Origin of the sequence: Butyrivibrio sp. AD3002, from assembly GCF_000420905.1 — a bacterium.
GTDB lineage: Bacteria > Bacillota > Clostridia > Lachnospirales > Lachnospiraceae > Butyrivibrio.
The window spans coordinates 57672-173014 of sequence record NZ_ATVV01000005.1 but is presented as its reverse complement, the minus strand read 5'-3'; the positions used below and the strand labels follow the sequence as shown (position 1 = coordinate 173014).

At 42.4% G+C, this 115343-nt stretch carries 95 protein-coding genes, 1 tRNA gene and 1 pseudogene (2 of these 97 cut by a window edge); 8 read left to right on the top strand and 89 right to left on the bottom strand.

The window, feature by feature from the left end:
- The 4 genes from G596_RS0105880 to G596_RS23590 all read right to left on the bottom strand — a co-directional run.
- Positions 1-400: the 5' end (the start) of a hypothetical protein gene (locus G596_RS0105880; RefSeq protein ID WP_022760915.1), read on the bottom strand. Its footprint begins 695 nt before the window's first position; 400 of the gene's 1095 nt are visible here — the first part of the coding sequence; its start codon is at positions 398-400; its stop codon lies beyond the left edge, outside the window.
- 292 nt (positions 401-692) lie between these two features.
- Positions 693-875: a hypothetical protein gene (locus G596_RS0105875; protein ID WP_022760914.1), complete on the bottom strand. Its 183-nt coding sequence runs from the start codon at positions 873-875 to the stop codon at positions 693-695.
- A gap of 582 nt (positions 876-1457) precedes the next feature.
- The gene (locus tag G596_RS23595; protein WP_022760913.1) at positions 1458-2429 is read right to left on the bottom strand and encodes an Ig-like domain-containing protein; all 972 of its coding nucleotides are present in this window, start codon (positions 2427-2429) and stop codon (positions 1458-1460) included.
- A gap of 31 nt (positions 2430-2460) precedes the next feature.
- The gene (locus G596_RS23590) at positions 2461-3444 is read right to left on the bottom strand and encodes an Ig-like domain-containing protein (RefSeq protein ID WP_022760912.1); all 984 of its coding nucleotides are present in this window, start codon (positions 3442-3444) and stop codon (positions 2461-2463) included.
- Between the two features lie 163 nt (positions 3445-3607).
- On the opposite strand from G596_RS23590, the gene G596_RS0105860 reads away from it, so the two are divergent.
- Both G596_RS0105860 and G596_RS25405 read left to right on the top strand, forming a co-directional pair.
- Positions 3608-3949 (top strand): helix-turn-helix domain-containing protein, encoded by a 342-nt coding sequence (locus G596_RS0105860; protein ID WP_022760911.1) that lies wholly within the window; start codon positions 3608-3610, stop codon positions 3947-3949.
- 20 nt (positions 3950-3969) lie between these two features.
- Positions 3970-4164 (top strand): hypothetical protein, encoded by a 195-nt coding sequence (locus G596_RS25405; RefSeq protein WP_207637797.1) that lies wholly within the window; start codon positions 3970-3972, stop codon positions 4162-4164.
- Positions 4165-4248: 84 nt separating this feature from the next.
- On the opposite strand, the gene G596_RS0105855 is transcribed toward G596_RS25405, so the two are convergent.
- From G596_RS0105855 to G596_RS21150, 4 genes are all read right to left on the bottom strand, one after another.
- Positions 4249-4321, bottom strand: a tRNA-Thr gene (locus tag G596_RS0105855).
- An 82-nt stretch (positions 4322-4403) separates the two neighbouring features.
- A complete protein-coding gene (locus G596_RS0105850) occupies positions 4404-4919 on the bottom strand; it encodes a DUF4364 family protein (protein ID WP_026499475.1) in 516 nt (171 codons plus the stop codon).
- A 177-nt stretch (positions 4920-5096) separates the two neighbouring features.
- Positions 5097-6908, bottom strand: a complete 1812-nt coding sequence (locus tag G596_RS21155; RefSeq protein WP_022760910.1) for a DUF5722 domain-containing protein — start codon at positions 6906-6908, stop codon at positions 5097-5099.
- A 32-nt stretch (positions 6909-6940) separates the two neighbouring features.
- On the bottom strand, positions 6941-8326 hold the full coding sequence (locus G596_RS21150; RefSeq protein WP_022760909.1) for a replication-associated recombination protein A: 1386 nt from the start codon (positions 8324-8326) through the stop codon (positions 6941-6943).
- A 95-nt stretch (positions 8327-8421) separates the two neighbouring features.
- On the opposite strand from G596_RS21150, the gene G596_RS0105835 reads away from it, so the two are divergent.
- Positions 8422-9285 carry an ROK family protein gene (locus G596_RS0105835; protein ID WP_022760908.1) on the top strand — a complete coding sequence of 288 codons (864 nt, stop codon included), beginning with the start codon at positions 8422-8424 and terminating at the stop codon, positions 9283-9285.
- Between the two features lie 118 nt (positions 9286-9403).
- On the opposite strand, the gene G596_RS23585 is transcribed toward G596_RS0105835, so the two are convergent.
- Positions 9404-12655, bottom strand: coding sequence for a hypothetical protein (locus tag G596_RS23585; protein ID WP_022760907.1), 3252 nt, complete (start codon positions 12653-12655; stop codon positions 9404-9406).
- Between the two features lie 98 nt (positions 12656-12753).
- A complete protein-coding gene (locus G596_RS0105825; RefSeq protein WP_022760906.1) occupies positions 12754-14886 on the bottom strand; it encodes an efflux RND transporter permease subunit in 2133 nt (710 codons plus the stop codon).
- Between the two features lie 131 nt (positions 14887-15017).
- On the opposite strand from G596_RS0105825, the gene G596_RS0105820 reads away from it, so the two are divergent.
- Complete coding sequence (locus G596_RS0105820) at positions 15018-15620, top strand: TetR/AcrR family transcriptional regulator (RefSeq protein WP_022760905.1); 603 nt, start codon at positions 15018-15020, stop codon at positions 15618-15620.
- Positions 15621-15833: 213 nt separating this feature from the next.
- Here G596_RS0105820 and G596_RS26070 read toward each other — a convergent pair.
- The 52 genes and pseudogenes from G596_RS26070 to G596_RS23560 form a co-directional block, all read right to left on the bottom strand.
- Positions 15834-15971 (bottom strand): annotated as a pseudogene (locus G596_RS26070) (hypothetical protein); the annotation flags it as partial.
- 124 nt (positions 15972-16095) lie between these two features.
- Positions 16096-16710 carry a hypothetical protein gene (locus G596_RS25170; RefSeq protein WP_022760904.1) on the bottom strand — a complete coding sequence of 205 codons (615 nt, stop codon included), beginning with the start codon at positions 16708-16710 and terminating at the stop codon, positions 16096-16098.
- A 60-nt stretch (positions 16711-16770) separates the two neighbouring features.
- A complete protein-coding gene (locus G596_RS0105810; RefSeq protein WP_022760903.1) occupies positions 16771-17952 on the bottom strand; it encodes an acetyl-CoA C-acetyltransferase in 1182 nt (393 codons plus the stop codon).
- Positions 17953-18113: 161 nt separating this feature from the next.
- Positions 18114-19247, bottom strand: a complete 1134-nt coding sequence (locus G596_RS0105805; RefSeq protein ID WP_022760902.1) for a pre-peptidase C-terminal domain-containing protein — start codon at positions 19245-19247, stop codon at positions 18114-18116.
- A gap of 110 nt (positions 19248-19357) precedes the next feature.
- Positions 19358-20506 (bottom strand): hypothetical protein, encoded by a 1149-nt coding sequence (locus tag G596_RS0105800; protein WP_022760901.1) that lies wholly within the window; start codon positions 20504-20506, stop codon positions 19358-19360.
- Positions 20507-20667: 161 nt separating this feature from the next.
- Positions 20668-22791 carry an RNA polymerase sigma factor gene (locus tag G596_RS23575; protein WP_196805195.1) on the bottom strand — a complete coding sequence of 708 codons (2124 nt, stop codon included), beginning with the start codon at positions 22789-22791 and terminating at the stop codon, positions 20668-20670.
- Positions 22792-22951: 160 nt separating this feature from the next.
- Positions 22952-24076, bottom strand: coding sequence for a hypothetical protein (locus G596_RS0105790; RefSeq protein ID WP_022760899.1), 1125 nt, complete (start codon positions 24074-24076; stop codon positions 22952-22954).
- 101 nt (positions 24077-24177) lie between these two features.
- Positions 24178-26484, bottom strand: a complete 2307-nt coding sequence (locus G596_RS0105785) for a glycogen/starch/alpha-glucan phosphorylase (RefSeq protein WP_022760898.1) — start codon at positions 26482-26484, stop codon at positions 24178-24180.
- A 256-nt stretch (positions 26485-26740) separates the two neighbouring features.
- A complete protein-coding gene (locus G596_RS0105780) occupies positions 26741-27730 on the bottom strand; it encodes a LacI family DNA-binding transcriptional regulator (protein WP_022760897.1) in 990 nt (329 codons plus the stop codon).
- Positions 27731-27733: 3 nt separating this feature from the next.
- Entirely contained in the window at positions 27734-28816 is a 1083-nt protein-coding gene (locus G596_RS0105775; RefSeq protein ID WP_022760896.1) for an SGNH/GDSL hydrolase family protein, read from the bottom strand.
- 155 nt (positions 28817-28971) lie between these two features.
- A complete protein-coding gene (locus G596_RS21130; protein WP_207637796.1) occupies positions 28972-29505 on the bottom strand; it encodes a VanZ family protein in 534 nt (177 codons plus the stop codon).
- A gap of 74 nt (positions 29506-29579) precedes the next feature.
- Entirely contained in the window at positions 29580-30905 is a 1326-nt protein-coding gene (locus G596_RS0105765) for an FxLYD domain-containing protein (protein WP_022760894.1), read from the bottom strand.
- Positions 30906-31029: 124 nt separating this feature from the next.
- Positions 31030-32181, bottom strand: a complete 1152-nt coding sequence (locus G596_RS0105760) for a FecR domain-containing protein (RefSeq protein WP_022760893.1) — start codon at positions 32179-32181, stop codon at positions 31030-31032.
- An 86-nt stretch (positions 32182-32267) separates the two neighbouring features.
- Positions 32268-32789 (bottom strand): cysteine hydrolase family protein, encoded by a 522-nt coding sequence (locus G596_RS0105755; protein ID WP_022760892.1) that lies wholly within the window; start codon positions 32787-32789, stop codon positions 32268-32270.
- A gap of 90 nt (positions 32790-32879) precedes the next feature.
- Positions 32880-33782 carry an AAA family ATPase gene (locus tag G596_RS0105750; RefSeq protein WP_022760891.1) on the bottom strand — a complete coding sequence of 301 codons (903 nt, stop codon included), beginning with the start codon at positions 33780-33782 and terminating at the stop codon, positions 32880-32882.
- A gap of 513 nt (positions 33783-34295) precedes the next feature.
- Entirely contained in the window at positions 34296-35768 is a 1473-nt protein-coding gene (locus tag G596_RS0105745; RefSeq protein WP_022760890.1) for a hypothetical protein, read from the bottom strand.
- Positions 35769-35772: 4 nt separating this feature from the next.
- Positions 35773-37299 (bottom strand): lipopolysaccharide biosynthesis protein, encoded by a 1527-nt coding sequence (locus G596_RS0105740; protein WP_022760889.1) that lies wholly within the window; start codon positions 37297-37299, stop codon positions 35773-35775.
- Positions 37296-38417: a glycosyltransferase gene (locus G596_RS0105735; RefSeq protein ID WP_022760888.1), complete on the bottom strand. Its 1122-nt coding sequence runs from the start codon at positions 38415-38417 to the stop codon at positions 37296-37298. Before G596_RS0105735 ends, G596_RS0105740 begins: the two co-directional genes overlap by 4 nt.
- Positions 38414-39601 carry a hypothetical protein gene (locus G596_RS0105730; RefSeq protein ID WP_022760887.1) on the bottom strand — a complete coding sequence of 396 codons (1188 nt, stop codon included), beginning with the start codon at positions 39599-39601 and terminating at the stop codon, positions 38414-38416. Before G596_RS0105730 ends, G596_RS0105735 begins: the two co-directional genes overlap by 4 nt.
- Positions 39602-39630: 29 nt before the next feature.
- On the bottom strand, positions 39631-40653 hold the full coding sequence (locus G596_RS0105725) for a glycosyltransferase family 2 protein (protein ID WP_022760886.1): 1023 nt from the start codon (positions 40651-40653) through the stop codon (positions 39631-39633).
- Entirely contained in the window at positions 40653-41654 is a 1002-nt protein-coding gene (locus G596_RS0105720) for a glycosyltransferase family 2 protein (protein ID WP_022760885.1), read from the bottom strand. The genes G596_RS0105725 and G596_RS0105720 overlap by 1 nt, the downstream gene beginning before the upstream one ends.
- An 18-nt stretch (positions 41655-41672) precedes the next feature.
- Positions 41673-42494 (bottom strand): LicD family protein, encoded by an 822-nt coding sequence (locus G596_RS0105715; RefSeq protein ID WP_081646651.1) that lies wholly within the window; start codon positions 42492-42494, stop codon positions 41673-41675.
- Positions 42495-42546: 52 nt separating this feature from the next.
- Positions 42547-43428, bottom strand: coding sequence for an FkbM family methyltransferase (locus G596_RS0105710; protein ID WP_022760883.1), 882 nt, complete (start codon positions 43426-43428; stop codon positions 42547-42549).
- A 320-nt stretch (positions 43429-43748) separates the two neighbouring features.
- Positions 43749-43997, bottom strand: a complete 249-nt coding sequence (locus tag G596_RS21125) for a hypothetical protein (protein WP_022760882.1) — start codon at positions 43995-43997, stop codon at positions 43749-43751.
- Between the two features lie 42 nt (positions 43998-44039).
- Positions 44040-44717 (bottom strand): hypothetical protein, encoded by a 678-nt coding sequence (locus G596_RS0105700; protein ID WP_026671215.1) that lies wholly within the window; start codon positions 44715-44717, stop codon positions 44040-44042.
- Positions 44718-44746: 29 nt separating this feature from the next.
- Positions 44747-45784 (bottom strand): aldo/keto reductase, encoded by a 1038-nt coding sequence (locus G596_RS0105695; RefSeq protein ID WP_022760880.1) that lies wholly within the window; start codon positions 45782-45784, stop codon positions 44747-44749.
- A gap of 94 nt (positions 45785-45878) precedes the next feature.
- Positions 45879-47087 (bottom strand): UDP-N-acetylglucosamine 4,6-dehydratase, encoded by a 1209-nt coding sequence (locus G596_RS0105690; RefSeq protein WP_022760879.1) that lies wholly within the window; start codon positions 47085-47087, stop codon positions 45879-45881.
- Between the two features lie 76 nt (positions 47088-47163).
- Positions 47164-47868, bottom strand: a complete 705-nt coding sequence (locus tag G596_RS0105685; RefSeq protein ID WP_022760878.1) for a sugar transferase — start codon at positions 47866-47868, stop codon at positions 47164-47166.
- A gap of 121 nt (positions 47869-47989) precedes the next feature.
- Complete coding sequence (locus tag G596_RS0105680; RefSeq protein ID WP_022760877.1) at positions 47990-48724, bottom strand: hypothetical protein; 735 nt, start codon at positions 48722-48724, stop codon at positions 47990-47992.
- Positions 48725-48865: 141 nt separating this feature from the next.
- Positions 48866-49648, bottom strand: coding sequence for a class B sortase (locus G596_RS23570; RefSeq protein ID WP_022760876.1), 783 nt, complete (start codon positions 49646-49648; stop codon positions 48866-48868).
- Positions 49649-49661: 13 nt separating this feature from the next.
- Positions 49662-50738 carry an LCP family protein gene (locus G596_RS0105670; RefSeq protein ID WP_022760875.1) on the bottom strand — a complete coding sequence of 359 codons (1077 nt, stop codon included), beginning with the start codon at positions 50736-50738 and terminating at the stop codon, positions 49662-49664.
- Positions 50739-50740: 2 nt separating this feature from the next.
- Complete coding sequence (locus tag G596_RS21115) at positions 50741-51202, bottom strand: DUF5011 domain-containing protein (protein WP_139176184.1); 462 nt, start codon at positions 51200-51202, stop codon at positions 50741-50743.
- Positions 51203-51212: 10 nt separating this feature from the next.
- Complete coding sequence (locus G596_RS0105660) at positions 51213-52076, bottom strand: polysaccharide biosynthesis tyrosine autokinase (protein ID WP_022760873.1); 864 nt, start codon at positions 52074-52076, stop codon at positions 51213-51215.
- Between the two features lie 91 nt (positions 52077-52167).
- The gene (locus G596_RS0105655; protein ID WP_022760872.1) at positions 52168-52893 is read right to left on the bottom strand and encodes a YveK family protein; all 726 of its coding nucleotides are present in this window, start codon (positions 52891-52893) and stop codon (positions 52168-52170) included.
- Positions 52894-52971: 78 nt separating this feature from the next.
- Positions 52972-53697, bottom strand: coding sequence for a CpsB/CapC family capsule biosynthesis tyrosine phosphatase (locus G596_RS0105650; protein ID WP_022760871.1), 726 nt, complete (start codon positions 53695-53697; stop codon positions 52972-52974).
- A gap of 184 nt (positions 53698-53881) precedes the next feature.
- The gene (locus G596_RS0105645; RefSeq protein WP_081646650.1) at positions 53882-58141 is read right to left on the bottom strand and encodes an endo-1,4-beta-xylanase; all 4260 of its coding nucleotides are present in this window, start codon (positions 58139-58141) and stop codon (positions 53882-53884) included.
- 237 nt (positions 58142-58378) lie between these two features.
- Positions 58379-58561: a DUF4250 domain-containing protein gene (locus G596_RS0105640; protein WP_022760869.1), complete on the bottom strand. Its 183-nt coding sequence runs from the start codon at positions 58559-58561 to the stop codon at positions 58379-58381.
- Positions 58562-58725: 164 nt separating this feature from the next.
- The gene (gene clpB / locus G596_RS0105635; protein WP_022760868.1) at positions 58726-61314 is read right to left on the bottom strand and encodes an ATP-dependent chaperone ClpB; all 2589 of its coding nucleotides are present in this window, start codon (positions 61312-61314) and stop codon (positions 58726-58728) included.
- A gap of 147 nt (positions 61315-61461) precedes the next feature.
- Positions 61462-63108, bottom strand: a complete 1647-nt coding sequence (locus G596_RS0105630; protein WP_044928035.1) for an ABC transporter substrate-binding protein — start codon at positions 63106-63108, stop codon at positions 61462-61464.
- Between the two features lie 44 nt (positions 63109-63152).
- The gene (locus G596_RS23565; protein WP_049944847.1) at positions 63153-65870 is read right to left on the bottom strand and encodes a hybrid sensor histidine kinase/response regulator; all 2718 of its coding nucleotides are present in this window, start codon (positions 65868-65870) and stop codon (positions 63153-63155) included.
- Between the two features lie 184 nt (positions 65871-66054).
- The gene (locus G596_RS0105615) at positions 66055-66351 is read right to left on the bottom strand and encodes a hypothetical protein (protein ID WP_022760866.1); all 297 of its coding nucleotides are present in this window, start codon (positions 66349-66351) and stop codon (positions 66055-66057) included.
- A gap of 22 nt (positions 66352-66373) precedes the next feature.
- The gene (locus G596_RS0105610; protein WP_022760865.1) at positions 66374-67015 is read right to left on the bottom strand and encodes an HdeD family acid-resistance protein; all 642 of its coding nucleotides are present in this window, start codon (positions 67013-67015) and stop codon (positions 66374-66376) included.
- 22 nt (positions 67016-67037) lie between these two features.
- Positions 67038-67652: a ribosome biogenesis GTP-binding protein YihA/YsxC gene (yihA, locus tag G596_RS0105605; RefSeq protein WP_022760864.1), complete on the bottom strand. Its 615-nt coding sequence runs from the start codon at positions 67650-67652 to the stop codon at positions 67038-67040.
- A 51-nt stretch (positions 67653-67703) separates the two neighbouring features.
- A complete protein-coding gene (gene clpX / locus G596_RS0105600; RefSeq protein ID WP_022760863.1) occupies positions 67704-68978 on the bottom strand; it encodes an ATP-dependent Clp protease ATP-binding subunit ClpX in 1275 nt (424 codons plus the stop codon).
- 2 nt (positions 68979-68980) lie between these two features.
- Complete coding sequence (gene clpP / locus G596_RS0105595; RefSeq protein ID WP_022760862.1) at positions 68981-69583, bottom strand: ATP-dependent Clp endopeptidase proteolytic subunit ClpP; 603 nt, start codon at positions 69581-69583, stop codon at positions 68981-68983.
- Positions 69584-69740: 157 nt separating this feature from the next.
- Positions 69741-71189, bottom strand: coding sequence for a trigger factor (tig, locus tag G596_RS21100; protein ID WP_022760861.1), 1449 nt, complete (start codon positions 71187-71189; stop codon positions 69741-69743).
- A gap of 249 nt (positions 71190-71438) precedes the next feature.
- On the bottom strand, positions 71439-72023 hold the full coding sequence (locus G596_RS0105585) for an adenylate cyclase (RefSeq protein WP_022760860.1): 585 nt from the start codon (positions 72021-72023) through the stop codon (positions 71439-71441).
- A gap of 9 nt (positions 72024-72032) precedes the next feature.
- Entirely contained in the window at positions 72033-72584 is a 552-nt protein-coding gene (locus G596_RS0105580) for a DJ-1 family glyoxalase III (RefSeq protein ID WP_022760859.1), read from the bottom strand.
- 44 nt (positions 72585-72628) lie between these two features.
- Entirely contained in the window at positions 72629-74209 is a 1581-nt protein-coding gene (locus tag G596_RS0105575) for an extracellular solute-binding protein (protein WP_022760858.1), read from the bottom strand.
- A gap of 79 nt (positions 74210-74288) precedes the next feature.
- Positions 74289-75821, bottom strand: coding sequence for a 4-alpha-glucanotransferase (gene malQ, locus G596_RS0105570; RefSeq protein WP_026671211.1), 1533 nt, complete (start codon positions 75819-75821; stop codon positions 74289-74291).
- 78 nt (positions 75822-75899) lie between these two features.
- The gene (locus G596_RS0105565) at positions 75900-76826 is read right to left on the bottom strand and encodes a carbohydrate kinase family protein (RefSeq protein ID WP_022760856.1); all 927 of its coding nucleotides are present in this window, start codon (positions 76824-76826) and stop codon (positions 75900-75902) included.
- A gap of 80 nt (positions 76827-76906) precedes the next feature.
- Entirely contained in the window at positions 76907-77509 is a 603-nt protein-coding gene (locus tag G596_RS23560; RefSeq protein WP_022760855.1) for a TetR/AcrR family transcriptional regulator, read from the bottom strand.
- 156 nt (positions 77510-77665) lie between these two features.
- Between G596_RS23560 and G596_RS21090 the strand changes: the two genes are divergently transcribed.
- Positions 77666-77995 (top strand): hypothetical protein, encoded by a 330-nt coding sequence (locus tag G596_RS21090; RefSeq protein ID WP_022760854.1) that lies wholly within the window; start codon positions 77666-77668, stop codon positions 77993-77995.
- Between the two features lie 81 nt (positions 77996-78076).
- Here G596_RS21090 and G596_RS21085 read toward each other — a convergent pair whose 3' ends face one another.
- From G596_RS21085 to G596_RS0105530, 5 genes are all read right to left on the bottom strand, one after another.
- Entirely contained in the window at positions 78077-78946 is an 870-nt protein-coding gene (locus G596_RS21085) for a DUF2225 domain-containing protein (RefSeq protein ID WP_022760853.1), read from the bottom strand.
- 35 nt (positions 78947-78981) lie between these two features.
- A complete protein-coding gene (locus G596_RS0105545) occupies positions 78982-80643 on the bottom strand; it encodes a glutamine--tRNA ligase/YqeY domain fusion protein (protein WP_022760852.1) in 1662 nt (553 codons plus the stop codon).
- 61 nt (positions 80644-80704) lie between these two features.
- Positions 80705-83371 carry a sensor domain-containing phosphodiesterase gene (locus G596_RS21080; protein ID WP_022760851.1) on the bottom strand — a complete coding sequence of 889 codons (2667 nt, stop codon included), beginning with the start codon at positions 83369-83371 and terminating at the stop codon, positions 80705-80707.
- Positions 83372-83546: 175 nt separating this feature from the next.
- Positions 83547-85001 carry an IMP dehydrogenase gene (gene guaB / locus G596_RS0105535; protein WP_022760850.1) on the bottom strand — a complete coding sequence of 485 codons (1455 nt, stop codon included), beginning with the start codon at positions 84999-85001 and terminating at the stop codon, positions 83547-83549.
- 12 nt (positions 85002-85013) lie between these two features.
- Positions 85014-85514: a DUF6106 family protein gene (locus G596_RS0105530; protein WP_026499442.1), complete on the bottom strand. Its 501-nt coding sequence runs from the start codon at positions 85512-85514 to the stop codon at positions 85014-85016.
- A 139-nt stretch (positions 85515-85653) separates the two neighbouring features.
- On the opposite strand from G596_RS0105530, the gene G596_RS0105525 reads away from it, so the two are divergent.
- The gene (locus G596_RS0105525) at positions 85654-86379 is read left to right on the top strand and encodes a hypothetical protein (protein WP_022760848.1); all 726 of its coding nucleotides are present in this window, start codon (positions 85654-85656) and stop codon (positions 86377-86379) included.
- Positions 86380-86488: 109 nt separating this feature from the next.
- Here G596_RS0105525 and G596_RS0105520 read toward each other — a convergent pair whose 3' ends face one another.
- The 3 genes from G596_RS0105520 to G596_RS0105510 all read right to left on the bottom strand — a co-directional run bounded on the left by G596_RS0105520 (position 86489) and on the right by G596_RS0105510 (position 89648).
- A complete protein-coding gene (locus tag G596_RS0105520; protein WP_022760847.1) occupies positions 86489-87808 on the bottom strand; it encodes an aspartate kinase in 1320 nt (439 codons plus the stop codon).
- A gap of 138 nt (positions 87809-87946) precedes the next feature.
- Positions 87947-89152, bottom strand: a complete 1206-nt coding sequence (locus G596_RS0105515) for a homoserine dehydrogenase (protein WP_022760846.1) — start codon at positions 89150-89152, stop codon at positions 87947-87949.
- Between the two features lie 43 nt (positions 89153-89195).
- Positions 89196-89648, bottom strand: a complete 453-nt coding sequence (locus G596_RS0105510) for an ACT domain-containing protein (protein WP_022760845.1) — start codon at positions 89646-89648, stop codon at positions 89196-89198.
- Between the two features lie 192 nt (positions 89649-89840).
- Here G596_RS0105510 and dapF point away from each other — a divergent pair, with 192 nt between their 5' ends.
- Entirely contained in the window at positions 89841-90704 is an 864-nt protein-coding gene (gene dapF, locus G596_RS0105505) for a diaminopimelate epimerase (protein ID WP_022760844.1), read from the top strand.
- Between the two features lie 2 nt (positions 90705-90706).
- Here dapF and G596_RS0105500 read toward each other — a convergent pair whose 3' ends face one another.
- The 16 genes from G596_RS0105500 to rpmG form a co-directional block, all read right to left on the bottom strand.
- Positions 90707-92227 carry a hypothetical protein gene (locus tag G596_RS0105500; protein WP_022760843.1) on the bottom strand — a complete coding sequence of 507 codons (1521 nt, stop codon included), beginning with the start codon at positions 92225-92227 and terminating at the stop codon, positions 90707-90709.
- Positions 92228-92297: 70 nt separating this feature from the next.
- The gene (locus tag G596_RS0105495; protein WP_022760842.1) at positions 92298-93527 is read right to left on the bottom strand and encodes a hypothetical protein; all 1230 of its coding nucleotides are present in this window, start codon (positions 93525-93527) and stop codon (positions 92298-92300) included.
- Between the two features lie 13 nt (positions 93528-93540).
- On the bottom strand, positions 93541-94809 hold the full coding sequence (locus G596_RS0105490; protein WP_022760841.1) for a leucine-rich repeat domain-containing protein: 1269 nt from the start codon (positions 94807-94809) through the stop codon (positions 93541-93543).
- A 207-nt stretch (positions 94810-95016) separates the two neighbouring features.
- Entirely contained in the window at positions 95017-97146 is a 2130-nt protein-coding gene (locus G596_RS0105485) for an NAD(+) synthase (RefSeq protein ID WP_022760840.1), read from the bottom strand.
- A gap of 20 nt (positions 97147-97166) precedes the next feature.
- On the bottom strand, positions 97167-98075 hold the full coding sequence (locus tag G596_RS0105480; RefSeq protein ID WP_022760839.1) for a class I SAM-dependent DNA methyltransferase: 909 nt from the start codon (positions 98073-98075) through the stop codon (positions 97167-97169).
- Between the two features lie 133 nt (positions 98076-98208).
- A complete protein-coding gene (locus G596_RS21075) occupies positions 98209-98727 on the bottom strand; it encodes a COG2426 family protein (RefSeq protein WP_242829167.1) in 519 nt (172 codons plus the stop codon).
- A gap of 90 nt (positions 98728-98817) precedes the next feature.
- A complete protein-coding gene (locus tag G596_RS0105470) occupies positions 98818-102240 on the bottom strand; it encodes an Ig-like domain-containing protein (protein ID WP_081646649.1) in 3423 nt (1140 codons plus the stop codon).
- A gap of 193 nt (positions 102241-102433) precedes the next feature.
- Positions 102434-103501 carry a histidinol-phosphate transaminase gene (gene hisC, locus G596_RS0105465; RefSeq protein WP_022760836.1) on the bottom strand — a complete coding sequence of 356 codons (1068 nt, stop codon included), beginning with the start codon at positions 103499-103501 and terminating at the stop codon, positions 102434-102436.
- A 95-nt stretch (positions 103502-103596) separates the two neighbouring features.
- Entirely contained in the window at positions 103597-104736 is a 1140-nt protein-coding gene (locus G596_RS21070; protein ID WP_022760835.1) for a YncE family protein, read from the bottom strand.
- A 150-nt stretch (positions 104737-104886) separates the two neighbouring features.
- Positions 104887-105915 carry a glycosyltransferase gene (locus tag G596_RS0105455; protein WP_022760834.1) on the bottom strand — a complete coding sequence of 343 codons (1029 nt, stop codon included), beginning with the start codon at positions 105913-105915 and terminating at the stop codon, positions 104887-104889.
- 113 nt (positions 105916-106028) lie between these two features.
- Positions 106029-107459, bottom strand: a complete 1431-nt coding sequence (locus G596_RS21065) for a CapA family protein (RefSeq protein ID WP_022760833.1) — start codon at positions 107457-107459, stop codon at positions 106029-106031.
- 125 nt (positions 107460-107584) lie between these two features.
- Positions 107585-108274, bottom strand: coding sequence for a 50S ribosomal protein L1 (gene rplA, locus G596_RS0105445; RefSeq protein ID WP_022760832.1), 690 nt, complete (start codon positions 108272-108274; stop codon positions 107585-107587).
- A gap of 14 nt (positions 108275-108288) precedes the next feature.
- Positions 108289-108714, bottom strand: coding sequence for a 50S ribosomal protein L11 (rplK, locus tag G596_RS0105440; protein WP_022760831.1), 426 nt, complete (start codon positions 108712-108714; stop codon positions 108289-108291).
- Between the two features lie 173 nt (positions 108715-108887).
- Positions 108888-109541 carry a transcription termination/antitermination protein NusG gene (gene nusG / locus G596_RS21060; protein ID WP_022760830.1) on the bottom strand — a complete coding sequence of 218 codons (654 nt, stop codon included), beginning with the start codon at positions 109539-109541 and terminating at the stop codon, positions 108888-108890.
- Between the two features lie 9 nt (positions 109542-109550).
- Entirely contained in the window at positions 109551-109772 is a 222-nt protein-coding gene (gene secE / locus G596_RS0105430; protein WP_022760829.1) for a preprotein translocase subunit SecE, read from the bottom strand.
- A gap of 54 nt (positions 109773-109826) precedes the next feature.
- On the bottom strand, positions 109827-109976 hold the full coding sequence (gene rpmG / locus G596_RS0105425; protein ID WP_022760828.1) for a 50S ribosomal protein L33: 150 nt from the start codon (positions 109974-109976) through the stop codon (positions 109827-109829).
- Between the two features lie 365 nt (positions 109977-110341).
- On the opposite strand from rpmG, the gene fliD reads away from it, so the two are divergent.
- A complete protein-coding gene (gene fliD, locus G596_RS0105420; RefSeq protein WP_022760827.1) occupies positions 110342-111637 on the top strand; it encodes a flagellar filament capping protein FliD in 1296 nt (431 codons plus the stop codon).
- A gap of 82 nt (positions 111638-111719) precedes the next feature.
- Here fliD and G596_RS0105415 read toward each other — a convergent pair whose 3' ends face one another.
- The 3 genes from G596_RS0105415 to G596_RS0105405 all read right to left on the bottom strand — a co-directional run.
- Complete coding sequence (locus tag G596_RS0105415) at positions 111720-112988, bottom strand: UDP-galactopyranose/dTDP-fucopyranose mutase family protein (protein ID WP_022760826.1); 1269 nt, start codon at positions 112986-112988, stop codon at positions 111720-111722.
- 167 nt (positions 112989-113155) lie between these two features.
- The gene (locus G596_RS0105410; protein ID WP_022760825.1) at positions 113156-113488 is read right to left on the bottom strand and encodes a hypothetical protein; all 333 of its coding nucleotides are present in this window, start codon (positions 113486-113488) and stop codon (positions 113156-113158) included.
- A 400-nt stretch (positions 113489-113888) separates the two neighbouring features.
- Positions 113889-115343 carry the 3' portion of a glycosyltransferase gene (locus tag G596_RS0105405; RefSeq protein WP_022760824.1) on the bottom strand. The gene runs 147 nt beyond the window's last position, so only the last 1455 of its 1602 coding nucleotides appear in the window; the start codon falls outside the window, past its right edge — the gene reads right to left on this strand; its stop codon occupies positions 113889-113891.

The window sequence follows — 115343 nt, the reverse complement described above, 5'->3', positions numbered from 1 at the left end:
GCACAGCTTCATATTCGTCTTTTGTAATAATATGTGTTTTATTATACACGTATCGTTCAGATGTAATCTTCTGAAGATTATCACTGATAAACTCTTTATCAACATCTGTCAGCTCTTCACCGCTTTCGATTTTGTTTGACAGCCTGTCGGCCTCTCCGATTTGCTTCCAGGTCTCTTCAATATTGATCTTTATTTCCTTACGCTTATCTTCACGAAGTTTTTTAGCAAGTTCTCTACCATCTTTTGAAATATCCACAGTAGCAGACTTTTCTACATCCATGATTGGCAAATCATTTTTCTTATGAGAACGTGACTTGGGTTTAGAATCAGAAATTCCTACGATATGCTGCTTAATATTAGAATCCATTTTTATGGAAAGATTAGTTGCTTTAATGTTCATATCCCAATACCTCCGTGTAAATGAGATCACTTTACATAGCTTTGCCAGAATACAATTATAGATTTCTATTTATATCGGCAAATTCTTTAAAGACTTTATAGATGCTTTAAAAAAATATACCAAACAAAAACCTCGCAAAGCCTTATTTATCAGCTTTACGAGGTTTTCTATTTCGAGCTGGCAACGGGAATCGGAGCAATGACCACCACTTAAAAACCGCATAGAAAGGAGGTTTTTCAGCACTCTTATTTCATTACGACCACTACTACGACCACTTCCTTTTATGCCAAATTTATTTCACAGCAAGTTGCTCATCAACCAATTTTGTAACTTCTGCCTTCTCAGATTCTAAAACATTTGCAAGATCAAATGCCTCATTGATATCATAATGTTTCTTTTGCATTAATCTGATGACAAAATCCGCTTTATTCTTTATAGATGTCTGTTCAATTAATCCTTCACCTAAATTGCACATAGTGTTTACCTCCTTACTATGGTAGCTGACATAGGTATATCAAAATCCTTTTCAAGGAGTTCTTTCTTTTCGTCAGGTACTAATTGCATTTGAAATACTTGTTTCCAATTTTTAAACCTCGTTGCTTTTCTTTTACTAAGTATAACATATTTGATTTATTCTATAATTCCTTCTTAGATAATACCTTTTAAAAATCTATATCCATTTATTTGATATGTTCCCTAATTTAGCTTGGATTGATCATTTTATGATTACTTCAATTATTCTGCAAGTAAAATAATTAAGAGGGCTGGTAATCAGCCCTCTCAGAGTTTAAGCTTTCCCACTTATATGGCAGGGACTCTCCCGAGTTGAAACTTCTCCACTTATATGGCAGGAGCTCTCCCGAACGATCTTATTGTAACATTAGTAATCCATATGTCAAAACGCATGTCTGCATGAGGTTATAAACCTCCTTTCAGACTTATTATTCTGAATTGAAAATATAATATAACACGTGGGCGGGTTTGAAGCACCCACGTGAAATAATTTAATAATTAGGATAATATGAGTGAATTTCTATTGAGATGATAGAAGTTTTAGTTAATAATAAGAATAAATCTTATATGCAATAACTGTGATATTCTCATTTGTTGAACCCAAAAACTTGCCTTGAGGGATATCTATTATTTTATAACTGGGATGACCTTCCTCATCCCAATATCCTTTTCGTTGATGACCTACATCTACCTCTTGAGGATAACATACATGTGGAGCAGGAGCACCAGATGTCATAATATAGATATTATCATTATTATCTATGTTTGTGACCCCAAAACCACTCAGATGGATTTCATCAGGATTATCCGTAGATATCCAATAATAATTGATTTGATCCCCAGCTTTTAATCTTGATAAATCTGTGTGTTCCTCCTTATACATTGGTTTATCACCATATAATTGTTCTACAATAAAATAACTATATACTCCCCAATAATTCTCTGGCACTTCTGCATACTGAGCCTTAAGTTCAGCTAATCTGTTTTTTACTTCTAACTCAGTTAATCCTTCTTGTCTAGGAACATATGAAGAATCATCTTGTGTATCAGATTCTTCTTCATCTTTATCATCAGATTCAATTCTAGGAATTTCTTCATGTTCAGTTTCAAAGCCACAAACTACACAAACCTTGCATTTTTCTCCGCTCTTCTTTTTTGTAGCTTCTCTAATTATCTTCTCTTCAAACTGATGCTTATTGCAAATGACATTAACTTCACACTTTAATGTCTTTTTACCAACTTTTGCTTTAACTATTGTCTTGCCAACTTTCTTAGCTGTCACGACACCTTTCTTAGAAACCTTAGCAATCTTTTTATCAACAGAAGACCATTTAACTTTATTACTAGTTCCTTTAACTTTGAGTTTATAAGTTTTACCTACTTTGATTTCAATCTGTTTCTTATTCAGTTTTGGTGCTGCTGATACTTTCATTGGAGTCACAAAACTTATAAGCATCACAAATAATAATGCAAAGAATGCACTTATAAAACTTATTCTTTTAAGCTTATTCTGCATAAACTTTTCCTCCACTCATACATTGTATATTTCAATCATGATACCTGAGAATAAATTCTTGTGTTGATAGTGTTGATGCATATTTACTCTTATCTACAAATACCAAACAATTTTTCTTATCAACAGCAGACCATTCAATTTTAAATGTTGGATATCCTTCTTTATCCCAACATGCTACTTTGTTATCATCCTCTTTGTCAGCAACAACGTATATATTATCACCATCAACATTTGTAATCACATACGCCCTATTATAAACAGACTTATCCGAACGTACAAAAGATATACCAATTACATCACCAGCTTGCGCTGCTGAAGGGTCCTTAATTTCTGTCTTAAGAGACACATTACTATTACCAAATAACATACTCCTAACAAAGTTAGTATAAGAAGATCCATCAGCAGTAACAATCCCTTCCAAGTAAAAACCTTTTGCTTCCGGATAGTACATCTTAAGTTCTGCTAGTCTAGTCTTAATCTCTTGTTCAGTTAATCCTTCTGTTCTAGGTACATAACCTGAAGGGTTGTAATTATTATACTCTTCACGATTCTTTTCTGCTTCTATTTCACTCTGCCTTTTCAATCTTGGGATTTCTTCATGTTCAGTCTCAAAGCCGCAGACTTTGCATACTTTACATTTCTCGCCAGCTCTCTTATATGTAGCTTTTTTAATTATCTTCTCTTCAAACTGATGATGTTTACAAAGAACAGTAACTTTACATTTTAAGGTCTTTTTACCAACCTTAGCTTTAATTGTAACCTTACCTGCTTTCTTTGCTGTGATAACACCATTCTTAGAAACTTTTGCAATTTTCTTATTAGAAGTTGACCACTTAACTTTACCACTTGCCCCTTTAACTTTTAGCTTACAGGTTTTTCCTATTTTTAGTTCAACCTGTTTTTTGTTGAGTTTTGGTGCTGCTGATGCTTTAAGTGGTGTGAAACCAACCAGAATCATCATTGCGAGTGTAATCATAACACCCATAAAACTTGCTCTTTTGAAATTAATTCTCATAATCTTTTCTCCATTTTTGAACTTTTGCTTCAAATATTAAGTTATGAATTATTTTTCTAACACAGCTACTATATCGCGTTTTGTTGATTCTTTCAACAGTAAACGATTAAATTTTTATACGGAATTTCTTACGATATTGTAAACATCAAGGAGGTCGCATTCTTTGCAAGACACAGATCTTTGTTTACAACAAATCGGAGAACGTATAATTGAACGTAGAAGGAAAATGGGATTGACGCAGGAAAAGCTTGCTGAAATATGCGGTGTCACCACTCAATTTGTATCTTACGCTGAATCTGGTAAACGTGCCATGAGACCGGAAAACCTATCTAAACTTGCTGAAGGTCTTGAAGTTAGTACAGATTACCTCCTCACTGGGAGTATTATTGACAAGGATCAATTATATTTGTCAAAGAAGCTCACCAGTTTAACACCTAATCAATTCCGACTTATAGAAAATATCATAGATGACTTCATTAAATTCAATAATAATGAATCAGAATAACAAAATGGTTTTGAGCTTTAGTGGCTCAAAACCATTTTAATTATCTACAGAAAATCAGATTTTGGAGTGTAACAGAACTTGCAAGAGCAACCGGAGGTGATCTTCAAACTGTCATGTACGCAGCTGGTCATGCAGACAAAAACACTACTCTACACTACATCAGAACCGTTCAGCAGGATGCAAGACTTGACGAAATAAGGTCATGTTTTGGTTGATAAATAGGTTACGACCACTTTACGACCACTATTTTTAGACAAAAAAATACCCTTAAACCCAGATAAATACTGGATTTAAGGGCGAGCTGGCAACGGGAATCGGACCCGTGACCTCCGCACTACCAATGCGACGCACTACCGACTGTGCTATGCCAGCAATCCGTGACTTTCGCAAGTCACAAAGGTTATTTTAACAAGCAGATAGTAGCTTGTCAACATGCATTTTTCAACAAGATTTCTCACATAAGTTCAGTCATGATAGTCCTGTAGATGTTCTGGTTTTTCTTCTTCCAGTTCTCGCAGATTGTCTCTGCCATATCCTCCGTGATCGCGGGGACATGAAGCTCTACCAGTGTTTCTCCGAACTCCGCTGCAGAGAGGTATGTCATGTACTCATTTTCTCCGGTCTTCTTGTAATAGGCACCGATGGAAGTCTCGTCGCGCATCTTGAGGCCGTTTTCCCGGAAGAATGTGTCAATCTGCTCCCTGATTGAGGGATTGATGCGGTTTCCGAAGAAGTCCAGTGTCTCGCTTCCTGCATCGGTAAGTTTCAGGAACGTCCTGCTGCCCTCGATGTTCTCGGTGATGAGCTCAGACTCTGCAAGCTCGCCGAATACTTCCTGCAGGGTGAGAAAATTCGTGTATTCTTTTTCCAATATAAAGTCATAAATCTGTGCCTTGCTGAGGCGTCCGTCGGATTTTCTCAGCATGTAGAGCACGATCATTTTGTATAAGGTTAGGTATTGTGAACTCATGAAGCCCTCATCCGTCAGCTACGCTGACACCTTCTCCCAGAGGGAGAAGGCAAATTTTTTCCGTCATCTTCTCTCAGAGACAATTTCAATCTCCCCCTCTGGGAGAAGGCAAATTTTTCCGTCATCTTCTCTCAGAGACAATTTCAATCTCCCCCTCTGGGAGAAGGCAAATTATTGTTAGAAATTCACCCCGACAATGTCTCTGGCGAAAGCGATGTGTTCCTCCCGCTGCGGGGTATCCATGTATTTAAATACGTCGTACGATAATTTGTGTCCGCCGCCTGTGGTGCAAAGTCCCATGGCAAGGCCGTCGTGAGCAATCTCCTCAGGAGCATCGGTCTGTCTGGAAAACATGATCGCGTGAAGGTTACCGTTCGCTGCAACCTTGCTGTAGGCGTAGGCGATAGCTGCTGCCTGGAGTGCGTCACCCTTCGTGGAAGTGTATCCCACCTCACTAAGGATTATGGACCGGACACCACCATTATACAACATCGCTTCGCTGCTCATATAGTTTGTGAGGACACCTATGTTTTTCATTGTGATAAAAGATGTGTCCGCGGAGTCGGTCACAAGCTTGTGCCCGTTCCAGAATGCCACGTCGGTAAGCGGCACGGTGTAAGGGTGCTGAGCAAGTCCCCAGCCGATGTCGCCATAGCTTCTAAGTGAAGCTGCAAAGCTGTCCAGAAGATCTCTGCCGTCGTAGTCGGGATTGCCCTTCATATTTCTGTCCCACTGCTGGTCGAGTGAGATGTATACATGTGCGCCGGCATTGTTACTCTTAATCGCGTTGTAGAATACTCTGAATGCCCTTGCATAAGCAGCGGCATATGTTCCAAGGTCGGTGGATGCCATGTAATTCCACTCTTTTCGCGCATTGACTTCGTTTCCGATAATCCACATCGCAACATTGCCGTGACCCGTGCCGGAATATCTCTCTGCCAGGAATGATCCGATGGCTGCAAGCGCATTGACGCCGGCCTCGTCGGAGGCATTGAACATATAGTAAGGAGCCGTGGATCCGCTTCTCGCATTGGGATGAGTCACCTCAGGAAAAGTGGAGGGCGATACGTTATTAAGTATGATAGCAGCAACATCCACCCCCTTCGAATTGAGGGTTGTGAACAGATAATCGTATTCATGGAGAATAGCTCCGTTAAAATAGTAGGTAACACCGTTATAGGTGTAAGCAACGGAACCTCCCGCACTTGTCGCAAGGAGTCTGTTCAGCGGAATATTGTAAGTTGCATAATTAACTCCGAGGTCGCCAACGGCATCCAGATGAGAAGGATCAACCAAAAGACCCTTCTTAGAGCTGTGCTGTAATCCGCCGTAATTATGCGATGCAACCGCCTCCGGATTTGTGATATAGCTTGCATGAGAAACCGGCTTAAACTCGTCGTCCTTTTTCACAGCAATGAAAAATTTCCTGTATAATCTGGAATTCGCAGCAGCCTTGTTCAGAGCTGCCTTAAGTGTAACTTCGCTGTCCTTATATATCTTCGAGATTGGCTCCGCATCTGTGCTAAGGCCATCTTCATACATCGCAGCATCGAACAGATAATAGTACTTGTCATCGGAGGTGGGAATCCCCTCAGCTGAGCCCTTAACCTCAACTCCGCCGCTCTCTCCTATGATACAGCTGTCGAGCTTAACATATTCCGCAAGCTGATCATCAGGCACATCAACCGTTGCCGGCCTCTCACCGAGTGCGCGCTTAACCTTATCACCTGAATTTGTTATGGCTTTCAGAATATCCTCGTCAAGGTAGCTCTTTTCCTTGGGTGTCTCCTTAACTTCCGTTACCGGTTTTTCCTCGGTGGTCACTACCACCTCTTCCTTCTTATCAAAAGCGCCTTCCGTATATAACAGTATCCCTACCACAAAAAGAACCGCCAGTACTGAGCCTATCAGCACAGCCAGCGTTCCTTTTCTTGAATAGAATATTTTATTATCTATAAACTCTTTTAGTTTCTTAAAGGGTTTCTTCAACTCTAACCTCGCGTTACTACATATCTATTGATTTACTGCTTATTCTCGTCCGTCTGCCCGGCATCCTTTGCCTTCGTAGCGTCTGCTCCAGAATCGGCGGCGTGTTCTTTGAGGAACTTCATGTGTTCCTTGATCTTCACTTCATAGCCATTTCCGGACGGACTGTAAAATTCCTTACCGTTTAATTCATAAGGAAGATATTGCTGCTCCACATAATTGTTCGGATAGTCATGGGCATATTTGTAGCCTATCCCATGTCCGAGCTTACCTGCGGATTTGTAATGTGCATCCTGAAGATGCGACGGTATCGGGAGATTTCCCGTATTCTTCACTGTGTCCATTGCGCTGAAAATCGCCTCCACTGCGGCATTGCTCTTAGGCGCTGTCGCTATGTAACTGGCCGCCTGTGACAGGTTAATCTGACACTCCGGCATACCTATTCTCTCTGTTGCAAGAAAAGCCGCTACCGCAACCTGAAGCGCCTGCGGATCGGCATTCCCGACATCCTCGGAGGCACAGATCACCATTCTTCTTGCTATAAATTTGGGGTCCTCTCCTGCATTGAGCATCCTTGCAAGATAGTAAACCGCTGCGTCGGGATCAGATCCTCTCATACTTTTTATAAAAGCTGAAATTGTATCGTAGTGGTTGTCGCCGTCCTTATCATATCTCGCAACACGCTTCTGGATGCACTCCTCGGCAACCTCTCTCGTGATATGTATCTTACCGTCTTCACTTCGCTCTGTAGTCAGTATTCCTAGCTCAATAGCATTGAGCGCATGTCTCGCATCCCCGCCCGCTATGTCAGCCAGAAATTCCTCTGCCTCAGGCTCCAAAACTGCATCAAAAGAGCCCATTCCATTCACAGTGTCTGTCACCGCTCTTTTCATAAGGGTCTTGATATCGTCCTCTGAAAGCGGCTGAAGTTCGAAGATAACGGATCTTGAAATAAGAGCCCCGTTCACCTCGAAGTAAGGATTCTCCGTCGTGGCTCCGATCAGAATAACCGTGCCGTCCTCAACAAACGGAAGAAGGTAGTCCTGCTGTCCCTTGTTGAAGCGGTGTATCTCGTCTATGAAAAGGATGGTTTTTCTTCCAAAACCGCCTAAATTCTCTTTGGCCTTAGCCACAACCTCTTCCATGTCCTTTTTTCCTGACACGGTGGCATTAAGCTGAACAAAATCTGCCTTGGTGGTGTTCGCGATGACCTTTGCAAGAGTCGTCTTGCCTGTTCCGGGCGGTCCGTATAATATTATCGAGCTTATCTTATCCGCCTTGATTGCGCGGTAAAGAAGCTTATCCTTACCGATGATGTGCTGTTGTCCAACTACCTCGTCAAGGGTCTTCGGACGCATCCTGGCTGCAAGCGGAGATTCGCTCTTCATGTTCTTTTCACGTGCATACTCAAATAAATCCATAGTATTAGTATTCTACTATAAATGATATAATTATTCCAACGTGCGTATAGCATTTTTATAAAGCTTTTATTTTTTATGTATTAAGGGAGGTCGCTATGTTATTTGGAGCACTTGAAGCCGGCGGAACCAAGATGGTCTGCGCTGTCGGCAATGAAAACGGGGAGATTCTCGAACAGGTAAAATTCCCCACAGAAACACCTGAGACTACAATGCCTCAGATTTTTGAGTATTTTAAAGGAAAAGATATCAAAGCACTTGGAATTGCGTGCTTTGGTCCAATTGATCTTAAGACGGATTCGCCCACCTATGGAAGCATTACTTCCACACCTAAGAAGGGGTGGTCCGGCTACAATATCGTTAACGCCGCTAAGGAGGCCCTTGGAATCCCGATCGGTTTTGATACTGACGTAAACGGCTCTCTTCTCGGAGAAGTTACCTGGGGCTGCGCCAAAGGACTCTCTGATGCCATCTATCTCACCATCGGAACCGGCGTCGGCGGTGGAGTAATGTCCAACGGAAAACTGCTTCATGGCATGCTTCATCCTGAGGTTGGACACATCCGACTTCCCATTGTGAAGGGTGATCCAGGCAAAAGTGTCTGCCCTTTCCATGACAACTGCTTTGAAGGTCTCGCTGCAGGTCCTTCAATCATGGCTCGCTGGGGCAAGCCTGCTGTAGAACTGTCCGATAAGAGCGAAGTGTGGGAGATTGAAAGTGAATATATCGCCACCGCTCTTATGAGCTATGCACTTATCCTTAGCCCCAAGAAGATAATCCTCGGCGGCGGAGTAATGCATCAGGAGCAGCTCTTCCCGCTTGTTCGAAAGAAGTTCGCCGAGCTCATGAACGGCTACATCTTAACTGATGAAATGAATCATCTTGATGATTACATCGTTCCTGCCAGCCTGAACGACGACCAAGGCATCATGGGCGCGATTAAGCTCGCCATTGATGCGTAAGTTATTCCAAAAAAACAGCCCCTGAGATATGTGTGTTCAACCCCAACCGATTCTTGCGTTCTTTGCAATGAGGTTGGGGCTGAATATACATACCTCAGGGGCGTATTATTTAGAATAATTAGTCAGCCTTTACGGGTGCTGTACGAATGATGAACTGTACTGTGCTGGGTTCATCCTCGTTTGCGCCTGAGAAGGAAGTGTAACTCTGAGAAGCTTCATCAACTGCTCTGAGTCTGTCTTTTACTGAAAGAAGATCCTCATCAACTGTGCCTGTGAGCTTCTGGATACCATCTTCGTCAAACTCAACCATACCGTCTGCAAGCTTTCTTGCGCCGTCGTTAAGTTCTACAGCACCATCCTTGAGTTCGCCTGCTCCGTCTCTGAGCTTGCCTGCTCCATTGTTGAGCTCGCCTACACCGTCATCAAGTTTTACAGTTCCGTCGTAGAGCTTACCTGCTCCGTCATCAAGCTTCTTTGCTCCATCGTCGAGCTTGCCTACTCCGTCATCAAGCTTTACAGCACCATCATTAAGCTTGCCTACACCATCATCAAGCTTGCCTACTCCATCGCTGAGCTTGCCTGCTCCGTCCTTAAGGCTTGAAGCACCGTTTGCAAGCTTTGTTCCGCCATCCTTAAGTGACTTACTGTTATCATTAAGCTTCTTAGCACCATCTGCAAGCTGCTTTGAACCATCCTTAAGTGAAACAAGTCCCTGACCAAGAGTTGTTCCGCCTGCATCAAGCTTCTTCATTCCATCGTAGAGGCTGTTAGCACCAACTGCCAGCTGTGAAGCACCTGCCTGAATGTCCTTAAGACCCTGAGTTGTATCTGTACCATAGAGCTTCTGCATAGCTTCCTTTGATGCAACAATTGTTTTATATGTTGCTGCAATGGTTGTAATTGCCTGTGTTCCTGTCTGTGTGGGAGTTTTTACTCCTGTTGCAATCTGAGAAAGAGCGTTTACATATATCTGCTGCTTTTTATCAGGATCTGATTCTGCCGCTGCAGCTGTAAGTGCCTGCTGTAATGCAGCATAAAGTTGGGCACTGGCCTGCTTCTGTCCCTCGGCAGAAGCAGCTGCTATAGCAACATCTGCACCTGCACGAAGGTTCTGGATATCCTGAGCTGTCATACCTGTTGCGGCACAAATTGCTGCAATTCCGGTTTCATCAGCATATTGTTCAATCTCTCCCTCATAAGCTTCCTGACTCTCTTCGACAGTCTCTGTCCCAAGACTTACAGATTCTTCTCTCTGAGCTTCAGTGTTCTCGGTATTCTGTTCAGCTTCGCTACTCTCAGTGTTTTCAGTAGCCTGCTCTGTCTGTTCAGTACTCTCCTGATTTGAGCTCTCCTCAGGTGTCACCTGAGTATTCTCTGCATTTTCATTCGAGCTGTTTTCTTCAGTAGCTTCCTGATTCTCCTCGGGTGTTTCCTGACTCTTATCCTCTGTATCGGATGCTTTCTCTTTCTTATCACTATCGGAATCATCCTGTGACTGACTCTGATCTGAAGAACTGTTCTGCTGATCATTCAGGGCTTCCTGAAGAGCTTTCTCTGCCGCTTCCGCCCTCTTAGTAGCTTCCTCAGCCTTCTGCTCTGCTTCTTCTGCTCTCTTTTCGGACTCCTCTGCCTTCTGCTCTGCTTCCGCTGTCTTCTTCTCAGCATCCTTTGCCTTCTGTGTTTCAGCCTTTACCTCATCCGCATATGTATCAGCAAGTTTCTCAGTAATCTCCTTTACAAGTTTTGCCACATCTTTATCATCTGCAGGAGAAGCAGCATTTCTTACATTAACGCCTGCCTGCTGGTTTGCAGCAAAAGCTAAAGCATCTCCAAACTCTGCTTCAAAAGCAGACTGCGCTACAGTGAGCACCTCAAGCTGCTGTTTTACTCCATCCGCAGCAGTATTTATACCTGTACTAAGCTGTGCTGCGCCATCTGCAACGCTCTTAGCACCATCCTTGGCAGAAGTGATTCCGCCTGTGAGTGTTGTAGCACCGTCCTTAAGCTGACCGATACCGGTATCAAGGCTTGTAGCACCTGAAGATATCTGACCCACAGCATCTGTATATGTTCCGATTCCTGTGCTAAGTGTCGTTGCACCATCTGCAAGTGATTTACTTCCCTTTGCAAGCTCTCCTGCGCCATCCTTAAGCTGGCCTGTTCCGTCCTTAAGTTCGCCGGTTCCGTTTCTGAGTTCACCGGTTCCGTTCTTAAGCTCACCTGTTCCGCTTGCAAGCTGGCTTGTGCCATCCTTAAGCTCACCTGCGCCGTTCTTAAGTTCGCCGGTTCCGTCCTTTAACTCTTTTGTTCCATCTGCAAGCTCCACAGTTCCGTCGTAAAGCTCTGATGTTCCGTCCTCAAACTTCTGTGTTCCGTCTGCAAGCTCACCTGTTCCGTCTCTAAGCTCTGTGGAAGCATCGGAAAGCTTGTCCATATCGCCGTTTAAGTCATCGAGTTTATCTGAATTGTAAATCTTATCAAGTCCGAGGTCTGATACTACGTTTGCGCTTGCCATTGATACTGTCATGGGAAGCTCAAAATCCTGAACGTCTGCAGTGATCTCTACGAAATCGGGGATATCAACCTCATCCTCGTCAATATCGTTCTCTTTTAATTTTTCATCATCAATCTTGAGTGACTCCTTGAGTCCGGGCATTGCAACACCGACTACAACGTAGTTGTTGGCATCGGAGATTACCTTACCATTTGAAACCTTGACGTTGGCAAACTTCGCGTTATCAAGCATTGTTCCGGAGATCATTGTGAAAGGAACATCGATGTCCTCTTTCTGTCCATCAATCTCAACTTCCTTCTTAAGTGAGTTTGTATAGTCAAAGCGGATTCTTACTCTTCCGCTCTTTCCTGCGATGTCCTCGGCCTTCATCTGCTTTCCGTCAAGTTCGTAGGTAACCTTTACGCCGACCGGAACTTCCTGTGTGGGTGTTCCCTGATAGTAGATGTCCTGTCCTTCGGCATCCCAGGTAACAGTTCCGTCGCCGTTGTCCTTGAAGGACTCATCGCCCTTAACATTTACGATGTCCTTCAGGTTTGTTGTATCTGTAAGTGACTTGTCGCCGTTTGCGTTCTTTAACCAGTTGCTTACCACAACTTCATCAACTGTACCATTGGCATCAGTCATAACATATACAGTCTCTTCTTTTCCGCTCTCAGAATTCTCTTTATTTCCGGTAAAAGCTGCTTGTGTCATTGTCTCCACAAGCTCTTCGGCTTCGGGGCTCTCCTCGGTAATATCCTGAACCTGTACTGTATCTTCTGCTTTTTTACCAAGTCCGCAGCCTGTCATTGTACCGAATGCAAGTGCAAACGCTGTTAAAACTGATGTAGCTTTAAGTAAATTTCTCTTATACATACCAATTCCTCTTTTCCTTTTCTCGTCAGATATATAACCTTTTTCTCTGACTAAGTGTTTGCGAAAACTCTATTTCAAATTGATGTTTTATTACTGTTTCAACCAAGTCCTACCTGATCAAGGACTGCAACGTCTTTATTTTTCTTTCTGTCTGCATCTCTTTTAATGCAATCATGCATACCCCATGTAGTTCTAATGATAAGTCCATCGAATATCATGTACATGGAAGGCAGAACAAAAATAACTACTGTCATACTGATCAGCGCGCCTCTTGCCATGAGGAAGCAAAGAGATCCGATCATGTCGACGCTGGATACGAGTCCTACGCCGAAGGTTGCTGCAAAGAAGCTTAGCGCACTTACGATAACTGACTTCATACTTGTTGAAAGCGCGATTCGCGTAGCCTGCTTCTTGCTCTGGCCATCTTTTCTCTCCTTACAATAACGAGTTGTCATAAGGATTGCATAGTCAACAGTTGCACCGAGCTGAATTGTTCCGATAACAACCGATGATATGAAAGGTATTACGGTTCCCGTAAATCCGGGGATACCCATGTTGATGAAAATAGCAAATTCTATAACTGCAACCAGTATAAAAGGAAGAGATATAGATTTCATTACAAATGCAATGATAAGGAATACACAGCCAATAGAAACAATGCTGACTGTCTTAAAATCTTTATCGGTAATCGTGATCAAATCCTTAGTACAAGGTGCCTCACCGACGACCATTGCTGTAGGACTGTACTTTTTCACAATTTCGTTTACCTTACCAATCTGAGCGTTAACTTCATCGGATGCTGTTTTATACTGACTTGTAACCATTAGCATCTGATACTCATCACTTGAAAGCTCATCCTTAAGCTCAGTGGGAATCATGTCCCTGGGAAGAAGCGGTCCCATCAGTGATTCAAGTCCGAGTACTCCATCAACTCCATCAACACTCTTAAGTTCATTCACCATGCCCTGCATTGTAGCTGTATCAAGGTTTGCATCCACAAGGATCATGTAGGTTGTATTTGTTTCAAAATTCTTTTCAAGCTCTATCATCGCCTGTCTGCTCGAAAGCTTAACGGGCAGTGTCTCTGACAGATCGTAGTAAACAGCTGCGTGTCTGTATCCCCAGATTGCCGGAGGAAGGAGACACAGGAAAAGCACTCCGAATATGATGGCATGCTTGGATATCCATCTGGGTGTTTTTACAAATTCCTGAACAACCGGTTTATGTTTTGTCTTCTCTATTATTTTATCAAATATCAGAATCATTGAGGGAAGAACTGTTACGCAGGCAACAACGCCGAAGATAACGCCCTTCGCCATGACGATTCCAAGGTCAAGGCCGATTGTGAAGCTCATGAAGCAAAGTGCCACGAAACCTGCGATGGTTGTAATTGATGAACCAAGCACCGACTGGAACGTTGCTGTGATAGCGTTTGCCATTGCTTCCTTTTTATCATCTATACCCTTTTCAAGTTCCTCCTGGTAACTGTGCCACAGGAAAATTGAATAATCCAGTGTAACACCGAGCTGAAGAACCGCACTAAGCGATTTTGTAAGGAATGAAATCTGTCCCAGGAATATGTTTGTTCCCATGTTGAACATGATTGCAATTCCGATACTTATAAGGAAGAAGAAAGGTATAAGGTAGGAATCCATTGTCAGTGAAAGAACAATTACAGCAAGAAGTACTGCCATTCCTACATATATAGGTGTTTCTTTTTCCGTAAGATTCTTGGTATCAAGAACGATTGCCGCCATTCCCGAAAGGAAGCATTTTTCATTGGCTATCTTCCTGATCTCTGTTATGGCCTCCATCGTGCCGTCGCTCGAGGTCGTATCATCAAAGATGATAAACATCAGCTGTGTGTCTCCGGTTCCGAGTGCCTCGGTTACCTTATCCGGAAGCATCTCCTTCGGAATGGAATAGTCCATGAAGGTGTCATACCAGATAACCTTCTTTACATGATTAACTGTCTCAATATTCGCCTTCAACTCGGCTATGTCTTTATCAGCCATACCCTCAACTACGAAAAGCGAATACGCTCCGGTTCCGAACTGATCCATGAGGATGTCCTGACCTTTCATGGTCTCAATCTCCCCGGGCAGATATGAGAGGATATCGTAATTAACTCTCGTGGCTGCCATTCCCGCAAGGCACGGAATCATCAGTGCGATGCTGGCAATCAGTATTATGAATCTGGATTTTACAATTGCCTTAGAAAAAAATTTCATAACCATTTCCTCACAAAAATATTTTATGACCGCTGGTCATTTTTTACACTTTATGTTATACTCCAAAAATGACTGATGGTCAATATTTATTTTTTCGAGTCTTTTCTAAGTTTATGTGGTAGGATTTATTTATGGGAAAATGGGATGAAAACAAAAAACTGAAACTTGATTCTCTCTTAAACACCTCCTTTGAGTTGTTCACTTCGCAGGGAATCAATCAGACGTCAATTTCCGACATTGTTAAGAAAGCCGGAGTTGCGAAGGGAACCTTTTATCTGTATTTCAAAGACAAATATGATATAAGGAACCGTTTGATTGCGCGTAAATCAAATCAGCTCTTTGGTGTCGCTTACGAAGAACTTCTAAAGGAAGACCTTCATTCGGTTGAGGATAAGATTATTTTCATGATGAAGCATATTCTCATTGAGCTTTCAAATAATCATATGCTCCTATCCCTTATTTATAAGGATCTCAGCTGGGCTCTGTTTAAGGAGGCCATGACCACGAACATTGATGACTCCGAGACTGACTTCCTGAGGATAATCACCAAGATGTTTGAGGAATCCGAGGTGAAATATCGAAATCCCGAGCTCATGATGTTTCTGATAGTCGAGATGGTCAGCTCTGCCGGTTACAGTTCTATTATCTACAAGCAGCCACAGCCACTTGATGAACTGATGCCCGAACTTGAATACGCTGTTCGCGGCATTATGAAAACCTATGAAATAAAGTAAATTGCAAATATCCTTTAATCGAAATAACCCGCGTTGGCAAGACGCGGGTTTTTCAGGTAGGAGATTTCTTATGACTATGTATGTCATTTAGTTAGCTTTTGCTAACACGGTTATATTAGCACAGACTAACATTCATTGCAAGTACTTATTTTTTAAAATGAAGCTCATAGTAATATGCCGCAATAAGAATAAGATTCGCAAAAATCCAGGCAGTTATCTCACCATAATAGATGCCGCGGCAGCCAACGGGATTCTGCTGTTACCGCGGCTTCTTAATGTTGCGGCAAAAAACTGATAAAATACAAGAAACGGAACACCTGCAAAAATCACGCTTACATAAGTCTTTGCATAATCGAACGCCTCTGTCTTTGCTCATACCGTTCCCTCTAATTACTTTTTTATTTCATAGGAATTACCTATACAATAAATAGCTTTGGTATCCATAAATTGCATGGATACCAAAGTCTATGATCACTTATCTTCCCAGGTTGCCAAAAAAGGCATCTCCCGAGTCACCATGTTTATTGCCGCCCCGGCCGTCTCCTCCAAAGTCGTCGTCTGAGCCGTATTCTTCATCCGGATAATCATCGTCTTCGTCGTCCTCATCCGGATAGTTATCTTCGGAATCATCCTCGAAGTCTTCCTCATCCTCATCATAGTCTTCGTCGGATTCATCTTCCTCATCGTACTCGTCTTCGTCGTCCTCGTCATCATCGTCTTCTTCGAAGTCGTACTCATCATCTTCGGCTTCCTCAAAGTCGCCGTCGTACTCCATGTCGTAGTACCCCTCTTCTTCAAGACGTTCTCTGACATCGCGGTCGAAATCAAGCTCGTAATCATTCGGATTAAGTCCAACATCCTCAAGCATCTCTCGGCGCTCATCTTCTTCCGCGCGAAGGAATTCCTCAAAATCAAGTCCCGCATTGCAGACAGCTTCTACGAGTTCAGCGTCTACGTATACTGTGAAGTCCGCATCATTGCCGTCGAAGTCGTCATCCACATAGGGGAGATTTTCAGGAAAAAGAGAAAACATTTTTCCGTTTTCATCAAAGTCTAAAGGGCCGAAGCCTTTACCAAGGTTTACGTTCATATAACCCTCATCCGTCAGCTAAAGCTGACACCTTCCCCCTTAGGGGGAAGGCATAATATCTTAGTCTCGTTCAACGATTGCCGCAGCTCCCATTCCGCCGCCTACGCAAAGAGTAGCGAGTCCCTTCTTGGCGTCGCGTCTCTGCATCTCATAGAGAAGTGTTACAAGAATACGGCAGCCTGAGCATCCTACCGGGTGTCCAAGGGCGATAGCGCCGCCGTTTACATTGAGCTTGTTAAGGTCAAAGCCGAGATCCTTACCAACTGCAACTGACTGAGCAGCGAATGCCTCGTTAGCCTCAATAAGATCAAAGTCAGAAATCTGATAGCCAGCCTTAGCCATTGTCTTCTTGGTTGCAGCAACAGGACCGATACCCATGATGCGGGGCTCAACGCCTGCAAGCTCACCGGCAATCCATGTAGCCATGGGCTTGATGCCAAGCTCCTTAGCCTTCTCTTCACTCATAACTACGATAGCTGCTGCGCCGTCGTTGATACCTGAAGAGTTAGCTGCTGTTACCATTCCATCAGGTTTGAAAGCGGGACGGAGCTTAGAGATGCTCTCCTTTGTTACACCTGCTCTGGGGCCTTCATCCTTAGCAAACATAACAGTTTCCTTCTTAACCTTTACAGGAACGGGAACGATCTCCTCATCAAATACGCCATTAGCCTGTGCCTTCTCGCACTTCTGCTGAGAATTTGCAGCAAACTCGTCGAGCTCTTCTCTTGTAAGTCCCCACTGCTCACAGATATTCTCAGCTGTGATACCCATGTGGAAGCCTCCGAACGCATCTGTAAGTGCATCCTTGATCATTGTATCGATGAGCTCACCGTTGTTCATACGGTAACCAAATCTTGCATTCTGAAGTGCATAAGGTGCACGAGACATACTCTCTGTACCACCTGCTACGATAATATCTGCATCTCCCATAGAGATAAGCTTTGCTGCAAGGTTTACACAGTGAAGACCTGATCCGCAAAGTACGTTAATTGTAGTTGCAGGAACCTCAACCGGTATTCCTGCATTAACTGCTGCCTGACGTGCTACGTTCTGGCCTGTACCTGCCTGAATTACGCAGCCCATATATACTTCATCTACCTGCTCAGGCTTTACACCTGAACGCTTCAGTGCTTCCTTAATTACGATTGTTCCAAGATCCGGAGCCGGAATGTCCTTAAGGGCACCTCCCATAACGCCAATCGCTGTTCTACAAGCTCCTGCCAAAACTACTTTTCGTGCCATGCCTTTCTTTTCCTCCTTATAATGAAAATTGTTTTATTTTTTCCGGAATTTGTGATGATAATTCCGGATGAATTCCAAAACGAAATACAATAATATTATATCAAAAGCTCTATGATTAGTAAAAATCCGGGAAACCCAAAAGCTTCCCGGATTCTGAATGATTATTTTATTTTTACACTCTTTGCATCTGACCAGTCTGAATAATATTTGACATTATTATGCTCGATATAAGTTCTGACTCTGAAGTAATATTTCTTATGTCTCTTAAGCTTGTTTATTTTTATCTTCCTTTTATTATTTCCCGCAATTTGTGTCTTTGCAATTTCGAAAGATTTTGTTTTTACATTCTTCGAAAAATTCTTGTTAGTCGAGAACTGGATTTCGTAACCATTAACGCCCGTAACGTCCTTAATGGTTATCTCTGCCTTTTTCTTACCGGGAGATTTTACCTTGGTTACTTTTCCGTTTTCAATTTTGGCATTGTTTAATGAGAAGGTATATTTTACCTGATTACCCTCAATTTTTAAGTAATATGTACCCGGTGCTAAATAAATATCGCTGGATGCCGGTGATCCTGAACACGCTTTTCCCAGATGTTGTTTCTCAAACAGGTCTTGATTATATAAAGTTGCGTCCGCATAATTGTATCCGGAAACGACCTCGCTTTCAGCCACAGCCGTATAATGATACTTACCTTCCTGGGTGATGTTCACCTTATACCAATCCTCTGCATCAGTGGCTGTAAAAGAATCCGTCACAGAAGTGTTCAGAGTATATTCCTTTGGATTGTCATAGGTATCCTTTCCATTTTCTGATACACCATAGCTCTCAAATACTGTCTTTAATCTATAGCTCTGTTTTTGGCTTCTATTACGGGGACTTTCACTTGATACTCTGATGTAATATGTGCCTGCTGAAAGAGCCTTGGAATCCGTTCCTGTCCATGCTGAATCATCTACATTCATCTGACCTGTAGTCATTACTCTATATGACGTATCATTGCTATTGAAAACATCTAAACCTATATGACTGGTGTTTTTTAACATAAGACCAATCTTGAATATACCATCTGACGGTAATGTAACTTTATAGAAATCCTGGCTGGCAACACCTATTTCATTCCATCCGGTCCACTCCATATTTGCCGGCAATTCTACAGTTGTATCAAAAGTGCTTCCGCCCGCAGCTTCGGCAACAATTTTAGTTTCCGGATTAAAGGCACCGATTGGACTAACTGCCATAGTTAATGCCAAAAGCACTCCCCCAAATTTCTTTAGCAATTTTTCTTTTTTCATCCTCTTTTCCCTCTTTTCTTCGAAATGTCATACAACTTCACAAGTATACCACAAAATATAAAAAAATCCGAGAACCTTAAAGCTTCCCGGATTTTGAATGTTTATTACATTTATTTAATTTTTGTATTCTTTACGTTTGACCAGTCGGAGTAAAATCTTGACTTGTTTGATTCTACATAGCCTCTGATTCTAAAATAGTATTTCTTATGTCTCTTAAGCTTGCCAATGGTGATTTTTCTGTAACCGTTTCCAATGTTCTCAGCCTTATCATTCTCAAAAGATTTTGATTTTACATTTTTTTTGAAATTCTTGTCAGTTGAGTACTGAATCTGATAGCCATTAGCATCTTTTGCTTCCTTGAAGGTAACCTCTACCTTTTTCTTCTTGGGTGACTTTACTTTTGTTATTTTACTCTTTTTGATTGTAGAGCCCTTTACAGAAAAAGAATATTTTGTGTTTTTGCCTTCAAGCTTTATGTAATACACTCCGGGAGTAAGATAAGCATCTCCTGTTTTAATCTCCTGAGTATATCCTCCATTTCTTTCAAGCGAAAGCTTTTCTTCTGTCAAATCAGAATTCATTATTTTAGCATTACAGGTTATTGATCCACCTTCAAAACCATAACTGGTAATGCTAAAAATATACTTTCCTTCTTTATCTACATTAAATCTGTACCAATCCATGTTCTCTGTCCAAGTAAATGCATCTGTAGCTACAGTATTGATTGTATATTCCTTAGGATTATCATAGCTATCTTCGACACTTTCAGATGTTCCGTAACTATTAAAACTGGTCTTTATCTTATAGTTCTGATAACCATTACCCTTATCTTTATTTCTGACACCCTTTCCAGTAACTTCAATGTAGTAAGTTCCCGCTGACAAAACACGTTTATCGGATTCTGTAACAGGAGCATCTTCTTCTGTCCCGAAAATAGTTTGTACATGACACAAGATATCAGTGTTCTTCTCTTTCCGAAGAAATGCGTTCACGCCATAACAATTCTTAAATGCAGCACTTAATGTAAGCTCCCCATCTTCAGCCAAAACCACTTTGTAGAAGTGTGTTCCTCCATCAACAAGTGGTGTCCATGCTGTCCATTCTGAATTAGGCGTTAGCACAGTTGCCGTATCCTGTGTCTCACCTGCTGCCTTAGTCGTAAGTTTTGTCTCAGGAGCAAATGCACTAAAAGCTGCAACTGACATAAACATTGCAAGAAGCAAAGCTCCTGTCCTTTTTAATAATCCATTTTTCTTCATCTTCTTTTCCCTCTTTTCCTTATCTTATTTTTGTTGTTCTATCTATAAGTACCGGCGGGTTTTGATTTGGTTTTATATTTTTGAAAAATTTTTAAAAAAATTTTTTTGCACGAAAAAAGTGGCTGTAGACTAAACAACTGCCTCTTTTAACTATGCTTAATTTATTTTGCGCTTTCAATTACAGACTTAATCGCACCGGCTGAGGTGTCTGAATAAAACATGAGTAGTGTAGCATCCGTTGGTTGATACAGGGTTTTAATATCGGAATCACCATTTGGATAATCTATCCATTCAACTTCGCCTTCATATATCTGATTTGTGGTATTACTTTTACCATCATAATCATATACGAATTCATATCCCATGTGCACCGAAGATCCGTAGAAGCCATCATGTGAATTCTTTCCCCAGTAATCACCAACATGAGCTCCCAGAGTTTCTCCCATTTTAATCCAATCGGATTTAGCATCCACCCAGGTGTAAATGTTCATCATGTAATCAGCCTCACAGGTTCCCTGCTGGACTATAAACTCCGGAATACCATCAGCCGTAACATCATACACAAAGTAAAGTGGATAATAGCTATCAACTATTCCTTCCGCCTGTTTTTGCTTTATAAGCTCAGCTGCCTTTTTCGCCATAAGCTCCGAATTCATTGATACTTTCGAACTGCTTACTTTCCATTTCGAATAGTCAAAAGTGCTGCAATCCTTAATGATAAGGCCACCGAAAATATCCGGATTTCCACCCTTTACAGCTGTTGCGGTGAAGGGAAACAAACTGGGTGCTGACCCGGGTTCATCATCCAGTGATTTCCAACTGTATTGTCCGGTCAACGTATATGTTCCGTCTCCATTATTTTTTATATCAAGTCCTTCATAGGCATAATAGTCCATTGCCAATTCGCCTTCTCCGAGCAGATTGTCAGAGTCGACAGTGACGCCATTATCATCAAAATCGTAATCAGCGGATATTTCTATACCAAGGGCATTATAGAAATCCTTTACAAAAGGAACGTCCAGTTTATCATCCTTTTTCCAAGGGAAGGCCTTTTTTCCTTCAGGGTTATTCCATAATGTATATACAGCATACAATCTTGCACAAAATACAAAGTTCCCTGCGTCCAGCCAATCTTGAGAATAAAAGCCGATGGCATCAACAATCTGAATTTTCTCATCTTCTGTAAGGGTTACATCATCAGATGTATTATCCGGGCTTTCATCATTGTTTCCATCATTGTTTTCTCCACTTCCTGATGGTATTGTGCCATCTTGATTCTGAGAATCATTGGATTGTCCTTCAGAATCCCCCTGATTAACCGCTTCCGCTAACCCTTCCAGATCCTCATCACTCGCATCCGCTAATTTCTCTGTTTTTGCAGCATTCTGATTCACCACATAATAAGTCGCTCCGGCACCTGCGCCCGCTCCGGCCAGAATCGCGCCGGCAATTATCAGAGCTTTCACGCCTATCGATATTCCGGCACCTGTGGCAGCAGTCCCTGCTGCGCCTGCAACTGCAACACCTGTAGCAGCCATATTTGCTGACATTCCTGCTCCCGCATTGCCAAGTGCTATAGCTCCGGGTGTAAGTCCGACATGCGCACAGCTTCCCGCATAGATGCCCTCTGCAGCCTTTGCGGAGAGCTTCGTATTCTCTGACATAAGCCTGATAGCATAGTACAAAGTAGGAAGTGCAACAACGTGAAGTCTGATACCGTCTCGCTTTTCTGTTACCTCAACCTTATCCTTGAGGAATTTGCGCGCATAGTTCAGGCGGCTCTTAACCGTTCCCTCCGAGCAATCCTGCATCTGCGCAATTTCTCCGACTGAAAAACCATCAAAATAATAAGCGATAACCGCAGCTTTCTGAACCTCCGGAAGCTCATCGATGAACTCCTGAATTATCCTGCTTGTTTCCTTCTGATCTGCCGACAGCTCAGGCAGTGACGCAAGGTCGTTACTCTCAAGTGTCTCGAAGATATCATTTCCTTCCTCATCGCCATTTAGAAGCACATCTTTTTTCTTGCGAAAGATTTTCATTCCCTGATTATGGCAGATTCCGTCCAACCATCCGAAAAGAGACTCCGCATTCTGCAGTCTCTTTATGTTTTTGTAGGCCTCAATATATACAATCTGTGTCAAATCCTGCGCATCAGCCTCATCCTTCATGTATGCCTTTGCACGGAAATAAACGTGATTGTAGGTTGCTGAATATACCGCATTGAAGCCCTCTTCTTTTCCCGCCGCCATATCCTCAATGGCTCTTATAAGCTTTTCATCCATTCTACACATCTCCATATTTATTATCTTATAGTTGTCGAAACCGCTCTCCTCCTTTTCCTGGTTCTACTTATTAGTACCCTTGAAAAGCCGTTTGGTTTTACATCTTTAAAAAAAATTTCTAATAATGTTTATGATAAGCAGAGGGTGCCCTATTTTGTTGTCATTTCTTCAAATTTACCCCTACTTTTTTGCTCCACTTGGAATAAACTTTCTGCCTTCCAACATTTTTATAAGTACGCATGCGCAGGTAGAATTTCTTACCATATTTTAAGTGCTTGAATTTCTTGGTTGCGGCACCCGGCTTATCTATAAAAATCGAACCCACCTTGTTTCTGAATTTCTTGTTAGTGCTGAACTGAATTTCATAGCCATCGATTACGGATTTCACTTTTTTCCATTTGAGCTTTAGTGTCGATTTTCCGATGATGACATCGTTTAGCTTTGTCTTTTTCATATAGGGATCGACAGGTACCGTCCCCTTGGGCTCTGTTCCCGTATAAAGTCCGGGTTCAAGCTGTCCGTTTTCGAAAAGAGCATTAAGCGTTGAGGTTTTGTATTTCGAATAAACGTCGTTAGGAACAGTGTGTCCCCACTGGATTCTCTTATAAGTCTGCGTCGTAAGTCCGCGTGATGAGTAGAGCTGGGTTACAGTCTGCGAGCCCGAGGCATTCTTGGTATCAATTCCGCTGGTTGCCGTGAATTTGCCTGCAGCAGCTTCATCAGTCCAGAATTCAAAGCCGCATGCATAGAAGAGGTAATCCGACTTATCAATCGATGCCGTTTTTCCCCAAAAGTGCAGCACGCAGTTCTTCATCTCATCCGCAGTAAGGTCTACCTTCGCATAGCTGTCAGTATAGGTTATGCTGTTACATTTTTTAGACTTGGAATTTTTCCACGGAAGAGTATAAACTCGAATTCCACTGGGATATGGCTGTGAGTCGATGACAATCCATTTTCTTTTGGAAAGCGAATATGCAAAGAGTTTTATTTTACCCAGATAAACCGTGAACTTCTCAGGAAGTGTCTCCCCGCTCGTCAGATAAACCGCCCCCATTGAGAGCACTCTCTTTGATTCAGGGGATGAAGTATCACTAAGAATGTGTCCGTAATATCTATTCGCCTTGATCATGAAATCACTCATCGATTCGGAGCGAAGCGTCATGGAATCATAAACAGGATCGGAGCCCTCTGCGTAAGACGTGATGGGCGCCATCAATAAAATCATGGCCGCCATCAATATTGAAAGTGAACGAGTAATAATACTTTTAGCAAAACTTTTTTTCAAACCCAAATTCCTCCTCATCTTATGCTCCCCTGCACATTGCTCTATTTTATCACATTTTCCCTAAAAAAATCCCGCCTCAAGCTTTTGAGGCGGGGTGATTATTAAAGTTTCCAGATGTCTCTGTTATACTCTTCAATTGTTCTGTCTGATGAGAAGAAGCCGGCCTTTGCAATGTTGGTAAGCATCATTCTCTTCCACTTATCACGGTTCTCGTAGTCTGCGAAAATCAAATCCTTTTCACGGATATAATCCTCGAGATCGATAAGAGTCATGAACCAGTCCTTCTTAAGGAGCTCATCCTGGAGACGCTTCAAGTTCTCCTTGTGGCCCACTGCAAGGCACTGCTTGGATGTGATGAAGTCAACTGCTTCCTTGATGACCTTGCTCTTCTTGTAGTAATCCTTGGAAACGTAGTCTGCCTTCTTGTAATGAGTGATAACTTCATCTGCACTGATACCGAAGATGTAAATGTTATCATCACCTACGAGATTGTGGATTTCTACGTTTGCACCGTCATCAGTTCCAAGAGTAACTGCACCGTTAAGCATGAACTTCATGTTACCTGTTCCTGAAGCTTCCTTACTTGCAAGTGAGATCTGCTCTGATACATCACAAGCGGGGATAAGCTTCTCAGCATAGCTTACGTTATAGTTCTCTACCATAACAACCTTCATGTAATCCTTTACATCGGGATCATTGTTAATGATCTCCTGAAGGCAGAGAAGCAGGTGAATAATATCCTGCGCAATTACATAAGCGGGAGCAGCCTTCGCACCAAAAATAAATGTGATGGGACGCGCGGGCTTCTTGCCGCCCTTGATTTCCAGATACTTGTGGATGATGTAAAGGGCATTCATTTGCTGACGCTTGTACTCATGAAGTCTCTTAACCTGAATGTCGAAGATGGAGTTAGGATCAACCTCAACGTTCTCCTTCTGCTTAAGGTAAGCAGCGAGCTCTTCCTTCTTCTGATGCTTGATGGCATCAAGCTTATCCAGAGTCTCCTGATCGTCGATGAACTTAAGGAGATCCTCAAGCTTATCAGCATCCTTCTTGAATCCGTCACCGATCTTATCAGAGATGAACTCAGTAAGAGGATGGTTACAGGACATAAGCCATCTTCTGAAGGTTACGCCGTTTGTCTTGTTATTGAACTTCTCAGGATATAGCTTGTAAAAATCATTAAGCTCTGAGTTTTTCAGAATCTCAGTGTGGATGGCAGCAACACCATTTACGGAGAAACCGTAGTGGATGTCAATAAATGCCATGTGTACCTTCTTATCCTTGTCAATGATCTGAACTGCAGGATCCTTAACCTTAGCACGGATTCTCTTATCAAGCTCCTTAATGTAAGGAACGAGCTGCGGAACAGCCTTCTCGATATACTTAAGAGGCCACGTCTCAAGTGCCTCTGCGAGAATTGTGTGGTTTGTATAAGCGCAAGTCTTAGATACAACATCGATGGCATCATCCATTGAAAATGCCTTATCCTCAACAAGAATTCTGATGAGTTCGGGAATAATCATTGTGGGGTGCGTATCGTTGATCTGGATAACTGCATGCTTATTGAGCTCGCGAAGGTCATACTGATGCTCCTTCTGCTCCTTCAGGATGAGCTGAGCTGCATTACTTACAAGGAAGTACTCCTGATAAATTCTAAGGAGGTTACCCGCCTCATCGGAATCATCGGGATAGAGGAAAAGTGTGAGATTCTTCTCAATCTCTTCCTTATCAAAAGTGATGCCCTTCTTTACAAGGCTCTCATCAACTGTCTCAACATCAAAAAGTCTGAGTTTGTTAACACCTGTGTCATAGCCGACAACATTCATATTGTAGAGTCTTGAAACTACTTTCTTTTTGCCAAAAGCAACCTCGAATGTAGTGTCTGTCTTCTCAAGCCAGGATTCATTCTCAATCCACGCATCCTTCTCTGCAGTCTGAAGGTTGTCCTTGAACACCTGCTTAAAGAGACCATAGTGGTAGTTAAGGCCGATACCCTCTCCTGAAAGTCCCAGGGTTGCAATTGAATCAAGGAAACATGCTGCAAGTCTTCCGAGACCGCCGTTACCAAGTGAAGGCTCGGGCTCGCACTCCTCGATGGCTGCAAGGCTCTTGCCGTTCTTTTCAAGAATCTCGCTTACCTTATCATAAATTCTGAGGTTGATAAGGTTATTTGAAAGGAGCTTTCCGATAAGGAACTCCATTGAAATATAATATATCTTCTTCTCGCCGCCTGTAATCTGCGCTACATCCATAAGACGATTTGAGTACTCAAGAAGAACAACATAGGTCTCCTTATCGCTCAAATCTTTAAGGCTCTTGCCGAACTTCTCGTTCGCAATGCCGCTAAGTGACTCCTCCATATTGGTTACTAAAACGTCCTGCTGTAAATTACTGTGCTGACTCATAATTCCTCCTTTCGCCTTTTTGGAGAAAACGTTTTCTCCAAAACTGAATATATCATATCATGCGAAAACGTTTTCCGCAATATTAATTTTTTCGAAATTTTTTGACTGTTGTATTCTTTGAATAACAGAACCTATTGCAGACTCGGAATCAATGATTCCTCGTTGTAGGGCTACCGCCCTATGAAGAAAATAAAAATGATCAAGCTTTGTGCAAGCACAGCCTGATCATTTTTATTTTCTTCGCACTGCAATAGGTTTAACAGATGATGTCTTCATATTTAAGTCTAACTAATGTATGAGGTAGGCGGACCTTCCTGCCGGCGGAGCCGTTGAGGAGGCGGTTCAATTCGCAGACTGCCTCGGCTGAAACATTGTTGAAATTCTGCTTAACCGTATTCATCTGCTTACCAACGTACCCCATCAGAATGATACCGTCGAAACCGCAGACCGGTCTGAAAATATCCATATCGATAAGGGCTTTCATCGCACCAATTGCCATCAAGTCGGAACCGCAGACAACCACATCCCTGTTCTTTGCATACTTAAGAGTAAGATTTCGCGCCTTTAATTCGGAGAAGTCGCCATTGCGGATGAAAAGCTTAAGCTTCTTCTTTTTCGCAAGATCCTCCATTGCTCTTATCTTCTCGTCAGTAACGAAACTGTTTCTCATACCGGCGATGTAGAGAATCTTCTTACACTTATTCTCGCGTATAGTCTTCTCTGCTACATCATACTGAGCCTGATAATGATCAACGCCCACAACTGATGTGTTTTCATTTATATTGGCGCCGTCCACCACAACTATCTTGAATTTCTGTGAATCAACCAGCTGATGAAGAACCTTATCATCGTTGTTCATTCCGAAAATGACTATTCCGCTGATACTCTGAGACGCAAAGTATCTGATCATCTCCTCTAAATTCATCTCAGCAATAACAGAATAGAACACAGTTATGACATCGAGCTTTTTCTCCTGAGCCATGGCGAGAGCACCTGAGATATACTGCATATCTATCTCATCTATCGCCTGCGTCTTCATATTTAACTTCAAAAGAAGCGCTATCCTTCCCGATCTCTTCGAGGACAGCGCAGCCGCAACCTGGTTAGGGACGAAGTTTAAATGGTCAACTGCCTCCATAACCTTCTTCTGAGTTGATTCACTTATGTTCGGATAATGATTTAAAACCTTAGAAACTGTTGAAATGGCAACTCCCGCTTCTCTTGCCACATCCTTAATGGATACCATGTATCATGCTTCCTTCTGCGCTGCAACCTGATTCATATAGTATGTATACAGCGTCTTATAAGTATCTGAATTATAATGAAGGCCATCACCTGATGAAAATCCCTTATTCTGGAGATATGAATACCCATCGAGCCATCCGATTCTGCTATCAAGCCCGCTTTTCATCTCACTGTTGAATTCTTCGATATCCGAATTGGTGATGGTGGGATAATCACTTACAGGAGTAACCGCCGCATAGTAAACGGTGGCACCTGCAGCTATCCATGAATCTACCTTCTTATTTATAAGTTTAATATATTTTTCGGCGTTGTAAAGGTCATTTACGCCATAGTTGATGATAATTGTGCTTCCGCTTCCTGCCTCAGCATCGATCTTCGGAACCGCTTCATTAGAGAAAAATGAGAAGCCCTCACCCACCTTGGCAATCCATTCGTAGTCATCCTTATCAACGGCCTGACTCATCTGAACTGTTCTGGAATCGCCGGCAAAAATGTACTCGGTACCCGGCTCCTCTTCCTGAAGATAGTCCATCTTGATATATCCGACTTCATCATCATGCTTTACCTGATACCATCCGTTATCGGTCTCTCCGAGAACTTCTACCTTTGAATCTCTGGAAATTGTATCCAGTCTGTCAAACATAATGCCCGCACCTGATCTGATATTGACACGATCATTTGAATAGTAATTCTTTACATTTTCATAAATGGTTATCGCATAGTCGGTTACCATATAATCGATATCCGATGCGTCTGTCTCCTCAGATTCTGCCTTTGGAGTTTCTGTCTCCTCAATCTCTTTTCCTGTAATACCTTCCTTCACAATAGTCTGGGTATCGGCTGCCTTGGCATTGAGAGCGGTGAATATTCCCACGGTCAGGGAACTGCTATCTGCAGCGCTTGCCGTATTATCGGCCGGCACGTGGATAGTCTCCTGTTTAGTTTCGATAGCACTCTTCTCATCAATGGCCTTCGCACCAAATTGAACAAGAAGTACTATTATAAGAAGTATGGAAGCGGCAAACACGATTCGTGCTGCCGGGATAAATTTCCTGACGTTTTTGTTCCTGTTACCTGTTCTTTTCATAAAAATACTGTTAAACTCCTTGAAATTCCTATGAGAAACAAGTTTAAAGGTTGCAAAATGTGCTTAAATACAGACATAGGGAGCGATACTGCTCCCCATAGTTCGAGATATTACTCCAATTTTACACATTCGTCAAGTTTTTGTAACATTTTTCTTTAGCTTTTCTTTTTCTCTTCTTCCTCTTTTTTCCCGAAAATACGCGTGACAATCAGCCCCATCACGCAGAAAATGCCCCAAATAAGCCATCCTATGGCACCTCCTGCTGTATTAGTCACAACATCGTCCAGCTCTGCGATTCCAAGCCCTTTTACAAACTGAATCAGCTCGATAAAAATGGAGAGAACAGCGCAGGTGAATACACACACAAAAGGATTCCTCAACCTCTTAAAAGCACTCGGCAACAGTATACCCATCGGAATGAACATAATGATATTTTCAATAAACATCGCTCTCTTTAAAGTCGTCGTGCCCCAGGAGGACCACAGTTCCAGATTTACACCCTCATATTGCCCGGGTTCTCTGCTCATGAATACTATGAAAAGAGTTGCTGTTAAATAAATCAGCAGTGCAAAAACCGCAACTGCATGTCCGGTGGTAAGCTTTCTCTCTTTTCCCAAAAGCTTACATATTACAACGTACAACAAATAGACCGCCCCGTACATCAGGGCGATCCCTATGCCTATATTCATATATTTAGTTACACTCACCAAATCCGATAGTACCTGTTTGATGAGTGTACCGTAATTACTAATTAATTCGCTTATCATTGCTTGCTAACTGCTTCCCTTGCATAGACAACACATTGAACTATGTTGGAGCGCTCCTCTCTTGTGAGAATATAGCTTACTCCGAAGCTTCTTACTGCGCCGGTATAAAAATCCGTGATGGAATCCTTTCCTACAGCGATCGCATTACCCCTGCGATCAAGCGCAACAACCGTAACCGGAATATAATCAACATTTCTGTCGGAGAGATTGGTAACATCTGCAGACAGAGTGAAATAGCCGCTTGTATTACTTCCATACATTATATTGCTTATATCAAAGTCGCTGCGAGGATCATTCGCGCACTTTTGAACATCAAGGTTGGGCATTATAAAGTACTCATGCACCCTGTAAAGTGAGAGTCCGGGATAACTTGGCTTTTGTTCTTCTTTGGATGAGCTCTCAGCTGCTGAAGAAGCTGCACCGTCCTCTGAAATAGCTGCATCGCCGGAGGTAACTTCCTCTGTACCCTCCGGTGCGCCTTCATCAGGTGCCTGTCCCTCAGGCGGTATCTCTTCGCCATTCTCATCAGCGGGAAGAAGCTCTGTGCCGCCACTACTCTGATCAGCTTCATCGACAGTAGTTCCTCCGGCAGAATCTGCGGCTGCCATGAGCTTATCTGCGCTTACTTCTATCTTTTCAACATCCTTTATTGAAGAAGAGGTCAGCCCCTCCTCCTTAAGAGCTTTTTCAAGCTCATCTATATCTATAGCGTTAAAATCCTCACCGTTTACATTTGCGGGAGCACTGTTGGCCTCTGAAGGATCAGGTGAATCTCCGGAAAGATCTCCCTCTTCAATGGTTACGCTGTCCTCTCTCGTTTTTATCTGACCGTAAGGAACGTAGAAATAACCCTTCTCACCCGGTGCGATGACATCAGGAACTGCTCTGACATAATCATAGGAATCCACAACCTCAAGGTTTCTGTCCTCTATATCAAACACCGATTCCGAGCCGAGATAGAGATTACTCTTACCAATATTCTCAATAGTAACTACTGCGTGAAAACCGGAATAAAGACCATCATCCTCATAGACAAAGGTAGTTCCGGTGATTCGATAATCGATGTTCTCAGAAGCATCAGCGCCTGTGGAAACTGAATCGCCGCTTCCACCATAGCCGCTCTCACTCTCGCCGTACTTAAAAATCCAGTTTCCGTCACTGTCATAGTAGGCCGAATTATCCAAGGCCTCCTCTTGTGAGGGCGCCTCATTGACCTGCTGGGCGGGAAGAGGGTTGTTCTTTCTATACATATAATATGCGCCGAAAATAAAGCCCCCAAGCAGCGTCACTATTAATGCAAATGTAGTAAAAGCATATTTCATAATGTTCCCCTCAAAAAATATTCTTCCGATTTTATTGTAATAAACATCCGAGGCTGTTTCAATCTTTTAATGCCAGAATGATTCTCGACAGATGAGAGGATATCCTATGAGACATCTAAAGTATTTAATCCTTGGCGGAGGTTCCTACGCCCTCATACGCATGAAACAGAACTACCGCTGTGGGACTGGGAATAATCCTGTAATGTGCGCTCTCGCTACCTGACGGCCCTGATTTTGCTGAAATCTCTCTGATCACAGTTCGTCCTCTGCCGCTATTATTATCGGATGAATTATCTGCAGAGGCCTGATCTGCCTGAGGTGCCTCCTTTGCTATCTGCTCCTCACTTACAGGCTCCGGAATTATAACAACATCACCCTCTGTGGTATAGAGTATTTTTCCTTCCTCATGCTCTCTGAAAAAGTCCATCTGTATAGCTTTTTTAGAGTCATCCTTTGCCTTTGCCGATGTATTTACAGCTGTGCTCTGATCCTTTTTGATTCTGGACTCTACAACATCACTTGTGAGGCTCCTGAAATCAAGTCCGCTCTGCTGAAATACCTTGTTTGCAAGGCTCTTATCATTTAAGAGTTCCTCAAGTACGAATCCCCTTATAGCATCAGGATTCACATCCTCTGTGACGATTTTGCAGTCACCCTCACCTTTTCCCGAAAGATAAAAATCTGCTGCCTGTCCGGCAAGGAGGATCACCGTCTTGCTCTCCCCTGACTTAAGGCTTGTGATCTTACAGTGAAGACTGCCCTCAAGAAGAGACACCCTGGTATGCTTCGAATCCAGAATCTCCACCTGTGCGCAGGTTCCTCGAACCGACATAACCATATTTGAAGTACGAATATTGAAGATCTCATTTTCCGAAAGCGCTGATGTCACATTAAAGAAAAGATTGCCGGCGTCCAGCAGAACCTCTGCCTTGCCTTCCTTCTTTCTTACTTCCGCCTTAGATAAGCTGTCCAATTTAATGTACTTTGTGCTGTCAATTTTCACAGTCGCAAAGCTTTTTGAAGATGTTGTAACCATGCTACCATTATCAAGTCGCATCTTGGTTGTGGCTTTTGTCTTTTTGCCCCTGCTGTCTGTAATGGTTATTGTTCCCTTACCGGAGGTAAGTCTTATTGCATTCTCAGTCTCGGACTTCACTTCAGCAGCTATAGCATCTCCTGAAAAGCTTATAATCAAAAAAAGAGCAACCGCAATCGCGAGCAATTTCTTGCCCACCTGAGCTGCTCTATAAATCGTATAATCGTATTCTCCCCTCATAGCGCCACCTTTCTCATAGGCCTATATGAAAATAATACGATATTTTGATAAGAATTGAAATAAAATAAGTGTAATATTTTTATGAATTAGTACACCTTTATCTGGCAGGATCTCATTGTCTCGAGAGCCGCATCATGCTTATCCGGAGTTACTCCGGCGCAGCAGGATGAATCCACACTTATCAGTACTTCCGGCATAAAAGCTTTGAGCATGAGCGCATTTGAAACCACGCATATATCAGTACATAAACCGATAAGTTCAATCTCGATATCTTCCTTCGCTGCAATGTCCTTTATCATCTCTGCAAGCTTCGTGCTTCCAAAGGTCGGCTTATCCACAATTATTGCGCCTTCTGAGAGTGCCTTTATATTCTCATCAATTTCCCATCCGGGAGTTCCCTCTATACAGTGCTCCACCGGAAGATTCGCCCCCTCCTGAGTCTGCATGTAGTCAGTCTGATGAGTATCCCTTGTGAAAATCACATCATTTTTGTCATAGCTTTTAATCTTCTCTACAACCTTCGGAACAATGCTTACCGCTTCCTTTGTTCCGAGCGCCCCATCAACAAAGTCCTTCTGCATGTCTACAACTACAAGTATTTTTCTCATTTTTCATACACCTTCCATAGAATTCAGTAGATATCAACTCTATGATTATAGCAGATTTTACTTTTTTAATTCCATGAAAAGCATAAAACTCTAGATTTGCATAAGCCTCGATCTTATCGCTCCGACAGTTCTTCCATGTCTTCTTGCTATTTCATCAAGGCCCATTCCCATCGCCCACTCGTCCTGAACTTTTCTGTCTTCCTCATCGTTCCATCCGGAATATGCACGTGCAACTATCTTTCTGCTTTCATACAGATCTGACACCGCTTCGCCCGCGATTTTTACATAAAAATCGAATACTGCCTTAGTGGTTCTAAGCAGTGTCTCACGCATATCGAAGGTCACATCCGACTCCCGGCTCATTCTGATCCTGTTTAGTCTCTCCATATAATCGGGAGTTTTACTGTTTTCAACAGGTGTTTTCAAAATGATATTTACCAGAGAAAGGTCATCCCAAAGAGATGAGTTGAACGCAAAGCGGTCCTCACCTCTCTTATAGCCCCATTCTGTCACGAAATCCGACCTATCCTCAACATTCACCTTCGGCGGTTTTTGATAGAAATCTCCAATCAGAATCAGCTGCTTATTATAGTGATCAGGATTCTCTGCAAGGCTCTTCCTCTTCACGATATCACGCAAAGTCCGGATCACATACTCAAACTCATCCACCCTGCAGCTGTTTATATCATCAATTATTATTATGTCTGCATCATTCAGAATGCTTCCCGGTTTGTGGTTATACTCACCCACCTTGATGATTCTGCCCGGAATATCAAATATTCTCTGAAGCGTATCTCCGCAGATTGCGGTCGCCTTCTTCTCCGTAGGCGCACAAATCACAATGTTGCTGTTTCTTCTCTCAGAGATAAACTTATTTATCAGGAAGGATTTGCCCGTTCCCGATATTCCGGAAAGAAAAATGTTCGCTCCGGTCCTCATGACTTCCATTGCCCGCTGCTGATCAGTTGTTAATGCATTCGATTCCTTACTCATACGTATCCCCCAATACTAAGAGTCTCGAATATTACTATCCGGCAAAATGTGAGCTTGCTGCGTTTTCTATAGTTTGTCTCCTTTGTCTGCTGTACTTGTGTATTTGCTTGAAAAAAGAATTCGTTATGATATTATATACATATAAAAGGTGCTACCGATAGACGGTTGGCTCCGTTAATTACTACAGATCAAAAAAGACCGCAGCGTTTGGAGTCGTGGCGGTCTTTTTTGATGCTTACTTTTTTGATTCTTTGTAAATACTGATGATCGTCACGATAATACTTACTATCGTAACTACAATACTCACAAGAGTAATCGCAATTTCTATCACCAAGTTTGCTCCCGTCAAAATTTCTCATACGCATCCCTCCCAATACTGAGAGTTCTCGGAATGATATACTCCGGCAAAGAGCCAACCGCCTACCGTTGTTGGCAGCACCCAAGTTATTGTATCGCACATTTGTTCGATATGCAATGATTCTTATTTCGTGCTGCGATTTACGGATTTATGTCCTATATATTCCATCTGTAATTTAGTATTCGCAAATACCACTTCATTGTATTTATGGCCCCCATTTTTCTAATCCTGTCAGTTATTCTATTTAAAGTTTTCTTTGTCATTTCATTATGTGAAACACCACCAGTATAATCGATATTCTTAAAAACTGGACAACAATACTCTATTATACGCTCTTGATGTTTTTTAGTTACTCTGTCATTCTTTGAAAATCCGAGCAAAAGTGACAATAATATACGGGAATTTACCGGATGGAATGAAATAATTCCATCCATCAAATCAAATCCCTGTTCAATCGAAGACATCCAACTTCCGACTCGCTGCTCTATCATAAATCGATTCGCTTCACTTAATTCCTGTTGGGGATGATTCTTCGACCACTTAAAATATTCTTCCAGGGACTGTTTAACCAGTAAATTATCAAAAGCATCCATATAATACAACATAAAGTCTTCAGGAGTTTTTTCTCCTAAATACTTTTCATAGTATTCAATTACTGATTCCCAAACATGTCCCCTCAGTAAGATTATTTTTGTACCTGGAACCAATATCTTCTCATATTGTCCATAAGCAAAAAAACGTTTATCTTCATCATTTGCATATCCTGAAGTATGCTCTTCATATTCACGTACTCTTTTATCTGAAAATTGCTTCTTATCCCTTTTGATATACGAATACGGTATGTTTTTCCTTTTGCATAATAGCTCAGGCAATTCTTTATCTCCGGATGAAATATTATCACGTTCCAAGGTAACACACTTCATCTCAATGCCTGCATATATGGTCAATGCGAGTACAGTCCGCGAGTCATGCCCACCGGTCAGCGGAATAACAAACTCATCATTGGGAAATAATTGCTTTAGGTTTTTCAAAGAATTCCTGAATAAATCAGTAAATAGCCTGACCCTGTCATCATCGCTTATATCATTTTCTTTAGCCTTCAGTAAATCACGCGATTCAATTATGCCACTCGTATAATGCAGCACCTGACTTGGCAGCATTCTTTTTATTTTCTTTTCACTTGTAAGCGGCCCTGGTAACCAATTGGTTCTGCCTAAGGACCTGTATATTTCAAAAGGATTATTCAGCATACCTTCCAATAACTTAAAGCTACTTGATATACCATAATCAGAGTAATATATACCTAATAATCCCGTTGCATCAAGGTACACACAATCATCAATTATCAAGACATACCTGCCGGCCCATGATTCTTCTTCAGTTAAAAGTTTCTCCTTATAATCCTTTATTCCTGATCCGGTTAATTCATCTATTATCCTTTCAGGGCTTTTTTTATCTTCCTTTACTTGCCATGCATAACCTATAAGCAGCACATTACCTACAGGATTTATGTGAAATCCGGTATCCTCTTTGCAACAGAAAAAAAAATCATTATTCAAATGAATACTGATATAGCCATCTTTATCACATTCGGTTCTGCTAATAATAAACTGCTTAGAATCCACCATTGTCTCATCTCACCTTTAATACATATTTGATAATTCTCTCTTTTTCATTATTTGAAAAGGCAATTAAAAAATGAAGACCTGCTCCCAAAAATGCAAATAAAACAGCGCACATGATAAAAGCTGGTACAGCAATCGGTCTTATCATCGATTCAAGCACGCAGCATATCATTACCATAACAAAGCATGAAAACGTATTTCTTAATAAAGTCGGATAAAACACATACCACTTAAAGTGAAGAACATAAGCCATATATATTGGATTAGTTATAAAATTAATTATGTACATCACCACCACTGTAGTCCAAACTATCGAATATATACCTAAATTGGTGTATTTAATGAGCAAGTACATCGCTGCAACATTCAATAAACCTCCGATTATTGTAATGGCCGCAGGAATCACTTTCTTAACAGTTAATATATAAATATAATATAGAGGATGCATTGATCCTCCGGGTATAGTTGTAAGCAGTCCTATAACCGTAAGATAATATATTAGCTCAGTATCCTGATTAGGTATCCACAGTCTATAAAAAACCAGTCCCAAGGAACATATACAGGAAAATCCGATGTTTACCAACGCACTTGATATTTTCATAGAAAATAATAATTGTTCAAGTAGTCCTTCTTTGTCATCGTTTGCATAGTATTTCAGAAATACAGGCTGGAAAGGTTTATCTACTATTAGGTATATTTTCTGAAACATAGTCGATATTATTCTAGTTATGGCCAGTTGCCCCATCTGCATTGACGACAACATAAGATTGCATACCAGCAGATCAAGTCCGTTATTCAATATCTCTCCTGCGGAATTTACAGATGTCCAGATACCACCTGTAAGCAAAGTTCGTAAATCTTTACGATCAAACTTATCCTTTTTGACTGATAGCTCCGGCGTATATTTTTTACATATCCACAGGTCAGTTAATCCAATAATCAAACTTACAGGCACCATTGCCAGCCCAACGTAATACACTTTATTGGAAATAAATTTGAAAAACAGAAAAAGGATTCCTCCTTCAATTACATATCCTATGCAGTTAGCGGCAGCAACAATATATAACTTATCAGCTATATATGCAGATGCGCTAAACGCAGTAAAAATGGTAGTAATAAAGAAATTGAAAAATACAATTATAAAAAGGATTCTGACATCAAAAACAAGATAATCCGGAATCTTTAAAATTCCATCCATCACGAACAGGCAAAATGACAAAACAATCGAAATGGCAATGATCAATAATAAATCACCCCAAAAAACAGAATTAAAAAAACAGTTAGCTTCATCATACCTGTTCTTATGATAATCCATGGATATATATCGGACAGCAAACGAATTAAGTGCCACTGTAAGTAATGACGCATAAATAACAAACTGTTTAGCCAGCGAAACAAATCCATAAGCTTCTGTTCCCACGCAATCTGTTATATATGGCGTAATTATAAGATTCAAAAGGCTTGCTGTAAGTATCGAAGCAGTTGAAGCGACAAATGTTTTAATTAAGTTGTTTTGTCTTTTTTCTTGATTCATATCGTCAGTTCATCATAAAGTTCTTTGTACTTTTGAGCTACTATATCCTTAGAATTATTCTCTAAAACAAGGCTATTTATTCTTTTTGCCCTAAACTCAAACTTTTCTTTATTATGACAGTAATCATTGTATGCCTCAATAACTACCTCGTAGAGCTTTTCTAGATGTTCATCATCACTATTGTAATCATACGTATATATCAACCCTTGTGGAAACTCTTTGGTTGTTCCCATTTCAGGGCACACCACATTAGTTCCAACAGTCAATGCCAATAATACTGCACTCGAATTAAGTATCGATTCTTTTCTATACGGCAATACTACTAAGTCTGCCCCCTCTATGAATCCCCATATTTTTTCATCAGGAACATATTTGTCATAAAAAGTTATATTCCTTTTCATTCCTATTTTGCTTTTTATATCTTCCAAATAATTCTGTTCCCCTTTTCCAGCAATAGTAATGTGGATTCGAAAATCCTTTATACGATCAGCTAACTCCAACAATATTCCAACATTTTTGTACTCTGATATTGTTCCAAAGTATGCCAATTCCAAACAATTCTTGTCTCTTATTCCAGCTATTTCAGAAAATATCTTTTTTGATGAATGTACATACACATCATAATAATTCGGTAGGCATATTTTTTTGATATTAATATTATTTATCACGAGTCCATACTTTTTTACTATTCCGTTTAAAAATCCAACTGTATCATCGCAAAGAATAGTAACGACATCTGCCTTATTTATAAGCCAAACCAACATCTTTTCTGACAAATCTTTATTGGTTTCATTATGATTCTTTTTGTTATGTACAGTAATAATAATCTTGCTTTTTTTTGCATATTTTAAGAATATAACCATAGCTTTTCTAACTGCTATTGTCCTATACGTTTTTACCTTAGTATTTCTCTCAATATTCTCATACCAATTAAAGTTTGAAACTTTTATCTGCTTAAAAATGTAGTTTGGTCTAAGCGCATCCTTAGGCTCGATAAGCCTATACCCCGCATCATTTATGCATTGTCTAATAATATCAATATAAGGATTTCCATTTCCATCTATTGGCTTCAATACACATAAATTGTTGTCAATAGACTTTTTATATTTTGCATTCATAATACTATCCTTATCCTAGGCTTTTGTTTTTTAATATACTTGGATTCAACTAGTGCTTTTTTTTGATATAGAGGAAAGGCCAACAATAATAAGAAGATATTTTGATTCATGGAAAAAAAAGTATTTTCCATTATTCCATATACAGCATACAGACTCATTATAAGAATCAAGAAATAATTTCTAGCCCTAAATAAATAGATCATGGCGCAAATGTACAGTATAGAAAAAATGCAAAAAACAACTATGCCATATCGAATAAGTATTGCCATATACGCCGTATCAACATAAAACTTCCTTACTAAAGAATTCATCCTTCTTGTATATAATTCAATGTTTCTCCCAAACAATGTTATCCCATAGTATTTGAGCGTTTTATGGCACCAAGAAAATCGTTTTGACATGAAGGTATCAAACGCCTTAAGAACAGGATATGCCTTAACATTTATAACTGATAGCACTACGCTGACAATATTAGATACTATAGCAATCAATATTAAAACTTTAGCAAAAAAAGTATCGCCGTCTTCAAAACAGTCCATAAGTTTGCCAAACAATAATGCTACTAAAAAGAATATCAAAGCATAATAAGCAGTCTTGCAGTTTGGGACTCTGTCAACAAACCAAGCACCCAAAAAAACAACAGCATAATCAATAAAAAACAGCTTATCTCTTCTTATATAGCAATGCAGCAATATAATTTGAAATACTCTGATTCCAAGCCAATTAGGATGTGTATACCCCCATGAATGCCTTAATAGATTTCCTCTAAATATCGTCGTATCATCTATCCACCCGAAGAAATATAAGTAGAAAACTAATAACATCATTAAAATTAGTGCTATATATGCGATTCGAGCGAATTTATCAAAATCAATATATTTTGATGCCACTATGAATAGCCATGTAGAAATCATGATATTATAATCAGAGTTTAATGTACCTAAAACCATCGGTATTGATAAAGCGGTAAGAAGTATCATTTCTTTGGCATTATAGTGTTGAAGAATAATTATCTGCACAACCAACAATGCTAAGCAAATATATTTCACCAAAGCATTCACATACGTTTTTTTCCACCAAAAGACATATTCTAAATTGGTGTTAAAGATGATTTCCGTCGAGAACCAAATAGATAGAACAAAATACATTAAATATTCACTTAGTCTTTCTCTCTTTTCGTTCATAAACTAATTCTCATACAATCAATGATTTCTCAATATCTCACCAAACAATACTTAACATTCAAAACAAATGCAGCCAGCATTCTCAAGACAAAAAGCAAAACTTTGTTTTGCTTTATCACGCATCTAACTCCATTTGTCAAAAGAAAACCTAACATACTGTCCCTAAAAGCACTTGTTTTTTTATTTTCACTTTTGCATATCTGATATATATTTTCTATTCTTTTTACAGTATCTGGTAATAGCCTATGTTTTTCAGTTATTTCCCATCTATAGCCGCTAATACATAATCTGTATACTGCTATCCAGAAGAGTTCGCAACAGCAACTCTTCATCGCCAAATGTATTACATCAGAAATTGCATCTACTACGTCGTTTATTCTTCTATCATCCCATTTTATTTTTTTATGTTTTTGTCTATAAACATACGTACACATAGGTATAGCATAAAATTCATTAGCAATAAGCATCGCCCTCACAAAAAAAGGCGGATCTTGAAATCTACAATAGTTTGGGAATTGAACATTATTATCCTTTATTAACTTTGTCTTATATATAAATCTTGTATACCCATAATCAAATTGATAATCCTTGTATAATATTTTCCCTTCCTTAGTAAATGAATACATTCTAGATAATCGTGAGAATTTCGTTTTGGTAATGTTTTTATCTTGCAAGTATTGATTCAGACTCCCCCCACATATCAAAGCATTGTTGGAAATTGCCTTATTATATAAACATTCCAAAACACTCTCATTAGGATAATAATCATCTGCATCCATAAAACAAATAAATTCACCCTTAGCAATTGATAATCCCATATTTCTTGCTTCAGCAGACCCTTTATTATCTTGATGAACAACTCGTACTCTATCATCTTTCTCACGATACATATTAAGCACTACTGAAGAATCATCCGTAGAGCCATCATCTATGCATATCACTTCAATATTCTTAAGCGTCTGCTTTAATATTGAATCTAGGCATTCTATCAAAAAGTCTTGTGCGTTATAAATCGGGATTATTACTGAAATTTTTATATCCGTCTCCACCATCACATTTTTCTAATCCTTATTAGCATATAGTATAATTTCCAACTAATAACCATTGGTATATATCCCAATGTTGCCATTCCAATCTGAATTCTTCTTTTAGTATTCACTTTTGGATCTCTAAAAACGCCTTCTTTATAATAGGCTTTACATAAAACACTTTTAACATGTTTATAATTAGCTCTTTCTTCAGCTGTTCCACCTGTTAGCGTTTTTGTTATAGAATAGGCGCTATATGCTATTCGAAATTGTCCAGCACTCACTATCATAGGGTACCTTTTTTCTAAATAGCTTCTCAATTCCTCAGCTACTGCTATTCCATCTATATAATTATCTTGATATTTCCCTCGAGTTATTCCTTTCCCTAAAGTCTGAGTGTAATAATATCCAATTTTATTTATATGCACTATTCGATTGCACTCGCTGACTATCTTATACATAATTGCTGTGTCTTCGTATATTATTCCTTCAGGAAAAGGATACCTTATCAAATAATCTCTCTTTATTAATTTGGAACACGCCGAAAATCCAAAATGCTTCATGTAACACATGTCTTCCAATGCATCTTGCGTTTTCATAATTATAATATCTTTTTCTGAAATCGATTCTTCTTCGCTCGTTCCTACATATTCATCTGGTATAGCCGCCAATTTCATCGTTGCCATATCTGCATTTTTATTAAGTACCATGCTGACTAAGAGTGATAACATACATCTATGAATATAATCATCAGCATCGACAAACAGAATATATTCAGCATTCGATGCAATTACACCAACATTTCTAGCTGCTCCTAACCCCTTGTTTGTCTGATGTATTACAGTAATGTTTTCATATTTTTCAGCATATTCATCGCACTTAATTTCAGAACCATCATTAGATCCGTCGTCCACAATAATAATCCTGTAATCAGCATAATTCTGAGCCAAAACACTTTCTATGCATCTATCAAGGCTTTTGATTTCATTATAAACCGGTATAATCACATCTACTTCTACAAGCATTAAATACTCCCTCGTCCATCAGACAATTTCTACTGGATGAGTTGCCTTGTCTTTATCATCTGGCTCAGTCATATAATCACCATATAACTGGCTTAAAACATGATCATAGTCCCTTGGTGCAAGAACTGTCATCCCCTCAAAACAATACTCAACAAGATTTGTAAATACTTCTTTAGAAAAAATCTCCTTTTTTCTTTTTACTCCAATAAAATTTACGATAAAATTACTTTGTTGAAGTGGATATTTTTTCAAAAGTTTATCAATTCTTTCTCTCCATTTTTTCTTATTTGGTCTAATCCATTTACTGACAAATTCGCAAATCGAAATTGCTATCATCTCTACCAAAGTTCTGTCACTTCGAGTTCTATCAACAGTCTCGAAATATGCCAAATGGAACATTACTCTACAAAACGTCAGCCTAAAATAATGTATATTTCGAATAAATACATTATTAGGCAAACCATCATACGGAAAAACATCAACCCAAATGTTTTCAACTCTTTTATCTGCGCTTCCTAATCTTCTAACACTGTATCTTGAATCTACTACATGCGACATATAATAATGATGTTCTTTATAATTAGTGTATGTATGCAGTTTGTACGGTTCTTTAAATTTATCCTGTGCGATTTTTAAAAATCTCTCATAATCGTCCCTAAACATTCCTATATCTACATCATTATCCCAAGGAATGAACCCATTATGTCTTACAGCGCCAAGAAATGTACCCCCGGAAACAAAATACATTATTCCCTCAGTCTTACACACTCTGTCTATCTCTTTTAATATTCCAAGTTCAATATCTTGCATAAATTTTGTAGTATCTATGTTTTCCATCATTAGCCCCAATCAAACTCTTATATCTTCATTATCCATCCTTCTCTTAGATTGTTCATTCCGGAATAGCATATAAAACAGTCTCAGAAGTGCCTCTGGAATGATGTCGAACAAACAACCGATACGATGAATTTAATTTATTGACAAACGGAATAATACGTAGCATATCTATGTTGCTATGATAGATGCAAATTGCAAGTTTAGGTTTATTTCTCTTTATTGTTTCTGATGCACCTATCAAGGTATCCATTTCTGATCCTTCTATATCCATTTTTATGTATGTTGCATCACGACATTCCTTAACATCATCTATACTACGCAAATTTACGGCAATCCCATTATCTGACGCATTTTCAACAACTCTTGCAAATGTACTATTTCCAACAAGTTTCATCGTTTCATTACGTTTTGAAGTTCCTGCCTCAATTGGAATAATTCTATAATCGTTAGCATAATATTTTTTAAGCAAAACATAATTTTCATGTTCTGGTTCAAATGCTATAATTTTCTTGATTCTCGTGTTACTTTTATCTGCTTTTAATAACAAATTATTTATGGTATCTCCCACAAACGCACCACAATCAACAAACACTTCGTCATCTTGTAGTTTCAAAAACTCATCTACAAAATATTGATCATCTAAGGAATATATATTTTTATTTAATGGCATCCTGTTCCCTCGATAATCAATTAAAGCCTTGTATACTTCTTTGCTTTTTTCATCCGCTAATAATTGCATGTTTTTGATTACAATATCACTATTATCGTTAAAAAAACTCTGTGTCTCACTATATATCCTTTTTCTTCTTTCACTCTTCATAGTTCGAAAATAATATGCCATTTGCTTTTCAATTCCTGACCTTAATAAAAAACAATTAATTTTGAACAATGCCTTATTTCCATACATTTTATGATATAGCTCATAAAAAACATTCATATTCCCCTATCTCCATTTTTAACATCATTTTCTATATAAAATAGGCCATCAGACAAATACTGATTACTGTATCATATACACTGTTAGCAAATGAATAATTACTTTCAATAGAAAAAGGCAGCCACGCCGAATATTCGGGCGCGCTGCCGCTAATTAATCAAAATATAAAATGCCCCCGAATAATAACTTTTTTCATCAAGTTCACCACATAAGAAAATCCCCATAGAACACGCAGTTCTATAGGGATATTATACGCTAAATATGGGCTTTTGTCATTGGTAGAATCCATCTTAAACAGCCTGAAATAGCCATGAACAAAATTATATAGAAGCCCTTCTTGTAGTTTCCAAAGCATTATAAATGGAATCAACATCATAGTCCGGAGCATATTCTTTAGCGACATCACAAATCTTTTCTACAACAGAAATATCTTCCTCGACTTCATCTGCAATAATAGCTGTATCCTTGCCTTTTGACAACTTCTTGCATATCTGATCAATCAGGTGTCTATCTGTTCCTTGTTTTACGCCTTCTTCGAATTCATCTTTCATCATTTCCTGGAGTGTCATATATTCTTTCCTCTCTATATCCGCAAAATTCAATGCCACTTTTCAATTCAGTTTATCAAAAATATCATCCAGCGATAATTCTTTCCCCGTCCTGTCCTTATAGATTTCATCGAAGTCCTTGTTCTGATCCTGCGGATCAAAGTCGACATCCTTTGCGTGGGATTTCATGTCGTTGCCATCGGGAAGTATCTGATAGGCCATGTTGTGCTGGGCCCACTCGTAGGCCATGTCCTCAGCATCTCTGTAGGATTGCATATCTCTTCCATGGACAGGCTTCTCATCTATAAGCGCTTGGCAGATATAGAGCATATCGCTGACGCTGTTTATTTTGTATGAGTCTATTATTTTCCAATTATCCTCGACATAAATTGCAGAGAAATCTTCGCCGTTGTATGTGAAGGTGTAGTTTTTGCCGGAGCCATCGTCATGAAGGTTTATGTCTGCCGAAGAGGTCAGGATTCCGTCATCCTCATCTGAACTTCTGCCATCATCACTACCGGTCAAGTCATCGCGATCATCGTTCCCTTCAACCGTAGAATCGGTATTTTCTACATCATTCTGCTGTACTTCTTCTGTTTTATCAGCATCTTCAATCTTCGTAAACAACTCGGAAGCAGAATCTCCGCCATTCTCCGATGTATCATTATTCCCGCCACAACCTGTCAGAATTCCTGGCAAAACTATGGTTCCGGCCAAAATAAAAGCCGGAACCCTTTTCATAATATTTCTCATAAATCTTAAATCCAATCTCATTTCACTTTTCTGTTCCCTGCCAGAACCTCTCTGTAATCCTCGAGATTCTTCTTAAGGAGCTGAGGAATTTGCAGCTCATACGGACACTTTGAAAGGCATGCTCCGCAGTTCACGCATTCCTCTATCTTGTTCATTTCTGCCTGCCAGTATTCGGAGAGCCAGCTGTCACTGGGAGCACGGCGAAGCATAAGCGTCATGCGGTTGCACTGATTGATCTGGATACCCACAGTGCAGGGCATGCAGTATCCACAACCGCGGCAAAAATCACCCATGAGCTCTTTTCTCTCACTCTCAATAAAATCTCGAATCTCTGCATCCATCTGCGGCGTGTCGTTCATGTAGGAAAGCCATTCGTTAAGCTCGGTCTCTCTCTGAATTCCCCAGATAGGAACAAGTCCGTCAAACTGATTTGCAAAGGCCATTGCAGCCTTCGAATTAGTGATAAGTCCACCGGCAAGCCCCTTCATGCAGATAAATCCGACATTCTTCTCATTACAAAGATGTATTAAATCTATTTCCTGATCGGTTGCAAGATAGCTCATCGGATATTGCACAGTCTCATACAATCCGGACTCGGCGAGTTCTTTCGCTATTCCGATTTTGTGAGCGGTTCCGCCGATATGCTTAATCTTTCCCTGTTCCTTCGCCTTAATCATGCACTCATACATGCCCGTGCCGTCGTCAGGCTTCCAGCACTGATTCATCAGATGGAACTGGTAAATATCAATGTATGAAGTTTTAAGTTTATCAAGTGAGGTCTCCAGATGCTCCCAAAATTCTTCGGGAGTTTTAGAGCCTGTCTTAGTCGCGATGACGATGTCTTCTCTTTTTACATAGCCGTCACCGAAGGCAGCGCCCACCTTCTCTTCACTGTCACTATAGGCTCTTGCGGTATCAAAAAATCGCATGCCTCCGTCATAGGCTTTGCGAAGGAGCTTTACTGCATCTTCAAGCGGTATTCTCTGAATCGGAAGTGCGCCAAAACCATTTTGCGGAACGGTTATGCCGGTGCGGCCGAGTGTTACATTTTTCATAGTCATTCTCCTTCCCCTCATCCGTCAGCTACGCTGACACCTTCCCCCTGTGGGGGGAAGGCTTTAATAATCTCCGTAAGCTTCGCTGACACGTTCACATTCTACCATCAAGAAATTTGCCGGTTTCTTTATGGTTGAAATTGGGAATCATCCTATTAAACAAATCAATAAGATCCGCTCTCTCCCAAGTTCCTCGTCTCTTCATGTCAGCAATTGTATTTACAAAATCATCCAACAAATCAGCATTAAAATCAAGCTCATTTTTGATGATTCCTATGGATTCGAATTTATCCATATCAAGAACTTCATTATCAGTGTAGAATTCCTCGAAATCCTTCTCACCGGTTGTGTCACTGGTAAAGAAAAACACAGGGTATTTGTGCTGCGCTTTGAGCTCACTGACTCTGTCTCTTGCCTCCTGCTCTGTAGAACACTGTACGGGCTCATAACCCAGGTTTGCAAGATATTTCTCCGCAATGCTGCTGAAGGTGATTAGGTTTAATTCTTCGCTCAGTTTAGGAAAATAGATATCTCTGTTCTCTCCTGTAAGACAAGACAACAGGCAGAGTTCACCGGATTCCTTCGGTGTCACGAAGTATCTCCTGACATCGCAGGGTGCTGCAATCGGCTGATTTTTCTCTATTCTCCTGTTAAACCCATATAACAGACTTCCGTCCGAAAATGCCACATTGGCAAATCTCGCCATCGACAAGGGCATGTTCGCACTTCTTCTGCTAAGGAACATCTCCATGATTCGCTTGGATGCTCCCATCATATTTACGGGATTGGCGGCTTTGTCGGTGGATACGCAGAAGTACTTTTTAGCCCCCATATCCTCTGCCATCCTCATGAGTTTTTCCGTATAAAAAATATTGGTGTCTACCATTCGCATCAGTGTAAACGGATCTTTCTCCGAGCGCACATGCTTAAGCGCAGAGGTGTTGAAAATATAGTCATAACCGCCGATGCGCTTTTTCTGAGCTTCTATAAAAGCTTCAAAAATCTCACTTCCACAGTCTATCGCGAAAGTAGCAAACTCACCGCTTCCGTAGCCGGCAGAGGATCTGATATCACGCACAAGTTCAACCATGTTATTTTCACTTATATCAACTACATGTAAAACCTTCGGATCCCTTGCGAAAAGTTCTCGGCAAATAGCGGAGCCAATTGTTCCTGCACCGCCGACTACAAGGAATCTTGAGGATGAGATAATCTCCTTTAACTGCGCTTCTCTGTTTTGAATATCATTAACAAAAAGCGGTTCTGTTCTTCCGATAAGTTCGAGTATGTTATCCTTCGCCATTTTCCACCTCATCATGTCCTCTACTAAAACGAAACTCCTTTGCCTTAGCAAAGGAGCTTCACGTAATCCATTCTCTTTAGTAAGCACCCTCGGATTCAAACACCACGGGAATTGTTTTGAGTATTAGCTTAATGTCCGTTGCGATGCTCATATCTTTTATATATTTCAGGTCAAGTTCAACCCATTCATCCCATTTGATGTTAGCACGTCCTCCAACCTGCCAGTAGCAGGTAAGACCGGGCTTAACAATGAGTCTCTGCTTTTCATAAGCATTGCACTCTTCCATCTGGTTCACCAGGATCGGTCTTGGTCCAACTATGCTCATATCACCCTTAATGATATTTATGAGCTGCGGAAGTTCATCAATCGAATACTTACGAATGAATTTTCCGACATGCGTGATTCTTGGATCATCCTTAATCTTAAACGCATGACCGGTCTGTTCGTTTTGTGCCTGCATGCGCTGGAACTGGGCTTCCGCATTTTTGTACATGCTGCGGAACTTGTAAATCTTGAATGGCTTCATGTTCTTCCCGGCTCTGTACTGAGTAAAGAACACCGGGCCGCCGTCTTCAAGCATAATAGCAAGCGCTGTCACGAGGAAAATCGGTGACAAAACAACAAGCGCGAGGCTGCATGCAACCACATCGAAGGCCCTTTTAAGGCCTTTGTAAATATTCGCCTTGTGATCGTACACCTCCTGATAAATCAGGTTAATGATCTTTCTTCCTGATACTTCAATGATCGCTTGTTCCTGTCTGGCTAAAGCAGTATCATTCATAATTTTCCCCTCATCCGTCAGCTGCGCTGACACCTTCTTGCGAAGGCTTTAAAACATATTTGATACCTTTTACTCCTGAATTGTTTTCAACAATTCGTATTTAAAACCAATTTCATTGGTCTTAATTCATCTTAAGAAATGCAAATGTTCCGGTTCTGTTAACCGTGCAAATCACATGGCCTTCACGTACTTCGTCAACCTGTACTTCATTCCAGGTTCCTTTCGGTCCCATCTGGAATACTCTATAGATATCGCCGTCGTGAGCACCGTAAACCTTGAAATCAACCTGTGCTGTACTGAAGCGAACACCGGGTGCGTAGGTCTCAACCACGTTCTTAACCGATCCACCGATCTGTGCTGCAAGGATCTTTGCGGAATCAACCTTGGCAGATGTGGTCTCTCTCATAACGAAAGTTGCTCTGGTCTTAACTCCGCAGATAACGAGCTTTCCACCCTGTCCTACAGGGATCGGGCAATCAAGTCCCGGGGCTTTAAGAACTGTATTTACAAAAGGCTCTGATGCAGGTGAATAACCGCTTCCAACTGTGTTATTCTTAACAACCACCTTCGGTTTTGATGCTTTGCCGTTTTTAACCGTAACCTTTACTTCTACGTTGGTCTTTTTATTTGCAAGCTCAATAACTTTATTGTAAAGGTTCTGCACCTGCGCTTTGAGGTCAGCGATTTCTCTCTCAAGATATTCACCATGTGCTTTTGCCTCCTGATATCTGCCTTCTGCCAGACCGCGCTGGTAAGCTTCTTCAGCTCTGGGTGATCGGATAACAGTAGCCCCTGCCATAATCGGGGTTGACATAATCATTGCTCCCGCCAACAATAAAGCCATTATCTTTTTCATAACAGTTCCCCTTTCTACGCCTTTCAGCGTATGATACTCATAAGATAACCTAAATTAATATTATCAAAAATACGACTAATATACTACTTAAAAAACTATAAACTCTGCATGAACACTAGCTTTATTTTTACTTAATTACGATTAATCCGATGGAAGCTCAGGTGTCCGCGTATCACCTATATCCGGTATCTCATCATTCCTGTCAATAGTGCCGTTTTGATCATCTATAAGACATCCTACAACCACCCACTGTTTATCCGGATGCTCGGGATCCACTGTAACCAAACTAACAAGGAAATTATCAGGTGTTGCCCCCTGTTCCCATTCGCTTCGAATGTTAGTTGCCGAGGTCCAATCCTTTTTCATATCATCGAGGTACTGCTGACAGCCCTCTGCTTCCGTGAAATCATATTGATGCATCACATCATTATTATCTCTCGCGTAGGCTGTCCAGACTTCGTATGTCAGTATGTTATCCGCGATGGCAATCATGAATGTCTCGTGGCTGTTAAAAAAGTCTTCATCTGCGAAATTCCAGAGCTCCGAGAACATGTCTCCGTCCTTCGTGGTGGATCCGTATATCACGGTGTTAAAGTCGCACATGTCATTCATGTTGACCGACTCAATATAAATCCCGCCCTTTTCACTCTCCTTCGTTCCGGTGATATCATGAGTCTTGTAATAAGTGTCGTCACCATCAAGACTCTGGGCGATCGGATAATCAATATTCGTATCAGGTACGACAAGCCATCCGAAAATATCAGGATTCTGATCAATAAGTTCCTGAGATTTCTTTGTTTTTTCCTCTTCGGTTTCAGTCTGATTACCGCATGACGCAAGAACAGCCGCCACACTCATACCAATCAGAAATAGTCCCCCTTTTTCAAGCAACTTATAAACTGTCCATTCTTTATATCGGTTCATTGTTTAGTTTCCTTTACCCCTGCACATCGATTTTTTCATAAAAAACATCGAGAAACATCTCGTATTTGGCATCATCATCCGGATAGAATTCTTCGAACTCATCTCCAAGTCTCGTTTCACCTTTAAGAAGCAGCAGGCTGTCAGCATCAAACTTATATCCGGAAACAGTGGATGCTATATAGGACAGCTGATCAGCCGAAACATCTGTTACCATTTGCTTGCTTATTTCTTTGTAAATATCCACTGCGAGCGTAGGCTGACTCTCCGCCCTATCAATAACCTGTGAAATAAATGCTGTCAGATATATTTTTTGTCTCTCAAGTCTTCTGTCTGCTGATCCTATCTGAGCCATATTTCTTCCACGCAAAAAAGCAAAAGCGGCTTCACCGTCAAGATGAACGTTTTCTCCCGCTTTAAAGTTGTAATCACCGCTCTCGAAATCAGCTGTGGGCGTCACATCCACACCTCCGACAGCATCATTTATCGTAGTGATTGCACTCATATTGATAGCCGCATAACCATGTATGGGCAGTTTGTAAAACAGATCGCTCACAGCTCTCTTCTGGAGCTCACAGGAACCTTCAACGCCATCTCCGAAGCCGTGCTGAAGCGCAATCTGTGCCTTTATCGTGTTTACAAAATTGCCATATTCATCGTACATTTCAATATCCGTCATGGTATTTCTGTTAATACCGATGACCTTGGTCGTTTTATCATGAGGATTGAAAACAATAAGAAAAAGTGCATCTGCCTGACCGCCGTTTATCTCGCCGTACACAGGGCTGACCTCCTCGTCCTTCTTGTCAATTCCCATCACAAGAAATGTCATTATATCATCGTTATAATCGTATATTTCGCCGTTATGCTTTACCCAGTCGTCCTCCCATTTCATGGCACTCTCTGCCTGGGTCAGCACCTCAGTGCTCTTAGTTACAGGCGCACTTACAGCATTTTTTGAAAAAAGGCCGGACTTACCAATGACCCTTGTAGCCTGAAAAGCTCCAAGGCCCACCAAAATCAGTGTGACCACTATACACCATATAAGCAGGAATTTATTTAATCCATTTTTTCTTCTTTCATGCCCACTCATAATTAATTACCTACGGTTTCTGATTCTCCCGTTCCAAATCCCTCTGTGTTAAATCCGTCTGTTACTACACCCTCCGGATAAGCGTTGTAGCTCTGGTCGCTTGAAAACAGCACATTGCCGTTACTTTTAATACTGTCGATATTTGCCGGAAAAACTCTGGACTGTTTAGTCACATTACCGGACTTATCACTCACAGCATAGTAAACAACAGCAGTTTCCTGCTCTTCGTTCAGAATTGTCTTCTCAACAACTATCCTGTCTGTGATGTCCCCGTCAATAGCATCATAAGCTACCACTCCGTTAAGAAGATCTGCTTCCTTCGTATTTTCATCGTAAGTGAGCTCATATGAGGAGAACCTCATCTCAGGCTGAATTCTATCAGTCATGTTGTAAAACCAGACTATGAAAACAGCCATCACTATACTTCCTATTGTGAAAAAGAATGCAAGTATATTACTTTTCACTTATAGTTCCTCAATCCTTTCTGACTACGCCTTCAATGTAATCAAGTTCATCAAGATTGCCCTTGGCCGCTGCACTTGAAGGTGCAGGTCTCTCTGACTTTACCTGCGGCTGCATGATTCTTCCCGGCTTTCCTCCGGTCATACTGCCATCACTGTATGAATCATTTTTTCCGTAATATTTCCCGTAATACTTGCCATAATATCTGCCGTAATATCTGCCATAATGACCGTAAACGCCGCCGGTCATATCAACCTTATTGAGCACTGCACCTATAACCTTGGCACCCGCTTTATCAAGCTGACTTTTTACCTTCTGAGCAAAGCGGTAGCTTATGGCATTATCCTCAATAACCATTATTGTGCCGTCACACTGCTTCGCGATAACGGCTGCATCAATAACACTTCCAAGAGGAGGAGTGTCGATTATTATATAGTCGAAAACATTCTTCATGTTATCGAGAATCTTGCTGAAAATCTGACCTCCAAGAAGCTCACTGGGATTGGGCGGAATAGGTCCAGAAAAAATAACATAAAGGTTCGGAGTATCGGTCTCGCATATAACATTGGAGAGCTTCTCGCGGCCCACAAGACAATGCGTAAGACCAAGTCTTACGGAGCCTGTCTTATAGCGGCCTACCATTACAGATTTTCTCATGTCCGCATCCACAAGAACCGTCTTCTTTCCTGCCTCCGCAAAGGCTCTCGCAAGTGCCATGGAGACGCTGGATTTGCCCTCACCGGGTGTACAGCTGGTCACCGAGACTGCGCGCACATCCTGCCCGCTGAACTCAACATTACTTCGAAGAGTTTTATAGGCTTCCTTTATCTGGTAATTATTTTCGGATTCGCTGAAATGTAATGTGGTTTGCTGCATGTTACCCCTCATCCGGCGCTGCGCGCCACCTTCTCCACAGGAGAAGGCATAAATAATTTTCTACATACCACCTTTTCCAGAAAGGTAGCTATTACGTCTTACTTGATTTTGATTTTCTCTTTTTCTTATTGTTCTGCTCATCGGATATCGCAGGTATCATGGCAAGGGTGCTGAGGCCCAGATATGCCTCTACGTCATCACTTGACTTTATCGTGTCGTCCATAAGGTAATTGAGAATGATAACTGCGGATACCACAACAACAGCCGCAACACCGCCGATCATAGTCCATCTCTTGACACTGGGGCTGTACTTTTCAGTCGGCATGTTTGCAAGCTCTGCTATGTTAATGGCATCGATATCCATAACGTTCTGAATGTGTTTTGAAGCAACCTCACGCACGCAGTTGGCTTCCTTCATCGCCATCATAGGATCGGAGTCCCTGACAGTGATTGCTACAATACGCGTATCATCAGGAGTGCTGATGGATACGAGATTGCTCAGCTCGTCGTAATCCATGTCGAGTCTGAGTGTCTGAATAACCTCTTCAAGCACATAGCGACTTTTTATCAGCTGTGCATAATCCTGCGTCAGCTGCGTGGATATCTGCACGTCCGAATAGGTTACGGTCGCGCCTTCTTCCTTGTTCAATATGTATATTTTTGTAGTTGAGGAATACAATGGAGTCAGTACGAATTTACTGACAAATAGACAAAGGAGCGCAAAGAACACTCCCGCACTCAGGATGAGCCATGCTCTTCCAAGTAAGACTGCGAACAATTCCCCCAGATTAATTTCAATTACATCATCTTTTCCCATACGCCCCTCATTCGTCCGGTCACAGAATCAAGTAAATAATCCTTCCCTAAAAATCGGTTAAAGGATCAAATTTGTTTGTCAGATAACTTCATTTCTTAGCACTTTCATGGCATTATCATGAAAAATCTTAAGCGCATAATCTTCGCCGAGCTTCCCCTCCACATAATCCCGACAATCCAGGAGGTGCGGCGCCCGCGAACCATTGTCATGTGCATCGGTTGCAACAAAATGAACCATCTGTTGTTTTAATAACTCTCTGGTAAAATGCCTTATTCCAAGGCCATATTTTCCCATTACGCTATTAGCATTAACCTGTATATATATTCCCATATCTAACAGTTCATCCACATACTTCACATGCTTAGCCATATCCGCATAGCGTTCAACATGCGCAAGAATCGGCATGTATCCTGCTGACTGAACTGCGTACAGGGCATTATGTATAGTCTTATACATATCTGTTGGATGAAACTCTATAAGTACATAATCCGACTGGGCAAGAGTTGATGCTCTTCCACTCTCGAGCTCTCTGAGCGTCTGATCACTGTAGTATATCTCATTTCCGGGAAAAAGCTGAACGTTGATACCTGCCTGATGTGCTCTCTCCATAAGCTCACCCGTATATATCGGAAGATGTTCCGGGCTTACATTGTGATGCATCGGCTTATGATGCGGAGTCAGTATCATGCCCTTAGTGCCCTCTGAATAAGCGGTTTTCAGCATTGCAAGACTGGTCTCCATATCAGGAGATCCATCATCCACACCGGGCAATATATGACAATGAATATCAATTGAAGGTACCACGAAAAATAGCTCCCCGACCTACTATAACTTGTACTTATACACTATATATTATACTTCATGTGGTTTTGTATCGCAATAAAATAAGATAAACAAAGGCCCCGGATGAGAGCGCTCTCATCCGGGGCAGAAAGGGATACTTAAATTAGCTTTAAATTACTAATTAATAGCAATATCAAGTTATTGGTTATTTAACCTTAATCTTGAAGGTCACTTCTGTTGTAGCTTCCTTGTGTGTATCGTCGCCGGCTGCCTTAACTGCAACCTTAACCTTATAAGTGCCCTTCTTAAGACCCTTCTTAACAGTTACCTTACCTGTCTCACTGTCGATCTTAATGTTCTTGTTACCACTTACCTTTGTATAGGTTACATCGCCCTTTGCCTTGCTGACTTTAACCAGTTTGGAAATCTTTATCTTCTGAGTCTTTTTGCTAACCTTAGAAGCCTTGATGGCTACTGTCTTACCCTTAACCTTAAGAGTATTCTCTTCCTTCTCCTTAACACTTTCTGCAGGAGTAGTAGCTGTAGCAGTCTTTGCTTCTTCCTTTGTTTCTACTGAAGATGCTTTCTCCTCTGCGGGCTTTGTCTTCTCTTCAGTCTTCTCCTCAGTTTTTTCCTCCGTCTGCTCGGAAGGTGTTTCTGCAGGTTCCTCTACAGCAGGCTCCTGTGTAGCGGGCTCTTCTGTAGCAGGCTCTTCTACAGGATCAACTGCCTCACCTGTAAGAACGATAGTTCCAAATACCTCTGTTGAAGACCAACCGTTACCTGTGTTATCTGCCCAGCTGAGTGTTCCGCTTCTCTTTCCTGATGCGTTAGCATCGTTGATCTGAAGTTCAAGACCAACCTGAGCACCTGTCTTAGGTGTGATGTCTGTCCACTTGAATGCTGCTTCGATCTGATAGCCACCCTCTGTAAGAACTGCCGCAGACTTTACATTATCCTCAATACACTTTGTGCCGTTGAAGCTGTGCTCGTTCAGATAGTTAATTCTGTACTGCTTGTCATCATCCTGATATGAACTTGTCTTTGCATTGTTCTCATCGATGAATACTTCAAGTGAATCCTGCTGGTACTCATCAGATGAATCCTTGTTTAAAACTGCGTCCTTAACATCTGCAAGAACATAGAGATACTTAGAATCCCAAAGGAGCTTAGCTGATGCCTCTACCTCTGAACCAAGGTTAATTGTAAGCGGAACTGCTTTAACATCATTCCATGCATCATCAACCTTACCGTCAACTACTACGCTGCCGCTTGCAACTGCAAGAAGAGGCTTAACTACTGTTACTGCGAAATACTTGGTATCGAGCTTATTCAGATCGCTGGGATTCGGAAGTTCATCAAGTGCCTTAACCAGAGTTGTATCACCAAATACAACTGCATTGCATTTATCTGATGCAACAAAATCCATCTTTACTTTATTTGTTTCAAGTGCTTCCTGATCAACCTCAAGATTTACTACTGCCTCATAACCTGTATCTGTTACTTTTGCCTCTTCTCTTGTAACATTTACAAATTTGAGTTCTCCTGTTCCGTCATCTGCCAGAACCATGAAGCCATCTGTTTCATTCACTGTTGAGTCGTTTACGGTTACCTTTACAGTAATCCCGTTCTCATCCCAAACAGGAATAAATGTAGCATCGAAATCGTCGCCTGTAACCTTGTAAGATTCTCCTACTGAGAAGTCATCATTTACTTTCTGCACAAGAGTAATGCTTCTGATCTCGGGCTCAAGCTCACCTGCTTCGGCAAGAGCATAGAACGCATTCTTTGCATGGTAGTTATCATCGAACAGAAGAGGATACTGTCTTGAGCTTCCGTTTGATCCGCCACCGTTGTTGTTTGCTGTCTGGAGCCATGAATGCTTATCTGTAATTCCCCAGATAGTCATACCTGTGAAGTTCACGCCTTCATTTCTAAGTCTTCTGATTGTGTCATAAACTGCTTTGTATCTCTCAGCGAGCTTCTCGTCCGTTGCACTTGCAGCTCCCTTGAAGTCAAGCTCGGTAACCTGAACCTGATCAACGAGTTCTGCATATCTTCTTGCAGCAATCTTGAACTGCTCCATTGTAGGAGAGTTAGCTGCAACCTGGTAATGAGCCTGCATGCCCATACCGTCGATTCTTGCGCCGGGTGTAGCCTTAACATTTTCGATAAGCTTGCAGATACCTTCCATCTTGTTAGTAACTGTCTCGTTGTAGTCGTTGTAGAAGAGGTCAACATCTGCAGGCATATATTTGTTTGCATATACGAATGCATTGTTGATGAACTCGGGTGACTCATATACTCTCCACCATGTTGAGTTCTCGCTTGCATTTCTGTATGTACCTGTTCCGTCACTGACTGCCTCATTAACAACATCCCAGCCATAGAACATTCCTGCATATTTGCTGCCCTCACCTGTGAAGTGCTCAGCAACTTCTCTGATGTATACCTCGAGACGCTTGTTCATAACCTCAGGTGTTACATAAGGCTTTGAAGTATCATAATCCTCACGGAAGAAGAAATCCGGTGTCTGTGAGTGCCATACAAGAACGTGGCCTCTGATCTTGATCGGCTTCTCGGGATGCTGTTCATTCCAGTCAACAAAGAAGTCGAGACGGCTCTCAGGTAATGAGAAATCAAGTACCGGGAATGCGATCTCCTCGCCATCAAGAACTTTTGTTGTGATCTCTGCATTTGCCTTAAGCATTGACTCAGGCTTAAGCTCATTACCAAGTGTTACGCCATTGAAATGCTTTGTTGCAAGCTCCATATCAAGAGGATCACGGAACTCATCATAACTTGCTGCTGTACCGATGATGAAATCATCACCCATAAGAGCTGTTACGGGATCGCGAAGATCCACGATATCCTGCTCAACTTCCTTCTTGGGACGAAGTGCTTCAGGTGTGTTATCAACTGTAAGTTCTATCTTTTTCACTGTAACATCAAACGGGAATGCCTCATCCTGGTTATTCATAGCCATGATAGCAATTCTGCATGCATCTCCTGTTGAAGAAGGACGATAAGTATATGTGCTCTGTCCACTCTGTCCGTAAATCTGAGTTACCTCAGTATCCTGCTCATCATATAACTTAAAGCAAAGAATATTTGTTGCTTCAGTGAAATAGAACTTTATTTCCTTGATATCATCTATTGCATAGGTCTTGCCAATGGACATCCAATATTCATTCCACTGTTCAGCGTATGAAAGAGTTTGTCCCTCAACATCCTCGCCTGTATTCTTATTGCTGAACTTAAGATCATCACCTTCGAAAACGATTGTCTCTTCGTATTCATTCTTCTCGGAAGATGATCCATCCTTTTTATTTACCTTGATGCTTGTGACGGTCACGCTGTAAGGATAGTTACCCTCAGCCATGGACATGATACCAACATATCTTACAGTACCATCAAAGTCAGGGGTATATGAATACTCGCTACTGCCGTTTGCGTTATAGTCCTGGAATTTCTCGCCGGCTTCTGACAGTTCGGAGTATAGCTTGATGCAAAGGTTGTCACCCTGATCCTTAACTTTAACCGAGATCTTATCTACCTGATCTGTAGGGATATCCTCTCCCAGATCATAAACGAACTCCTCATACTGAGCGTTGAATGTAAGTGTTCCCTGTGCTGAGATGCTCTGATCCCATCTGCCCATAAATACCGGAGCTTCAGTATTTTCCTCTGATCCTGCAGCATTCTTACGCTCAACAGATATGTCTGTAACTGTGACGCTCAAAGGATACACGTCGGCATTATCGTTACTCATAACAGCAACGTATCTTACTGCTCCGTCATAGTTTGGAGTAAAGGAATACTCATCCTTTCCGCTGCAGTTGTATTCATGGAAATCTTCTTCTTGCTGACTAAGTGAAGCATAAAACTTAATGCAAAGGTTTCCACCCTGATCTTTTACCTTTACAGAAATCTTCTCAATCTCATCTGTAGGAATCTCTTCTCCGAGATCATAAACATACTCCTGATATATCTCTGAGAATGTAAGTTTTCCTTTTACAACATCATTCGGATTCCATCTGCCTCTGAATTCAAGCCCTTCAGTTTCAGCTTCCTCCTCGGCAACTGCAGGTGCGGCCTCTTCGGCAGCTTCCTTAGTCTCCTCTGCTGTTCCAACAGTTTCGCTCTCATTAGCCTTGGTTTCTTCAGCCTTGGGTTCTTCAACCTTGGGTTCTTCCACTTTTTCCTCAGCTGCCTCTTCCTTCTTCTCTTCGGGAGCTTCAGCTTTGGTTTCTTCTTTGGTTTCTACCGCTTCCTCTTTTACTTCCTCTTTTGTTTCAGACTCAGCTTTCTCTGCTGTCTCCTGCTCAGATCCAGCAATCTCTTCCGTCTGTACTACTGCTTCTTCTGTAGCCGCATTAACCGGTAGCGTACTTACATTGACAGATGATACAGCGAGGACTGCTGCCATCAAAACAGATGACATACCCCAATACCTTTTGTGCATACCTTACACATCCTCCTTTAAAATTTTGTCGACGTTGTGCAATCCCCCTATATTACACAGCAAGTTGATTAATTATAAGGGGAAATATTGCCCAAACGCTTACCAGAAAGTGCGCTTGCCTTTATCACATTTTGTCAACAAATTCGCAATATATGAAAAGAGGATGCCAATATTTGACATCCTCTTACTCAATACGTAATAAACCTTGAATTCATGCGGTTTTTTATATATAAAATTTCAGGCAAACTTATTGGAATCCGGATTATAAACATATCCAATCCCATTAAGTTTTGCTACAATCCCATCCAGCTCATCTTTTCCTATATCAAGCCCTTCCGCAAGTGCGTCGAGACTGCTGTAATTGTCCCTGAGCTGGGTGTTTATGTAACTAAGTAGCATTATTGGATCTTTCGGTATCATGCGGCCCCCTCATCCGGCGCTTCGCGCCACCTGTCTTCGCTCCGCTTCGGTCCGCGCTAAACCGACGGTCTCCGTTCCACTCCGGTCGTTGCTAAGCACTCATCCCCCGGATGAGTAGCAACCCCGGACGTCGAGCGCCCCCTCGGAGAAGGCAATAATATTTATCAAACTTTTATTGCACGTGCGACAAGCGCATCACCTTCCACATCGATTTCAATTACATCGTGTGGCATAACCTTATCTTCAAGTATAAGCTTTGCGGAGAGAGTTTCAACATGCTTTTGCACAAATCTCTTAACGGGTCTTGCACCGTAATTTGCATCATAGGCATTGTCCGCAACAAACTGCTCAGCTGCAGGTGTAAGACGAATGCTAATCTCTCTGTCCGAAAGTCTCCTGTTAAGATCGTCAACGATCAGTTTAACGATTCCGCTGATATTGTCCTTGGTCAGCGGCTTAAACAGAATCATCTCATCAAGTCTGTTAAGGAACTCCGGTCTGAAGCGCGCATGCAGCTCGTTCATCGTAAGGTCCTCTGCTTCCTTGCTTATGCTGCCATCCTCCTGAATTCCGTCAAGAAGGTAGGGCGCACCGATATTGGAAGTCATGATGAGAATTGTATTCTTAAAGTCCACAGTCCTTCCCTGAGAATCAGTAACACGTCCATCATCAAGTATCTGCAGAAGTACATTGAATACATCGGGGTGCGCTTTTTCCACTTCATCAAAAAGTACAACCGCATAGGGCTTCCTGCGAACCGCCTCAGTGAGCTGACCGCCCTCCTCATATCCCACATATCCGGGAGGTGCTCCAATAAGTCTGGACACGCTGAACTTCTCCATGTACTCACTCATATCAATTCTTACGATATTGTTCTCATCGTCAAAAAGCGAAGCCGCAAGACTCTTAGCCAGTTCCGTCTTACCTACACCTGTGGGTCCAAGGAACATAAACGAGCCGATCGGTTTGCCGGGATCCTTAATACCAGCCTTTGAACGCATGATAGCTTCGGAAACCTTGGTCACAGCTTCATCCTGTCCGATGACTCTCTTATGAAGTTCATCCTCAAGGTGAAGAGTCTTATTTCTCTCACTCTCAGTCAGCTTGGCAACAGGAATACCTGTCCATCTTGAAATAATCCGGGCTATCTCTTCATCGGATACTCTCTCATGGACAAGAGACATGTCCTTCGATCCAACCTTCTGCTCTTCCTCTTCGAGCTGTTTCTTCAGTTCGGGAATTCTTCCGTACTGAAGTTCACTGGCCTTCTCAAAATCGCCCCTTCTCTGGGCAATCATCAGCTCGCTGTTCGCGCTCTCAATCTCTTCACGAATTACCGCAAGCCTGTCCACAGCTTCTTTTTCATTGGTCCACTGTGCCTTCTGTGTATCAAAACTGTCCTTTAATTCTGCCAGTTCTTTTTGAAGATTTTCGAGTCTCTCCTTACTTAAGGAATCATCCTCTTTTTTCAGAGCTGTCTCCTCAATCTGCATCTGCATGATCTTCCTGTTCATCTCATCAAGCTCTGCAGGCATAGAGTCCATCTCGGTCTTTATAAGTGCACAGGCCTCATCCACCAGATCGATTGCCTTATCGGGAAGGAATCTGTCGGATATGTATCTGTTACTGAGTGTCGCTGCACTAACGAGCGCCGAGTCCATGATCTTAACACCGTGATAAACCTCATATCGATCCTTCAGGCCTCTGAGGATGCTTATGGTATCTTCAACTGTAGGCTCCGAAACCATTACAGGCTGGAAACGTCTCTCAAGAGCAGCATCCTTCTCAATGTACTGTCTGTATTCATTAAGCGTTGTCGCACCGATACAGTGAAGTTCGCCTCTTGCAAGCATGGGCTTAAGCATATTGCCCGCATCAAGCGCGCCATCTGTTTTTCCCGCACCCACTATTGTATGAAGCTCATCTATGAAAAGAATTATCTCGCCGTCGGATTCCTTGACGTCCTGTAGAACTGCCTTAAGTCTCTCCTCGAACTCACCGCGGTACTTGGCGCCCGCAACAAGTGAACCCATATCAAGTGAAAAGATTTTCTTATCCTTCAGGTTCTCAGGCACGTCGCCCTCTGCAATTCTCTGCGCAAGCGCCTCAACCACCGCCGTCTTACCTACACCGGGCTCACCGATGAGAACAGGATTGTTCTTGGTCTTTCTGGACAAAATTCTTACGACATTTCTTATCTCGGCGTCTCTTCCGATAACGGGCTCAAGCTTCTGCGCCTTTGCCTTGGCCACAAGCTCTGTTCCGTATTTTTCAAGCGTATCGTAGGTGGCCTCAGGATTGTCGGAGGTCACCTTCTGATTGCCTCTCACCTCGGACAGTGCCTTAAGGAATCTGTTCCTGTCGATTCCGAATGCCTGGAATATATTGATAATCTCTTTGTTAGGATAGTGAAGCATCGCAAGGAATATGTGCTCAACTGACACATATTCATCGCCCATCGCCTTCATCTCATCCTCACTCTTAAGGAGTACCTTGTTAAGGCCGGCACCCACATACGGGCTTCCTCCCTGCACCTTGGTTCTCTTTTTCAGAGCTTCATCAACTCTTGCCAGGAACACCTTATTATCGATACCCATCTTCTCAATGAGTTTCGGAATAATACTGTCCTCTATGGTCAGCAGGCTGTATAAAAGATGCTCCTGCTCGATTTCCTGATTGCCGTAGTCAACCGCAACCTTCTCCATGTTCTGGACAGCCTCAATTGATTTTTGTGTAAATCTGTCTATCTTCATAACTATCACCTCTTTTACCGGTTAGTAGTTCTTCCTGACTGAAATTTTGTATTATATTCTGTTCTACAACTGTTATAACACGATTATTAGCACTCGTCAATAGAGAGTGCTAATAATTCTTTCCGGTTCATCGAAGTGATGTCATGGTCAATATATAGTCTTTAACTTTTTCGACATGTTTCTATAATTATTCTTCACTGAGCCATTCCAGGATGCCTTAATGCCATCCAGCTTTTCACTCTTCACATAGTATCGGATTCGTGAAAACAGCGGAATCCACGCAGCTTCATCCTGAATAATCGTCTTCTCCAAGTCTCTGTATTCCTTGATGCGCTCATCCTTATCCGTAATGGCACGGGCATCGGTAACCCGTTTCATGATGTCCTCACGCGGGTAGCAAAGGCTCCTGAAGGTTGTGTTCTCCTTATTTCCGAAAAATGTATAAATGAAATTATCGGGATCGTTAAAATCTGCTGTCCAGGTTGCCTCGTAGCAGGTAAGCTGTCCGCTCTTTCGAAGGGTCATCCATTCGGAGTCATCGATTACCTCCACAGTAGCTTTAACTCCTATCTTTTCCCACATGGATGCTACTGATTCCATCATAGACTTTTCCCAGTCGGCTACAGAAGATTTAACACTGATTGTCATTTCAAATCCGTCCCCATACCCCGCATCAGCAAGGAGCGCCGCCGCTTCATCAGGATCATAGGCAATCTCGGGAAGATCCTCATTGTAACCGCTAAGGCCATGAGGGAATATTCCCTGCTCAATCTCTCCCCTTCCATTCCTGCTGCTGTCCAGAAGTGCCTGTCTGTCCAGCGCCATCTGCAGTGCCTTACGTACAGCCACATTATTTAATGGTTCTATGGACTCATTAAGCGCGATATAGGTGATTCCTACCGGGTGCGCGCGGAACAAACGATCTTTATACGAACTATCATTCAGATATTTATCAGCATCGCTGCCAAGGCCATCCAGATCCAGGATATCCAGTTCACCCTTTTCAAATAATGCCTCAATATCTTCTGCCTCTGACAGGAATCTCAGATCCAGTCCTTCGCACTTAGGTACTCCGTTCCAGCAATTCTTATTTGCTTTGAGCAGCATACCTTCTCCCTTATTCCATTTCCATAGAACGAAGGAGCCGGTTCCGACTGTCCATTCGGGCTCCGTCCCAAAACGGTCCCCTGCCTCAACAGTTGTCGCTTCATCCATAATAGATGCACCGGGCATGGATAGGCATGGCAAAAATGCCGCAAAAGGTTCCTCTAAAGTAATGGAAAAATCAAGATCTCCCAAAATCTTAAAGCCTTCCAGCTGATCAGTCTCACCGGCTTCTAATTTAGCGGCACCTGCAATATTATCAATGATATCCTGATTGCAGGAATCAGGATGAGTCAGAAGACGGGTAAATGAATACAGCACATCCGAAGCCGTAAGCGGTGATCCGTTACTGAAGGTTACACCCTCGCGAAGGTGAAATGTGTAGGTCATACCGTCATCAGACACTTCCCAGTCCTTTGCCAGAGATGGCAGAACAACCGCGCTTCCATGGGCATTGTTTTCCATCTCTACCAGACGGTCGAATACATTCTGTGCAACTGTGTAGTGAATGGACGTGCACTGAAAATCCACTGTATCCGGCTCTTCTTCGATAGCAACTACAAACTCAGATACGTCCGGCTCGGCATTTTCCGCACTGTTTTTTCCTGACGTGCTCCCCGGTGCTGTCGCACATCCGGACAACAGAGAACCCATTAGAAAAAATGCTGTCAACAGGTATACCGGTTTCATAATTTTGTGTTTTGTCATTTTCCACACCTTTCTGCGAAAAATCACTACTTCGCCGCTTTTGCCACTATAGCCAACAAGTCCTCCCGGAACTCACGGTAAGACTTAAGAAAATCAGGTGTATCGCGTTTAATTGTTTCTATATCATTACTTTTTCCTGCCAGTTCAAGCGCTTTTGCCCTTGCAGAAAAATCTTTCATACCAATGGATAGAGAAGAGCTCTTTAATGCATGAACCTTGGTTGTATACAGTTCTATATCCCCATCGGCAAGGCTTTTCTCAATTACGCTAGCATTTCTCTCTGTCGCATTAGCAAAAAACTCAAGTGCGTCCATGTACATAGGTCCGCTTCCGCAATATTCAACGCCTTCCTTCGGATCAAGCCAGGAACATGCAAATGCCTCCTCCGGAATACCCTCGTAAGGATCCTCGGCCTCAGCCTCATCACCGGTCGCCTGGGAGATCAAATTTTCCGGCAGATATTTTAGAAGTACATCATCCATGTCTGCGATATTCACAGGCTTAGTCAGATAATCTGTAAAACCTGCTGCTATCATACGTTCCCGGTCTCCCTGAATTGCATTCGCAGTAAGCGAGATAATCGGGGTATTAGCTACCTTCTCCGGCTCCTTCTCCTTCAGGATGTTCAGAGTCTCCACTCCGTTCATATTCGGCATTCTGTAATCCAGGAATACCAGATCATAGGAATTAGCACTGAACAATTCAATGCATTCTGCTCCGCTGATCGCTGTAGTAATCTGTATCTGCGTCGGCTTAAGGAGTCCCTTGATTACTTCCAGATTCATTTGTGTATCATCCACGATCAGGATATGACTGTCCGGAGCAACAAATGAAAAGCTTTGAAGGCGCATATGATCTTTGATGGATACCGTTTTCTCATCAAGCTGTCCTATTTCAGCAGGATCCGAAATCTCCTGCTCAAGATTAAATGAGAACGTCGATCCCACATTATAGGTGCTTTTAACATCGATATCGGTTCCCATCATCACAAGAAGCTTTCTTGTAATGGCGAGCCCCAGACCGGTTCCTTCTATCGTCTTTGTCCTTTTTGTATCCAGCCTGTCAAACTTTTCAAAGAGCTTGTACATCTCCTCCTCTTTAATTCCAATACCGGTATCGATAACCGCAACATATATCGTTGCTTTCTTTTCATCTTTTTCCTTAAGAGATACCTTAAATGTCACAGAGCCTTTCTCTGTATACTTTATGGCATTGGTCAGCAGATTGGTGATTACCTGCTTGATACGAAGCGCATCACCGACAAGCTCTTTCGGAAGATGCGGATCTACATCCAGCCGCAGGCTCAGACCCTTATCACCGGCCCTTATCTGCAGCATAGAATATAAATCTCCGATAAGGTCTTTCAGAGAATAGGATGCTGGAACGAGTTCCATTTTGCCTGCTTCAATCTTGGAAAAATCGAGGATGTCGTTAATTATTCCCAGAAGATTGTTCCCTGCTATGCGAATGTTATCGCAATACCCGAGTATGGTCTCGTCATTGGTTTCTCTACTGATAATCTCATTCATTCCAAGAACAGTCGTAATAGGAGTCCTAATCTCATGACTCATATTGGACAGGAATGAAGACTTTGCCCGGCTTGCCTGCTCAGATTCAGCAAGTGCATGAATTTCAGTCTGAAGGTTCTTTGCCAGATTAGAAAAGGTCTTTGTAAGGATGCCGACCTCATCATCTCCGCTGTAATTAAGTTCAACGTCGTAATTTCCACTATTTATCTGTTCAGTGGCTTTTGTAAGATCATTGAGCGGTTTAGTAAGACGCAGTGCAAACCTGCGATTTATGTGACTTAGAACAATCAGCAGAAAAACGGAAGCAATCATTATCTGCACTACCATTTTCCTAAGTGTTCTGTTGATTTCAGATGTAGGTACCGTTACATGCAGTCGCATCCCGTTATCCAGCGGTAGCCATACGCCCATCTTTTCTTTTCCGTCGACTGTATAATGATAATGTCTTTCTGCTGTCAGAAGCTCCGGCGGAACATCCGGTATGCTCATATCCGTCAGTATGGTAGCATCAATATGCGGATGGTATATCAGATTACCTGCTTCATCTGCGATAAAGGCATACCCATTGTCATACAATGTAATATTTCTTACCTCTGAAGACATAAGTGAGTAGTCAATCTCAGCCCCTATAACGCCGATGAACTCGTTTTTCCAATAAACAGGAACATTGTAGGAAATGACTCGCGCCTCATCGATGTCGGTGATGTAGGGAGAAATCCACACCGGTTCTCCGGTAACCTTCGGAACAGTGAACCACGGAAGCTCACTGGTATCGTTGGTATCATAGAGAGTCATGTCAATCATCTCGTGTTCTCTAAATCCCTCTCCGTCAGGATTTGAATACCAGAACCCTTTGATCTTTTTCGATACTGCAGGGTCAATCCTGTAGTAATATGTTAAAACGCCATTTGTCTGATACATAACCTTCTCGAAGGCGGTGCGCATACGTTCAATATGATCCCCTAGCTGATCATCCGAAGTTCTCTCAAGATCCTCTTCAACAATATCTGCAATCTTGGTCACTGAATGCTCTGCACTGTCAAAATACGCATTCAGATTCTTCTGTCCGGCCTCACAGAGGTGCAACAGCATTTCATCCGCATCGCTGTTGCCCAGTTTATTGATTGTGCAAACAGCAATTGCGGCAACTATAATAACTGCAATGACAATGGTACACACCGTCAGCAGAGTAAATTTTGTTCGTATTGACTTCATGCCATTTTATCCTTTCCGGAATGCATCTATCGTCAAATAAAAACGTCAACAAGGTTAGAAAATCCCAATTCTCCAATAATAATTGTAACAATGAAGAATAAAATGAATATTAATGCACTATAAAAAAACAATTACAATAACATCAAAAAAACCTGCAAGACAAACAATTGTTGTCTTACAGGTTTTACTCACCATCTCCAAGTCCGTAGTAGAGAATTTCATTATATCTGGCATTGGCTTCCTCACTGGCTTTCTTATCTTTCCATCTGCTCACATCACTGCAAATAGCCAGCATCTCGTCCACTATAAGCTCAGCGCTTTGCGGCTTCACATTATACAAATACGCCAACATACGCTGCATAGCTTTGGGGCTTCCAAGCTGCCTTGCCACCTGATCTCCCAGTTCTCCCGGAAACCCTAGCTGTTCCACAACATGAACCAGCTCATCATGGGTCCTCGCCCATTCCACTCTGTTATCCATAACTCCTTCTCACGGATTAGCTCTAATTATCTAAATCCTTGCTTTCCACATCTATGATTTCCTGCTTCGCCTCTGCCTTTGGCTCCACTTCCACGCTCTCCACATCGACAATCTCTTTTCTGTTCACCTTATCTACCTTGTGAATTCTTGAGATGATCCAAAGGTTTGAAGCACCGTTGTACGCAAGTGCTGCACCGATTATCTGCACCACATATTTAACCATGGTTATAGGATTGAAAACAAGAAACGCTCCTGCCGCAATCGTAAACGCCGCAAGAATAAGCGCAACCCACCAGTTTTTATAACTGTTTTTTCCAAGACTGAGAGTCTCACCCAGATTCATGATTCCGCTAAAAAGCATGATCACACCGGCAATAACGGGAATTATAGCCTCAAAAAATTCCGGATTAATCAAAATCCAAACACCCACAACAGCGATAACAAGCCCAAATCCGAGTGAACCGTTCTTTGTTAGTACGTTCTGATTTTTCGATGCAAGTCCTGTCACCACAGATATCACTCCGGCGGCAAGTACCACAGCTCCTATCACCTTTGTGAGGATATTGAGTGAGGTTCCGGGAAGGAATATAAGAACCAGTCCAACCACGATAAGCGCTATTGCATCTACCAGAATATTCTTTTTAAGCCTTACGAAAAATCCCATATGGGACCTCCTTCATCTGTTCTTATTCTTCCTGAGACTCCTGTGGTCTGCACTCCTCAAGGAGTCTGTCCATCAGCTCATAGATTTCTTCTCTTCCGGCCTTACTCTGCGCCGAAAAAGGAAGAATCATTCCATCCTCAGGCATTCCAAGGGTCGTCTTAATCATATTCAGATGCTTCTCAAGCTGACTGTTCTTTATCTTATCAGACTTAGTAGCAATGATAATCGGGCTTACACCCTGCGAGACAATCCATTCATACATCAGCTTATCATTTGCCGAGGGCTCATGCCTTATGTCTATCAGCAGAAAAACCTGTTTAAGCATTCGGGATTTATTCAGATAATTCTCTATCATCTTTCCCCATTGCTTTTTCACAGACTCCGGAACCTTCGCAAAACCATATCCCGGAAGATCCACCAGATAAAACTCATTGTTAATGTTGTAATAGTTTATTGTCTGAGTCTTTCCCGGTTCCTGACTCACTCTGGCATAATGCTTGCGGTTCATAAGTCCGTTGATCAAAGACGATTTTCCTACATTACTTTTCCCCGCAAATGCAAACTCCGGTTTATCATTCTGGGGAAGCTTACTCGTAACACCTATTACAGTTTCAAGATTTACATTTTTAATTACCATAAAAAACCTCTTTAAAAAAGGCAGAAATGCTCTGCATCTCTGCCTCAAAAATCACTTCGCCGGTTTAAGTCTCTTAGCCTCATCCTTGTAAACAATCAGAGGACTTGAAGAACCGCTGACTGCTTCCTCGGTAACAACGCACTCTGAAATGTTGTCATCTGAAGGAATCTCGTACATAACATCCATCATAGCCTTTTCCATAATGGATCTTAAGCCTCTGGCACCGGTCTTCCTCTCGTGAGCCATCTCTGCGATCTTATCAATAGCGTCATCCTCGAAGGAGAGCTTAACATCATCAAAATCGAAGAGTTTCTGATACTGCTTAACAAGAGCATTTCTGGGCTCTGTAAGAATTCTTACAAGTGCCTCCTTGTTAAGGCCTTCAAGAGTAACACAAATCGGTACACGTCCTACGAATTCAGGAATAAGTCCGAACTTAGTCAGATCCTGAGGAGTAACCTCTTTTAATACTTCTCCGATCTCTCTCTCCGTCTTATCTGCAATCTCTGCATTGAAACCGATAGAATTGCGATCAAGTCTGGCCTCAACAATCTTATCAAGTCCGTCAAAAGCACCACCGCAGATGAAAAGAATATTTGAAGTATCAATCTGGATAAGTTCCTGATGAGGATGCTTACGTCCACCCTGCGGAGGAACGCTTGCTGTTGTACCCTCGATTATCTTAAGAAGTGCCTGCTGAACACCCTCACCGGAAACATCACGGGTGATTGAAACGTTCTCACTCTTCTTGGTTATCTTATCAATCTCATCAATATAAACAATACCGTACTGTGCTCTCTCAACATCATAATCAGCTGCCTGAATGAGCTTCAAGAGAATGTTCTCAACATCCTCACCTACATAGCCTGCCTCTGTAAGAGTTGTAGCATCGGCAATTGCAAAAGGAACGTTTATAATCTTTGCCAGTGTCTGTGCAAGGTAGGTCTTACCTGAACCGGTGGGACCAACCATGATAATATTGCTCTTCTGAAGCTCAACTTCATCGTCAACACCCCGAGCCTTGGGAGCCATAACACGCTTATAGTGGTTATAAACCGCTACAGAGAGAACCTTTTTAGCCTCGTCCTGACCGATTACATAGTCATCAAGGAAGTTCTTAATCTCAACGGGCTTAAGAAGATTAATGTCCCTGTCATCATGCTGCGTGGGCTCATCTTCAAATTCCTCTTCAATGATATCGGCACAGATGTCTACACACTCATCACAGATGTAAACGCCTGCAGGTCCTGCAATCAGCTTCTTGACCTGGTTCTGTGTCTTGTTACAAAATGAGCAACGAATCTCACCGTTGTTTTTACCTGCCATAATTACTTATCCTTTTCTTCCTTTGGTCTTGATTCAATTACTGAATCGATAAGTCCATACTCAAGAGCCTCCTGAGCTGTCATCCAGTTATCGCGCTCAGTATCTGCTGCGATCTGCTCATAAGGCTTTCCTGTATTCTCTGATAAAAGAGTATTCAGTTTTTCCTTTGTACGAATGATGTGCTTAGCCGCAATCTCAATCTCAGTTGCCTGGCCCTGAGTTCCTCCGAGGGGCTGATGAATCATGATCTCCGCATTGGGAAGAGCCATACGCTTGCCCTTAGCACCGCCTGCAAGAAGGAATGCTCCCATACTTGCTGCCATACCTATGCAGATTGTGCTGACATCGCACTTGATGTAATGCATTGTATCGTAGATAGCCATTCCGGATGTGATCTCACCGCCGGGGCTATTGATATACATGTGAATATCCTTACTTGGATCCTCTGCTTCGAGGAAAAGGAGCTGAGCTACTACAACGCTGGCTGATACGGAATTAACCTCCTCACCCAGAAACACAATACGCTCCTTCAAAAGTCTTGAATAAATATCGTATGAGCGCTCACCGCGGCTCGTCTGTTCTATGACATAAGGTATTAAACTCATTAAAATCGCTTCCTCTCTGTTATATTTAGAATATAATACCAAATTATTATACCCCATTTTATTCATTTTGCGCAACCTTAGTAAAATACGCCCACAAAAAACCTCCCTGAATATTGTAATTCAGGGAGGTGAATATTTTATTTATTTAGAGAAAGAATTATTCCTCTGTCTTCTTTGCTGCAGTCTTACGTGTGCGCTTCGGCTTCTCCTCAGCTGCATCGTCGTCCTTCTTAGCTGCAGTCTTGCGAGTACGCTTCGGCTTCTCTTCGCCTGCATCTTCGCTCTTCTTAGCTGCTGCCTTCTTAGTAGTCTTCTTAGCACCAACTTCCTTAGCGTTCTCTACAAGGAACTTAGCTGCCTTCTGAACAAGAAGATCATCCTTAAGAGTCTTGATCTCGCGCTCGCCCATGAGCTCCTTAACCTTGTCAGCTTCCATGTTGTACTGCTTAGCCATCTTCTCAAGTTCTTCCTGAATCTCATCCTCTGAGATCTCGAACTTCTCAGCTGCAGCTACAGCCTCAAGAACAAGTCTTGACTGGATACGCTCTACAGCCTGAGGCTTAACCTGCTCCATCATCTGATCAACAGTGTTGCCTGTGTACTGCATGTACTGCTGCATGTTCATGCCCTGATACTGAAGTCTCTGAGCAAAGTCATTAACGATCTGTCTCTGCTGTGTTTCGATCATCTTCTCAGGAAGCTCCATTTCAGCGTCCTCGATAACAGCCTTAACTGCCTCATCCTCACGCTTAGCCTTAGCTTCGTTTTCCTTGCGCTCTGCAAGCTTCTTCTTAACATCTTCCTTGTACTCAGCTACTGTCTCGAACTCAGAAACATCGCTTGCGAACTCATCGTTAAGCTCAGGAAGCTCTCTGGTCTTGATAGCCTTAACTGTACACTTGAAGGTAGCATCTTTTCCTGCAAGATCCTCTGAATGATAATCCTCAGGGAACTTAACATTAACTTCACCCTCTGTACCGATCTCGAAGCCTACAAGCTGTTCCTCGAATCCGGGGATGAAAGAACCTGAACCGATTGTGAGAGGATAATCTGTACCCTTACCGCCCTCGAAAGCAGTTCCGTCAACAAATCCCTCGAAATCAAGAGTTACAATATCGCCATCCTCAACCTTGCGGTCTGTAACCTCGATTGTTCTTGCGTTTCTATTACGCTCCTGATCGATCTCAGCATTGATCTCGTCCTCGGTTACGTCAAGATCCATCTTCTCAACCTCAACACCCTTGTACTTGCCAAGCTTAACTTCAGGCTTAAGAGCAACAGTTGCTGTGAAGATGAAAGGCTTGCCTGCCTCAAGCTGTGATACTTCGATATCGGGATTGGAAACAACGTCCTCACCACACTCATCAACAGCCTTGGGATACTCCTCGTTGATAACCTCGTTAGCAGCATCCTCGAAGAATACTTCCTTACCGTACATACGCTCGATCATATGACGGGGTGCCTTACCCTTACGGAATCCGGGAATCTGGATCTTGTTCTTCTGCTTGTTGTAAACCTTGTCGATTGCCTTGTCGAAATTCTCAGCTGCAACTTCGATTGTAAGCTTAGCCATGCTCTTCTCGAGCTTTTCTACTGATACGCTCATCTTTACGTAATTCCTCCTATTACTACATATAAAATCGTTGTAACTATCCGTATCTACAAATCGAATGATTTAAAATAGCTACAAATTAATGTACACAACTCATATTGTGATATATAAAACGACCTGTGCTACTTACCTCGGCACAGTCGCCTAAAGATTATAGCACAGGTCTGATTTATTTTCCATATTAATTTGCAATTCACAAAAAGGGTCTCAAATGCTTGATTTTTGGGGTGTTTCAGAATAGTCTCACACCTTCTCCGTACTCATATGCGCATTGCTGAATCTGACGTCACCGGTAACATCCTCATCAAACCAGTCCGCCATACAATAGGCTGCTGCCGCTTCTTCGCTTGGAAACTCCACTTCAGCCAGAATTCTGCCATCGAATGGTGCTCCGAAAACATCCAGTTCGATCTTAATATCTCCGCTTTCAAATGCTTCACTTGTTTCGGAATTTCTCCTCAAAAAACCATCTTCAAACGCATCCTCATTTACAGGGATAATATACCTCTTTTTCCTGATTACATTACCGTCTGCCTTTTCCACAAGATGATCATATGAGTCTTTATCAAGCGGAAGGTTATATTCAATTTTGCCTATGTCCTTTTGAACGTCGGTATTGTCACAAGCTACGCTTTCCGGATCGTTTTGCCCGGATATTCCGAATCCCTTGTAACTTTTATAGGTCATATAATATCTATCATCCTCGCGTCTTACCCTAATTGCGGGCACAACACTAAGATACCCCTGTTCAATAATATGTACAGGATATTTTTCCAGATTCTCGGGCAATTTCTTAACTGTAAATTTTCTTTCAATCTCAAGTCCCATATTCTAATCCTACAGCCTGAATACAACCTTTTTTCCGAGTTCGTCTGCTGCCTCTTTGCCGCAGAAGCGCTCAACAATAGCAAGTCCGAAAGGAATAGCTGTTCCCATTCCCCTGCTTGTCAAAATATGTCCATCGACTGTAGTCTCCGTCATCTGCACATCGGCACCTTTAAGTTCTCCCTCAAGTCCCGGGAAAACACATGCCTTCCTGCCGTTTAAAAGTCCTGCTCTTCCGAACACGCCGGGTGCTGCGCATATAGCGCTGATATACTTGCCCGCCGCATCAAAAACGCGAACCTGTTCCATAAGCTTTTCTGTCTTTTCAAGGTTTGTGGTTCCGGGCATTCCTCCGGGAAGAACCAACATATCCATAGCATCAAACTTAACATCAGACAAAAGCTTATCAGCTTTCACCTCAATTCCGTGGGATCCGGTAACGGAGAGCCCCTCCATAACCGATACCATGTCAATATTAAGTCCGGCTCGTCTGCACAGGTCAACCACTGTAAGAGCCTCTATCTCCTCAAATCCGTCTGCAAGAAAAATTGCAATATCAGCCATTCTCATATCCTCCAACTGTCAAAAAACATTTTCAAAAACTTCTATCACTTACCAAGCCTCAGCTCACCGCTGTCATAGCTTGATGCTCTCTCATCAAGAACTTCTTTTAGCCCAAGATCCAGCAATCTCGAGTACTCCTCATGCTGTGTCCTGTCAAATTCACTTGTGGGACAACATATCAGATTATACGCATATTCCACCAGCGCCACATCGAGATCAACCTGATATTTCACCTCGGATTCAAGCACACTGCTGCAGGTAGGGAATGTAAACTGATCCGTCACACATACATCATAGTAATTCTCAAACCAGTCCGGTGTTTCCCATCCGCAATTTTCCGTCCACAGAGACACCTGAGCTTCCTTGTCATCAACAAAATCAAAATGTTCATTTACTATGCAGTAATCACCTGGCGTCCCGGAATAGCCGCGCGAGAACAGATGCTCCTTTGACATGGTCATAGCTGCGCCAGATTCAGTATCTTCATGATCCGGTGTAAAGTTTACCATCTCGGCATTAGCAGGATCTGCAAGCCAGTTGAGATATTTCACAACCGCATCTGTCTTATCCTTACTGGTAGCAGGAACCATCACATACATTCCGTAATCCGGCTCCGCCACATTTCTGTACCCTCCCCCGGGAAGATCAAAACACAGAATCGGATCAAGTTCTATAGTAGGATCCTTTTCCTTCAAAATAGATACATAAGTAAAAGGGCTGGCCGAATCATCCACCAAAAAGCCGACCTTTCCCGCCTCTGCATCCGCAACATATTTTGAATTATCCGAATCTGCAGTAAAATCCAGAGAGATAATCCCATCATTGTAGAGCTTGTTTAGTACCCTCAGTCCTTCTACTGCCCCGTCAGCCACAACCATATATCTCTCGGAATAGATGAATGCATCCCTCTCCGAAAGATTCTCCACATAGGAACCGACAAAGCCCTGATAAAAACGTTCAGAATGAACATCTCCGCCCATAGCCCAGGGAATTACGCCATCCACTCCTCCGGGATTTTGCTCTTTTACAGCATACAAATAAGATATAAGTTCCTTCTTGGTCTTAGGCACACTGATTCCCAGCGCATCACACCAGTCTTTTCTGATATAGGCGGTATGCCTTGGGGACTTAAAGCCTCTCCTTTTCATTACAGCAACCTGAAGATCATTATAGGAACCCATATACTGAATATCACCGATGTATTTCTCAATATTCTGACCGTACTTTGACAGTGATTCGGTTAGATCCGCAACCTTGCCCTGCTTTGTCATATATCCGAACACAGAGGATGAATATGTGAAAACAATGTCCGGTGCTATGTTCTCATCGACCATCTTCTTGATGGTTTCATCAGAAGTGGATCTTCCCACGCTTACAAAATGAACATCTATGCCACACTCATCCTTTACCTTGGCTCTTATCCAGTTAGCGAGCGTATTATCATCAGCTGTGTAACCTTCAGGCATGTTGTCACGATCCCACACCATACAGGTTATGGAATTAACGTCTACCTGATTATCATCGTTTTCAACCGTCTGCTGCTCACTAAGTGCACCACAGCCCACAGTAACAGTCAAAAATGATACCGTTAAAAATACGCTTATTGCCCGGGATAATCTACTCATAGTAAGTCCTCACATTAAGTCACATTCACCTTAGCTCGGAGCATTTATCATCTACAGTCAAAACAATTTCGCTATACTTTTATAAAGCACTTCTTCCGTAAGTCTTTGCCATATCAAGCATCTTTTCCGCAAGTTCATCGGTAAGCACACCGTTCTTCATGCGCCAGGTCCAGTTCTTACCGAGAGTCGAGGGAATATTTATTCTCGCCTCACTTCCGAGTTCGAGATAATCCTGCATGGGAATTATCGCTGTTTCGGATACACTTGCAAAAGTAGCACGAATAAACTCCCAAACAACGCCCTTGTTACTCTTAATATTCAGATACTTCTTGGCAAAACGCTTGTCTTCCCTTGGTATCGTATTAAACCAACCGAGAGTTGTATCGTTATCATGCGTTCCCGTATATACTATGCTGTTTTGCACATAGTTATGCGGCAGATAATCACTCTCTTCTCTGGCGTCAAATGCAAATTGCAGAATCTTCATTCCCGGGAATCCGGTTCTCTTAACAAGCGCAATAACAGAAGGAGTCAGGTATCCCAGATCCTCCGCAATCACTCTGCAGTTACCGAGCTCTTTTTTCATAACATCAAAGAGCTTGTAACCCGGGCCCTTCACCCAAGTTCCGTTCTCAGCAGTAGGCTCGCCGAACGGGATGGAATAGTATTCATCAAAGCCGCGGAAATGATCAATTCTGACTACATCATAAAGCTCATAGCAGCTCTTTATGCGCTTAATCCACCATTTAAAGCCGGTCTTCTCGTGATAATCCCACTTATATAAGGGATTGCCCCAAAGCTGTCCTGTTCTTGAAAAAGAATCCGGAGGGCAACCGGCAACCGCTATCGGAAGGTTCTTCTTATCCAGCTGGAAAAGCTTGGGATTTGCCCAGGTGTCAGCCGAATCAAAGGCGACATAAATCGGGATATCACCGATAATGTCTATATTCTTTGAATTAGCATAGGCTTTTAGTTCAAACCACTGCTTCATGAAAATATACTGTTCAAACTCATAGAGTCCGATTCTGTCAGCATACTTTTCTCTTGCAGTCTCCAGTGCTTCCTTTTTTCTGAGCCTGATATCCTCCGGCCACTCATTCCAGCTAAGGCCGTCGTAGCGCTTCTTAAGTGCCATATAAAGAGCATAGTCAGAAAGCCAATCTGCATTCTTTTTCACAAAGGTTTCAAACTCCTTCTTGAGCGCAGGCTTCGCTTTTTTCTTGCTGTTTTCGGAGAGACCGCTGTTAACATAAGCGGTGTAAAGTGTAAGATCACGAGCCTTGAAAAGTCTCTCATAATCCACAAACTCCTCGCTGTTTCCGAAGTTTACCTTATCAACCTCGTCCTTCTTCAAAAAGCCCATCTCTATCAGCTTCTCAAGATCGATAAAATACGGATTTCCCGCAAAGGTTGAGAAGGACTGATACGGAGAGTCTCCGTAGCTTGTGGGACCAAGCGGCAGTATCTGCCAATAGCTCTGTCCGGATTTTTCAAGAAAATCCACAAATTCATATGCTTCCTTGGAAAATGTTCCGATGCCGTACTTAGAAGGAAGGCTGAATACAGGCATCAGTACGCCGCACCTTCTTTTGTTTTTTACTTTTTTTGCCATTTTTTCTATCCTTTTCTTTTTTCCCTCATCCGTCAGCTCCGCTGACACCTTCTCCAAAGGAGAAGGCAAGAGTTATTATCATAGTCCGTTGTCTCTGATTCCCCAGATAAGATTACGCCACTGCTCCATCTGTTCGGTTGTCATGAAGCCGTTTGAAGTTCCCATATATCCGATCTTGTAGGATGAGAACAAAAGCGCATTCTTGATGGAGTTGACCGAATCCTCGGTCTCCTGGTAATAGTGCAAAAAGCACGAAAACAGCGCATTACCGGCACCCACCGTATTGACGATTTCATTTGTCTTAACGGTCTTGTAATCGGCAATGAATTCACCCTTTTTATCAAACAGGATAACACCCTTGGAACCGCGGCCCATGATGATGATCTCGGTACCGTAGGTCTTACTTATTCCGCGGATGAAATCATAAGGATCTTCCTCGAGCTGATCATCCGAGAAATACAGAATAGTAGCCGCATCCAGGAAATCTCTGTTGTATTTTTCCTTTTCCCTGCAGAAATTACGAATGTTAACCGCTACCTTTTTCCCGCACTCAGCTGCAGCTACGGCAAAAGGTCTGCAGAAATTCGCGTTCGCAAGAACTACCATGTCTGCCCAACCCGCAAGAGGTGCAAACATTGACATGTCATAAACCTTGTCGCGCAGATCCTTGATATCCTCGAATATCTGTCTTCTGCGTTCCTTGTCATAGAGAATTACACAGTTCGGAGTTTCCTCCATCATCTGCACAACATATTTTGTAGAGAGCTCAATCTTGCTCCCCGGAGGGTTAAGATCTTCAACGGACTTATCCCTTCCGATGATGGACATGAATTCAACCTCATCACCAAGCCATCTGAGCGCCAGGGACTCATTATAAGCATCGCCGCCAAGTCCGGTATAAATGGAATTGACCTCTGTTGTGAGCGGCGCATACTCAATTGGGACCTTATTAACTCTGACAATTGTCTCAACCTGCGTGATACCTGCTACGACGAATTTTCCCATGTTTGCCTCCTTTGTATAGGATAATGTACCTGATAGGAGTGTCAGAAAAACGATTTCCTAACAGGCAAAATTTTTTATGATTAATCATATGTAACTGCTCTAAGCATGTTCATATGTTTCATAACCTCTTCAAAATAATCCTCCGGCTGAAAAATTCCCTCTCTGAACATTCTCTCCAAAATCTCTTTATTTATCATCTGAATCATGTCACCGACAAGCTGATAGTTGGCGCCCGGCTTAAATCTTGTGATGTCACCTCTGTCCAAAATGCTCTGTATCATTGCTTCGTAACCTTCTCTGGTCTGAAGAATCGCAGATGCTGCCTCCGGTGTATCTTCGGCTTCCGCTTTGTATAAAAACAGCTGAATATACGGATACTGCTGCATGCAGACAGATAATACCTTTTCAATTTCCTCTCTTATAGTGAAAAAGTCGGTGATATCACCTGATACAGCGGCGCGTATCTCCAAATTGATAACGCGGATGCTGTAATCGTACACAAACTGGTAAAGTCCCAGCTTGGTCTCAAAATAATGAAAAATCAGCCCCTTGCTGATTCCTGCCAGCTTAACGATATCGTCCGTACTGGCATGGAGATAACCGCCGAGAGCAAAGGCTCTAAGCGCAGCGTTGATGATACGATCCTGTTTTTCCTTCTTAAGATCAAAAAATTTCTCGTTCATTAAAAACGCGTCTCCTAAAATTGACCGGACTAGTCCATTTCAATATAGCATTTTGCGTCTCTTTTTACAACATTTTGCTGACAAATGCTTTTCTTATCTGACGATTTGTATTAAAATAAATTTTGCAATATGAAATTCTCTTACGAGGAGGGTACAATGGCTAAGCATTTCGGAAAAGTAGTATTATTTGCAGCTGCTCTGGGAGCTGCAGCAGCCGGTGTTTATTACTATCTTACTCAGAAGGACTGCGTTCTTACTGATGATTTTGATGAATTTGACGACTTCGAAGATATCGATGATTTCGAAGATGATGATACCGGAAGCCCGTTTAAACGTCGCTATGTAAATCTCGGCGATTCAGAGGAGGAATCTGAAGAGGAAGCTTCTTCAGAGGAAGAAAGTGTTCCCGATAAAACTGAGGAATTCTTCGATGATGATGAGGATGACGACATTAACGACCTCAAGAAGATGGACGGTGCTCTGTAAACTACTGCAGCAATAAACCCTCCGCTACATGTTCGTAGCGGAGGGTATTTTTTATCAGTATATCTGCCAAAGTGGCACAGCTTATTCAGCGGGAGCGGCTGCTTCTGCTTTTTTCTTTGCTTCTGCCACAAGGTCTTTAAGATCCTTTGCCTTTTCCTTGATACGGGAATTAGCAACCCTGGAACCGATAATATTAGATATCATTCTGTTCGCAAGATCAAAATCTTCAACCTCCATAGCAATGGCTGCCATGAGATAATCGGTAGTGGTCGCATCCATTCCGGCGATCTGGGTTTCGCTCTGCCTTGCAATTACGAAACCATCGAGAGCCTTCTTAAGGAGTTCCTTCTCCTCTGCCTCATTCTTCTTCTTTTTCGCCTCATAATCGGGAGCTGCAGGATCAAGATGCTCTGTCTCGCCTCTTATAAGCCATGCCATCTTAAGGCATAGATATGCCTTCTCCGAATTCTTGGACTTCTTGACCATGGCTGTTGCTATGGCAAGTTCATAGCGCATGCGTGCTTCTTCATAAGTGTAGGTTGTTTCACTGAATTGCTGCTTTTTATAATTTGCACTTATCTTACTTTTTACTTCATCAATCTGGAACTTTGTAAGATTGCCGAAGTACCTTGCCATTACCGAATAACCGCATTCAGGGCAGGTTACGATCTCATACTTACTGGGATCCATTTCATCGTAAACCGGGCGAAGATCCACATCCTGGCTCTTCATCCTTACCTTACCCGAGCGAAGCGTCTTTACATTGAACTTAGCCTCACAGATAGGGCAGGTATAGCCTTTATCAAAAAGAAGAGTCTCTTCGTTTATTACTACCGGAGCCTTCTTGGGTTCTTCCTTCTTGGCTGCAACCTTCTTTTTGGGATCCTCATATAGTTCTTCATCCTCTAATGCACCAAGACCAAACTTCTTTAATCCATCCAAAAATCCCATGATATTACCCCTCATCAATAGAAAAAATTAAAAAGTTACGCTTTAGGTAAAACAAAAGAACTCTTAAGAGAAACTATACGGTTGAAAACAGGTGCCCCGTCTTTGGAATCCTTGCTGTCCACACAGAAGAATCCGTTTCTCACAAACTGGAATTTATCATAAGCCTTGGCTTCCATAAGCTCAGGCTCCAGCTTCGCATTTTTAATCACGGTGATGGAATTGGGATTGAGGTTAAGTGATCCGTCCTCGTTATATACACCCTTTTCCTCATCTATGATGTTTTCATAGAGGCGAACTTCTGCCTCTCCGCATTTCTCAGCTGATACCCAGTGAATTGTACCCTTGACCTTTCTGCCATCCGGGCTGTCTCCACCCTTGGTCTCGGGATCATAGGTGCAGTGAATTTCAGTCACCACTCCGTTTTCATCCTTGACGCATCCGGTGCAGGTTACGAAATACGCATTCATCAGGCGAACTTCGTTTCCGGGGAAAAGTCTGAAGTACTTCTTCGGAGGCTCCTCCATGAAATCTTCACGCTCAATCCAAAGCTCTTTTCCAAACGGAATCTCTCTGTTTCCGAGCTCGGGTGCTTCCTTGTTGTTCTCGATAGGAAGCATCTCAACCTGTCCCTCCGGATAGTTATCAATGATAAGCTTAACCGGATCAAGGATCGCCATCATTCTCTTAGCCTTAGGCTTCAAGTCCTCACGGATACAGTACTCAAGCATCGCATAATCAGCTGTGGAATTAGCCTTACTTATACCGCAAAGCTCTACAAACTTCTGAATTGACTCGGGTGTGAATCCGCGTCTTCTCAGAGCTGCGATGGAAACAAGTCTCGGATCGTCCCATCCGTCTACAATTCCGTCCTCTACCAGCTTCTTGATATATCTCTTACCAGTAACAACGTTCTGCAGATAAAGCTTTGCAAACTCAATCTGGCGCGGAGGATTCTCATATTCGCACTCGATTTTCACCCAGTCATATAAAGGTCTGTGGTCCTCAAACTCAAGTGTACATATGGAATGTGTGATTCCTTCCTCAGCGTCCTCGATGGGATGAGCAAAATCGTACATAGGGTAGATACACCACTTGTCGCCTGTACGCGCATGAGTCATGTGCGCAACTCTGTAGATGATCGGATCACGCATGTTGATGTTAGGTGATGCCATATCAATCTTGGCTCTGAGTGTCATCGCACCATCCGGCACGCTTCCGCTCTTCATCTCCTCGAAAAGACGAAGGTTCTCTTCAACACTTCTGTCCCTGTTGGGATCATCTTTTCCGGGCTCTGTGAGAGTTCCTCTGTACTCACGCATCTCTTCTGCTGTGAGCTCAGATACGTATGCCTTGCCTTTTTTTATAAGCTTAACTGCGTTCTCATACATCTTGTCAAAATAGTCGGATGCATGGAAAAGTCTGTCCTCATAATCAGCCCCCAGCCAGTTCACGTCCTCGATAATGGCATCCATGAACTCGGATTTCTCCTTGGTGGGGTTAGTATCGTCAAATCTCATGTTGAACTTACCGCCGTATTCCTTGGCAAGTCCGTAGTTTAAGAGAATACTCTTAGCGTGTCCTATATGTAAAAAGCCGTTTGGCTCCGGAGGAAATCTGGTAACAACGTGGTCGTATACCCCCTCCTTTAAGTCCTTATCGATTTCCTGCTCAATAAAATTTCTTGATTCTTCTGACATGTTTCTATTTCCAACTTTCTAATAATGTTTCCCCTCAGACTATACATAGTTCATTTTATCATCAAATATACTTTTTCTCAAACTCCTCCGCGGGCATGGGTTTTCCGAAATACTCACCCTGCACAAGCGGAACCTTAAGTCCTTTTAAGATGTCGATCTGAGTCTTCTCTTCAACACCCTCGACACATACACTGGCACCGATTGCCCCGGAGAGATCCATGAGTGAGACAATAAGCGACTTAGCATACTCCTCTTTTTCAAGCTGTGAAGATATGGTTCTGTCGACCTTGACCGTGGCAAAAGGAAGCGCGCGAAGTCCGTTTATGGAGCTGTAGCCCGTTCCGAAATCATCAAGAGATAGCCGAACTCCCATCTCGCTTATCTTTTCCATCGCTCCTTTTGTACGCTCCGTGTTATTCATAGTGAGAGCCTCTGTCACATCAAGGACCATCTGCGAAGGCTCTATCCCTGCCTCTTCAACTGCCGTCTTAAGCTTGCCGGCGATGTCAGGCTGCATCAGCTGAACCACGGACATATTCACATGGATGCTGATCTTCCTTCGAAGCTTCTTACTCCATTTTCCGCAGCACTTCGCTGCCTCTCTAAATACGTGTTCTCCGATGGGATTTATAAGTCCCAGATATTCCGCAAGGGAAATAAACTCCGACGGGCTAACCGCGCCAAGTATGGCACTGTTCCATCTGACAAAAGCTTCCGCCCCAACAACTTTGGGATTCTTACCCTTGATATCCATAAGCGGCTGGAAATGCACCGAGAACTCCTTGCATCCGTCCTCCACAGCCTTGTACATAGCTTTTTCCATATCAAGGCGCCTTATGGTGGAAGCATCTATGCTTTCCGAATACTGAGAAATCCTGTTCTTTCCTGATTTCTTAGCTTCGTACATCGCTATATCCGATTTTCTTATAAGTTCCTCCACCGTATCTCCAGCAGTCGGAAACTCGACGGTACCCATACTCATGGTGCAGTAGTAGTCGCCGTCCTTTAGGTACCAGGGTGTGGCAAAAGCGCGGCGTATCTCTTCCAGAATACTGTCCAGTTTATCGTAGCTTTCAGGAGGAACGATAATTACAAACTCATCTCCACCCATGCGGTAGCAGGAATTCTGCACACCATCGATATTCTTTATCGCGGTGGAAATATCCTGAAGCAAAATATCGCCATACTGGTGTCCCAAACCGTCATTGATTTTCTTGAAATCATCGAGATCGAGGTACATCAGCATACCCTTAGTGCCCTTTTTCTTAGCCTGTTCGATATATGTGACCAGATCTCTCTCACAGCACAATCTGTTAAAAAGTCCTGTAAGGAAGTCAGTGTATGCCTGCTGTTCTATACGTTTCTGATAAATCTTTTTCTCGGTTATCTCATAGATGGCACAAAGTGAAACAAGTCTGTCATCAACCCACTTGATCCTTGTATAGTAAAGGTCGTACCATCTGTCCTTCTCATCGTAATAGATTTCATAATTTCCGCTGTGGGAACGAGGAGGAATATTGCCTTCAAACAGATCCTTGAGCTTATTCTTCTGAAGCTCCTTTGCAAAGTGCTTGCGAAGACTTCTGTTTGCAAATAGAAGTTCATCGGTCTTCATACAGCGCACATAGATCGAACTTCCCACATTATCAAGAACCGCCTCCAGCGACTGGAAAGAGCTGGCGATAGAGTTCTTCTGAATTCTCTTTGTAATGATATTCTGAAGAATTTTTATTGAATCATTTATGAATTTGATGTCGTCTACAAGCCAGTCCTTACCACGGTTATCCTCCCTCGTCTCCGCGAAGCAGGCATAGAAAGGAGTCTGATCCGAAATCATGATCGGTACGGAAACAACGGCCTTGATTCCAAGGTCCTGCAGCTGTTCCTTTTCACCGGAGTTCATTGTCGTACTTGAAGAAACCGCTATCATCTGAGGATGGCCGATAAACCAGCAGGGATCCAAATCCTTTTCCTCTTCGAAGAGCCTGAAAACACCCTGCCCCGTCCACTGCACAACGATATCCATGAGGTCGTCCTCGGAATGCATGCGGCAAATGAAAGAATTGCTGATATCAAGATATTCGCATATCTTCTTTAAGATATTCAGCATGATATCTTCTATTTCATCATCACTGTCGAGAAGTGATACTATCTCTGTCATCAGTTCCGCTCTGTGGAACGATAGCTTGAAATCCTCCGAGCGCTTGAAATTCTCAGCTGTCGAAGCGGCAGCCTGATTCTCGGATTTGAGTGCGCCGACAAGTGCAACCGAAGTAACCCTGAGGAAATCCAGGGAATTATAGAATTTCTTTTCACTTGTAATATAGGAAAAATCTGTAATAGGCTGCTCTGTGTAGAGATCGGGCTCATACTCGGCATCCTTTAAGATGGCACATACTATCCAGACGAGCTGCGGCTGTCCGTCGAGCTTGGCTGCAACCGCCGCCACTCGGAGATTTGGAATCATGGTTCGCTCAACCGCCTGATCCTCAAGCTCACCCTCCGTAACTCTCTGAAAAATGTTCCTTATATGAATTTCATCAACAGCCTTTTTTATTGTCGGAAGTTCAAGAAGATCACCCGAAAAATCGGTAATCTTCTCTCCCGAGGAATCGAGGCAGCATAAATACACTCCTGCCATAGCTGCGAAGCTGTCCTGCCACCTGCGGAGTTCTTTATCCTTAAGCTTTATGAAATTGCCGGGATTTTTCCTGGTATCTCGATCCAAAGCTGTCTCCTTCAGATATTTGTAAATTCTATTATATCACTATTCTATAAAGAGAACATAAAAAAAGCCTTCCCCCATTTTTTGGGGGAAGACATAGGAAGTTCTGCTCTCACTACGTTCGCCAGAACAACTCCATCCCACTAAGCTCGAAAGAACCTCGCTAAATGGTATAGGTTTATTCATCCACGCTATAGTTCGGAGCTTCCTTCGTGATATGAATATCATGAGGATGACTCTCCTTAAGTGCAGCGCTTGTCATCTTTATAAATTTACCGTTCTCATTAAGTTCCTTGATTGTCTCGCATCCGCAGTAACCCATACCTGCACGGAGACCGCCGATAAGCTGGAATACTGTGTCCTCAACTGTTCCCTTGTAAGCAACACGTCCTTCAACACCCTCGGGAACAAGCTTCTTTGCGCCTTCCTGGAAGTAACGATCCTTTGAACCGTTCTCCATAGCTGAGATAGAACCCATTCCGCGGTAAACCTTGTATTTTCTTCCCTGGAAAAGCTCGAACTCACCGGGAGCCTCATCACAGCCTGCAAACATTGAACCCATCATTACAAGACTGCCGCCTGCTGCGATTGCCTTTGTGATATCTCCTGAGTACTTGATACCTCCGTCTGCGATGATCGGAATGCCATAATCCTTAGCTACTGAGTAGCAATCCATAATAGCTGAAACCTGAGGAACACCGATACCAGCAACAACACGAGTTGTGCAGATGGAACCGGGTCCGATACCTACCTTAACAGCATCTGCGCCTGACTCGATAAGAGCCTTGGTAGCTGCCGCAGTTGCAACGTTACCAGCAATAACCTGAAGATCCGGGAACTTTTCCTTAATCATTCTGAGGCATTTAAGAACGTTCTCTGAATGGCCGTGAGCTGAATCAAGAACAACACAATCAACCTTAGCGTCTACAAGAGCACCTACTCTGTCAAGAACATTGGCACTGATTCCAACACCTGCGCCGCAGAGAAGACGACCCTGATCGTCCTTTGCTGAAAGAGGATATTTTATTGTCTTTTCAATATCTTTTATAGTGATTAGTCCAACGAGATTGTAATCATCGTCAACGATAGGAAGCTTTTCCTTCTTGGACTTCGCAAGGATCTGCTTTGCTTCCTCAAGAGTGATTCCTTCCTTGGCAGTTACAAGATTCTCACTTGTCATGATGTCTCTGATCTTCTGATCAAAGTTCTGCTCGAATTTAAGATCGCGGTTGGTTATGATTCCAACAAGCTTTCTGCCCTCTGTGATCGGCACACCGGAAATTCTGAACTTAGCCATAAGAGCGTCTGCATCAGCAAGTGTGTGATCGGGAGAAAGAGAAAATGGATCAGTGATGACGCCGTTTTCAGATCTCTTAACCTTATCAACTTCATCGGCCTGATCTTCGATTGACATATTTTTATGGATAATACCGATACCGCCCTGACGTGCCATTGCAATAGCCATGCGGTGTTCTGTTACGGTATCCATTCCTGCACTCATCATAGGAATGTTGAGTCTGATCTTCTTAGTAAGGTTTGTGCTTACATCAATCATGTTAGGCACTACCTGCGAATATGCAGGAACCAAAAGTACGTCATCAAAAGTAATTCCTTCGCCAATAATCTGTCCCATTTTTCTCTCCTTTTAATCCATGAATACTTTACGGGGTGCTACGTTTTTAATAGCGTCTACTAGTTCTCTGTTAGGCTCGAGAATTACCTTCTCCCTGCCATCATAGTACATTGTGTAAGTTGAATCCTCACCCGCACCGGATGAATAATCAAGTGTTCTGTATTTGTCCTGTCTGCGATATTCGTCAAGATGATAAGACTTAGACGGAGCAAGCGCATCGATACGCTCTGTAGCGAAAGTTGCTATTCTTTTTCTTCTGCTCTTATTGAGAATTTTATCCACGGTAACTTCACGCTCACAATACTGATATTCATACTCTATTGATGCATTCAGAGTCGCGAAATATGCTCCGACGGCGCATCCAATGAATACTATCATGAAAAGTATACCGCCACCAAGAAAGCTGATAATAAAAGAAAAAACAGCCATAATAATCATAAGATATTTAAGAAAAACCACTAACGGTCTGGGTTTTCCCGCAATCATACATTCCACATAACTGTTGTCATTCATCATGATATTGCACTTTTCCTTCCATATTTTTTAAACGTTATGATATATTAAGTGTATTCTCCCGTCAATAATAGTTTTAAACATATTTAAAAAAATATTGCGGGTGACCTAATTAAATTTGGATGGAGTATATAAAAAAATGAATATCAACGAAGAGAAGAGACACCAGTGGCAAGCCTTGAAAGGCATGGGCTTTAAGGCTCACTGGGATTATTTTTGGGATTACTACAAAATTCACGTCATCGTAGCTTTGATAGTGATTATCGGTATTGCTTCCTTTGCAAAGGAAATCCTTACAAGAAAACCCGATGCCTTATCCGTCACCATAGTAAATGCGGCAAACACTCAGGATGCAACGCTTCTGCATGACGAATTTGCTGAGTATGAAAAAATCGACACATCACAATATAACATACTTATAGATTCATCTTCAGTCATAAACATCGAGAATCCGGACAGTTACACAGTAGCTAATTCAGAGAGACTCTACGCAATGATAGCAGCTCATGATCTCGATGTGCTCATGGCCGATAAGGACGTATTCGATAACTATGCAAAGAGCGAACTGTTTTTGGATCTTAGGGAATGTTTCAGTGAAGAAGAATTAAAGAGTTTCGGTGACGCCGTTTATTACTTTGATACAGCTGATTATAACAGCAACGGTGAATATGACATGGATACCGGCGAGTATGTGAAAAATGAGAATGTTAAATCCGAATTGATTCCTGTAGGAATTGTTTTGAATGATAATCCTCACCTTACCGCAATGGGCTTTTACCCGGGAGTTTCACCCATCGTGGGGCTTGCGGTTTCAAGTGAGAGAACGGATGTAGGTGCGGACTTTATAAGATTTTTGATGCAATAACCCCCTCATCCGGCGCTTCGCGCCACCTTCCCCCAGAGGGGGAAGGCTTTTTTATTGCCTTCCCCTTGGGGGGAAGGTGGCAGCGAAGCTGACGGATGAGGGGATTATATTACAGCTGTGTTACTACAAAGATATCATAAATAGCCTTGATGGCTTTCTCAAAATCTCTGTTCTCAACACCGATGATAATGTTAAGCTCGGATGAACCCTGATCGATCATTCGGCAGTTTACATTGACATGTGCAAGTGCGGAGAAAATTCTTGCAGCGGTTCCGCGCTGTCTCTTCATTCCCCTACCAACGACTGCGATAAGCGCAAGGTCTGACTCAATCTCAAGAAGATCAGGCTTAGCCAGGCGGTGGATCTCTGAAACAACAGCCTGTTCCTTGTCGATGAACTCATCCTGGGCAACGAACACTGTCATAGTGTCGATTCCTGAAGGAACATGCTCGATTGAAATATTCTGATCTTCAAATGCCTGAAGAACTTTTCTCACAAATCCAACCTCTGAGTTCATCATATCCTTAGAGATGTTCACACAGCAGAAGCCTTTCTTTCCGGCAACACCTGTGATTGTGAACTTGGACTTCTTAGCAGTGGATTCAACGATCCAGGTGCCGCTGTCCTCAGGTCTGTTGGTGTTTCTGATATTGATCGGAATGCCCTCTTTTCTTACGGGGAAAATCGCATCCTCGTGAAGGACGGAAGCACCCATGTATGCGAGCTCTCGAAGCTCTGTATAAGTAATTGTCTGGATCGGAGCAGGTCTGTCGATGATTCGGGGATCCGCAACAAGGAATCCGGATACATCTGTCCAGTTCTCATATACGTCAGCGTGAATAGCACGTGCGATGATGGAACCTGTGATATCTGAACCACCTCTTGAGAAGGTCTTGATTCTGCCGTCTTCATAAGCACCGTAAAAACCGGATACAACAGCATACTCGATATTAGCCAGACGCTTCTGCATTCTTCTGTTAGTTATCTCTGCATCAAAGGAACCATCCTCATCAAAAAGAACAACTTCAGCGGGATCAATATATTCAAAGCCCAGGTACTGTGCCATGATCTTACCGTTTAAGTACTCACCTCTTGAAGCGGCATAATCACTTCCTGCCTTCTTCTTGAACTGCTTCTCGATCTCGGCAAACTCTTCCTTTAAGGACATCTTAAGCTTAAGTCCCTTTATGATCTCATTGAATCTTGCCTCGATTGCTGCAAGTTCCTTTGAAAAGTCTTTTCCGTTCTCAGCAAGTTCATAGGTCTGATAGAGCATATCCGTAACCTTGGTATCAAGGTTGGTTCTCTTACCGGGCGCAGATACAACAACATATTTGCGCTCCTTGTCACTCTTTACGATATCTGCTACCTTCTGAAACTGCTTTGCGTCGGCGCAGGAACTGCCGCCGAATTTCACTACCTTGCTCATTTTTTCACTCACTCCTCTGTTTATATTCCCCCTCATCCGTCAGCTTCGCTGACACCTTCCCCCCAAGGGGAAGGCTTATTGTTCTTGCCTTCCCCCTCTGGGGGAAGGTGGCGCGCAGCGCTGGATGAGGGGTTTTAATTACAACAATCTCAAATAGCTCCTCACTCCTCTGAGCTTCTCATACTTTTCTTTGAAGTCCTTCTCAGTCATCTCAGGTGTAATAAATGCGAACTCGCCGCTAACCTTATCTGACTTAACCTGCTTTACATCTCCGAAAAGCTCTTTTGCGCCGGTCTCTGCCGAAGCATCGCATCTTACAAAGAAATTCCTGATATCATCATTTATCGGTGCAACCTCTGCGGGAACATTTCTGAGGTTCCAGTCGATGTGCTTACCCTTGTGACGGACAATGTCAATTACATCTGCTACAACTGCGGAAGCGGTAGCCTTTTTTCCTGCTCCCTTACCGTAGTACATTACATCGCCGAGCATATTTCCGTGAACATCAATGGCATTGAATACACCGTTTACCATTGAAAGTGAATTGTCAAAAGGAATAAGGAAAGGAGCAACCATCGCAAAGAACTTGCCGTCCTCTCTCTTGCAGCTTCCGAGAAGCTTGATAGCCATGTTAAGCTCTCTCGCATACTCGAAATCTTCACCTGTAATCTTTGTAATTCCCTCTGTATAAATATCGTCGTGCTTTACAAACTGACCGCTCATAATGGAAGCAAGAATTGCAGTCTTTCTGCAGGCATCGTGTCCCTCGATGTCAGCCTCGGGATTTCTCTCAGCATAGCCCTTATCCTGAGCCACCTTAAGCACTGCGTCAAAATCGGCTCCCTCCTGATCCATCTTGGTCAGGATATAATTGGTTGTTCCGTTTAAGATACCTGTGATGGAATCAAGTCTCTCGTGGCGAATGGAATCATTCATGGAACGAAGAACCGGTATTCCGCCGCCAACGCTGGCTTCAAACAGATAGCTTACATTGTTCTTTTTTGCAAGCTCTACGAGCTCAGGTCCGTGCGCTGCAACGAGTTCCTTGTTGGAAGTGCATACGCTCTTGCCGCTCTCAAGTGCCTTCTTTTCAAAAGTGAAAGCAGGTTCAATGCCTCCCATTGTCTCACAAACAACTTCAATCTCAGGATCATTTAAGATTACATCAAAATCGTGTACTACCTGACTCTCATGCTTATCTCCCGGAAAATCCCTAAGATCCAGTATATATTTGATTTCAATCTTCTCACCGGCACTATCCTCTACGCAGGCTCCGTTGACATCCAGAACCTCTGCGACACCGCTTCCAACCGTGCCGTATCCTAATACTGCAATCTTTGCCATTTTGACTTCCTCCTAATAGATAAATTTTTTCAAATGTAGGCGATTAAACCTCGGTGCTTCTGCCGATTATCTGCACCTTATGTACACGGCTCTGCTTCTCGAGCTTAGTAAGCATATCCGTTATATTCCCTGTGGTGGGTAAAACCTGAATACCTACAGACAGCGCTGCGACTCCGTTATACGGTATCGCCTGATGTATTGTCAGAATGTTTGCTCCGCACTTTGAGATTATCCGGAGCACTTCGGATAAAACTCCGAGTTCATCATCCATCTGCAGATTTAGTGTAAGAGTGGTACCCTGAAGACTGTCATGAAATTCATAGATATCATCTTTGTACTTATAAAATGAACTACGGCTGATTCCCAGGCGTTCTGCTGCCTCGTTGACTGTCTTGCATTTACCGGTATCTATCAGCTTCTTAGCCTCGAGAACCTTTAGCAAAACCTCCGGAACTGCCTGCTTTTTGAGCACGTAGTATCCTGTTTCTTCTCTCATAAGCGATATTTCCTTGCTTTATGGTGTTTTTGTGGCGCGGACATTTGTGCGCCCTCGAACGATATTATCACAGAAGAATTTTAATAGCAAGTACTTTCGCGAATTAAATCGAAAAAGTTTTTTGACATCATAAAAAAATCAAGCGTATAATCAATGTTGTATTTATTGCTTAAGAAATGGAGATTTTCATATATGCACTTTACTAAAATGCACGGCTGCGGCAACGATTACATCTATATTGACGGAAGCCGTGAGGACATTCCCAAAAAAGAAAAACCCGAGCTTGTGAGACTCCTCAGCGACAGACACTTCGGTATCGGCGGAGACGGAGTTATTTTTATAAACAAAGCAGGTGACCTTGCTGACTTCGAGATGGAGATGTATAACGCAGACGGCTCCTACTCCGAGATGTGCGGTAACGGCATCAGATGCGTTGCCAAGTTCGTCTATGACAAAGGTCTTACCGATAAGAAAAAGCTTCGCATCATCAGCGGTGGCAAGATTAAATATCTTGATCTCAAGACCGAAGATGGCATGGTCACAAAGGTTCGCGTCAACATGGGTGCGCCTATCCTCGCACCTGCTGAAATTCCGGTAGTTCTTCCCGATGAGAAGGTCATGGCAGGTAAGCAGGTTGTAAACTACCCCATTAAAGTTCTGGATAAGGATTACAACATAACCTGTGTTTCCATGGGTAATCCTCATGCCGTAGTTTTCCTGAACAGAGGCACCGATCTTGATTCACTCGATCTTGAAAAAATCGGCCCCAGATTTGAGCACCACGCGTTCTTCCCCAACTGCATCAACACTGAATTCGTAACCATCGATGACAGAGAGAACGTCCATATGCGTGTATGGGAACGCGGCACAGGTGAGACTCTCGCCTGCGGTACAGGCTGCTGCGCAACAGTTGTTGCCTGCGTTTTAAACGATCACACCTCCGATAATATCACCGTTCACGTAAGAGGCGGCGAGATAAACTGCAAGTGGGACAGAGAAGAAAATGTAGTCTACATGACAGGTCCCGCCACCACAGTTTTTGAAGGAGAAGTCTAAAACTATTCAAGATATGAAGACAGCGCTTTGTCGTTATGATGAGGGCTGTCTTTTTCTATGCGCTCAAGGTACTCATAGAAGGCATAGGAAAACTGCTGGTGCGATATATGGAATACCGTCGTAGGCGCACTTGCACCTGCTATTATCGTATCCGAATCGAGATGAGTCATCATGATAATTGAAGATGGAATCTGATTCACAGCTATAATTCTGTAGCCCTCGTATTTTTCCGACAACTCGGCTGCATGCTTTAAATGTCTTAAGTATTCATCACCGGTATATCTGTAATCCGCACTTCCGTACATATCGGCAAGCGGCAGCGGTGCACCATTCGCCATCAGCTTGTCCTTATCGGGGAGCGCGATCATTTCGGTAATCTCCCCTCCCCCTTCCAGCACTCTTATCATATTTTCGTTTAGTGCCTTGGAGACATTTATAACATCAATGCTCTTTGCCCTCTTAGCTATGGCTGCTGCTATATCTTTAGGCATGGTCCAGAGTGACGGCGCGGGACTTGACAGGAAAAATTTCCCCGCCACTGCATTTTCACCAAGCAGAATATCCGTAAACCTTTCCCTGTCCTTAGAAACGTACATCTTCATAAGAGGTCTGCACATGCCAAGATAATTCTGATACTCTGCTTCAAGCGCAGATACCGCCTCTGTATTTCTCACTAGGAAATTTACCATCCCCTCTGTTTTGTCACCCACAGAGGTCGAAATAAGTGCAGAATATCCCTTGGCTATAAACAGAGATCGCCTGTATATCTTGTCACGCATTTTAGGACAGTAATAGGGCTCAATGGCACCCATTGCATATAGAGGAAGCCACTTTCTTATCGCTTCCATCATCTCCGTAAATTCGCGTCCTATCGTATGTATTATCTGTATATGTGAGCCGCTTTTAATAAGGCTTACCAGAAGCCCCGTCCACTCTCTGGCAAAAACAGGATTTTCGTAGAGCCAGCTCATATCCTCATCCGAATACAGATAAAGCAGGAATGGCCTTTTTTGCATAAGAAGCGATGAGAGGAATCTTTTTACACTGTCACGTTTCCCCTGGTTCCCATAGAACACTCCCACCGGGATGACTCTCTCGTCGCTCTCCGCAGACGCTCCAAAAGAAGCCGGCGCATCAAACATATCCGGTCTGGCCTTGTCATAACTTTCCAGCATCTGCGTAATATCGTCGATTAGTCCGGACATGGAACCGCCGTGTTCATCCTTGCTAAGATCATCCTGAAGCCAGTTATAGATCAGTTTCTCAAGCTCATCCTCGTCGATGGGCACATACTCATCTCCCCTGATCATTTTGGAGAGTGTCTCGAGCTGGTACCTGTCTTTTATGTTTCTGGAAAAGTAAGCCGCCACAGGCCTTGAAAAAGGCTGGCTCTTGGGAATGCCACGGCTCCCTGATCTGATCCTGCTAATGTAAGAAGGATCAAACGAGAGAGCCTTGCCAAGCGCTGAATTGCGCGTATTTGTGATGTTCATTAGAAAATCAAGCTTTTCAGAAATATTCATTTGTTATACCCCACAAGAAAACCAATCTTCTTAATGTAAAGTATAACATTTTTGTCATGAAATGTGCCAATCAGTCTTTCTTTTTCCCTAGAATTGAAGAAACAGCATCATCATAGGTTACTGTGCCGTGACACACAACCTTTCCTTTCTGATCGAATTCAAAGGTAAGGACTATAGCAAAGCCATCACCCGAATATGCATAGACACCGGTGCTCTCATCATAATCCTCAAGATCTGCCATCGTCATCTTATTGTCAGCGGTATTTGTGTTTGTCTCACCGGAAGCTGTCACTGTCTCATAGGTCATAAGATAATCGCCCACCAGATCTTCTTTTGAGGGAATCTTATTTACAGCTCCTGATACCGAATTACTATCGCCTTTGATTGTGATATCACTTACAACCTCCATAAGAATGTTCTTAAAAGTCTCGGTTGAAAGGTAGGGTTCGGTGTTGCCAAAGTAATAAAAGCGTCTGTCAATGACGGTCATATAACTGTACAGATTCATCGGACAGGACACATCCTCAACTGTGAAGGTCGACTCACAAATCAGCCCCTTTCTTCCACCAATCTGCACTTCTTTTCTGCTGATAAGTTTTTCGGAGCTTTCAAGATAAACATCAGCAAAGGTCTCCAGAAGCTCATCATCGGAAATTTTATCGAAAGCAGAATCCGTCAAGTCATCGGTATGAGCAAGCAGAAAGGCAGGAATTTTATCGGAGTAATATATATAAAGTGTATCCGTTGATTCCTCGGTTTTAAAGGCTGATGAGGTCTTAAATGTAGCTTCCCCATATGTGTATTCACTGTCCAGAGCGTTTTTTTCCACAGCATAGTCGCAAAATGAAAGTCTGTAGGAATTATCGGTGCTTTCCATTCTGTAAAAGCCCGCATAAATATCCGAATTTATGAAGCTAACTTCAGGGATGCCGAGATTTTGAGAAGTCCCGGTGTATTTTCCGAAAACGCGAAGATCCTTGTCAACTGCCTGTGCTGCGAGCGCATAGAAGCTTGACGTTCCGCTTTCGCCGCAATAAGCTGCCCATTCACCATTCACTGTTCTTATAATAATGGATTTTGCCTTTTCATTATAGGAAATGCCTCTTCCCTCAATCCACACAAGACTATCCTTAACGGATGCATCTTCATTAGCGTACTTTTCGTAGTCGCTTACCTTTTCAAAACCGTCAGTATAAAGCGCATCCTTTACATCCGCTTCTTTCGTCTTAGCCTTTGCGGAAAACGGCAAAAGCATACACATCGCACAAATTATCAGCGCACCTGTGAGTCTTTTCTTCATGAGCAGATCCCCCTTATTTAAATTTTGCATTCTCCGAAGCACCCGCTGCTATAAACAGTTCCCTGTACTTCTTTTTCTTACCCCCAGGGAAATTATATTTTGCTTTTTCAGGTGTACCATAAAAAGCATTCTCTCCAACATATGTAAGTTTCTTTGATTTTATTTTTATCGTCTTTAGATTCCTACATTCACTGAAAGCCTCATCTCCTATAGATTTAAGATTTGCACCAAGTGTTACCGATTTAGCTTTGGCACCCTTTAAAGCACCTTTCCCAATTTCTGTAATCTTGTATTTTTTCCCTTTGAATGTTACGGTCTCCAGCTTTATTTCTGCCTTCTTATTCTTTTTCTTATCACTTATCCCGATAAGTCTTGCTGTCTTTTTCGATTTGCTGGTTATGTAATAAGTCAGTCCGTCTTTTTCTACAAAAACATTGCCATATCTATACTGCGTGCCATTGGCTGTTGGAATGGTTCCATAGATTACTTCCAGTTCTTTCTTGAAGGTCACCATATCGGAACCGCTTACATCTGCTGTAGCAACAGTATCTCTGATATGTGTGGTATGTTGATTCGCTACCTTGTAGCTCTTCATCTGCTTGGTTGTAAGACCAAAGAAGTCATGTCTTCCAAGGCTGTCATCCCATGTCGCATCTACCTCATACCATTCTCCATCATCGAGCTGGATAATGTTCCAGGCATGTCTTTCGCTTCCTCCTGCATTACTTGCAGTTCCCGTAACCATATAGCATGGAATATCTCTTAAATCGCACAAAAGCTTGTAGGATGCAGCATAGCCTGTGCATGCCGCTTTTCCGAGGACAAGAGCCTCATAAGCTGACTGTGCTCCGTTAACCCCGTTTCTGTCATAGGAGACTGCTGCCATTACCTTGTCATAGAGTCCCAGCGCTATCTCAAATCTAGTACTTCCGGATACACTTGCAGCAATTGACGCCGCCTTAGAAAGGGTCTTCGCGCCTTTATCCGCAGATATTCCCTTGTTATAATCAACAAATGTCGCCGGATGATCGAAGGCATAGGCATAGGCCCCCGGAATATATTTAGTTCCGCAATCCCAGAGTTCCCCGTTTGCCAGTTCTTTTACCTGGTTATATCCTTCTTTGTAAATACCCGTCAAATGACTTGCATAATTACCATCTGTCTTTACATAATCAGCATAAGATGATGGCACGGCAGCTGCCGTCTCCATCCCAAATGAATTCAGTATTACTGACGCACAAAGTACAGCCGCAATATATTTCCCTAACACTTTTCTTATCATGGATTGCGCCCTCCATTACAAAAAATCCCTGCAATCTTATTTTTTCAGATTGCAGGGATTTTTTCATTACTTATAGTTGCATTGACAATGACAATTTTTTTGTCACGGTTCATGCCATCATTTTTCAGACTTATTTAATTTTTTATTAAGGCTTTAAAAAGTTTCTATTCGAAGTATTTATAAGATATTTCTAAAGCCTTCTTTATCTCACATCCACAGCGCAAAACTTGCATCGGATGGCATTCTGAGATCGCCTCTCGGAGAAACAGCCACCGATCCGACCTTCGGTCCGTCAGGCAGACAGCTTCTCTTAAACTGCTGCGTGAAGAAGCGCTTGCAGAATATATCAAGCCACTTGTTTATTGTGGCATGGTCGTATATCTCCTCACCGTCTTCCACCTCTCCCGCACTCTTCTTTGAGCTCTTCTTTTTACCCTCTGAAAAAGCGAGATAAGCAATTCTTCTGATTTTCTCCTTGGAATATCCCCACCTCAACATGTAATACAGGAAAAAGTCATGCAGCTCGTAAGGGCCCACAATGGACTCTGTCTCCTGTGAGATTTTACCGTCAGTAGGCGGAAGAAGCTCGGGGCTTACAGGCGTATCGAGGACATCAAGAAGAACCTCTCTTACTGTCTTTACTTCCGAAGTCTTTGCTTCTTTTGCTGAAGTCTTCTTTGAGGTTTTAGCTGCTGTCTTCTCGCCTTTCTTATTTGGAACAGAAATCACAAACGGGCAGGTATCTGCGTAGTATTTAACCAGATGCCTTACAAGTGTCTTCGGAACACCGGCGTTAACACCGTACATTGACATGTGGTCGCCGTTATAGGTCGCCCATCCAAGAGCAAGTTCGGAAAGATCACCGGTTCCAATGACCATTCCGCCCTTCATGTTCGCAATATCCATAAGCACCTGTGTGCGCTCTCTCGCCTGGCTGTTTTCATAGGTGACATCGTGCTTATCTGGATCCTGTCCTATATCCTTGAAATGCTGGGTCACAGCCTTCTTGATATTTACCTCCTGAAGTGTTGCTCCGAGAGCCTTCGCAAGGCTGCATGCATTGTTATAAGTTCTGTCTGTTGTCCCAAAACAGGGCATTGTAACTGCAATAATTCCGCTTCTCTTAAGACCAAGCGAATCAAATGCTCTCGCTGTGACGAGGAGTGCCAGTGTAGAATCAAGTCCGCCGGAAACACCAATTACAGCTGTTTTGCAGCCTGTATGCTCCAGACGCTTTTTAAGTCCCATTGCCTGTATGGAAAGAATCTGCTCGCATCTCTTTGCACGCTCGAATTCAGATGAAGGCACAAAGGGCTTTCTGGGGAATTTTCTATCCAGCTTTGTCTTTGTAAATTCTATATCACACTCAGCTGTCTCAAAATCATCTTCACTATGCTTTGTAACAAAGGTTGTGGTCTTTTGTCTCTCATGAAGGATTCTGTTTATATCAATGTCAGCGTAAGTGATTCCGTTTTCAAAAAGTGTCTGCTCGGCAAGAATTGTTCCGTTCTCGGCTATGATATTATGTCCGCCGAAAACAATATCCTGGGTCGACTCTCCCTCACCTGCAGAAGCATATACATAGCCTGCGATAAGTCGTCCGCTCGTAGCCTGCACGAGGCTTCTTCTGTAGGAGTCTTTTCCGATAAGATCATTCGACGCCGAGAGATTCACAATTATGGTCGCTCCCTGCTGCGCATAGGCTGTGGAAGGTGTGTCCGGCACCCACAGATCCTCACAAATCTCGCAGCCTATCTTCAGTCCGTGCATCACTTCTGACAGATCAATTATCTCTCTTCCAAAGTCGAAGCTGTCGATATCGTCCTCATCCTCATCGTCGTCTTCATCATCCCCGTCATAGTCGGAATATTTAGAACCTCCGACATAATCATTAAAAAGATTCTCTGCGGACACGTAGACTGTCTCATTAAAATCAGCCCCACTCTCAAAATATCTTCTCTCATAGAATTCCCCGTGATTAGGAATGTTTATTTTGGGGATCATCGCGCATATCTCGCCCTGATTGATAACGGCAGCGCAATTGTAGAGCTTGCCGTCGTATTCAAAAGGAACTCCCACAAAAAATACGGCGTCAAGGTCTTCGGAATGGCTTACAATTTTGCCAAGTGCCTTCATTGCTCCCTTGAGTAATGCATCCTGCAGGAACAAATCTCCACAGGTATATCCTGTCACACAAAGCTCAGGGAAAACGACTATCTTTGCACCCTTTTTCACCGCTTCATCCATCTGCTCCATTATTCTGTCAGCGTTATAAAAAGGGTCAGCGACCCTGATCTTCGGAGTGGCTGCTGCCACCTTAATAAATCCGTCTTTCATAGTTTATGTATTCTCCTCTATTAGTTCATTAACTTACCATGCTCTCTCGCAAGCACGTAGATTCGTTCGCTATCCTCTGTTGGCTGATCGTGCGTATCCGCATCTATTGCGGTTATGAAGCTCATCCCCGCCTGTTCGATAAATGCTTTCATCTCATCTAAAGTGTACCCTCTCTGAAGGTGCGTCTCTATAGATCTCTCAAAGAGTTCCTCTTCCTTGTCGCCACTCTTATCTTTTTTCACGAAAAGTGTGAGATCATATTCATTTATATTTGTATCGATGTCGAAGAAGTTTTCCCAGATAAAACTGCAGTCCTCACGGTTCTCCGCAATTGTCACGTTTCCGATAACATCTCTGTATTTGTGCAGGGTATTGAAATCGAATAAAAACAGTCCGCCGGGATACAGATAATTATTCACCTTCGTGAATGCCTTCCGTATCTGCTCGTCCTCAATGAGATAGTTTATGCTGTCGCAAACGCTGACTATCGTCCCTGCGGTGCAGAAAAGATCAAGCTCGCACATATCCTGCTCAAGGTACATGATATCAAGTCCCGCCTTTTCCATCTTGTTTCTGGCTATCCCCAGCATTTCTCCGGAGTTATCTATGCCTATCATATCATAGCCAAGTTTAGCCATCTCCTCGGTAAAGCTGCCGGTGCCGCAGCCAAGCTCTACCACCAGGTTCTGCTCCTGCAGAAGTAGTGCCTCTTTGTCCTCTTCTTCCTCTTCTCCCGGCTGTGAGGTGGGGGCGTCAATATCCTGACTTTCTGCCCCGTCTTCCTGCGTGGGGTCCTCACTTTTTTTCTTGTAAGGAACAGAAATCCCATATCCCGAAATAAGCCGCGATATATACGCAGCCCAATCGTGATATGGGGTCTCGTCCATAAATTCATCATATACTTTTGCAAAATCGGTATAGGCTTCCATAATCATCTACTCCCTTATTGCTCTACATTTTATTCTAACAAAAATACGTTCCCAAAAAAATAGTGCGATTAAATCTCGCCTCTTACGCATAATTGATTTAATCGCACCATTATTTTTTCACTTACCTGAAATATCAGCCCGCAACACCAACAATAGCGCTGGTAGTAACGAAACTTATAATTCCCATGATTGTACCTGCAAGGGCTATGCCTCCGATAACAGCCATTACGCTTTTCTTAAAATCCATATCGAGGATAGAAGCTGCAAGTGTTCCTGTCCATGCACCTGTTCCCGGAACAGGGATTCCTACGAAAAGAAGAAGAGCCCAGTATAGTCCGCCTCCTGCTTTTTCCTGAAGTTTCATTCCACCTTTTTCACCCTTCGTAAGGCAGAAGTTAAAGAATCCACCGATTACAGGCTTGTCCTTTCCCCACTCAAGAAGTCTTCTTGCAAAGAAGAAAATGAATGGCATAGGGATCATATTTCCAACAGCTATAATTATATATCCAAGGATAAGATTAAAACCTGTTGATGTAAGCGTAAAGCCATGCGCTACAGGTACCGCTCCACGAAGTTCAACAAGCGGAACCATTGAAAGCAAAAATACAAAAATATACTGACCAACTAACGATGTTTTAAAAAAACTAAGCATACAAACAGCCTTTCCGATAAAAATCACCTTTAACCAAAACACTCCAAGGCACAATTTTACCAAAACGCTGCTTTATCATCAAGTTTTATTTCACTTTACAGTTACTCTTATTCTCTTACCCACTCCGTTCTGGGCATATACATATACCCAGGCTTTACCGGGTTTAAGCCCCTGAATAAAGCCTTTTTTATCCACTCTTACTACGTCCGGTCTGTCGGTCTCATACCTGAACTTCGCTATGTGAATATTTACCTTTTTATCATACTTGAAGGATGCCGAAATCTTTACTATTTCATTCTTTTCTATCTTGTACTTCCTTTTTTTCACCTGGACACTGGTCGGATTGCCACGCCTCTTTGAGCATGTCAGCGCATGAACGGACTTGGAGGTACTGATCCTATTTATCGTGTCTCCTTCCATCTTATAAGCAATAACCAGGTATTTATAATACCTATCCTTCTTGACCTTCTTTGGAGACCATGAAGTCTTTTTATTGTTCTTGATGGTGGTGATATATTCCATCTGTACCCCGCAGGGTGAACCATATATCATGTACCCCTCTGCTTCCGGTATCTTGTTCCATGAAAGCTTCAGCGTCTTTCCCTTAGGTTTAAGCTTTGCTGCAAGGATATAATACTTGGTATCCTTTACATCTGTTTTATCTGTATTGGTCTCGGCAATTTCCTTATCTATTGCAGGTTTATTGACCGCGTTCTCCGGGTCCACTTTTTCTACTAAAGTTGTGGTTATGCACTCCGGGGCACTATCCTTATGGTTAGCATCTCCCACAATTTTGTACCAAATGTAGTAAGTACCTGCCTCTTTCGCCTTTGGAACTTTTGTTGAAAAAGAACCGGCATCCGGAGGTGTGGTATCGTTCGTGCCCAGTGCATACAGAATTGTACCCTCGGCAGTACTTCCAAGATTAGCAAGCGCTACATCTAAATCGCCACTAATTAGCTGATTCCCTGTAGGCCTGGTTATATAATTTGACGGTACTTTATTGACCTTAACCCTGACGCGGGCAGTATCAGTTCCTATGTAGCTGGTTCTATCATAAGGAGTGAAAACCACCAGATATTCAGTGTAGTTACTGTCTGAAACTTCAGGTCTGGTTGTAGGTTCTGCCCATGCAAAGGTTCCCTGAACATTAGAGACTCCGCCTGAAAGCACACTACTTGCAAGTGACTGCCCATAATCAATCTCTGATGCCACCGGAGGCGTAATGATTCTCGGAGTATTACCTATCAAAACTGTAGTAACATATTCCGGCGCACTATCCCTGTGATTCGCATCGCCAACAATCTTGTACCATACATAATATGTTCCCGGATTTTTAGCCTTGGGTATAGTAGTAGAAAAGGCACTTGCAGCAGGCGCTGTAACTGCATCTGTTCCCACTGCGTACAAAATGGTTCCATCGGAGGTGCTTCCCGGATTAGCGAGTTCTACCTCACTTTCGCTGCTATCCTGATGTTTTCCTGTAGGTCTGGTTACATAGTTGGAAGGCGCCTTATTTACCTTAACCTTTAAATATGTAGTAGCTGTCCCAACATAACTGACTGTATCATTAGGTGTAAAAATAACCATGTATTCCGTCACCTCACTGTCAGAAACAGCAGGTTTTATAGTCGGCTCAGCCCATGTAAAAGTTCCGGGAACATTTCCTACGCCGCCTGAAAGCACACTATCTGCCAGTGACTGCCCATACTCAATTTCAGATGCCACAGGAGGAGTTGTTATGATTGGAACTCCTTTGAGTATAATCCATGACTTACTACCTGTCCCCGTATAATTGCCGCTCCCGGTTACAGTTATTTCATATCCCGGTGATTCGTTTATATCGGTTGCACTTCGTTCGCCGGTCACAGTATAATCTGTACCTTCAGTAAGAACTTTATTCCCTTTTGTAACAATCACTCTGGGTGCCTTACTGCTTCCATCATAATCAAAATGGGTTGGGGATAGAGCCAGGTCATCACTCGTAATAGTGACCTGATTTATTTCAAAGTCCTTAGTGATCGTCACAGTATTCGCACTAGTCCCATCAGAAACAGTGGCATATGCTGTATATTCACCGGCATCACTGGGCGGCCCGGCAAGATCAGATGTCGCCCCTCGAATCTTGTACTTGGGTTCACTTACTTCTATTTCATCAGGAAAATCGCTATCTTTAGTGACCTGAGCCGTAACAAGCGTTCCATCATAGGGTTTACTTTCATCTGAAACACTTATAGTTGCGGTATATTCACTGCCTTGAGTGTATGGGCAGCCAGCCACAGTACATTTTACTTTTGCAGTATCCTCAGGTGCCTTGTTAATCACCCAATTATGAGCATGTATTGGCCCATCAATTAAACGAGGAGCGCCGGCGTAATCTGTCTCATGATCTCCTTTTACAATCTCCGCCAAATAATATATTTTATCTGTACTGCTATCATAAGTACTTGGTAAATTGTTTGTATCAAAAGTAACTCTTCCATTTGTCGAAACAACACCACCTACCGGCTCTAATTTGCCATAGTATTTGCAGGTTCCGGTATAATCATTTAATACACCACTTGATGGCAGCTCTGAACTAGTTATAAGAATTGATATTTGGTTTACATCCCCGGCCTTACTTCCTGTAAGTCTATATGGAATTGAAAGAATATCACCGTTTTGAGTCATCGTACCAGTGGTAGGAAATTCAATACCAATGTCACTGTCTCTAAGTGTGAGTTTATACTCATATGGTCCTGATAATCCGCCAGAGCTGTTACAACGAGATGTAAATAATACAGAATTCAGGTCAATATTAAATGCAGGACTTACCCCCGCATAGCTACCATCAAAATGTGAAAAATATCCGCTAGATGTAACCAACATATCATAGCCACAAGTAGCATTATTTCTTGTAGCTATGCATATGGATCTTGTTAACCATTGAGTTTGTCCTGCTCCGCTTTTTGCTCTTTTATCATCCGCCAAACCTGAAGATGACGAATTGAAACCATATAAACTATTATTTAACTCAGCCACATCGAGCTTAAATATATGCTCTCCATTTAACGGTGTAAATTGTCTTGTTGTCATCACCGTGTCACCTGTAGTCGGATTTGCCTTCACACTTGCAGCTATTGCTGATTCTTCCATAGCTGTAAACACACTTCGATTGTGTAAAAAATAATCACTGTTTAAATCATGATATGAACGCGTAGGATGACTAAATGATTCTTTATAAAGTATGCTGTCACAGTCCAGAAGCATAGTCCTGCCACCAAAATCAGTTGTGTCCATTCGAAGTACGCGATATTTTACAGGCTGACCATCATATTTCCCATAATAAAGATATGCCCATGATTTTCCTACACCCGGATTTCCTATAAGCCTTGTTCCAAAACAGGTAAATCCTTTATCCGCTGCCTGTGCAGTCACATTTTGGGTTAGAAAAGTACCTGTAAAGCTCGTCAGACACAAAATCGGAATCATTATTTTACTTATTAAGTTGTTAAAAAACGAACGTTTTTTCATATCATGTCAGTCCTTTAGGGTATAGTTTGGTTAGCATACTTCATATTAATCTTCGCAAACCCCGGGCGGCTTTTCAATTAATTAGGACTAAACTTTCTATTAGATTTTAGTAAACGATTTTTTATTACATAGGTGTTTTCTATGTAATAAAAAACTGCCGGTTTTTATACCGGCAGGCCTTATTTGCAATATGCTATTTTTCTGAGAGATAATCCTTCAAAAATGCGACAAGCTTATCCATCTCCTCGTCTGTTCCGATGGTGATTCTGAGATAATCAGCTATCCTTTCGGCATTCCAGTGTCTTACGTAAATTCCTGCTTCTTTCAGGGCAAGGAATAACTCTTCACCGCTCACCTTATCATGCTTAGCGAAGATGAAATTGGCCTTGGAATCCGGGAATGTAAATCCCAGCTCTGCAAGTTCCTTCTTTACCCGCTCTCTGGTATTAATGATTTTCGCACAGGTCTCCTTGAAGTATACATCATCCTTGATTGCAGCTACGCCCAGCTCCAGTGATGGTCTGTTCATGGTGTAGGAATTGAAGGAAAATTTCGCATCCTTCAGATATCCTATGAGTTTCTTCGAACCGAAGGCATATCCTATTCTCATTCCCGCCATAGCCCTGGATTTGGAAAAAGTCTGCACCACAAGAACATTGTCATATTTTTCAATAAGCGGAAGTGCGCTCACTCCGCCAAAATCGATATATGCCTCGTCAACTATGCAGACAGAATTAGGATTGTGAGCTATTACCTTCTCAATCTCAGACACAGGTTCAAATATCCCCACCGGTGCATTTGGATTTGCAATAATCACTCCTCCATTGGGATGATTTTCCTCGTAGTAGTCCTCAAATCGTATCTTAAAGTTCTCATCAAGCGGAATCTGCTCGTAAGGCACCTTGTAAAGCTCCGCCCAGACATCATAGAACGAATAAGTGATATCCGGGAACAAAACCGGCTTATCCGAGTTAAAGAACGTAAGATACGCCATCGATAACACATCGTCCGATCCTACGCCTACAAATATCTGATCCTCCGGGACGTCATAATATCTTGAGAGTGCCTCCACAAGTACCTCGGCCTCCGGATCCGGATAAAGTCTCATATCCTCATATTTCATATTCTCAATAAGAGTGTTGACAGCCGGCGCCGGCGGATATGGACACTCATTTGTGTTTAGCTTTATTATGTTTTTATTCTTGGGCTGTTCGCCCGGAACATACGGATTTACTCTTCTTACGGATTTTTCCCAGCTCATAACTCGCTCCATTTCTGTTGTTTATGATACTTTAACATATTATCACGCTAAAGCATAAAAGTGCAAGCCAAAATTTTTCTTTTACTTCCGTACTTTTAGTACAACGCCTGAACATCCGTTATCTCATCATTTTCAATCTTATAGCTCCACACAGAATGCCCCGGAACCCTGTGCTCCGTTAGATACAAAGTATCCCCAACCCTGGTGATATTATATGGAGTCCCTCCGCCAACAAAATACTCACTGTAAATCTCCTCGTAATCGCCGCTTAAAAGCCCGTGAAGATCCTTGGTCCTTATCATGGTGGCTGCATCCTGATTGCCTGTTATATCGGTCGAAACTGTTATGTAGAAGTATCCTCCATCCTTTCTAAGAGCCACCATTCCCGCCATATCATCCGGGACCTCTATCTTTTCCTTAATCTCAAAGCTATGCTTATCACACACCAGTATCCCCGATGCCTGTCCGTCAGAGCCTATTCCGGAAACAAAATAAATCTCTCCGCCATCAATGTAAAATGACCTGATATAGGTGTCCTTTGTACCCGCATCCCTTATCTCTGTCAGGTACATCTTCGTATCGTCCGCAGCATGCCTGAAAATGTACATCTCACCGGTTGTCGAGCTCCATACATAAAAGGCTTTATCCTCTTCATCATAAACTGTATAATGAGGTCTTTTCCCAATATCATTAAAAAGCTGAGTATTCACATAGGAATCGCCTCTCTTTTCATACACAAGGACTCTGTTATTCTCTGTATCATCAACCAGAATAACGCTGCCATCTCCTGCAATCGTATGAGGCTGCTTTGCTTCTTTAGTCAGAACCCGCCACTCATTTAGCGGCGCTGTCATATTGTCGTTATATATAATTTGATCGTGATAGCAATCCACAATAAACCATTTATCGTCAATCCTAGTAACAAAGGTCGGAACACTTAATGAAAATTCTGTATTGAAAGCATTCTCACCCTCCTGCAAACTCTGATCGCTTTCTACATCTCCGCTTTGCATCAAAACTTCCTCAGATTCGTTTAAGTAGCCGTCTTCAGGCCTAAAATCCGCAGTTTCAACAGTGTCATAATCTTTCTCAGTATTCGTTATCGTCACCTGTCCATTTCCCGTTTTACTGCATCCTGCAGCAAGACCTGTACCCAGAAAAATAGAAGGAATCAGCACTATTACAGAAAGTGCCTTATATAATTCAGCTTTTATAGAATTCTTCTTTATTTCCATACTTACACCCAAAAAACATATTTATTAGGAATTACGGTGTAATTTCCCATAAGATAAAAAGCTGCTTTTTTTCAGCAGCTTTTTTAATAACAAATATAACTCAATGAAAAAGAAATATCTTTTCCCCAAAATAACCTCTTATGAGCTTATTCAACTGGGATCCGGAACTACCCAGTGATTAGCTTCATTTTCATAATCCTCCGCCTGCTCCAGATTACCCATCTCACGGTAGCACTCAGCAATCTTATGGAGAGCCATATCTCCACCGCGGTGAATATCAAGAATCGGTGAGGTCTCATACGCAGCATTATAATACCAAACTATTGCCTCTACGAGATCTCCCTTGTTTCTGTAATAACTTCCAAGTTCATAGCACATCTCACTTGAAGGAATGGTCGTGAGATCCTTCAAGGAGTACTTCAGTATCTCCTCAGCTTTCCCATCAATAACCGCTATGTGTGCAAGGACACATGCCGCCTCCTTTATCTGGTCGAGATCACGGCCATTGTCCTCAATCGACTCCTCAAAGAACTCCTTGGCAAGCATGAAGTCCTCATCCGTTCCAACCATGTAAAGTTCTCTGGCATACATATTGTGAAGGCGCTTACTGATATACTCACCTTCTCTGATAGCCCTTCTGAAAGCAGCCAGATCTCTCTGTCCATGATCTTCTGTCGGATTGTGCTTAATCTCAACTTCACTGTTGCAGACAGTGGAATCGAGCTTTATCATCTCATGGATCGGATCGTGCCACACATATTTACGAATTCTTCTGAAAAGCTTAGGTCTAAGCTCTCTGTCATAATTATATACAGTATTATGGCTAAGCTGATTGCAATAATACATCTGAACAACATCAATATTCAGCTCATCAATATCCTCTTTGAGCTGTCTGAAGCGTTCCTGGTTTTCCTCGTCTATCGTCTCATCAGCATCCGCAGAATAGATGAAATCACATGTAGCCTGCTCAAACGAATAGTTCCTGGCATCCGAAAAGCTGCCGGTCCACTCAAAATCAAACACCTTGGCCCCATAAGATTCCGCAATCTCTTTGGTCCTATCAGTTGAACCGGTATCAACGATAATCATCTCATCAACAAGATCTTTCAGACAATCCAGACAGGTAGCCAGTTTATCCTCTTCGTTCTTAACGATCATACACAAGCTTACAGTAATCATAAATTATCCCTCATAATCTGCGAAATACCGACAATATTTCACTTATATATTACTCAAAAAGCCATTTTATGTCAATGATAACGGTTGCCTAGGAATATATATCCAAAACCTGTCTATTGAATAAAGCCGTTTTCATCCAAGGCAACACCGGGTGACATTTCACGCATGTGATTTAGGATTGCGGTTTTTCGTTCGCCTGTGGCTTCGTTAACTGTACAGCCGCTTTGCACACAGGGCACGAATTGCAGACCTGTGTGTCCGTCGGTATAGATATTAACGCGTAGAAGTCCTGTATTAAGATCCTTGGAATTAAATAAAAAATTACCAAGACTATATATAACCGGAACGCCATCTATATATCCTATTTTCTGTAATATATGCGGATGAGCTCCAACTATCAGATCCGCCCCTGCTGCAATAATCTCCGGTCCCTGTTTCTGTTGCCACCAGTCAATAGTTTCATCATTCTCAGTTCCCCAGTGGATACATACTATCGTATATGCACCGGCAGCCTTTGCCTCCTTAATTCGACTAAGGAGCTTTGTTATATCAAGACATCTGAAAACTCCGGGCGATGTATCTGTGGCACCTCTTGTGTCAGGATTGTCTATCCTTTCAATCTCTGTAGCGGATATAATAGCTATTTTTATACCATTACTCGACGTGTAGTAAACAGGATGTGAAGCCTCCTCAAGATTGGCGCCTGCGCCTATTCTGGCAACCCCGACACTATCTAAGGTGGAAAGTGTATCAAGAAGCGCCTGCTCCCCATGGTCATATGCGTGGTTGTTTGCGAGTGTAGCTACATCAACTCCCATCTGGTTAAGCAGCGCTGCCGATGACGGATCAGCCCTAAAGGTAAAGGTCTTTCCTTCTATCGGAGTTCCTCTGTTGGAATATGGAAACTCGTTATTTACTACCATAATATCGGCACCGCGCATATATGAAAGAAGGCTTCCACCTATCACACCCTCTATTCCGCCTCCATTCTGGCGGATTTTGTTCATAATTGCATACCCCGGGTCAAAGAGGATATCTCCTGCAAAAGCAAGGGAGACATAATCCGAGTTGGCCGGCGTTATATTGTACTCCCAATTTGCTCCTGAAATATAAGTTTCTCCTGTACTCTCCACAGCCTCTCCAGCGTCATCTGCTCCTTCGCTGCTCTCATCATTCTGGGATTCATCTCCACTCTCTCCGGAACCTTCCGCTGTTTCTTCACTCGCAACAATCTCAGTATCATTTTCACCATCAGCAAGAGCGTTATCCGCTGCGGTAGCCTCACCCTGCAGACTAACATCAGCAGTTCCACCTATATCATCCGAACGCTTCTCTGAAAACGGAAGCCTTGCAGCTACTGTCTCCTCTTCAAAAACATCCGCTTCTACAGTTTTTGTAGTCTTCCCTGCTTTCATGCTAAGAAGTGCGACTCCACCAATTGAAACAGTAACTAAAAAAGCGCATACAAAAGCTATTACAGCCTTGTTTGCACCTGCAAAAAATCCGGTTTTCTCATTTTGATAGTCTAATTGTTCTTTTTTCATACCTATAGCGCAGAGAATAACTCCCTGTTCGTCTCCTCGCTTCTAGAATAGCATATTTGCAAAGAAAAAGCACAAAATCTTGCGATTTTGTGCTTTCTGATAACATCATATTGGTATATAACTTATCAATACTTGTTTGATACAACCTTGACACCAGGGCCCATTGTTGTAGCAAGTGAGATGCTCTTAAGGTACTGACCCTTAACTGTTGAAGGCTTAGCCTTAACAATAGCATCCATAAGAGCTGTGTAGTTCTGCTCAAGCTGCTCTTCTGTGAAAGATGCCTTTCCGATAGGGCAGTGGATGATGTTAGCCTTGTCAAGACGGTACTCAATCTTACCAGCCTTGATATCGTTGATAGCCTTTGTAACATCCATTGTTACTGTACCAGCCTTCGGGTTAGGCATGAGACCCTTAGGTCCAAGAACCTTACCAAGACGTCCTACAACACCCATCATATCAGGTGTAGCAACTACAACGTCAAAGTCAAGCCAACCTTCGTTCTGAATCTTAGGAATAAGCTCCTCGCCACCTACATGGTCAGCGCCGGCAGCCTGTGCCTCGTCAAGCTTTGTTCCCTTAGCAAATACAAGAACCTTAACAGTTTTACCTGTTCCGTGCGGAAGAACAACCGCACCACGGATCTGCTGATCCGCATGACGACCGTCGCAGCTTGTACGAATGTGTACTTCAACAGTCTCATCAAATTTTGCAGTAGCAGACTTCTTTACTAAAGAGATTGCTTCTGCAGCTTCATACTGCTGTGCTCTGTCGATGAGCTTAGCAGCTTCAACATACTTCTTTCCGTGTTTCATCTCTCAGTCCTCCATCAGTCTTCTACTACAACACCCATGCTGCGTGCAGTTCCAGCGATCATGCTCATAGCACCTTCGATATCAACTGCATTCAGGTCAGGCATCTTTGTCTCTGCAATTTCTCTGATCTTATCCTTAGAAATTGTTGCAACCTTGTTCTTGTTCGGAACACCAGAAGCCTTCTGGATGTTGCATGCCTTCTTGATAAGAACTGCTGCAGGCGGAGTCTTTGTGATGAATGTGAAACTTCTGTCTGCATAAACTGTGATGACAACAGGAATGATGACATCACCCTTGTCAGCTGTCTTAGCGTTGAACTGCTTTGTGAACTCAACGATGTTTACACCATGCTGACCAAGTGCCGGTCCAACCGGGGGTGCTGGTGTTGCTTTACCAGCCTGGATCTGTAACTTAATGTATCCTTCGACTTTCTTTGCCATAATGGCACCTCCTAGAAATAATGTGGTCAGGCGCATTCCATGTGCATTTCCGCGCTCTCATATGAAAGCAATACACAAATGCTCCCACTCCAGTTCCCATGAATTGAAATATCTTAATTTCAACTCATCTATATATAGTAGATTGCTCTACAATATACCAAAATTATTATATATTAGCTTGTCACCTTACGAACTTCTGAGAAACCAATCTCAACAGGAGTCTCTCTGCCAAACAGATTAACATTGATTGTAGCACTCTGTTTACCGAAGTCCATACGCTGTACGATACCAACTGTACCATTCCATACGCCGGCAACAACAGCAATCTCGTCGCCTACACCGAAATCGACAGTCATATTCTCTGTCTTGATTCCAAGCGGCTTGATCTCTGCATCTGACAGCGGCACCGGCTTACTTCCGGGTCCTACAAAGCCTGTAACACCTCGGGTATTACGAACCACATACCATGTCTCGTCATTCATGTCCATGTTTACAAGAACATAGCCGGGGAACATCTTACGGCTTACTGTCTTACGTGCGCCATTCTTCATCTCAACAACATCCTGAAGCGGTACACGAACCTCAAATATCTGATTCTCAAGATGACGGTTCTCAATAGTCTTCTCAAGGTTAGCCTTAACCTTCATCTCATAGCCTGAATATGTATGAACAACATACCAATGGGCATTCTCATGAGCAGGAGCCTCTGCGGATTCCTCACTGCCTTCAGCAGTCTCGTTTACAGCTTCAGCAGCCTCGTTAGTGCTCTCCTCTGCTGATCCCATAGTCAGATCGAGTTCATTTTCATTCTGCATCTCTTCTGCCATAACACTCCTTTATCCAATCTTGGTGATGAAGTTAATCAAATAACCAAAAGCATAGTCAAACACAGCTATAAGAGCACCAATAATAACAGAAATGATAACTACAGCAGTTGTCTGCTTGTAAATATCCTCTCTTGTAGGCCACATGATCTTATTGAACTCAGCCTTAATACCTCTAATAAAAGCAGATACTTTGCTCTCCTGTGCATTCTTTGCAGCATTATTTTCGCTCATATCAACTAAACTCCCTTCAACTCAAGGACTTCCTCTACCTATATTATAGTAGAATTACTTTGTCTCCTTGTGCGGTGTGTGCTTCTTGCAGAAAGGGCAGTACTTCTTGATCTCCATTCTGTCAGGATGTGTCTTCTTATCCTTTGTTGTGTCGTAGTTACGGTTTTTGCACTCTGTGCAAGCAAGTGTGATTCTTGTACGCATTGTTCATTCCTCCGTGCGTTATTCTAAAAGGTTTACCGCCTATTTTAAGGCATAAAAAAAAGACCTAAATTTCTGTCGCTTGTATAATATAGCATAGGTCTCCTGCTGAGTCAACATCTTTTTATAAATTATCTGCTATATGCACCTACTTATAATACAACCGTTAACGTAATCGGTCAATTAGTAAATATTCTTAACCGACTTTCTTCTATTTTAAGAATATGTTTATACTTATTTAATTGACGCTATTGACTAGGGGATGATAATGTTAAGGTAATAAAACATGTCTTTGTATGCCCTCGTGTCGGTTGCCAAAGGAATGGCAGAAGCACTCGCACGACATCAAGGAAGAAAGGAGGGGCAGCATGGCAGGCATTAGTGTTAATGAAGCTTATAATCATTTCGCGTCAACATACGTCGCAAAAGAGAATGCGAATGTAGACAAGCATAAGAAAAGCGAGCTGCAGAGTGTCTACAAATCCATCGCACGGATCAACAGAAAATCCCCTCTTCATGTTTTAAAACAGGATGATAATGCTCAGGCTGAGGCCGTGGGCATTAAAGAGCATGCCCGGACTCTTAGAAGTCAGCTGGATGCAATCAGCGGCGAAGAAGATGCAGCTCTTAGCAAAAAATCAGCTATTTCATCAAATCCTGATAAGGTAGCTGTTGAATATGTAGGAAAAGGCCAAGGAAACACATCCGAATTTACAATCGGTGTTGATCACCTCGCAACGAATCAGATCAATGCCGGTCATTTCCTAGTACCCGATGAAGAGGTTGCTCTCCCCAAAGGAAGCTACGCATTTAATGTAAGCATAAACGGTCATGACTACGAATTCCAATATAGCATTCGGGATGGCAACACCAATCATGATATTCAGGCTAAGCTGTCCCGTCTTATTAATAAAGCAGGCATCGGACTTATTGCCGGAATGCAGGAGGATGCACAAGGAAGAACCACATTGATTATCGGTTCGAGCGATACCGGCCTTAAACCCGGACATACGCATCGCTTCGAAGTAAGCGAATCTCAAATCTCAGAGAATCCGCACAGTGTATCCTATTTTGGACTTAACCTGATAGCACAGGAACCTACAAACGCACATTTTTATCTGAATGGCACGGAGCACAGTTCCTCTTCCAACAGATTTACGGTTGGAAATGAATTTGATATCACTCTTAGAGGCGCAACAGATCCCGCATCTCCCGTCTCGATCAGTATAGAGGATGAGAATGATGCTCTCGTAGAAAATGTCCGCTCCCTTATAAACGGATACAACGGATTTATAGACAGTGTCAGTGATGTTCACGATGCCGGATTCAAGAGCACCAAGCTGGTCGGAGAAACCATAGCAATTGCCGAAAAGCATCTGACAAAGATGGATAATTATGGTATTTCCCTAAATGAAAACGGACGAATCGATTACGATTCAGGGCTTTTGAGAGAAAAATCCGCAAAAGGTCCTCCCAAGGAAGTCCTACATCCACTCATGGATTTTGCAAAAGCGCTTATCCAAAAGACCGATGAAATATCTATAGATCCAATGAAGTATGTAGAGAGACCCGTATTCAATTACAAGGATCCGCACGGCAGCAACACACCGTCGCCATATATCACAAGCGAATACAGTGGTATGATGTTTAACAATTATTGTTAACAGTCCGTTCAAATAACAAATAGGTGCACAATAAATCTCGTTGCTTACGCATAATCGATTTATTGTGCACCTATTTTTATTTTCACATTCCTTCTACCATTTCCAATGCGGCGGCGATGACCTGATCCATATTGTAGTATTTGTACTGACCAAGGCGGCCTCCAAAGAGAACGTCACCGAAATCATCAGCGAGCTTTTTATAATCTTCAAAAAGCTTGTTGTTTTTCTCGTCGTTCATCGGATAGTAAGGCTCATCACCGGGCTTCCAGTCCGCAGGATACTCTTTTGTGATGATGGTTCCTTTGCCGGTACCGAATTCAAAGTGCTTGTGCTCAATAATTCTGGTATAGGGCACTTCACGCTCTGTATAGTTTACAACTGCATTTCCCTGATAGTTATCATTATCGGGAAGATCCTTTGTCTCAAATCTGAGAGATCTGTACTCGAGATTACCCAGCTTATATCCAAAGAATTCATCTATCATACCTGTGTATAGGATCCTGTCAAAAGTATCCCCATCAGTCGATGCGAAAGGTTTTGCAGGTACATCTCCATCCATTTTCACGAAATTCTTGAATTCAGTTTCAGTCTTTACAGTTATGCTTCCGGTCAGGTTATTTTCAGATGCAACATCTGAAGGCTCCAAAAGAAGAAGCTTCTTAATAGCGCCGGTATAGCCTCCCATTGGGATTCCCTGATATCTGTCATTAAAATAGTTGTTATCATAGATAAATCTGAATGGAAGTCTTCTTATAATAAATGCAGGAAGTTCCTTGCAGTCCTTACCCCACTGTTTCTCTGTATAGCCCTTAACAAGCTTCTCAAATACATCTCTGCCGGCAAGGGAAAGTCCCTGCTCCTCTAGATTAGCTGCTTCAAAGCCTTCGCGAATATCCTCTCCACTGGCCGCTGCCACATCGAGCTGTTCTGCTGCTGCCTCATCGCCATTTGCAGCGCGTTCCTTCAAGATACGTTTCACTTCCTTCTTTGCCTGCTCATCAATAATGGCACGGGCTTCATCCGGTGTTCTGATTCCCCAGAGCTTGCTGAAAGTATTCATGTTAAAAGGAAGGTTATAAAGTTCATCGTGATATACCGCCACAGGTGAGTTTATATACTGGTTAAACTCAGCAAAGCGGTTTATGTATTCCCATACCTTCTTGTCGGATGTATGAAAAATGTGGGCTCCGTACTTATGGACGTTAATTCCCATTCTGTTTTCAGTATAAATATTGCCGCCGATATGGTCTCTTTTATCTATTACAAGAACATTCTTGCCTTCTCTTGCCATCTCATGTGCAAAAACGCAGCCGAAAAGTCCTGCTCCAACTATCAAATAATCGTATTTCATTTTTCCCTCCAAAACCATGTACATAATACCGCAGAAGATAACTAAGTATGCGGCACAATCCCACCATCATGACAGGACACTTGAAATAGTATCATATTTCAGGGCAAATAGAAACCCGGAAGGATTTCCTTCCGGGCCGGTAATCTTCATAATATAAACGGTAAATCTTATGCCTGGTATTTTTCAAGGGCTGTCATGTCGCTCATATAATCAAGCACCTTTTTGCGGCCAACCTTGTTGAGCTTAACATACTGCTGCATCACACGATTCTCTACAATCTTGTTTCCAAGATCTGTTCCCTTCTCCAGTGTGCTGAAATCAACAGGATTAAGGTTGAGCTTGTCGCACATACGAATAACGGTACCATAGGCCATGCCCTCAATACCTCTGTCAAGTGCTGTTACCAATGTGCTATATGGAATCGACATATCAATCGCGAATTGTCTGACACTCTTATACTGTGCTAAAATTTCTCTCTTAAGTATCTCAGCTTTTGTCATTACATATACCTCCTATCCGTAATATTTATTTCAGGTCTCCTTACCTGGCCACAATAGTAATAATAAAATGCAATCAGATACTTCTGTAGCATTTACAAGTATAACGTATGAACGTTTTTTCGTCACTTATTTTTTTCTTAAATTTTGTGATAATATTCAATAAATTTATCTGCGTTTTTTGGTCATGTTGCCAAAAAGTGCATGGATTCTGAATTTTTTATAACTATTTCAAAACCCATGCACATTTTTTCGTCTTTGAGATTTCACTCATCCGACAATATTTGAAATATATTTTTAGAAAAATTTGTAATTTTCAAAATATTTAACGAAATTACATACAAATTTTCAAAAATATTTCGAAATATTATTTCGTTTTTTCGTGTGTAAAATAACGCCAAAATCAATCAGTTTCCCCAATAACATTTATAAGCTGGCCATTTTCCTTTAGATAAACATGTAGTTTCCTAAGAAGCTTCTCCGGATCAGAAGCAGACGCCGGAATATCTCCCAGAATAATGAAATCAAAGCTGTGTTCAGGCCATGGGAAAGTCACCAGTTCAGGGTTTCCTGAAATCATGTCATCAGCCATATATTTAGAGAGTCCGGCAAAAACATCTACGTTAGTTATTCCGGCGGTAAAGCTGTCAGGCATCTGATACTTTATCGCAGACAACGTAGTTCCCATCCCGGCACTGATATCCAATATTCTAAGCACACGGTTATAAAGCTTAAGATCCGTCTGACTTCTGCTTGCACCGGCATCTTCATCAATTGAAGCTCTTTTATCGCTCTCAGCAATCGCAGACATAAGCGCATTCATCTTATCTTCCTCAAGGAGGGTATAATTCCATATATCAAAGGCCCACTTTTCCTTGAACTTCTCCCTGGAAGCCTCCATCGCATCTGTTTTATCGGCAAAACCGCTTCCGCCATGATGATATATAAATGCGTTATGACACAGAATCTGTCTGTAACCCGCAAGGCAAAGACGTATCCCGAGATCATCATCTTCAAAGTACCCGGGAGAAAAGCGCTCATCAAAGAGCCATTTCCTTTCCTCTGAATCCTTCATCATCACATTATTCAGAGCTTCTCTTCGAAGCAGCACGGCAAATCCTGTAAGTCTGCACCTTACCTCAAACGGATTCCACATCGGAACATTGTGATCCTTCGCATAACTTTTTGCGGTTTCAAGAGCCGAATCCAGGCTTATTGTACGCCACCATCGGTGTTCTTTGACATCCGAAGATATGCTGGTTATTGGTCTTGTCTCATCCATCGGAGCATTTTGCAGATAAGGTTGCAGTGATTCCATTGACACTTCCTGAGAAGGCGCACAGTTTGTAACCGCCCCGGATGCTCCGTTTCTCTTATCGGCATAGAGCCCCATCTTCATCCAGAATAGTGCATTGGGCATAAGTACCGCATCGTTATTTAGGAAAAATACATCGTTTTCCGAATTTGCAGCTTCCAGTCCCTTGTTGCACCCTGCAGGAAATCCCTCATTTTTATCATTTTCAATCAAAATAAAGTTTTTGTTTTTTTCCTTCTGCTCCCGCAAATATCGCAGAAGAGCTTCATCTGTCGAGGCATTATCCACTACAACTATCTCTATATCATCCTTGTGATAATATCTCCTAATGGCTCTTATGCACTCCCTGCAAAGTTCAAAATCATTATAGGATACAATTACTATCGAAGTCCCACGAACCCTGGCCCTGTCCTTTATTCCTTCAATAGCGTCACGGATTATTTTTTCATCCTCAGGTTCATCGCAATATCTGATAGCGTTCTCAAAACACAAAAATGCCTGATCTGCATTACGATACCTGTAATACAGACCAAGCATAAAATA

Excerpts from the sequence above, each read along its gene's own strand:
- G596_RS0105875 (WP_022760914.1), bottom strand. The coding sequence starts at position 875 with ATGTGCAATTTAGGTGAAGGATTAATTGAACAGACATCTATAAAGAAT.
- G596_RS23595 (WP_022760913.1), bottom strand. The coding sequence starts at position 2,429 with ATGCAGAATAAGCTTAAAAGAATAAGTTTTATAAGTGCATTCTTTGCA.
- G596_RS23590 (WP_022760912.1), bottom strand. The coding sequence starts at position 3,444 with ATGAGAATTAATTTCAAAAGAGCAAGTTTTATGGGTGTTATGATTACA.
- G596_RS0105850 (WP_026499475.1), bottom strand. The coding sequence starts at position 4,919 with ATGAGTTCACAATACCTAACCTTATACAAAATGATCGTGCTCTACATG.
- G596_RS21150 (WP_022760909.1), bottom strand. The coding sequence starts at position 8,326 with ATGGATTTATTTGAGTATGCACGTGAAAAGAACATGAAGAGCGAATCT.
- G596_RS0105835 (WP_022760908.1), top strand. The coding sequence starts at position 8,422 with ATGTTATTTGGAGCACTTGAAGCCGGCGGAACCAAGATGGTCTGCGCT.
- G596_RS23585 (WP_022760907.1), bottom strand. The coding sequence starts at position 12,655 with ATGTATAAGAGAAATTTACTTAAAGCTACATCAGTTTTAACAGCGTTT.
- G596_RS0105825 (WP_022760906.1), bottom strand. The coding sequence starts at position 14,886 with ATGAAATTTTTTTCTAAGGCAATTGTAAAATCCAGATTCATAATACTG.
- G596_RS0105820 (WP_022760905.1), top strand. The coding sequence starts at position 15,018 with ATGGGAAAATGGGATGAAAACAAAAAACTGAAACTTGATTCTCTCTTA.
- G596_RS25170 (WP_022760904.1), bottom strand. The coding sequence starts at position 16,710 with ATGAACGTAAACCTTGGTAAAGGCTTCGGCCCTTTAGACTTTGATGAA.
- G596_RS0105810 (WP_022760903.1), bottom strand. The coding sequence starts at position 17,952 with ATGGCACGAAAAGTAGTTTTGGCAGGAGCTTGTAGAACAGCGATTGGC.
- G596_RS0105805 (WP_022760902.1), bottom strand. The coding sequence starts at position 19,247 with ATGAAAAAAGAAAAATTGCTAAAGAAATTTGGGGGAGTGCTTTTGGCA.
- G596_RS0105800 (WP_022760901.1), bottom strand. The coding sequence starts at position 20,506 with ATGAAGAAAAATGGATTATTAAAAAGGACAGGAGCTTTGCTTCTTGCA.
- G596_RS23575 (WP_196805195.1), bottom strand. The coding sequence starts at position 22,791 with ATGGATGAAAAGCTTATAAGAGCCATTGAGGATATGGCGGCGGGAAAA.
- G596_RS0105785 (WP_022760898.1), bottom strand. The coding sequence starts at position 26,484 with ATGAGTCAGCACAGTAATTTACAGCAGGACGTTTTAGTAACCAATATG.
- G596_RS0105780 (WP_022760897.1), bottom strand. The coding sequence starts at position 27,730 with ATGGTATCCATTAAGGATGTGGCAAGAGAAGCGGGAGTTGCCATTTCA.
- G596_RS0105775 (WP_022760896.1), bottom strand. The coding sequence starts at position 28,816 with ATGAAAAGAACAGGTAACAGGAACAAAAACGTCAGGAAATTTATCCCG.
- G596_RS21130 (WP_207637796.1), bottom strand. The coding sequence starts at position 29,505 with ATGAATATAGGCATAGGGATCGCCCTGATGTACGGGGCGGTCTATTTG.
- G596_RS0105765 (WP_022760894.1), bottom strand. The coding sequence starts at position 30,905 with ATGAAATATGCTTTTACTACATTTGCATTAATAGTGACGCTGCTTGGG.
- G596_RS0105760 (WP_022760893.1), bottom strand. The coding sequence starts at position 32,181 with ATGAGGGGAGAATACGATTATACGATTTATAGAGCAGCTCAGGTGGGC.
- G596_RS0105755 (WP_022760892.1), bottom strand. The coding sequence starts at position 32,789 with ATGAGAAAAATACTTGTAGTTGTAGACATGCAGAAGGACTTTGTTGAT.
- G596_RS0105750 (WP_022760891.1), bottom strand. The coding sequence starts at position 33,782 with ATGAGTAAGGAATCGAATGCATTAACAACTGATCAGCAGCGGGCAATG.
- G596_RS0105745 (WP_022760890.1), bottom strand. The coding sequence starts at position 35,768 with ATGGTGGATTCTAAGCAGTTTATTATTAGCAGAACCGAATGTGATAAA.
- G596_RS0105740 (WP_022760889.1), bottom strand. The coding sequence starts at position 37,299 with ATGAATCAAGAAAAAAGACAAAACAACTTAATTAAAACATTTGTCGCT.
- G596_RS0105735 (WP_022760888.1), bottom strand. The coding sequence starts at position 38,417 with ATGAATGCAAAATATAAAAAGTCTATTGACAACAATTTATGTGTATTG.
- G596_RS0105730 (WP_022760887.1), bottom strand. The coding sequence starts at position 39,601 with ATGAACGAAAAGAGAGAAAGACTAAGTGAATATTTAATGTATTTTGTT.
- G596_RS0105725 (WP_022760886.1), bottom strand. The coding sequence starts at position 40,653 with ATGGTGGAGACGGATATAAAAATTTCAGTAATAATCCCGATTTATAAC.
- G596_RS0105720 (WP_022760885.1), bottom strand. The coding sequence starts at position 41,654 with ATGCTTGTAGAAGTAGATGTGATTATACCGGTTTATAATGAAATCAAA.
- G596_RS0105715 (WP_081646651.1), bottom strand. The coding sequence starts at position 42,494 with ATGATGGAAAACATAGATACTACAAAATTTATGCAAGATATTGAACTT.
- G596_RS0105710 (WP_022760883.1), bottom strand. The coding sequence starts at position 43,428 with ATGAATGTTTTTTATGAGCTATATCATAAAATGTATGGAAATAAGGCA.
- G596_RS21125 (WP_022760882.1), bottom strand. The coding sequence starts at position 43,997 with ATGACACTCCAGGAAATGATGAAAGATGAATTCGAAGAAGGCGTAAAA.
- G596_RS0105700 (WP_026671215.1), bottom strand. The coding sequence starts at position 44,717 with ATGAAAAGGGTTCCGGCTTTTATTTTGGCCGGAACCATAGTTTTGCCA.
- G596_RS0105695 (WP_022760880.1), bottom strand. The coding sequence starts at position 45,784 with ATGAAAAATGTAACACTCGGCCGCACCGGCATAACCGTTCCGCAAAAT.
- G596_RS0105690 (WP_022760879.1), bottom strand. The coding sequence starts at position 47,087 with ATGGCGAAGGATAACATACTCGAACTTATCGGAAGAACAGAACCGCTT.
- G596_RS0105685 (WP_022760878.1), bottom strand. The coding sequence starts at position 47,868 with ATGAATGATACTGCTTTAGCCAGACAGGAACAAGCGATCATTGAAGTA.
- G596_RS0105680 (WP_022760877.1), bottom strand. The coding sequence starts at position 48,724 with ATGAAAAAGATAATGGCTTTATTGTTGGCGGGAGCAATGATTATGTCA.
- G596_RS23570 (WP_022760876.1), bottom strand. The coding sequence starts at position 49,648 with ATGAACCGATATAAAGAATGGACAGTTTATAAGTTGCTTGAAAAAGGG.
- G596_RS0105670 (WP_022760875.1), bottom strand. The coding sequence starts at position 50,738 with ATGAGTGGGCATGAAAGAAGAAAAAATGGATTAAATAAATTCCTGCTT.
- G596_RS0105660 (WP_022760873.1), bottom strand. The coding sequence starts at position 52,076 with ATGCAGCAAACCACATTACATTTCAGCGAATCCGAAAATAATTACCAG.
- G596_RS0105655 (WP_022760872.1), bottom strand. The coding sequence starts at position 52,893 with ATGGGAAAAGATGATGTAATTGAAATTAATCTGGGGGAATTGTTCGCA.
- G596_RS0105645 (WP_081646650.1), bottom strand. The coding sequence starts at position 58,141 with ATGCACAAAAGGTATTGGGGTATGTCATCTGTTTTGATGGCAGCAGTC.
- G596_RS0105640 (WP_022760869.1), bottom strand. The coding sequence starts at position 58,561 with ATGATACCGAAAGATCCAATAATGCTACTTAGTTACATAAACACCCAG.
- clpB (WP_022760868.1), bottom strand. The coding sequence starts at position 61,314 with ATGAAGATAGACAGATTTACACAAAAATCAATTGAGGCTGTCCAGAAC.
- G596_RS0105630 (WP_044928035.1), bottom strand. The coding sequence starts at position 63,108 with ATGAAACCGGTATACCTGTTGACAGCATTTTTTCTAATGGGTTCTCTG.
- G596_RS23565 (WP_049944847.1), bottom strand. The coding sequence starts at position 65,870 with ATGAAGTCAATACGAACAAAATTTACTCTGCTGACGGTGTGTACCATT.
- G596_RS0105615 (WP_022760866.1), bottom strand. The coding sequence starts at position 66,351 with ATGGATAACAGAGTGGAATGGGCGAGGACCCATGATGAGCTGGTTCAT.
- G596_RS0105610 (WP_022760865.1), bottom strand. The coding sequence starts at position 67,015 with ATGGGATTTTTCGTAAGGCTTAAAAAGAATATTCTGGTAGATGCAATA.
- yihA (WP_022760864.1), bottom strand. The coding sequence starts at position 67,652 with ATGGTAATTAAAAATGTAAATCTTGAAACTGTAATAGGTGTTACGAGT.
- clpX (WP_022760863.1), bottom strand. The coding sequence starts at position 68,978 with ATGGCAGGTAAAAACAACGGTGAGATTCGTTGCTCATTTTGTAACAAG.
- clpP (WP_022760862.1), bottom strand. The coding sequence starts at position 69,583 with ATGAGTTTAATACCTTATGTCATAGAACAGACGAGCCGCGGTGAGCGC.
- tig (WP_022760861.1), bottom strand. The coding sequence starts at position 71,189 with ATGAGCGTATCAGTAGAAAAGCTCGAGAAGAGCATGGCTAAGCTTACA.
- G596_RS0105585 (WP_022760860.1), bottom strand. The coding sequence starts at position 72,023 with ATGGGACTTGAGATTGAAAGAAAATTTACAGTTAAGAAATTGCCCGAG.
- G596_RS0105580 (WP_022760859.1), bottom strand. The coding sequence starts at position 72,584 with ATGGCTGATATTGCAATTTTTCTTGCAGACGGATTTGAGGAGATAGAG.
- G596_RS0105575 (WP_022760858.1), bottom strand. The coding sequence starts at position 74,209 with ATGAGTAGATTATCCCGGGCAATAAGCGTATTTTTAACGGTATCATTT.
- malQ (WP_026671211.1), bottom strand. The coding sequence starts at position 75,821 with ATGGCAAAAAAAGTAAAAAACAAAAGAAGGTGCGGCGTACTGATGCCT.
- G596_RS0105565 (WP_022760856.1), bottom strand. The coding sequence starts at position 76,826 with ATGGGAAAATTCGTCGTAGCAGGTATCACGCAGGTTGAGACAATTGTC.
- G596_RS23560 (WP_022760855.1), bottom strand. The coding sequence starts at position 77,509 with ATGAACGAGAAATTTTTTGATCTTAAGAAGGAAAAACAGGATCGTATC.
- G596_RS21090 (WP_022760854.1), top strand. The coding sequence starts at position 77,666 with ATGGCTAAGCATTTCGGAAAAGTAGTATTATTTGCAGCTGCTCTGGGA.
- G596_RS21085 (WP_022760853.1), bottom strand. The coding sequence starts at position 78,946 with ATGGGATTTTTGGATGGATTAAAGAAGTTTGGTCTTGGTGCATTAGAG.
- G596_RS0105545 (WP_022760852.1), bottom strand. The coding sequence starts at position 80,643 with ATGTCAGAAGAATCAAGAAATTTTATTGAGCAGGAAATCGATAAGGAC.
- guaB (WP_022760850.1), bottom strand. The coding sequence starts at position 85,001 with ATGGGACAGATTATTGGCGAAGGAATTACTTTTGATGACGTACTTTTG.
- G596_RS0105530 (WP_026499442.1), bottom strand. The coding sequence starts at position 85,514 with ATGAATGACAACAGTTATGTGGAATGTATGATTGCGGGAAAACCCAGA.
- G596_RS0105525 (WP_022760848.1), top strand. The coding sequence starts at position 85,654 with ATGAATATCAACGAAGAGAAGAGACACCAGTGGCAAGCCTTGAAAGGC.
- G596_RS0105520 (WP_022760847.1), bottom strand. The coding sequence starts at position 87,808 with ATGAGCAAGGTAGTGAAATTCGGCGGCAGTTCCTGCGCCGACGCAAAG.
- G596_RS0105515 (WP_022760846.1), bottom strand. The coding sequence starts at position 89,152 with ATGGCAAAGATTGCAGTATTAGGATACGGCACGGTTGGAAGCGGTGTC.
- G596_RS0105510 (WP_022760845.1), bottom strand. The coding sequence starts at position 89,648 with ATGAGAGAAGAAACAGGATACTACGTGCTCAAAAAGCAGGCAGTTCCG.
- dapF (WP_022760844.1), top strand. The coding sequence starts at position 89,841 with ATGCACTTTACTAAAATGCACGGCTGCGGCAACGATTACATCTATATT.
- G596_RS0105500 (WP_022760843.1), bottom strand. The coding sequence starts at position 92,227 with ATGAATATTTCTGAAAAGCTTGATTTTCTAATGAACATCACAAATACG.
- G596_RS0105495 (WP_022760842.1), bottom strand. The coding sequence starts at position 93,527 with ATGAAGAAAAGACTCACAGGTGCGCTGATAATTTGTGCGATGTGTATG.
- G596_RS0105490 (WP_022760841.1), bottom strand. The coding sequence starts at position 94,809 with ATGATAAGAAAAGTGTTAGGGAAATATATTGCGGCTGTACTTTGTGCG.
- G596_RS0105485 (WP_022760840.1), bottom strand. The coding sequence starts at position 97,146 with ATGAAAGACGGATTTATTAAGGTGGCAGCAGCCACTCCGAAGATCAGG.
- G596_RS0105480 (WP_022760839.1), bottom strand. The coding sequence starts at position 98,075 with ATGGAAGCCTATACCGATTTTGCAAAAGTATATGATGAATTTATGGAC.
- G596_RS21075 (WP_242829167.1), bottom strand. The coding sequence starts at position 98,727 with ATGCTTAGTTTTTTTAAAACATCGTTAGTTGGTCAGTATATTTTTGTA.
- G596_RS0105470 (WP_081646649.1), bottom strand. The coding sequence starts at position 102,240 with ATGAAAAAACGTTCGTTTTTTAACAACTTAATAAGTAAAATAATGATT.
- hisC (WP_022760836.1), bottom strand. The coding sequence starts at position 103,501 with ATGAGCTGGGAAAAATCCGTAAGAAGAGTAAATCCGTATGTTCCGGGC.
- G596_RS21070 (WP_022760835.1), bottom strand. The coding sequence starts at position 104,736 with ATGGAAATAAAGAAGAATTCTATAAAAGCTGAATTATATAAGGCACTT.
- G596_RS0105455 (WP_022760834.1), bottom strand. The coding sequence starts at position 105,915 with ATGATTACTGTAAGCTTGTGTATGATCGTTAAGAACGAAGAGGATAAA.
- G596_RS21065 (WP_022760833.1), bottom strand. The coding sequence starts at position 107,459 with ATGAAAAAAGAACAATTAGACTATCAAAATGAGAAAACCGGATTTTTT.
- rplA (WP_022760832.1), bottom strand. The coding sequence starts at position 108,274 with ATGAAACACGGAAAGAAGTATGTTGAAGCTGCTAAGCTCATCGACAGA.
- rplK (WP_022760831.1), bottom strand. The coding sequence starts at position 108,714 with ATGGCAAAGAAAGTCGAAGGATACATTAAGTTACAGATCCAGGCTGGT.
- nusG (WP_022760830.1), bottom strand. The coding sequence starts at position 109,541 with ATGGCAGAAGAGATGCAGAATGAAAATGAACTCGATCTGACTATGGGA.
- secE (WP_022760829.1), bottom strand. The coding sequence starts at position 109,772 with ATGAGCGAAAATAATGCTGCAAAGAATGCACAGGAGAGCAAAGTATCT.
- rpmG (WP_022760828.1), bottom strand. The coding sequence starts at position 109,976 with ATGCGTACAAGAATCACACTTGCTTGCACAGAGTGCAAAAACCGTAAC.
- fliD (WP_022760827.1), top strand. The coding sequence starts at position 110,342 with ATGGCAGGCATTAGTGTTAATGAAGCTTATAATCATTTCGCGTCAACA.
- G596_RS0105415 (WP_022760826.1), bottom strand. The coding sequence starts at position 112,988 with ATGAAATACGATTATTTGATAGTTGGAGCAGGACTTTTCGGCTGCGTT.
- G596_RS0105410 (WP_022760825.1), bottom strand. The coding sequence starts at position 113,488 with ATGACAAAAGCTGAGATACTTAAGAGAGAAATTTTAGCACAGTATAAG.